This is a genomic window from Cyclobacteriaceae bacterium (genome assembly GCA_025808415.1).
Lineage (GTDB): Bacteria > Bacteroidota > Bacteroidia > Cytophagales > Cyclobacteriaceae > UBA2336.
The window spans coordinates 230,687-346,029 of sequence record CP075525.1 but is presented as its reverse complement, the minus strand read 5'-3'; the positions used below and the strand labels follow the sequence as shown (position 1 = coordinate 346,029).

The window sequence follows — 115,343 nt, the reverse complement described above, 5'->3', positions numbered from 1 at the left end:
AACTTTACGCCCGTTTTGTAGGTATGATTGAAAAATTAGAAGAAATAAAGCATCGTTTTGAGGAAATCGGCCAGTTGCTGATTCAACCAGACACGGTTAGTAACCCGAAGAAATACTCGCAACTGAGCAAGGAATATGGCGACCTGGAAAAAATCGTTTCACGATATAACCAGTTACTGCTCGTGCAAAGCCAGTTTAAGCATGCCAAAGAAATGCTCCAAAAGGAAAAAGACCCGGAAATGCGGGAGATGGCCAAGCTGGAAATCGATGAACTGGAACCAAAAATAGAGGCCCTTGAAAATGAGTTAAAGGAATTGCTGATACCAAAAGACCCGAACGATGACAAGAGCTGCATACTGGAAATACGTGCAGGTACCGGGGGTGATGAAGCCTCCATTTTTGCCGGTGATTTGTGGCGCATGTACCAGCGCTATTGTGATCGGGTAGGGCTTAAAATGAGTACCGTTGATTTTACTGAAGGCACAGCCGGTGGTTACAAAGAAATTGTTTGCAGCGTGAGTGGTGACAATGCCTACGGTCGGTTAAAATTTGAGTCGGGCGTGCATCGCGTGCAGCGTGTGCCGGCCACCGAACAACAAGGGCGTGTGCATACCTCAGCCGCTTCGGTGGTTGTGCTTCCGGAAGTTGAAGATGTAAACATCGAGATTAACCCGGCCGACATTGAAGTTCAAACGGCACGTTCCAGTGGCGCGGGCGGACAAAACGTAAACAAGGTTGAAACAAAAGTACAGATGACACACAAACCCACCGGCATTGTAATTACCTGCCAGGTGGAACGTTCGCAACACGGTAACCGCGAGCGAGCGTTGCAAATGCTAAAGGCAAAATTGTATGAAATGGAAGTTGCCAAGCAGCAAAGTGAAATTGGGGCTACCCGAAAATCGCTGGTGCGCAGTGGCGACCGCTCCGAAAAAATAAGGACCTACAATTACCCGCAAAGCCGCGTTACCGATCACCGCATCGGGTATACGCAACACAATTTACCTGCAGTAATGAATGGTGACATTGACAATTTTATTGAGCAGCTTCGTATTGCCGACAGTGCCGAAAAAATGGCTGAAGGGGCAACGCAATAAAAATTATCAAGTTGGCCAAGGCATGGCCTGAGTATCAACGAATGATGCGGGTTAAGCGGTAATAATCGGCCATGGCAACCCTGAAATTTTCACGTGCTTCTTCACCCTGAAAAATTGGAATGTTTACACCATTCACCGCTATCGTAAACTTGTTATCTGCCATAATGCCTTCGTAAATCTTAGTGGCAAATTCCAGCATGTTCTCTTTTCCACGCTCCGCCAACGTGTAGGAGTACGTTATGCCGCTAACCGAATCTTGCTCAAACATAACCAAGGCAGGCAAATCAGCAAGCACAGCATTGGTTTCAATCAACACATAAGCCTCATCCTTGCGCCAGTCAACAACAAGAGTTGGGTTAAGCACGGGAACGTCATTGCCCTTATAACGATTACTTAACCGATAAGCATGCCATCCGGCTTCTTTAAGGTCATTGAAATCATAATAAATCTGCCTGACATTTTTGAAGAATAAATAGGAATCTGCCGTGATTTTAAAAGAAAAACGTGCCCGATCGATAGCTTTTTCCCGATCAAGCTTGCATCCGGTAAACAGTAATGCCATAAAACAGGCATATTTCACGATCGGTTTCATAATCACTAAACCCGGTGCAATGGATAAAGTTTTCATAGCCTTGCCAAAGACCTTTATACACCGAAAATTCCTAACTTGAATTTTATTAACACAATTCTATGAACAAGGTTTTAATTACGATTTTGGTTGTATTGGGCTTATTGATCGTTTTGATCGGTGGCTTTGTGATGTGGGGCGCTAGCGTTTATGACAATGCGGTTAAACTGCAGGAAGATGTTAATGCCGAATGGGCAAACGTACAGTCAACCTATCAAAGACGAATGGACCTGATACCCAACCTGGTGGAAACGGTAAAAGGGTACGCCAACTTTGAACAAGAAACGCTTACCGGTGTAATTGAAGCACGATCGAAAGCAACTTCCGTTACGATTGATCCTTCCAAAGTTACCCCGCAGCAGTTTGCCCAGTTTCAGCAGGCGCAGGATGGCGTAAGCGCTGCCTTGTCACGATTGATGGTTGTTGTGGAGCGGTACCCCGACTTAAAGGCCAATCAGAATTTTCTTGACCTGCAGGCGCAATTGGAAGGCACCGAAAACCGGATTAATGTTGCCCGGCAGCGCTATAATGAAAGCATACGCGAATACAACACCTATGTGCGGGGTTTTTTCAAACGTTTTGCGTTGGGCATATTTGGTGGTGGTGAAGACTTTAGTGTACGCAAAGGGTTTGAAGCATCGGAAGGTGCTGACAAAGCCCCTCAAGTGAAATTCTAATTCCAATGATTATGAAAACTAAAATTATTATTCCCGTACTGCTAACTCTTTTCTTCGTCACTGCTGCAACCGCGCAAGACAGTTATACAGTGCTTGTTAAAAAATACTTTGAGGCCAGCGGATCAGCGGAAGCCTTCAAAGGCGCTATTACTTCCATGATGACCAATTTCAAAAGCATGAACAACCAGGTGCCTGATGAATTTTGGAAAGAAATGGAAAAGGAAATGCTGAGCACTTCTATTGATGATCTTGTAAAGATGATGGTGCCGGTGTACAAGGCGCATCTTACAGAGGCTGACTTGAAAGACATTGTAAAATTCTACGAAACGCCATCAGGTAAAAAGCTGGCACAAAAAACACCGGTAATTACACAGGAATCAATGCAGGCCGGCCAGGTTTGGGGGCAGGCCGTGGCGGCCAAGGTGATGAAGAAAATGCAGGAGAAGGGTTATTAATATATAATTATGAAAAAGGTTCTGGTCCTGACGCTTGTCTGTATTGCCTTTGTTGTCCACGCCCAGTCGGATGTGGAGGCAATTAAAAAAGTTGTGACTGTCGCTTATATCGAAGGCACACAAAACCTGGGAAGCATTGACGATATCCGGAAAGGCTTTCATCCCAGTTTTACCATGCTTCGGCTACTGGAGAATAATGTTAGCCCATTGTCATTAGAAGACTGGATTAAAGCAATTGAGACACGGAGAAAAGAAAACGCTGGCAACCTTGTTCGTACCGAAGGAAAAATTTTAACTGTAGATGTTATGGGCCGTGCCGCTACGGTTAAACTGGAACTGCACAAAGAAGGCAAACTTATTTTCATCGATTACCTGGCCTTATATAAATTTTTGGAAGGCTGGCGAATTGTGAGCAAGACATTTTACAGGCATCCGTGAGACAGTTATTAAATTAACCAACCGCAGAGCCCCGAAACGGAGACTCTGCGAAGACGCAAGATATTGAACCTTACCTTGTACATTCATAAAAAAGCCCCGGTCTAAAACCGGGGCTTTTATTTTATCTCTTATAAATAACAGACTAGCTCAACGTCCGCTTCACTTCGCGCATTTCATAACTTTCAATTACATCCCCCACCTGAATATCGTTAAAGCTTTCGATGCCCATACCACAGTCGTAGCCTGATTTTACTTCACCCACATCATCTTTGAAGCGTTTGAGTGAGTTAAGCTTACCGGCATACACCACAATACCATCGCGGATCAGGCGTATCGGGTTGTTGCGTTTAATGTATCCATCGGTAACCATACAGCCGGCCACGGTGCCCACTTTGGTAATCTTGAACACATCGCGTACTTCCGCGTTGCCCACAATCACTTCTTCCTGCTCAGGCGCCAACATACCTTCCATGGCAGCCTTCACATCGTTGATGGCATCGTAAATAATGGAGTATAAACGGATTTCGATCTCTTCATTCTCGGCCAACCTGCGCGCGGCCGATGAAGGGCGCACCTGGAAACCAACGATAACCGCATCGGAAGCCGAAGCCAACAACACATCCGATTCAGATATTTGTCCGACACCACGATGGATAATGGATACCTGGATTTCCTTCGTAGAAAGTTTCAACAATGAATCGGAAAGTGCCTCAACAGAACCATCCACATCACCTTTAACAATCACGTTCAGTTCTTTGAAATTACCAATGGCCAATCGCCTGCCGATTTCATCCAGCGTGATGTGCTTTTTGGTACGGATACTTTGCTCACGCAAAATCTGTCCGCGTTTGGAAGCCAGTTCGCGCGCTTCACGATCGCTATCCATCACCTGGAATTTCTCACCTGCTTGCGGTGCACCATCCAATCCTAGAATCTGAACGGGGGTAGATGGCCCAGCCTCTTTTATTCTTCCACCTGTTGCATCGAACATGGCTTTTACACGTCCGTAGTGTGCCCCGGCAAGCACTACATCGCCAATTTTAAGTTTACCGGCTTGCACCATAATAGTGGCCACATAACCACGGCCTTTATCCAGCGAAGCTTCAATAATAGATCCTATGGCAGGCCTGTCGGGGTTGGCCCGCAGGTTTAACAATTCGGCTTCCAGCAGTACTTTTTCTAATAGCTCATCTACACCCTGGCCAGATTTGGCAGAGATAGCCTGGCATTGGTATTTGCCGCCCCAGTCCTCAACCAAAATATTAATCTTGGCCAACGATTCCTTTATTTTTTCAGGGTTGGCCGTTGGCTTATCAATTTTGTTAATCGCAATAACGATGGGCACACCCGCCACCTGGGCATGGTTAATGGCTTCCTTGGTTTGTGGCATAACGTCATCATCGGCCGCCACAACAATAATGGCAATATCGGTAAGCTTGGCACCGCGTGCACGCATGGCCGTAAAAGCTTCGTGACCGGGTGTATCCAAAAAGGCAATCTTGTTACCGGTTGTTGTTGTTACATCGTATGCACCAATATGCTGTGTAATTCCACCCGCTTCGGATGCCGTAACTTTTGTTTTACGGATATAATCGAGCAACGATGTTTTACCGTGGTCAACGTGACCCATAATGGTGACGATTGGCGCGCGAGGTTTCAGGTCTTCTTCCCTTTCTTGTTCTTCTTCAGCAACAGCTTCTTCATCGGCTGTGGTAAATTGAACATCATACCCAAACTCATCAGCAATTACGGTAATGGCTTCTGCATCCAATCGTTGGTTGATTGATACGAACATGCCCAAATTCAGGCAGGTAGATATAACATCGTTAACCGATACGTTCATCAGCGAGGCAAGGTCACTGGCCGAAATGAACTCTGTAACGCGTAGGGTCTTTGATGCTTCTTGCTCTTGCAATATCTGTTGTTCTTGTGCATCGGATACTGCCTGGCGCTTTTCACGCCTGTATTTTGAACCGGAACTCTTCTTGCTTCCTCCGCTGAGTTTAGCCAGCGTTGCCCGGATCTGGTCCTGGATTTCCTTTTCGGTTGGTTCAGCTTTTTGGGGGCGTTGGGGCATCGGTCGGCCACCGCGTGGAGGCTGACCTTTTGTATCGCCAGGTGTTACGATGCGTTTCCGTGGACGTTTACCTTTTTTAGCATCATCGCTAACGTCTGACGAAGCTACAGGTTGATCTTTTTTCTTCTCTCGTTCAACCGGCAGTTCAATGCGGTCAACAACTTTAAGACCCTGTAATTTATCCGCACGGGCTTTAATCACCTCCTGCTCGGGTTTTTCAACTACTTCCGGTGCCTTGGGTTTCTCTTCCTGCTTAACCGGTTCAGGAACTTCAACCTCTTCTTCCTTTACAGCTTTTGGCTTTTTATCCAATTCAATCTTACCTACAACCTTAATGCCTTCCAGCTTGGCCTTTTCGGGTACAATTTTTTCCGGCCTGGCTTCCTCCTTTTTAATTTCAGCCGCACCAAGATTTTTAATCATGATGCTCTCCTCTTCGTCAACACGCTTTTTAGAGGCCTGCTCCTTCTCGCTTTCAATGATCAGGTTATCGGCATGCTTTACGCCTATGGTTAAGCCACTGGCTTCCATTTTTTCGGTTGCCGATGACGCAAACTCCTTGGACAGGATGGCGAACTGATCGGGCGTAAGTTTAGCGTTGGGGTTGTTTTCAACAACGTGCCCCTTTTTTGCCAGGTAATCCAATATGGTATGATGCCCCACATTGAGTTTCCTCGCAGCCTGACTCAACCTGATCAATTTTTCTTCTGCCATATTCAAATATTATTCTTTTTAAAATTACTTCGGTTAAGGGTGTATTACTGAAACGTTATTCAAACTCCTTACGAAGAATATTGTGCACGTGCTCAATGGTTTCTTCTTCCAGGTCTGTTCTCCTTACCAATTCTTCCTTCGATAAAGTCAACACACTTTTCGCTGTATCCAAACCGATGCGCTTCAACTCATCAATAATCCAGCCTTCAATCTCATCGGAGAATTCGTCCAGGTCAACATCTTCTTCGGTTTGTCCATCCAGTTCACGGAACACATCAATTTCATACCCCACCAGACGGCTTGCCAACTTAATGTTTAGTCCGCCTTTTCCAATGGCCAACGATACCTGGTCGGGTTTCAGGTAAACCGAAATCCGGCTATTGTCCTTATCGACTTTTATGCTGGAAATTTTTGCCGGGCTTAAGGCACGCTGAACGTATAACTCCAAGTTTTCCGTGAAGTTGATTACATCAATATTCTCGTTCTGCAACTCGCGCACAATGGCATGAATGCGTGATCCTTTCATGCCCACACAAGCGCCCACAGGATCGATACGATCATCATACGATTCAACCGCAACCTTGGCACGCTCGCCCGGTTCACGAACAACTTTCTTAATGGTAATTAATCCATCGTATACTTCGGGTACTTCTTGTTCGAACAGGCGTTCTAAAAACACGGGTGACGTACGCGATAAAATAATTTTCGGGTTGCCGTTTACCATTTCAACTTTGTGTACAATGGCACGCACGTTTTCACCTTTGCGGTACCTGTCCTTCTGGATTTGTTCGCTTCGTGGAATGGAGATTTCATTCCCTTCTGCATCGATCAAGAGAACTTCTTTGCTCAGTATTTGATAAACCTCTCCCGTGATTATTTCGCCCACCAGGTCTTTGTACTTCTGGAATAGAATATCTTTCTCCAGGTCTTTTACTTTTTGGATAAGCGTTTGCCGTGCCGTAGTCACTGCCCTGCGGCCAAAATCTTCAAGGTAAATCTGCTCGGCTACTTCTTCGCCTACTTCAAAATCTGGTTCAATCTTGATTGCTTCCGAGTAGCTGATCTTGTCGTGGTCCCAAATGTCTTCCGAATCATCATCGACAATTTCGCGGAAGCGCCAGATTTCGAGGTCACCCTTGTCGGCATTGATAATGATGTCGAAGTTGTCGTCCGTTTCATACTTTTTACGGATCATATTCCGGAATACATCTTCCAGGATACGGATCATCGTAGGCCGATCGATGTTTTTCTGCTTCGCAAATTCTGCAAACGATTCTATGAGGCCTGCAGCTGTGTCATTCGTTGTCATAACTTATTTAAATGATACCATTACAAATGTTTTTTCTATATCAGAAAAAGGAATGGTTACTTCCTTAACTTCTTTCTTTTTCCCTGTGCCGCTGGTAACCTCTACTGTTATTTCCTGTGGGGTTACCGCTACCAGCTTACCTTGTAAAACAAGGGTCTTTGTTTTCACCTTAACCGTGCGCCCTACGTTTTTCTGGTACTGCCGCGTCAGTTTCAGTGGGTGATCCAATCCTGGTGTTGACACCTCAAGCATGTACGGGTCGTTGAACAAGTTCTCCTCGTCCAACGCAGCCGAAAGGGCACGGCTCAGCTCCGCACAATCATCAATGGTTACACCGTTGTCACCATCAACAATCACGATCAACTTAAAAGGCTTCTTTTTAAGGGACGCAACCACCTCTACCAAAAACTGGGATTCATCCTTAAGATGTACCGCGGCCAGTTCTTTTATGCGCTCCACTAAATCCATAAAACCGATAAAACAAAGAGGGGACTTTTGTGTCCCCTCGTCTAGTTGATCATATTTCGATGCAAATGTATAGGATTTATCCTTGATCGCCAAATAATGAATTTCAATGCCCAAAGTTGGGAATTTCTGAACCCTGAATTTTGTCTTACTTTGAACACTTATGCGAACATCTGATCATCTTTTAATACTTGCCCTTGCGCTCCTTTATTCTTGTTCTGGCAACCCAGGGAAACAGGTTGAACAACAAACGGAAAGGCCTGCCAAAATGGTCGTTGTGCCGGTGTTTAATCCAGATTCTGCCTACGATTTTGTAAAGAAGCAAGTTGATTTTGGCCCACGCATACCCAATACCGCTGCCCATAAAAATGCGGCCGATTATTTCGTAAAACAGTTCAGTGCCTACGGTGCCCAGGTAAATATTCAGGATTTTGAAGCCATGACTTACGATAATCAAAAGATTTTTTTGCGAAACATCATAGCCGCCTTTAATCCGGATAAAACCAAGCGAATACTATTGGCAGCCCATTGGGATACCCGCCCATTTGCCGATAAAGATCCGCAAAACCCAAGGGCACTTTTCGATGGTGCCAATGACGGTGCCAGTGGCGTTGGGGTGTTGCTTGAAATAGCCCGCGTATTTCATGAGAACAATTTGCCGGAGGTAGGTGTGGACATTATTCTTTTTGATGGTGAAGACTGGGGGTTTGATACGTCAACCGCTGAAAGCCTCTATGGCAACAACAGCGACTTTAAACTCCCCAAAAAGCTGGATTCATGGTGGTGCCTGGGTTCACAGTACTGGTCGAAAAATAAACACACGCCAAACTACTCGGCTTACTATGGTATTTTACTTGACATGGTAGGTGGGAAGTACGCACAATTTGTTCGCGAGGGTGTATCGATGGAGTATGCCCCGGGTATTGTCGATAAAGTCTGGAATACTGCCAGCCGTTTAGGGTATGGTCATCTTTTCCTAAACAAGAAGGAAGGGGCAATAATGGATGATCACCTGTTTGTAAATACCTATGCAAAAATCCCCACCATTAACATCGTTCATTACGATGGTAGCGAAGGCTACTTTGGTGATTTTCACCATAGTCGAAAAGACAGTATGGAAAATATTAGCAAAGAAACCCTTGAAGCTGTTGGAAGAACGTTGCTCCAGGTTATTTATAACGAATAGTGTTAAACCAGTCGCTTCAGGTACTCCCCATACCCACTCTTTTCAAGAGGCTTGGCCAGTGCCAGCAACTGATCGCGGTCAATGAATTTCATACGGTAGGCAACTTCTTCGATGCAACCTACTTTTAATCCCTGGCGCTGCTCAATAACTTGTACAAAAGTTGACGCCTGCATCAACGAATCAAAAGTGCCTGTGTCTAACCAGGCCGTTCCGCGGTTCATCACGGCTACTTTAAGTTTGCCTTGCTTCAGGTAGGTGTTGTTTACATCGGTAATTTCCAATTCACCCCGCGGGCTTGGCTTAATGTTTTTTGCAATTCGAACCACCTCATTATCATAAAAATATAAACCCGGTACGGCATAATTTGATTTAGGCTTTGACGGTTTTTCTTCAATCGTAATGGCATTCATTTGGTCATCAAATTCAACCACTCCATACCGTTCAGGATCATTCACGTGGTACGCAAATACAATACCCCCGGATGGATCAACACAGGATTGTACCAATTTTGCAAAGCCACTTCCGTAAAATATGTTGTCGCCTAAAATCAAGGCAACACTATCTGCACCAATAAACGCTTCACCAATAATGAATGCCTGGGCCAGTCCTTCCGGCCGCGGCTGTTCGGCATATGAAAATGAACAGCCAAATTGTTTGCCATCTCCCAACAGTTTTTTAAACATGGGCAAATCGTGTGGTGTGGAGATGATCAGGATTTCGCGAATGCCCGCCATCATTAAAACCGAAAGCGGATAGTAAATCATGGGCTTATCATACAACGGCATAAGCTGCTTGCTCACCGCCAATGTAAGGGGGTGTAAACGGGTGCCAGATCCACCTGCCAATATGATGCCTTTCATAAGTTATATAATTGATTATCAGCGATTTATATACATTTTATCGTAATACTTCAGGTATTCTCCTGAAGTTACATGGCTTAGCCAATCCTTGTTGGCCAGGTACCAGTCCACGGTTTTCTCCAACCCTTGTGCAAAATCTGTTTCAGGGCGCCAACCTGTTTCGCTTATAACTTTAGAGGCATCAATGGCATAACGCAAATCATGTCCAGGTCGGTCGGTGACATACGTAATCAATTTTAATGCAGCGCCATCTTCACGTCCTAGTTTCTGATCAACGATACTGCATAGTAATTTCACAAGATCAATATTCTTCCACTCATTGTTGCCGCCTATGTTATAAACTTCACCGGATTTACCATGATGAAAAATAGCATCAATGGCGCTTGCATGATCTTCCACGTAAAGCCAATCCCGTATATTCTCACCTTTACCGTAAACCGGCAGCGGCTTACCGTTCACCATATTATTAATCATTAGCGGGATCAACTTTTCAGGAAACTGATATGGACCGTAGTTATTTGAACAGCGACTAATAAGGGTTGGTAAGCCATAGCTGTTGCCAAATGCTTGCACAAAGTGATCACTGCTTGCTTTTGATGCTGAATAAGGAGAGCGGGGATCGATTGGAGTTTCTTCGGTGAAATATCCTTCATCAATAGATCCGTATACTTCATCGGTGGAGATGTGGTAAAACATTTTTCCGTTCATCTTCCCTTGCCATGCCGTATGGGCAGCTTTAAGCAAACGAATGGTGCCAATAATATTGGTCATGGCAAATTCATCCGGGTTGTGTATGGAGCGATCAACATGCGACTCAGCTGCCAGGTGAATTACCCCCTGAACTGTGTTTTCTGAAAAAATCCGGTTCAGCAGTTCGATGTCCAAAATATTGCCCTTTATAAAGGTGTAATTGGGTTCATTTTCCACATCCCTTAAGTTCTCCAGATTACCGGCATAGGTCAAACTATCCAGGTTAAGGATGTGGTATTGGGGGTATTTGCGTACAAATAACCGCACCACATGCGATCCGATAAATCCGGCACCACCGGTAATCAGAATATTTTTCTTGTTTGCCAATTTCTTAGTTTTTTATGATTTCACGACCAATACTATAGTAAGTGAACCCAAGTTCACGAATATTTGAAAGATCATAGATGTTCCGCCCGTCAAAAATGGCTTTTGAATTCATAAGCGTTGCCATCTTATCGTAATCCGGTGTACGGTACTCGGGCCACTCCGTGGCAATCAATAACGCATCGGCATTTTCAAGTGCATCATAGGAATTGGTATGGTAGGTAACTTTGTCACCCAACTGCTTTTTCACATTTTCCATAGCTTCAGGGTCGTGCACGTGCACCGTTGCCCCAAGCGCTAACAATTCTTGAATGTTCAACAATGCCGGTGCTTCCCGTATGTCATCGGTTTGTGGCTTAAACGATAAGCCCCATACTGCAATTTTCTTTCCCCTCAATCCATCTTTAAAATGTTCCTTCATGCGGGCAATCATTTTTGTTTTTTGATGCTCATTAACATTCATCACAGCATCAAGGATTTTGAAATCGTACTTCACTTGTTGCGCAGATTGTGAAAGCGCCTGCACATCTTTCGGAAAACAACTGCCTCCATAACCAATGCCGGCAAATAAAAACCTTTTGCCAATGCGGCTGTCGGTGCCCATGCCCTTACGCACAAGGTCAACATCTGCACCCAGGCGCTCGCACAGGTTTGCGATCTCGTTCATGAACGTAATCTTAGTAGCCAGGAATGCATTGGCAGCATATTTTGTAAGCTCTGCGGATGGCTCGTCCATAACAATTACGGGATTGCCCTGCATCACAAACGGTGCATAAAGGGTCTCCATTATTTTCTGTGCCCGGGGGGAACGTGTTCCAATAACCACCCGTTCGGGTTTCATAAAATCTTCAACGGCCAATCCTTCGCGCAAAAATTCCGGATTGGAAACAACATCAAATTCAACGTTGGCACCTTCTGCTACTTTAGCCCTAACCTTTTCAGCCGTACCCACAGGCACTGTACTTTTATTTACAATTACCGTGTATTTTTCAAGCATAGGCCCAAGTTGACCTGCCACTTTTAATACATACTGCAGGTCGGCCGCACCGTCAGCTCCTGGTGGGGTGGGTAATGCTAGCATGATTACCTGCGCGTCCTGGATACCTTCACGTAAATCAGTTGTGAAAAATAACCTGCCCTCCTTTAGATTCCGTTCAAAAATGATCTCGAGGCCTGGTTCAAAAATGGTGAGTTTACCACCTTTTAGCTTCTTAACTTTCTCGCTATCAATATCAACACAGGTTACGGTATTACCTGTTTCGGCAAAGCAGGTGCCGCTTACTAATCCAACATAACCTGTTCCTACTACTGTTATCTTCATATGGGTCTACAAAAAGACCCCAAAAATAACTGTTTTGCCTTCTAAAACAGGCAGTAATAAAGATTTAACCTAAACAAACTAACATTCGTTTGGCTATTGCGTTAAATGCTCTACCTTCGTAACCCTAAAAAAATTGAATCGAAATTATGAGCACATTACTTGAATCATCTGATATTATCTCCTTTGAGGAAAGCGAAAACCAACGAATGATCGCCCAAATGGTGCGTGATTTTGGCGATCGTGAAATCAGACCTTTTATGATGGAGTGGGATGAGTCCCAAGAATTCCCGATAAAAATGTTTAAGAAAATGGGTGAGCTTGGGTTAATGGGTGTACTCGTACCTGAAGCCTATGGTGGTGCCGGTTTCGGATACCTCGAATATGTTACGGCCATATCGGAGTTGGCTAAAATAGACGGTTCCATAGGTTTGTCTATGGCTGCCCACAATTCGTTGTGTACAAACCACATCCTGCAATTTGGTAGTGAAGAACAAAAACAAAAGTATCTACCCAAACTGGCAACTGCCGAGTGGATAGGGGCGTGGGGGCTAACCGAGCCCAACACCGGATCAGATGCCGGGAACATGCGCACCGTTGCCGTGGCCGATGGCGATTACTATGTGCTTAACGGAGCAAAAAATTTTATAACACACGGAAAATCCGGTGATGTTGCTGTTGTAATTGTTCGTACCGGTGAGGTTGGTGATTCACATGGCATGACTGCCTTTGTTATTGAAAAAGGAACCCCGGGTTTTACCTCTGGAAAAAAGGAAAATAAGCTGGGAATGCGGGCATCTGAAACTGCCGAGCTTATTTTTTCTGATTGCCGCATACACAAATCACAATTATTGGGAGAGGTGGGAGAAGGTTTCATCCAGGCCATGAAAGTTTTAGATGGTGGCCGCATTTCTATTGCGGCACTAAGCCTGGGCATTGCACAGGGAGCTTTTGAAGCTGCCCTTCAATACTCGAAAGAAAGGCATCAATTCAACAAGCCAATATCCTCGTTTCAGGGCATTGCCTTCAAATTGGCCGACATGGCTACCAAAATTGAAGCTGCGAAATTGCTCACGTATCGGGCGGCTGACCTGAAAAACAAAGGATTTAGCGTCAACAAAGAATCGGCCATGGCAAAGCTTTATGCCTCAGAAATAGCGGTTGAAATTGCGAACGAAGGCGTTCAAATATTTGGCGGATATGGCTATACCAAGGATTTTCCGGCTGAAAAATACTACCGTGATGCCAAATTGTGCACGATCGGGGAGGGTACCTCGGAAATACAGAAATTGGTTATTTCCAGGGCGGTGTTAAAGTGATTTTTGCAAAAATGGATGCTGTATTGTTATATTTGCAGCCCTAATCGGAAAGAGATGATTGTAATCAACATTAAAGAAAACGAATCCATTGACAAGGCGCTAAAGCGTTTTAAGAAGAAATTCGAAAAAACCGGTGTTCTTCGCGAATTACGTGCACGCACCGCATTCGAAAAACCCTCTGTAAGACGCAGGAGCGAAATTATCCGTGCTGCTTACCGTGAGCGCATGAAGGGTTTGGAGAACGCATAATTGCCTTTTCAGGAGATATTCCCTTATTATTTATAAAATAATCAATAATCCCCAGGGGACTTTACCCTTGGGGATTATTTTTTTACTTTGGTATTACCGATGGATTTGTGCAGTACCGCATGATCGATTCCTTTCTAAAATACCTCCAGTTTGAAAAAAGGGTAAGCAAGCACACGCTTACAGCTTATCAAAACGATCTTGATCAGTTTCAATCGTTTATTAACGAGGTATTTCATGATCATACCCCTGAAACCGCAGACTATGGTGTTGTCCGCTCGTGGATTATTCAATTGGTCGATAGTGGGATCAAACCTGCCTCAGTAAATCGAAAAATAGCCAGCCTAAAAACATTTTATAAGTTCCTTACGCGGGAAGAGGTCATTAAAAAAAATCCCATGACCAAAATTCGTGTACTGAAAACTCAAAAGCGTTTACCCTCCTTTGTGAAAGAAACGGAGATCATAAACCTGTTGGATAATGTATCGTTTGAAAACACATTGGAAGGTTGGCGCGACAAACTTATACTAGAAATGTTCTATTCCACAGGCATCCGTCTTTCTGAATTAATTACGCTAAAGGAATCCCAGGTGGACATTCACAAGACCACAATAAAGGTTTTAGGAAAAAGAAACAAGGAAAGGGTAATCCCTTTCCCGAAAAGCATCGTATCTACTTATGAAAGTTATCATCAAATTCGAAATAGGGAGGTGGCGTTGAAAAATCATGGGTTTGTTTTTGTAACCGATACAGGTGAGCCTTGTTACCCGATGATGGTGTACCGGATTGTAAAACGATACCTGAATGAAAACACCCAAACGGAAAAGAAAAGTCCGCATGTGCTCCGGCACACGTACGCTACTCATTTGCTCAATAAAGGAGCAGAAATAAATGCGGTAAAAGATTTATTAGGCCATAGTAGCCTGGCTGCCACACAAGTTTATACACACAATTCCATGGAAAAAATAAAAAAGGCCTACGATCAGGCCCATCCAAAAGCCTAACCCTTTGCCTATGAAAAAATAACTACATGCTTTGTGCCGGCGAAAACCGGAATTTGATGTTCAACCTTAAACTAATTTTTTATGAAACTGAAAGTGCAATCCATCCACTTTGATGCAGACCGTAAGCTTGTCGATTTTATTCAAAAGAAAGTCGACAAACTTGAAACATTCTTTGACCGAATGGTGGATGGTGAGGTCTTCCTCAGGCTGAATAATGAAGGTGTCGAAAATAAAACCGTGGAAATCAAGCTCAATCTGCCGGGGAATCAACTATTTGCCGCGGAAAAGGCACGATCATTCGAAGCCGCAACTGACCAGGCAACCGAGGCCTTAAAAAATCAGTTAAAAAAATTCAAAACTAAAATCAATGGCGGTCGGGCCTAATGTATACTAAAAGTAAGGGGCCTATCGGCCCCTTTTTCATTTTAACTTAAAAACTTTCTGTACTTGCTCTACGTAATCTAGTTTTTCCCAAGGGAATAACTCAACCTTCACACGCTTTTCACTTTTCTTTCCTTTGTTGAAAATTTTTTCAACAACCTTTGTTTCGCGACCCATGTGGCCATAAGCTGCTGTTTCTGCATATATAGGTGAACGAAGCTTGAAACGTTGCTCAATGAAATAAGGACGCATATCAAAAATCTTTTCGATGCGCTTTGCAATTTCACCATCATTTAAGTTAACCTTGGCTGTGCCATAAGTATTTACATATAACCCAACAGGCCTTGCCACACCAATAGCGTAAGCAACCTGAACCAGCACTTCATCGCACACGCCAGCAGCTACCAGGTTTTTAGCGATGTGACGCGTGGCGTACGCTGCCGAACGATCTACCTTTGAAGGGTCTTTTCCGGAGAACGCCCCGCCACCGTGAGCTCCCTTTCCTCCATAAGTATCTACAATAATTTTTCTACCGGTTAATCCTGTATCGCCATGGGGCCCGCCAATCACAAACTTTCCGGTAGGGTTAATGAAGTACTTTATATCACTGTTGAAGAGTTTATGTACACGTTTCGGTAATTTTCTCATTACGCGTGGCACCAGTATGTTGATCACATCTTCTTTGATCTTCTTTAGCATCGGTGCATCTTTGTCAAAGTCGTCATGCTGTGTAGAAACTACAATAGCATCGATGCGGACAGGTTGATTGTTGTCGTCATATTCTATGGTTACCTGCGATTTTGAATCAGGCCTTAAATACGTCATTTGCTTTCCTTCCCTTCGGATAGCCGCCAATTCGCGAAGTAACGAATGTGCAATCTCCAAAGGAAGCGGCATGTAATTGTCTGTTTCGTTAGTTGCATAGCCGAACATCATGCCTTGATCGCCCGCGCCTTGCTCTTCTTTCTTCTTCCGCTCGACACCCTGGTTAATATCGGGAGACTGTTCGTGAATAGCCGAAAGAATACCGCACGAATTGGCCTCAAACATATACTCACTTTTGGTGTATCCAATTTTACGGATTACTTCACGGGCAATGTCCTGAACATCCAGGTAAGCTTCGGATTTCACTTCGCCTGCCAGCACAACCTGGCCTGTGGTTACCAACGTCTCACAAGCAACTTTTGAATTAGGATCGTAGGCTAAGAAGTAATCAATGAGTGCGTCAGAAATCTGGTCAGCTACTTTGTCGGGGTGGCCCTCAGACACGGACTCTGAGGTGAATAGATACGGCATAAGTTATCAATTAAGGATTAATGCTTGGTTTAAGTCGGCAAATTTAGACTAATGGGGGTAAAACAAAAAGATATTTTCAGGCCAGGAACAAGAACACCGCAGGCAACTTGGGCCATGAATTCGCCAACTTCTTCCATGTTTTGACCGGCAAGGTTTTGATCGATTCCTCCTTTCCGGTTATATCAACTGCAACACATAAACGGGTTTCATCCTGCAACGATTTCAACAGGTTTGCAAAAACTGCATTGTTCCGATAAGGTGTTTCAATAAAAATTTGTGTCTGGCTTTTAGTTCGCGACTCTAACTCAAAAGCCTTGATGGCCCTACGGCACTCAGTTCCATCAACCGGTAAATATCCTTGAAATGCAAATCGCTGACCATTAAGGCCTGATGCCATTAACGCCAGCAGGATAGATGAAGGCCCTACCAACGGAACAACACGGATATTGTGTTGGTGTGCATAGGCAACTGCCAATGAACCCGGATCGGCAACTCCCGGGCAACCTGACTCAGACAATACCCCAACATTGATGCCGTGCATAAGTGGTGCAAGTAACCCCGGAAGTGTTGCTACATGAGTGTTTTTATCAAGTACATTGAACTGAAGCTCTTCAATAACCGGGAAAATTTTCAGGCTACTCAAATACCTGCGTGCCGTGCGAATATCTTCCGCCAGGAAATAACGGAGGGGCTTAATGGTTTCAGTAACCTGATCAGGAATAACCCGATCAGTTGTTTCATCTGCGATGGAGGTGGGTATCAAATAAAGTACTCCTTTACCCGGCATTTAAAAAAGATAAAATAACCTGTACAAATTCCTCTGGCCTTTCAGCCTGCACCCAATGGCCGGCATCCATGGTTACAATAGCGGAGGCCGGGAAAAATTTCTTGATTGATGCACGGTCTTCATCCAGTATATAATCCGACTTTGCACCGCGGATAAATAATGTCTTCTTTTGAAAAACACCCTGGTATACCAAACCACCACTAATAACCTCAAGATTCTTATCAATCACCGGTAAATTAATACGCCAACCAAATCCGCCTTCGGGTTTACGCATCAGGTTTTTTAACAAAAACTGTCTTACTGCCTCACTTGAAATATGCTGGGCCAGCGAGTCGTTTGCCTCTTGACGCGATTGTATTGAATCAATCGGTACGGCTTTTAAACCTTCAACAATATGATCGTGCCGTACATCATAGGCTTTGGGGGCGATGTCAACAACAATAAGTTTATCCAGTTTATCCGGATGGGCCAGCGCAAAATTCATGGCCGCCTTGCCGCCCATGGAGTGGCCTATAATTACCGGGTTTTCGATAGTATGTTCCTGTATGAAATTAAGAATATCATTACTGAGGACTGTGTAATTAAATTCATTGCTGTGTGGCGATTGGCCGTGATTGCGTTGGTCAACAACCCAAACGCGATAGTGTTCACCCAACATCTTTGCCTGTGGCAACCAGTTATCCGAAGATCCCATCAACCCATGCAGGATAATCAAGGGTTGGCCCTGTCCGTATTCGCGATAGAATAACTTCATTTTCCAAAAATAAACAATCCCAACTCATGAACCGGATTATGGAAGTATATTTGAATTTTAAAGAGCAGCTAATGGAGCTTAAAGAAGGTTCATACGTTATTCAAAGCATAAAGGCATTGGATATTGCCGAACAATTTGGTACCCCGGTTTATGTATATGATGCCGAAAAAATTGTACACCAACTTAAAACATTGAAAACAGCATTCGCAGATGCGGATGTCAAAATCAAGTATGCCGTTAAGGCCCTCTCCAACCTCGCCATCCTTCGGCTGTTGAAAAAGAATGGCTCGGGGGCAGATGTAGTTTCTATTCAGGAAGCACACCTTGCACTCAAGGCCGGGTTTTCCCCATCAGAAATCATGTTCTCTCCAAACTGTGCCGACTTCACTGAAATTGAGGAAGCCGTAAAACTCGGGCTGGTAGTGAACATTGATAACATACCTTTTCTGAAAAAATTCGGTGTACAGTATAGAAGTTCTTATCCCTGCTCCATCCGCCTAAACCCGCACATTATGGCAGGCGGAAATATCAAAATTTCAACCGGACATAGTGATTCCAAATTTGGAATATCGGTGTACCAGCTTCCACAGATTATGGAAGTTGTTAGTCAGTATAATATCCAAATTCAAGGCCTGCACATTCACACCGGCTCAGACATAACTGAAACCGATGTGTTTCTGAAAATGGCCGATATCTTCTTCAGCGTTGCACGCGATTTCCCCGATTTGAAATTCATCGACTTTGGCAGTGGGTTTAAAGTTGCCTACAAAGAAGGAGACCGGGTTACCAACGTTTTTGATTTAGGTTTAAAACTCACCGAATCATTCCGGTTGTTTTGTGAAGAGTACGGCCGAAAGCTTGAGTTATGGTTGGAGCCCGGTAAATTCATTGTGAGTGAGTCCGGTCATTTGCTGGCGAAGACAACCTTAGTAAAATCTACTCCCTCAACCACATTTGTTGGTGTTAATACAGGGCTTAACCATTTATTAAGGCCCATGATGTACGATGCCTATCATCATATTCTGAACATCTCCAATCCAACAGGAGAACAAAAAGTTTACACCGTAGTGGGATACATATGCGAGACCGATACCCTTGGTGCTGAAAGAAAATTAAATGAAGTGCAGGAGGGCGATGTTCTGGCCATTAAAAATGCCGGGGCTTATGGTTTTTCAATGGCATCCAACTACAACTCACGTTTGCGGCCGGCAGAAGTTTTGGTGATTAACAATGAAGCAAAGCTTATTCGTGAGCGTGAAGTGTTTGAAGATTTGGTGAAAGGCCAAATTGAAATAGACCTTTAACTCAAAACAAACTCAGGTTTCCACCTTTTCTAAATTTTGAAAGATCATAGGCGGGCATGTGTCTCCCTGCCAGGTATTTCTTTTTGGATGCACGAAACAACTGTTGGATTGATTCCGCAAAGTTTCCTTCACCCATCATTCTCCTGCCAAATTGTGAGTCGTTTACATTTCCGCCATGCATGGATTTGATCTGGTTCCACACCTTATCAAACCTGTCAGGGAAATTCTTTTGCAACCAATCTTCAAAAAGTTGCCCGATGGCTCCATTTAAACGAACGATTGTCATCCCGGCAGCCTGCGCGCCATGATCAGCGGCCGCTTTCATGATCATCGGAATTTCATGATGGTTTAAACCCGGTACAATCGGAGCATTCATTATGCCTACAGGCACGCCTGCTTTTGCCAGTTCCTCAACTGTTTTCAATCTTTTCAGGGCACTGGCTGTCCGGGGTTCCATTATTCTTCGCAGGTTTTCATCAAGCGTGGTGATGGAGATATAAACATGTACGAGGTTGTCTTTGGCCAGATCACTCAACAAATCAAGGTCGCGCAAAATCAAACTGTTCTTAGTAATCATGCCCAACGGATGGCGATACTGTGCGAACACTTTGAGTAGGCCGCGTGTAATTTCAAGTTTACGCTCTAAGGGTTGGTAGCAGTCTGTGTTCCCCGAAACACTTATCGGAACAGGCTGCCAGTCAGGATGAAGAATAAATTTTTCGAGCAGTTGCGGAGCATTTTTCTTTACCATGATTTTGCTTTCAAAATCCAAACCGGCACTGAACCCATAATACTCATGCGTGTTGCGCGCGTAACAATAAATGCAGCCATGTTCACAGCCCTGGTAAGGATTCAGTGAATACATCATACCCAAATCCGGACTGGTTACTTTGTTTACGATTTTTTTTGCCTGTTCGTAAAAAACCTGGGTGGTGGGGGCAGAAAGTAAAGCTTCATCAAGGCCTTCAATGTGATCGGTAACATAACTGGTTTTTAAAAACCGATTTTGTGTTTTTAACTGTGAACCGCGGCCTTTTATATACTCATCCATAGTAAGAATTGCTAAAGTTAGGTGTGCTCCAAATGCTTTGAAAACATTTTTAACTTGCACGACATAAGTTGTCAGGAAAACAACAACCCACAACTTGTAAGACAATGCTTAGCTATACGCCAACTCCGATACAGGAAATACATGATCCGCTATTTGATAAGGCGGGAATTCGTGTATTGGTTAAGCGTGAAGATTTGAATCATCCCTATGTTTCAGGAAACAAATGGTGGAAGCTGAAGTACAATCTTGAAGAAGCAAAAAAACTGGGACACAAAACGTTGCTCACCTTTGGTGGTGCTTATTCCAACCACATTTTTTCCACCGCAGCTGCTGCACATGAACTGGGCTTTGAAAGTATTGGCATCATTCGTGGTGAAGAAATGTTTCCGCTCAACCCAACGTTAACATTTGCGAAAAGTCGTGGAATGGGGTTGAAGTACATAACACGAGAAGCATACAGGCAAAAAATAAATCCGCATTTTATTGAGAGCCTTCATCAGGAGTTTGGTGACTTCTATTTAATACCCGAAGGCGGCACCAATGCGTTAGCTGTAAAGGGTGTTGCGGAATTCGCGCAAACACTGGGCGATGGATTTGATTATTTGTGTTGTGCCGTGGGAACCGGAGGGACATTGGCCGGGCTAATAAAAGGTCTTGATGCTTCAGTAGAGATTCTGGGATTTCCTGTTCTAAAAGGGGGAGAATTTTTGAAAGAAGAAGTAGAAAGGTTAATTGGGAAGGAGGCAAGAAACTGGAAGCTAATGACAGATTATCACTTTGGTGGATATGGAAAAACAACGGCTGCTTTATTTGAATTCATAAAAGATCGTCTGACAAAAAATAATTTGCCCTTAGACAGCGTTTATACAGGAAAGCTTGTTGCCGGAGTTTACGATTTGATTGAGAAGGGCTATTTTAGAAGGTGGGCAACAATTTTAGTGGTGCATTCAGGAGGCCTTCAAAATAAGTAAACCATGAAAAAGATCATTGTTTTAATCCTCATCATTGCGTTTCCCCTAATCATAAACGCCACGCACCTGCGCTGTGGGTACATTTCCGTGAAGCGGTTGAGCAGCACAAATCTCACCTGTAGAATTACTATCACCGTCTATACCGATACAGGTTCACCAGTACTCTTTGGTGGTGAAAGTGACCTGCTTTTCTTAGGGGACGCTTGGTATTGCAAAAGCGTCTTACTCAGTAGATCATACTTATGCCGGACCCGGCCAGTTTGCCATTTTCTATACTGAGCCCAATAGAAACGGGGGCATTATAAATTTTGATAATTCCATTTCGACAGTATTTTACGTTGAGACCGTTATAAACCTGGATCCCTTTCTTGGTTCGTTCGACACCCCTGATTTTTTGTTTGACCCATTTTTCCATGCTAAAGCAGATGAACCCCTTTCACTTTCCATAGGTGCTTTTAGCCTGGAAGATCATGTTATTTCATATGAATTAAGCACTCCAAAAAGAGACAAAAATCAGCCTGTGCAGAATTACAGGCTACCTGAAAATCTTCAGATAAACTCCTTTACAGGCTTGCTTACGTGGGACACGAAGTTTCAGGGAACCTATACCACTGGAGAATTTTTGTTCGCTGTAAAAATTCATTTATCAAAAGTCATTGACGGAAACTTATATCGTCTTTGTACTGTAGAAAGGGACATTCAGATAATTTTAACAGATCATGATTCAGGCAGCAAAATATCACTAAAGAATCCGCTGGACGAAAATAACCGAGTTTATATTCCGATAAATGAAAGCCGAACGATTAAAATACTTTACGAACCTAATGAGCAAAACGAATCCACGTTGAGTGCCTACTCAACATTAACCGAGGATGAACTCCAGTTTAGTACCTACGATTCATCCTCTGCCAATATTAAAGTTGGATTACTTACACTTACCTCTTCTGCCGCTATAGATCGTGACAATCCTTACGTCATTACTATCCGCGGTCGTCAACCATCAATGTACCCTGCTTATGCCAGTGATCTTTGCTTGCTTTTTTACACCCGTGATCTTTATCCGGAGATTATTACCCGAACAGAAGATACATTAGCCGGTATTTCTGTAATGCCTAACCCGGTAACGGATTACTTAAAAATCCAGTTGCCCCATCAACAACCCGCACAACTCACGCTCCTTGATTTGTCAGGAAAAGTTGTACTGAAAAAATTCATTAACGAAACCTGTATGGTGGATGTGCGTGATTTAGCGGCAGGGATTTACATTGTTAAATTACAAACAGGTAATGGTCGAAGAACAATAAAGATTATTAAAAATTAATCCCTTCGTCCTCCCTTTAACCAACTGGCAATGCTCCAACGGGTGCTTTCTTGTACCACCGCACCACTCTCTGATGCACGGTTTACTTTTTCTACCGTGTAAAAAGCCGTAGGGAGTATATCTTTCATTTTGGAGAGCAATTCTTCCAGGTTTTCGCGGGGTAAAACTGTAAACACCAGGCTTTCCGGGCCATCAAGCCCTTCTGAATTTACACGGGTGTACCGGAATTGATTCTGGGTAAGAAACGCAATGAGTTCATCCACATCCTTTCGGGTAATAATCCGCACAATTACTTTTCCATAGGCAATGCGTTCTTCTATCATCATGCCCACTAAAATGCCCATGGCAAAACCACCAGGATACGCCACGTAACACACCCAATTATCAAGGTGTTCGAAAATCTGCCGAATGGCCATGAGCCATATAAACGATTCAAAAAAGCCAAGCGTTGTTGCTGTTAACCTTCTTCCACCCAATACATAAATAATGCGGATGGTATTGATGGAAACATCCATGATGCGCGCCAAAAAAATAAGCAGCGGCAAAATGAAATAGCTGAAAAGATTTTCAGGCAAGCCAACGGTTTCTGTAAAAAATGTTTCCATAAATCAATTTCGTGTAAAGATTACACGATGGCCACGATCAGCCAAATAAATCCTGAAATACTTCGGTTAACTTGCCAAACGATTTTACCGTGATCTTTACCTTTCGGGTATCCAGCGCTTTCTGGCTGAATTTTGAAACATAGATTTCCGTAAAGCCGAGTTTTTCTGCTTCGGATATGCGCTGCTCAATTCGGTTTACAGCACGCAACTCACCTCCCAGACCAACTTCCGCTGCAAAGCATACCTTTTCCGATACCGGCAATTCTTCCAGCGAAGAAATAACCGAAACACACACGGCAAGGTCAATGGCCGGGTCTTCCACACGAATGCCTCCTGCCATGTTCACAAACACATCGTGCTGGCCCATACGAAAGCCACAACGTTTTTCCAGCACAGCCAGTAACATGTTTAATCGCTTCTGATCAAAGCCTGTTGGGGTGCGCTGGGGCGTGCCGTATGATGCCGGACTTACAAGCGACTGTATTTCAATCAGCAGCGGCCTGTTGCCTTCAATGGTAGCTCCAATGGTAGCGCCACTCAATGGCCCATCCTTTTGTGAGATTAAGATTTCGGATGGATTGGACACTTCGCGTAAACCTGTGCCCAACATTTCATAAATGCCAATCTCTGATGTTGACCCAAAGCGGTTTTTGGTGGTGCGTAAAATGCGATAGGCGAGATGACGGTCGCCTTCAAACTGGAGCACGGTGTCAACCATATGCTCCAGCACCTTCGGCCCTGCCAGCATGCCATCCTTCGTGATGTGACCAACAAGAAAGACCGGTGTGTTTGCTTCTTTCGCAAACTTCATCAATTCACCGGCACTTTGGCGTACTTGACCAATACTGCCGGCTGTTGAGTCGAGCAGTTCTGAGTGGAGTGTTTGGATAGAGTCGATGATGACCATATCCGGCTGCAATTCGCGAATGGCCAGAAAAATATTTTGGGTATTGGTCTCGGTAAAAATGTAACACGACTCATTTAGGGATTGTGTTAATCGTTCAGCGCGCATTTTTAGTTGTTGCTCACTTTCTTCACCCGACACATAAAGCACTTTAATGCTTTTAAGTGACAGCGCTAACTGTAACATTAGGGTGGACTTTCCAATGCCGGGTTCACCCCCAATCAATACCAGCGATCCGGGTACAATCCCTCCACCCAATACGCGGTTCAACTCATGATCGGGCGTTGTCATACGAACTTCACCCCCTGATTCAACTTGCTCTAACGTGCGGGGTATATTCCTTTTCTTATGATCTGTTTCTTTCCTCCAGTCGTTCTTATTTGTGGTTTCCTTTTGCACAACCTCCTCAGCAAAGGTGTTCCACTGGTTGCACGATGGGCACTTACCCATCCATTTGGGCGATTCATGGCCACAGTTTTGGCAGAAGAAAAGGGATTTTGTTTTGGGCATTTACTTAACCGGGGCATTTACCTCTTTGGCCATCACATTAAAAACTACCTGGTCGGCCAGCCAGGGCCACCACTTATTCAGGAAAACGGCAACCTTTCCCTCCAGGGTAAGTATCAGTATTTTTTTTCGCCTAACGGTTGCCTTGTAGATGTGCCGGGCACATTGCTCGGGTGTCATTTCCTTGTTCTCCTCGCGGGGGGATTCCTTCTGCTCGCGTCCATCGGCCAACAACGCGCGCATGCGTATGTTTGTTGCCGTAAATCCCGGGCATGCGGTAAGCACATGCACACCCTTGTGGAGATACTCCGTTCGCAACACTTCCAAAAAACCGTTTAATGCAAATTTGGAGGCCGAATATCCAGTCCTTCCCGGTAAGCCCCTGTAGCCGGCAATGGAAGAGATGCCCACAATCGATCCTTTGTTCTTCACGATTTCGGGCAGGCAGTAACGGGTAGCATAAATCGCCCCATAAAAATTGATGTCCATCACCTTTTTAACTACATCAAGTTGAACATCTTCGAAAGATGCACGCATGGAAATACCTGCGTTGTTAATCAAGATATGAATCGTGCCATAGGTACGAATGGCTTCTTCGGCCATACGTTTATTATCCTCTTCTTTGCTTACATCAGCATTTATTCCGGTAACTTCAACCCCTGCTTGCTTTAGTTCAGCAACGGCTTCATCAAGGTCGTGCTTGTTCCTTCCGGTAATTACAAGTTTTGAGCCATGCCGGCCAAATTCGTGTGCCAGGGCTTTGCCAATTCCAGAAGTTCCGCCAGTAATAACAACAACCTTATCTTTCATATGATACCTTGAAAGGCAAGACCTGCTCATTTCAATTTGCACCAAAAATAGCAATACTTACTTAACTTGTTGCCCGGAAACAAACGAACATGATTTTATTGCGCATTCTATCCCGGCTTCCACTTGCAGTATTATACGTTCTTTCCGATATCATGTTTTTATTGGCTTACTACGTAATAGGTTACCGTAAAAAACTGGTTAACAAAAACCTTAAAAACTCCTTTCCTGAAAAGTCTTTAGCTGAACGAAAGAAAATCGCAAAATCTTTTTACCGAAACCTGTGCGACTATGCCGTTGAAACATTAAAACTGGTAACCATTTCGCCCACAGTATTACAGAAAAGAATGTATTACACAAATCCTGAAGTGGTTCTCAAGTACCGCGACCAGGGTCAATCCATGGTTTTGTTGTCGTCACACCAATTCAACTGGGAGTGGCTGCTGGCATCGGGCATGCTTTCCCTGAATATGCCCATTGATTTCGTTTACCAACCCATAAATAATTCGCTGGTTGATAGCTTTATGCAAACCTGTCGTACCCGTTTTGGTGGCAAGGCCATCAAACGTAACGATGTGGCCCGTGAATTGATCAAACGTAAAAGCATTCAGCGTGGCATAGCCATCGTTGCCGATCAATACCCTGGGTATGAAAGTGATAAAAAGTACTCAACTGTTTTCTTAAACCAACAAACCGTCTTCTTCTACGGAAGTCAGCAGATGGCAAACCTGACCCAATACCCGGTGTTGTATGGCTCGGTTAAGAGGCTTAGGCGTGGATATTATTCCTGTACGCTAGTGCCCATAGCAGAGCCACCCTATCACAAAGATTCCGAAACGGTAATTGAAAATTATGTGCGTACAGTCGAGCAAGTAATCCGCGAACATCCTGATGGTTGGCTATGGTCGCACAACCGTTGGAAGAAAAGGCACCTTCAGGAAAAAAACAATAATCCTATCAGGCCAGCATCAACTCAATATCTTCCCGGGTAAGTTGTTTCATGATGGTTTCTTCGGTTGTGATCAGCTCTTGCGTGAGTTTCAACTTTTTTTGTTGAAGCGTTAGTATTTTCTCCTCAACCGTATTGCGGGTAATGAATTTATAGGTAAATACTTTTTTCTTCTGCCCGATGCGGTGTGCACGGTCAACGGCTTGTGCTTCAACGGCCGGGTTCCACCACGGATCAAGTATAAAAACATAATCGGCTTCGGTGAGGTTTAAGCCCAATCCTCCTGCCTTAATTGAAATAAGAAATGCCTTTACCTTGGTGTCTTTATTGAAGCGCTCAACTTGTTCTTTGCGATCGATACTTGCGCCATCCAGGTAAGCGAAGTCGATTTTATGTGATTTTAAATACTGCCGCACCAATGACAAATGCTTGACAAATTGGCTAAATACCAACACTTTGTGCCCTTCGGCCATGGCATTTTCGAGCATGTGGGTTATGTCTTCCAGCTTGCCTGAATCGCCAGCGTAAGATGGCTCAATCATTTTTGGATGATTGGCCAATTGACGGAGCTTGGTCAATCCTTCCAAAATCATAAACCGGCTGTTGCCCATTCCCTCTTTGTCAATCAAATCCAATATGCGCCCACGGTAATATGCTTTTGTTTCTTCGTAACGTTTCTCCTGCTCGGTTGTCATTACCGAGTATTGTATATTCTCAACCTTCTCGGGCAATTCGGTAGCCACCTGGGATTTGTGCCTGCGCAGGACAAAAGGCTTTATAATGGAGTTTAACTTTTTGGATTTTGCCTCATCACCTTTCTTCTCGATGGGGACCTGGTACTCCTGCCGGAAATAACTTTGCGACCCCAACATGCCCGGGTTAATAAAACTAACCTGTGACCATAAATCCAGGGTGGTATTTTCCAACGGTGTACCGGTTAGTACCAACCGGTAACGCGATTTAAGTTCGCGTACTGCTTTAGCAATGTTTGACGATGGATTTTTGATCACCTGCGACTCATCCAGAATGATGTAGTTGAAATAAAAATTTTTCAACAGTTCAATATCCAATCGGGTTATGCCATATGAGGTCAGTACAATGTCGTACTTTTCAAATCGCTTAACATCTTTATTACGCAGGGTGCCGGTATAATTCAATACTTTCAGGTGCGGTGTAAACCGTGAGGCCTCCATCTCCCAATTATACACCAGTGATGTGGGCATGATGAGCAACGTAGTGCCATGACCGGCTTCTTTTTCAGCCTGCAGCATAGCCAGGGTTTGTACTGTTTTACCCAAACCCATGTCATCGGCCAGGCAACCCCCCAGTTTAAATTCATTTAAAAATCGTAACCAGTTATAACCGGCCTTTTGATAGGGCCTGAGCTCACCGATAAACCCGGCAGGAAGAGCGTAGTTTTTTATTCCACTGAATGAACCCAGTGACCGCAGCTTTTCACTGATGTGGACTTTGGCCAGGTTGCCATCCTCGAGTTCTTTTACCAGGTTAAGGTGGTGCTTGCGCAAAACCGGCTTTTCCTTATCGCCTTCTGTTTCACTTAACGCAAATAAATCAGCATAGCGGGTTAACCATGCCTCGGGAATGATGGCGATCTCTCCATTTGGAAGCTTAAACTCTACCTTCTTTTTTAAGATAAGTTTGCGCAATTCCTTAAAGGGAATTTCAAACTCACCGAATTTTATACGGGCGTGAATATCAAACCAATCGATGTTTTCTTTTACCTCAACCTCAATAATGGCTTTGCCTACAAAATATTTTTTGTCGTTGCTTTGTGGCTGGCTCACTTCAAAGCCCAGGTTAAGCAGGTTAACCCGGTTTTCGTTAAGCCACGAAAAAGCTTCCGATTTTGAAATGGCCACGTTAAAGTCCTTCATCTGAAGGCCCAGCTTTTGTAGCATGTGAAGAAAGTTTTTCTCTACATCTACTTTTCGCTGAACCCGGTGAAAAACATAATCCTTATCATGCTTTTCAATGGTAACGCTTACCGGCACACGGTTACGGCCCTGAAATTTATGTTTGCCATATTTGAAGGAAAGGTCAAATACGATCTTTCCAGACTCATCACTTTTATCTTCTTTTAAACCGGTATCGAAAAGTGTTGGGGTGGCCACACTTTGTGCCGATTGTAATTCCGATATGGTAAGAATAGGCTTAGGATCATATTCATTTTTATTGATCTCAAATCCTTTAGCTTCTATATCATCAAACGAAGCAATAAGCGGGGCAACAAACCGGTTGTAATAAGTTTCTTCCAGGTTTTTGGGGATTACTACAAATTTTTTGCTGAGAAACGGCAAAAGCTTTTTGCCATCAACAAATTTTTCGAAACCATAAAGCTTACCGTTTACCACCAGCCAGGCAGGGGTTTTACAAATCAGGAAAGCGGTGGGGTTGGGCAACTCAAGTTTTTTACCATTATAAAAAATGGTAGGGTAATAGTTGGTGTTCTCTTCGCCACGCATAAAGTGAAACTGAATGGAGGCTCTCTTTTCCATTACCTCAATTTTACGGTGCGTGGGTTCTCCATCATTGCCTGTTTCAAAAAGAAGTTTACCTCTTAGTATTTCCAGCACTTCTGCACGCTTGGTCTCCATGTGTATTTCTATCAGCTCTTGCAGTGCTTCATTACCCTTTTTCTTATCAAAAACTTTCGGGAAAAACTCTTCGGGCTTAACTGGCTTACCGGCAAATTTCTTGGCCACGGCATCTTGTTGCATGGCATCCATAAGTTTGATCAACTCAAAATCACGATCATCGAGCCCTTTGGAAAATTCGCGCGCGTTTTTGGATGAGATGTTCTGGTGCTGATAGGTCAGTTTCCCTTTATCGTCCAAATGCACGATATAGGACTCAAAAAGGAACCCCAGGTACTCGTGTTCAAACAACGAGTAGATGATTTGGAACGGCTGGGACGCAGAAACCTTCATGATTTGGCCGTTTTTAGCACATTTTCTAAAAACGGAACCTCTAAGCTAAGAATTTGGCGTTTCTGAAATCGTTGAATTTCAGCCTATTTCATACACGAACCTTACAGGTTATGAACCGAAACCGATCGGGCCGCAAGTATTGCCGGCCTCCAGGAGATGATGAATGTGAGCAAAGAAACCACGCCCAGTGTGCTTATAAAATCAATGGCCTTAACCTTAACCGGATAGCCCTCGGTAACGGAAGTTTCCATGCCCATGCTGATAATGCCGTAATTAAGTTGAAGCCAACAGAAAATGCCGCCCAGCACCAGGCCAAGTGCAGCACCGCCAAAAGCAATAAGGCCACCTTCTACTATAAAAATCCTTCGGATGAGATTTTCGTTGGCTCCCATGGCAGCCAAAACTGAGATGTCCTTCTTTTTGTCCAGGGCCAACATCATTAAACTAAAAAAAATATTGATAGAACTTATGCCGAGTAATACTGACAGCGCTAAGAAGGTGAATAACTTTTCCATTTTCAGCAGACGGTATAAATCCTTATGTTGCTCTTCGTGGTTAAGCACTAAAAAGTATTCCCCTAAAGCATTTTTCAACCGGCTTTGAACCTTAAAAAGGTCCGAGCCAGGTTTGGTCTTCACTTCCAATGAGGTTCGCTTATTTTCATAGCGGAGCAATTCCTCTGCAAAAGACAGTGGCACGATAACATAGTTCTCGTCAAAGTTCTGAACAATGGAAAATGCTGCGCCAACCAAGATATTTTTCCTCGAATACAAACGGGAAGGATCAAGAGTCCCTGACTTTACATTATTGATATAGTATACCTGTAGCGGGTACATATCATCGCCCACCGCAACGGAAAGCGTATATTGAACGCCCCGCCCAATAATGGCGTACTGGGCATCACCGCGGCTAAGCCGTAGTTCACCGGCTACTATTTTGTCGTCCATCCGGTGCTGTTCTACAAAATTTTCGCTCACTCCTTTTAAGGTAATTACCTGGTTGGCATCGCGGTAACGCACGTAAGCATAATCTTCAATTACTTCAGTCACCAGCGAAACCCCTTCAACGGCCCTAATTCTGGTTAACAGTGAGTCGTTGACCGGGAATGATTTTCCCTCGGCAGCTTCAATTTTTATTTCCGGATCAAAGGAGTTGTTGAGCGAGCGTAGTAAATCACCAAGCCCGTTAAATACCGAAAGCACTATGATAATAGCAGCTGCACTAAAGGCTACTCCTATCAGCGACAAAACAGATATGATGTTGATGAAATTCTTTTTCCGGCTGGAAAGCAGGTACCTGCGCGCTATAAAAAATTCAAGCTTCAAGTTTTGGCCGGTGGGATATTTAGGTTTTTGATTATCTCGTCAATCCGTTGGGCTTTTTCTTCCACTTCATCAATGTAAAAAACCAACTCCGGAATTATCCTCGCCTGGTTACGTATGCGATCGCCCAAAGCCTTTCGGATTTCACTCTTTCTGGCATTAATTTTTTCGAGCAGCGCAGGCTTATTGTTGGCCAACATCATGCTCAGGTATATTTTAGCAACACCCAAATCGGGACTTACCCGAACATCGGCCACCGTAATAAAGGCATTTTCAAGTATACCGCGTTTATCGCGCTGAAGGATGTCGCTTATTTCCTTATGAATAAGTCGGGCAAATTTCTGTTGACGTGTCGTTCCGGCCATACGACAAATATCCTTTCTCCTGTCACGAAAACAAAGAAGTAACCGCGATTCATTTCAAAGCTTGAAATTCCTGTCTATTTTTCCGCAAAACAATCCGACTTTGCTTCGATACTTCCGCATAAACGACCCATACCGACTGATTGGATTGCTCGGCTTATTGGTTGCGTTGTGCTTACCGCTTTTAATGGATACTCCCCAAACTACCCTGCCTGAATTGAAAAGTTTTTTGGTGGGCGAAAAAGTAAGCGATGGATTTGGCCTCTACCACGAGTTAATTGACAGCACCCCGCCTTTCGCAGCGTGGTTTTATGGTGCATGCGATTTTCTTTTTGGCAGGAGCCTGACGGCAAGACATATAGCAGCCCTTCTGATTTTATTTTTCCAAAGCGCTTTTTTGGGGATCGTATTTATTGACAAAAAGGTTTTTGCGGAAAACACGTATATACCCACTTTGATTTTCTCAATCCTGACGCTCATTTCGTTCGATTTCTTGTCGCTTACCGCGGATCTGCTGGCGTTTGGATTTCTGTTACTGGCCTTAAATGCACTATTAACTGAAATTGAGTTCCGTGTTCAACGAGACGAGACCATTTTTAACCTGGGGCTTTTTATAAGTTTCGCCTCATTGTGCAATTTTTCTTACATCATTTTTTTGCCCGGCATTATTTTAATCCTGCTGCTCTTCACGCGCAACACCCTGCGCAAACACTTATTACTGCTTACCGGTTTCCTGCTTCCTCACCTCATTCTTTGTTCCGTATACTACATTAACGGAAACCTGGGTGATTTATGGAATAGGTTTTATTGGTTTGGTCTATCTTTTCCCAACGAAAAATTAGTATCCCTAAAAAGTTTATTAATACTGACCAGCGTGCCCCTGGTTTATTTATTTATTTCTGTATTTATTCTCGGCCGCGATGCGCGGTTAACCAAGTACCAGTCGCAGTTATTACAAACCATGTTTTTATGGCTCCTTATCGGGTTGTTGCAGATTTATTTTACACCCGATTTGCGACCGCAAAACCTATTGCCGCTTTTACCGGCTGTCAGTTTTTTCCTGACCCATTTTCTTTTGCTCATACGAAGGCGAAAGTTTGCCGAGCTAAGCATTTGGATGCTATTAATAGGAGTGGTTTGCGGCCAATACCTGACCCGCTACAACAAACTAACCTCTGTTGATTACGCCAGCTTGTTCGTCAATGCATCATCATTTACAATTACCGATAAAAATGTTTTACTGCTGGCCGATCAGCCGGGCATTTTTCTAAACAACAAATTATCACCTCCTTTCATCAACTGGCCATTGACAAAAGAAATCATGGATGGCCCGCAGTATTATGAAAATCTATTGTTGGTAAGCCGTTTGTTCGAAAAGGACTTGCCGGAGGTTATTGTTGACCCGGAAAACAAAATGGAAAAGTTTTTCGAAAGGCTGCCTGTTTTAAAAATCCGGTACAGCAAATCTCTGCAAGGTTACTGGCAATTAATACCGGCTCAACCTAACAACTGATTTTCTCCACCCTTCTGGCGTGGCGCCCACCTTCAAAAGGAGTGCTCAAAAATGTGGCTAATATTTTTTCAGCCAACGCTTCGCTAACAAAACGGGCGGGTATACAGACTACATTGGCGTTATTATGTTGGCGAACTACAGCAGCAACTTCTTCTGTCCAGCAGATGGCCGCACGAATACCTTGATGTTTATTGGCTGTTATGGCTACGCCATTGGCACTGCCGCAAAGCAACAGGCCATAAGCTGCTTCTTGCTTTTCCACGGCCAATGCCACTGGGTGGGCGAAATCCGGATAGTCTACCGACTCGGCACTGTGTGTGCCAAAGTCCTTAACGGTGTATCCATTATTCTCCAACCACTTTTTTAATTTCTCCTTATACTCAAACCCTGCGTGGTCGCTGCCGATAGCTATCGTACTCATGGTGCTTTATAAGATTGTTCTTCTTCCCTGTCGCGCTTAGCCTGACGTTTAACAACGATGGCCGATATTAAGATACTGAATTCATAGAGCAAGTACAAGGGTATGCCAATGAGCGTTTGACTAAACGGATCGGGCGGGGTAATGATAGCGGCTACGATTAATATAATCACGATGGCATGCCTGCGGTATTGCCGCATGAAAGCCGGGGTGAGCATACCTATTTTAGTAAGAAAATATACTACGACCGGAAGTTGAAACAACAATCCGCTGCCAAACACAAGGGTGATAATGGTGGAAACATACGAGGTAATGTCAAACTCGTTTACGATTACATCGCTGAGCGAATAGGTTGAAAGAAAATACACGGCTAACGGGCTCATGATGAAGTAACCGAAAGACACCCCGGTGAAAAACAAAAATGATATGGATAATACAGCCCCGCGTGAAAACTTCCGCTCTTTTGTTACCAATCCCGGTTTAATGAATCGCCACAATTCCCAAACGATGTACGGAAAAGAAGTTGTTACCCCAATAAACAATGACGATGCAATGTGCATGGTAAACTGACCGGTCATCTGCCGGCTTTGTATTTTAAAAGGGATTTCATCCACGCAAAGTGTTTCTGTATAGCCTACTAATTTCCCAAGCGAGCACATCCAGTCAAAGAAAATAAAATCAGGTTGTGCTACTGCAAATACAACATGATCAAAAATCCATTTGCCATAGATAAAGGCCACAATAGTGCACACCACCACAACCAGCAGGGACCGGATGATGTGCCAGCGCAACTCCTCGAGGTGATCAAGGAAGGTCATTTCTTTTTCTTCAGCCATTCAAAACCGCTCCCTTCATTAAATCAGTACAATGGAAACTTCTTCATAAAAGTATTCACCTTCTTCTTCACCGCTTTTAAATTATCGGCATTACCGGGGGCGCCCAAAGCTTCATCGATAAGGTCAACAACCTTCACAACATCTTTTTCTTTTAGCCCACGTGTTGTAATGGCCGGTGTTCCAATGCGCATGCCTGAAGTGACCATGGGCGACTGTGTATCAAATGGCACCATATTTTTGTTGATGGTGATATCCGCTTTGATTAATGTTTCTTCAGCAATTTTACCGGTAAGGTTTTTCGAACGCAGGTCAATCAACATTAAATGATTGTCGGTTCCGCCAGAAATGATGCTATACCCCTTAGCAATAAACGCTGCGGCCATAGCCTTTGCATTTTTTACCACCTGCACTACATATTTCAGGTAATCATCCGAAAGCGCTTCTTCAAAGGCGATGGCTTTTGCAGCAATCACATGTTCCAGAGGCCCCCCCTGTGTTCCTGGAAACACACCGGAATCTAAAATGGAAGTGATTTTTCTGAACTCGCCTTTCGGGGTTTTTAATCCCCACGGATTGTCAAAATTTTTGCCCACCATAATCAATCCGCCTCGAGGGCCCCGCAGGGTTTTGTGCGTGGTGGTAGTTACGATATGGCAATACTCCATAGGGTCGTTCAATAATCCGCGTGCAATTAACCCTGCCGGGTGGGCAATGTCTGCCAGCAGTAAAGCACCTACGGCATCAGCCGCTTCCCGAAGCTTTTTGTAATCCCAATCGCGACTGTAAGCTGAGGCACCACAAATAATCATCTTTGGCTTCTCACGCTTAGCCGTTTCTATTACTTTATCAAAATCGATTTTTCCCGTAGCTTCTTCAACACCATAAAACGATGGCTGATACAGTTTTCCTGAAAAATTAACAGGTGAGCCGTGCGTAAGATGACCACCATGTGCCAGGTCAAACCCAAGTATCTTGTCGCCTGGTTTTAGGCATGCCAACATTACAGCGGCATTTGCTTGTGCGCCAGAATGTGGCTGTACGTTTGCCCAATCGGCATTGAAAAGTTGCCGCACACGATCAATGGCAAGCTGCTCAATTTCATCCACCACTTCACAACCACCATAATAGCGCTTGCCGGGTAAGCCTTCAGCATACTTATTGGTAAGCACAGTGCCCATGGCTTTCATTACCTGGGCGGAGGCAAAGTTTTCAGAGGCGATCAATTCAATGCCACTTTGCTGGCGTTTCTTTTCTTTTTCAATCAGGTCAAAGATGACTTTATCTCTTTTCATTCGGGGAAGGTATTATAAAATAGAAAGGCCAAAAATAAGGCAATTCAATATTCAAGAATCAAAATCCCAAATTATTAAATGAGCGGAAAGAAAAACGCAGAGCCGTATGCTTACAGGATTGAACTAAAAGATAGCTTCAAATATTTACCAACTGCCACTGCTTCCGCCACCGCCAAAACTACCGCCACCACCAGAAAAGCCTCCTCCGGATGAAGATGACCAGCCTCCCCCTCCGGATGACCAGCCACTGCCTGAGGACCAGTCTCCTGCGGAGCCGCCACCTGAACTTTCCAGCTTGCTCCAGCCCATCTTATTAAAAATCACTTTAAGGATAGGAAAGCCAAACAAATGGCCAAAGAGTACGAGTTTGCCCGTTTCCCAACCATATAAAGCCAGTGGAAAAGCAGCATAGAATGGAATGAGAAACACATATAAAAACCACCCTGCGCCTCCTTTAATCGAAAGTCCCAAAAAGGTAAAAATGCCAAGTATGCCAAACACAAAAAGCCCTACGAACCAGGGGATATCTTCAAAAGATTCTTCATCATAGCCCTCTGCCGAATATTCACCACCAATGGCATCCACAATTGCAGAAATGCCGGCCATAACACCACCGTCAAAATCGCCACGCCTGAATGCCGGTGCAATTTGATTACGGATGATTTGATTACAGGTGATATCCGGTAGCGAGCCTTCCAATCCGTAGCCCACCTCAATGCGCATCTTCCGGTCGTTCACGGCAATCAACAACAACACACCGTTATCCCGGTTCTTTTTTCCCAACTGCCATTTCTCAACAACCTTTAATGAATACTGCTCAAGCACCTCCCCATCCAACGATGGAATGATGAGTATGGCTATTTGGTTGGTGGTTGAATCTTCAAACTGCTTGAGGCGAGTTTCCAGTTGTTGAATGGTGTTGGTGGATAAAATTTTTGCGTCATCGTGCACCCGCATGCCCCACAGTTCAGGAACGGCACGTTGACCTGCAGCTAAACATGAAATCAGGAACAGAAAAAATAACAGAAGTCGGGAAATCATACCGGATTCAAAGTGTATCAATCTAATCTAACATCGTCACGGAGTTCGTTCACATCATCCGCTGTCTTCTTAAAGCCCTTCTCCAATAAAATTTCACCACAGCGTTTAATGGTTGTTTCAAGGCCTTCCACTGTTTTTCCCTTCCGTATGTAAGCCGTTAAATCCTGTACAAGTTTGTCCCAAATTTTTTGTTCCACCACTTTGCTTATTCCCTGATCGCCCATAATGATCACCTCATGTTCAAAAAATGAAATGAAAATCATTATGCCTGTACGGTGCCGGGTATTGAAAACTTCCTGCTCTAAAAACGCATTCTCTGCACGCTGGCGCGTAGCGTGATCCATGTGACGCTGGGTTACCAGCATTCTTCGCAAATCATCTGAAAAGTTTGGCGCTACCCCGCCAACAACACCCGCCAATAAAACCAAAAGAAAAATAAGCAAGGGATCATAAACCGCTAGTGATGGAACAAACCTGTCGAAGATGACAATGAAAGCAAACACCAAAAATGAAACCCATAAACTTCCCTTGTAGTTGGCAATGGTATAATAACCACTTTTCGAAACCATAACCGGAACAATCTCCCCTGAAATATTGGCTTCGGCCTGTCGCACTGCTGCTTTTATACGCTCAAGCTCTGCATCAGTAAAGGTCTTCCGTAGGCTCATGGGTAGCGGTTGTAATTTATAATTAAAGATAAGGAATAAGCGTTCAATCCCTCAATTGCCTGAGGTATAGTTGAATGGTATTTTCCAAACCAAAATAAAGTGCATCACAAACCAGTGCATGGCCAATGGAAACTTCATCCAGGTATGGGATGGATTCTTTTAGAAAACGCAGGTTATGTAAATCAAGATCGTGCCCTGCATTAATGCCCAGCCCCAAACGCGCTGCAACCTGTGCACACTCCACGTATGGCTTAACAGCCTTATAGCGATTGGTGTGATAGTCATGGGCATAAGGTTCTGTATAAAGTTCAATCCGGTCAGCACCAACAACTGCTGCACCTTCAACCATTTTGGTGTCGGGATTTACAAAGATTGAGACACGGGATGTGTACCGTTTCAATTCCTTTACTACCTCTTTCAAAAAAGCATCATGCTTAATTGTATCCCATCCGGTATTGGAGGTTACCGCATCGGGTGCATCAGGCACCAGTGTTGCCTGAGCAGGTTTTGCTTCCCGGATAATTTGTAAATACCGTTCATCCGGACAGCCTTCAATGTTAAACTCTGTTTTTACAACAGCTGCCAGTTGAATAACATCGGTGTAACGGATATGTCGCTCATCGGGGCGTGGGTGTACGGTTATGCCTTGGGCGCCAAAACGTTCGCAATCCACTGCCACCTTGATCACATCGGGGTTGTTGCCGCCCCGTGCATTCCGCAGCGTGGCTATCTTGTTAATGTTTACGCTTAGTCGCGTCATATTTTGTAAATCACCAAATTACAAAGACCACACCTGAATTGCACAACATAAATTTGAGCCGTTGGAATTGGTGATCCTATCGGCATACTGCTACTTTTGTAAAAACTTATACTATGAGCCTGAAGACACAGATTGATGGTGATATAAAGAAAGCCATGTTGGCCAAGAACAAAGAAGAACTTGAAGCACTTCGTAGCATTAAGTCGCTCATTTTATTGGCTGAAACTGAAAAGGGAGGAAGTGGCGATGTTTCCTCGGATGCCGAAAACAAGTTATTGATGAAAGCAGCCAAGCAGCGTAAAGAATCGGCCGATATTTTCAGCCAGCAAGGGAGAAATGATTTGGCTGAAAGAGAATTGTTTCAACTGGAGGTGATAAGCCGTTACCTTCCAAAGCAGCTTACTGAAAATGAAGTGACTGACGCGTTGAAAAAAATTATCGCTGAACTTGGGGCCACCGGCCCACAGGATATGGGCAAGATTATGGGAACTGCTACCAAAAAACTTGCCGGCCAGGCCGATGGAAAATTGATTGCCGACTTAGTGAAAAAACTGTTGACCCCTTGAGTATACTCGACCTGATACTTTTATTGATTTTCATAACCGGAATGGTTTCCGGGTATAAGAAAGGTTTCCTGGTAAGTTTGTTTTCGCTGCTTGCCATCATCTTTGGTATCGTCCTGGGCTTCAAGCTTATGGGAGCAGCCATGCTTACACTTGATGATTATTATAACATCAACGATAAGATTCTTCCCTATGTAGCTTTTGGAGTTGTATTCCTGATCGTAATTACAGTAGTTAACCTGGTGGGTAAACTTTTAAAATCATCAATCGATAAAACCTTGTTGGGCAGTGCCGACCAATGGGCTGGAAGCGTAATGGGATTACTCCATACCATGTTTATGGTAAGTGTAGGGCTGTGGATAGTTGATGCCTTATCCATTCAACTACCTAAACGCTGGACTGAAAACTCATGGCTATTCACGTTTACCTCCGGGTTTGCGCCCCAGGTAACGCATTGGATCGGGGAAATTTTCCCTTCCTTCCGGGATATCCTTCAAGAGCACACCTCCTGAATGTTTCAAAGTAAACCTATCAGGAAGTTGGATTTTTTTTCTTTACATTTTGGTTTAAAAGGAAGTACCTATGGCGCTTACCGTTAAAGAGGATCAAGGTTTCAAATATGTTGATGAGGGCAATGGCCCCGTGTTGATGTTATTGCACGGATTATTCGGGGCCCTCAGCAATTGGGAAGGTGTTGTAAACCGTTTCGCTTCAAGCTTCAGGGTTGTTATCCCCATGCTCCCGATTTATGAAATGCCTGTGCGCGAAGCCGGTCTTGAAGGATTACGGAAATTCGTAGAGGAATTTGTTGCCCTCAAAAAGCTGGATGATATGATTATTATGGGCAATAGCCTGGGTGGCCATGTTGCACTGGTCTATACGCTTAAAAATCCTAACAAGGTTAAAAAGTTAATACTCACCGGCAGCTCAGGCTTATTTGAAGATTCCATGGGAGGCTCCTACCCAAAACGCGGTAATTATGAGTATATCCGCGAGCGGGTAGCTTACACCTTTTTTGACCCTACAGTAGCCACAAAAGAATTGGTGGATGAAGTTTTTGAGACCACTAACAGCATTCCGAAATGCATGCGCATTGTGGCCATCGCCAAATCAGCACAACGCAATAATATGGCCGATGAAATTCCCAACATTAAGGTACCCACATTGTTAGTATGGGGGCTTAACGATACCATAACACCGCCCATGGTCGCCCATGAGTTCAATCGGTTAATCCCGAACTCCTCGTTAAAATTTATCGACCATTGTTGCCATGCGCCCATGATGGAGCACCCTGAAAAATTTAATGAGCTTATGGAAGACTTTTTGCTCAATTGAGGTATATATGTGTGAAATTCTCTAAAACATGATAGCCGAAGATCTTATCAACCACATGATCCCGCCCTTAAAGGCAACGGATGATGCGCACAAAGCCATCGTGTGGATGGAAGAGTTTCGTTGTAACCAAATGCCGGTAGTAGAAGAAGGAAAACTTCTTGGCTTTATCTCAGAAGAGATAATCCTGGAGGCCAATGACATTGAAAAAAGGGTTGGGGATTTTAACCTTATCGGTGAAAAATGCTGCGTTTCAACCACCAGCCATTTTTACGACATTCTAAAGATAGCTTCTGACAACAAGTTACAAATGGTGGCCGTGCTTGACGATGTGGGTCAGTATTATGGTGTTATCACCGTGCAGGACACCATAACTTCATTTGCCCAAACGGCAGCCGTGCAAATGCCCGGAGGCATTTTGGTGCTGTCCATGAACCTTAACGATTACTCACTGGCTGAAATAAGTCGGTTAATCGAAGAAAATAATACTAAAGTATTAAGTAGCATCGTCAAGGATGATCCGATGAACCCTGGTAAGATAAGGCTTACCCTTAAGCTCAATCAGGTAGAATTATCAAGAGTTGTAGCGACACTCGAACGTTTCAACTACCGGGTTATCGGGCGATACCAGGAAGCCAGCCCTATGGGCTCTGAAAAAGAACGGTTGGATATGCTGCTTCGTTACCTGGATATTTAACCTGCCCGCTCAACTTTTCCCTTCCGTATTTCAGTTGTACCTTTAAGGTTAATGGCATACAACCTAGCCGGATAACGCTATGAAAATTGGTCTCCACGGAAAAGAATTTAACCGGCAATCGGCAGATTTTATCAGGCTCATTTTTGAAATCCTTACCCGGCACAAAGCCGAACTTTTTGTTTCCAGTAAATACGAAAAGTTGCTAAAGGGCAGTGCTTTTAAAAATTTTAAAAGGAAGATTTATGAACCCGGTGAATCACTAAAAAAATTAGATGCCTTTTTAAGCATTGGTGGTGATGGCACATTACTGGAATCCATTACACACATTGGGGCAGCCGAGACCCCGGTGCTTGGTATAAACACCGGAAGGCTTGGTTTTTTGGCAACCACCAGCGGCCTTGAGACCGAGCATGCATTACAAAAGCTTTTTGCAAATGCTTACTCGTTGGACAAACGCGTTATCCTAAGGCTTGAGTCAAACAAGAAGTTATTTGGCAAACTCAACTTTGCATTGAATGATTTTACGGTTGTCAAAAAGGATTCCTCCTCCATGATTACCGTGCACACCTATATCGATGGTGAGTTTCTTAACTCGTACTGGGCCGATGGTATAATTGTTGCCACGCCAACCGGCTCAACCGGTTACTCACTAAGTTGCGGGGGCCCATTGGTGTTCCCGCGCTCCGGCAATTTCATCATTACACCGGTTAGCCCGCATAATCTGACCGTACGTCCCATTGTGGTTCCCGACCAATCGGAAATAACGTTTGAAGTGGAGGGAAGAAGCAAAAAATTCCTGGTTTCACTCGACTCCAGAACCGCTATTGTAGACAATACCGTTAAGCTAAAAGTGAAAAAAGAAGCCTTTAAAGCACATCTTATACAACTGGAAAACCAATCGTATTTTAAAACCCTGAGGCAAAAGCTTAATTGGGGATTAGATATTAGAAATTGATTTTTTACTTACCTTTGTAGCTTACTGATTTTTAAATACTTACCCGCAATGAGAAAGTTGGCTTACCTGATCCTGGCGTGCTTGTTCCTTACCCTCTCGGCCAATGAGGCTTACAGCCAAATGAACAGGCGGAACATAAAAAAGAACAATAAGCGCATTGCCAGCTATCGCGGTAAGAAATCAAATTTCGGAAAAGATAAAATTTACAATTCGTTAGGGGTTTCGCTAAATGCTTTTAATTATTTTGGAGACTTAGCCCCATCCCCAAAGCGCCTCAGTACCGACATTGGTTTTACACGGCCAGCGGTTGGTGTTTCCTTCACCCATCGTTTTGGGCCACGCTATCAAGTAACCGGCAGTTTTATGTATGGTGGCATACGTGGCTCCGATGCTGATTCTGCCGACCCGAATGATGCAGATAACGGTGTGTTCCGATACGTACGCAACCTGTCATTCAGAAACCGCATTAAGGAATTGTCGGCCATAGCACAAGTGGACCTTTTCGAAAACCAGGCTACCTACATCAGCCGGGTTCCCTGGACACCCTATGTTTATGCGGGTATCGCAGTGTTTCACCACAACCCTCAGGCACAAGTTCCTCAAACCGATTTATTGAACAATCCTTTCAGCGATGCAGGGCAGTGGGTTGACCTTAAACCATTACAAACCGAAGGAAAATCCTACAGTTTAATTCAGGCTGCTATACCATTCGGCCTTGGCGCACGTTTTAGGATAAACGAAGTTATGGACCTATCAGCAGAATTTGGGTTTCGTTACACATTCACCGACTACCTGGATGATGTGAGCGGTAACTATGTTGATTTGACTACCTTATCGAGCGAAAAAGCAAGAGCTATGGCTTATCGTTCCAACGAAGTACAACCTGTGAATGCACGCGTACAGGAAATAATTGCTAACCGCTACACCGGGTATGGAAGTTTCGATACCGTTTCAGGTTATGGACATATTAATTCCGATGGCACCATGAACATGCGCGGTCGTGCGGGCGATCGTGATATTTACATGGTCACTACCGTAAGGCTAACCTACATTCTTGGTAAAACCTTTCACCGGGCTAAGTTCAGATGACGGCCAGCCGTTCATTTCTCATTCCCATTGTTCTATTAAGCACGGCCACAGCTTTTTCGCAACGGTCCGAAATCGGGTTTGGTATTGGAACCTTCAATTATACAGGCGACCTGGTACGCACGTATAATTTTAAAAACTCAACCTTGGCCGGAACAGTCTACTACCGCTCCAACATCAGTAAAGTTGTAAGTTTCCGGGCTACTATCACGGCAGGTCAGTTGGGCGCCAAAGAAGTGCCTATTGATGCTTTTGCTTCAGCGCGTAATGCGTCCTTCAACACATTTCTGTTAGAAACAAGTCTTGGTTTTGAATATCATTTCCTGAGTTGGCGTGATATTAAAACGCCTATGCGGTACACGCCATACTTGTTTGCGGGTTTTGGGTTGTTCGGTATTTCCGGGTACGATGTGAAGCCTGAAGAATACAGCAATGTTCAGGGCACCATTCCTTTTGGCGGTGGTTTTAAATACATAGTTAATCCAAAATTCTATGTGGCATTTGAGGTGGGCATCCGCAAAACTTTTTTCGACTACCTGGATAACATTTCAGATGGCGATCCTTTGCAAAAAAACTACCAGTACGGCAATCGCAACGATTTTGACAATTACTTTTTTGTGGGCTTTACCTTAACACGAACTTTTTACGATATACCCTGCCCGAAAAATCCATATAAATAGGCTCGTTAAAACGGGGCTGCTTATTTGGTAAAAGTTATTTAAAATACCCTAATTTTGACCCCCTTGTGGCTTCTTACAAAGAACATATTGACCCCCATAACCTGCCTCGGCACATCGCGGTAATCATGGACGGCAACGGTCGTTGGGCAAAGAAGAAGGGGGCCATGCGGATTTTCGGTCATCGCAACGCAGTAAAAGCCGTGCGCGATATAACTGAAGGCTGCGGTGAGTTGGGTATTGAGTACCTCACCCTGTATGCTTTTTCTACCGAAAACTGGGCCAGGCCTAAAGAAGAGGTGGATGGGCTTATGGAGCTTTTGGTCAATACACTAAAAGAAGAAATTAACACCTTAATGGAGAACCGGGTAAAACTAATTACCATCGGCCAAACATCTCATCTTCCGGAAACCTGCCAGAATAACCTAGCCTGGGCCGTAAACATGACAAAAAACAATACAGGACTTACTGTAGTGCTTGCCCTGAGTTATAGTGGCCGTTGGGAAATTACCCAGGCTGTTAAAGCCCTGGCTGATGATGTGCAGAAAGGTAAAATTGATACCGCTTCCATATCCGAATCGCTGGTTGAAAAATACCTGCAAACAGCAGGAATCCCCGATCCCGAATTATTGATACGAACAAGTGGCGAGATGCGCATAAGCAACTTTTTGTTGTGGCAAATCGCCTACACTGAACTATACATTAGCCCAACCCTTTGGCCAGATTTCCGCAAGGAGAACTTATATGAAGCCATCTGGTCCTACCAACAGCGCGAACGCAGGTTTGGTAAAACAAGTGAACAATTGAATCCAGTTAGTTGAATGAGAACGAGTGTACTGATAATCTTCTTACTTATTGTGGGGTTTGACAGTGTTGCGCAATTTCGCAGGGGACGCAGCGAGCGTGCTGCCACCGATAATTTGAATTATGCTAACCCGGCAGAATACATTATTGCGGGCATTGAAGTAACCGGTCTTAATATCCTGGATAAAAACGCCATGGTTTCATTAACCGGCTTACGTGTTGGCGACAAAGTGAAAATACCCGGGGATGCCATTTCAGGTGCTATCCGTAAATTATGGAAACACGGATTGATCGGTGATGTATCCATTGGGGTACAAAAAATTGAGGGTGATAATGTGTGGCTCGAAATCAAAATGGCAGAACGCCCGCGGCTTACTAATTTTTATTTCAGCGGCATAAACAAATCTCAGGAATCTTCCCTGAAAGAAGAACTTACCCTTATACGCGGAAAGATTGTAAACGATGCCATGTTACGAAATACCGAACTGGCCGTTAAAAAGTTTTTTGTTAAGAAAGGCTTCCTGAATACTGAGGTTAAAATCATACAGGAACGCGACACCATCGCTACTGATGGCATACGCCTGAAGATTGCCGTTAACACAAATTCAAAGGTTAAGATCAATAAAATTGCCATCACAGGCAACGAAGCTATTGCCGATGGCAAACTAAAGGGAAAGATGAAGAAAACAGCCGAGCACCCACGCTTTGCGCTGCACCGCACACTGATCAGGAAAGCCCTTGATTTTAAACCAAAAGACATCAGGACCTACCTCACCACATCATACGATGTAAGTTGGGCAGAAGTGAAGGAATTTATGAACGATAACATCCGCCTTAACGTATTCAAAGGATCAAAATTCATTCAGGCCGAATACGATGAAGACAAGAAGAAGCTCGTTGAATTTTATAATTCAAAGGGCTATCGCGATGCCGAGATAACCTTTGATACCATCTATGCCTTTAACAAGAAGACCATCAACATCGATATGGTTATCGATGAGGGGCCAAAGTATTATTTCCGCAACATCATCTGGACGGGGAATTACATCCACACCGAAAAAACCCTCAACGCAATTTTGGGTATCAAAAAAGGCGATGTGTACAACCGCGAATTAATCGATAAGAAACTAACCTTTAACCCAAAAGGCGCGGACATTAGTGGGTTGTACATGGACGATGGTTATTTGTTCTTCCGGATAAACCCCGTGGAGGTTGCCGTAGTGGGTGATTCCATCGATGTTGAAATGCGGATTACCGAAGGTGAGCAAGCGACCATTAGTGAAGTTACCATCTCGGGTAACGACCGTACAAGCGATCACGTTATCCGCAGGGAACTTTCAACATTACCCGGCCAGAAATTCAGGCGATCAGACATCATCCGTACACAGCAAAAGCTTGGTCAGTTAGGTTATTTCAATCCGCAAACTATTGGGCAGAATTTACAACCTAACCCTGCCAACGCTACGGTTGATATCGAATGGAAAGTAGAAGAACAATCCAACGACCAGATTGAATTATCCGGAGGTTGGGGAGGTGCTTTTGGTTTTGTGGGCACGTTAGGCTTAACGTTTAACAATTTTTCACTTCGCAACATCCCCCATCCTAAAAAGTGGAGACCACTTCCTGTCGGTGATGGCCAACGCTTATCCTTACGGGTTCAGGCAAACGGACGAAACTTCCAGAACTATAGCATTTCATTTACCGAGCCTTGGTTAGGCGGACGTAAACCACAATCACTTTCAGTCAGTGCAAACAAGTCCATCTCCAGGTTTGCCGGGCAAGGTGCTGCAAACTTTTTCGATTTAAATTCAACCCTTAAGGTTGATAACATTACGGTAGGTATTGGTAAAGTGTTGGAATGGCCGGATAACTATTTCACCTTAACCAATTCTGTTTCTTATTCGGTTTATACTTTGAAAAATGCGCCAAGCTACATTCCGGGTTGTCCGGATTGCGTGGCAAACAGTATTACCTTTAATACAACAGTGGCACGAAGGAGTGTGGATAATCCCATGTACCCTTCGCAAGGGTCTGAAATTTCGTTGAGTGCAACATTTACACCACCCTATTCACAGTGGAGGAACATCAATTATGAAACTGCTACACCACAACAACTCAACAAATGGGTAGAGTATCACAAATGGATGTTTGATGCAAAATACTACATAGGCCTGGACCGGAAAAACAAATTGGTACTCGAAGCCAAGGCACATTTCGGCTTTATCGGGCGCTACAGTTCAAAAACAGACTATACTCCATTTGAACGGTTTTACCTTGGTGGCGCAGGGCTAGCTGGTGGTTTTGGCGCGTTTGTTTTAGGACAGGATATTATTGCCCTGCGCGGTTATGATGATAACACACTAACGCCTCCGTATTCAAATCAGTTGAATACTTCTGCGATCAGAGGAGGTATTGTTTACGATAAATTCGGGCTGGAACTGCGTTACCCGGTAACTACCGGCAATGCTGCCACCATTTATGGCTTTACCTTTGTTGAGGCCGGTAATAACTGGAATAATTATGAGGACTTTAATCCGTTTAGTATGTATAAAACAGCAGGGTTTGGCGCCCGCATATTTATGCCTGCTTTTGGATTGATCGGGTTAAACTGGGGGTACGGGTTTGATCCGGTGCCCCTTGGAAGCAACGGGCAGCGCAGTGGTGCCAAATTCCAATTCACTATTGGTCAGCAAATCCGTTAAAAAATGCGCTTTTACCTTATTCCAATATTTTTTCTCATTTTCGGCCTGAATTTTGTCAACGCTCAGAGGTTCGGTTACATCGACACGGATTTTATCCTGAACAAGATGCCCGAGTATAAAAAGGCACAGGAAGAAATAAACCGGTTATCCGAACTGTGGACAAAGGAAATCCAGGGCATGGCTAAAAATGTAGAGGCCATGTACAGCACACTTCAGGCCGAGCAGGTTTTGCTAACTGAAGAGATGCGAAAAGAACGGACTGAGTTGATAAAAAAGAAGGAAGCTGAACTTAAAGAATATCAAAATAAAGTTTTTGGTTTTGGTGGATTGTTTTTCCTGAAGAAGCAGGAACTTGTTAAACCGGTGCAAGACAAGGTTTGGGATGCGGTGGACAAGGTAGCTAAACAAAACAATCTGGCCATTGTATTCGATAAGTCGGGGGAATTGGTGATGATTTATACGGATCCGCGCTATGATTACACCGACTTTGTTTTGGATGAATTGGGATTGGGGGATCCCAACGATAAGATTAAAAATTAAACTTAACTGATAAATTTAAACTGTGATGAAAAAAATCGTTTTCCTGTTCGCCTTCGGATTAGCAGCACTATTTGCACAGGCCCAAAGCCCGGCTAAAATAGGCTTTGCTGATGTGGAATATATTTTTAGTCAGATGCCCGAAGCCAAACAAATTGAGACTGAGTTACAAACCCTGCAAACGCAATTAAAGAAACAGTATGATGGTAAGGTGGCTGAATTCCAAAAGAAGCTGCAGGAGTACCAGGCCTACGGTAACACCGTACCGGATGCCGTTCGGCAGAATACTGAACGGGAGTTACAGCAATTACAACAAAACATTCAAAAACTTGAGCAAGACTCTCAGGAGAACTTGCAGCGCAAACAAGTGCAACTAATGGAACCCGTGTACACCAAAGTGGGGAAGGCTATTGAAGAAGTAGCAAAAGCCAATGCGTTCACCATGATCCTCACCAACCAGGTAAGCGGGCTTGATGTGGTGCTCTATGCCGATGATCAATCCGATATTTCAGACCTGGTGTTGAAGAAGATGGGCATAACGCCACAAGCCGCAACAACAAATCCACCAAAGAAATAAAAGTATCAATCAATTTTATATAACCTCGGTAATCATAACCGGGGTTTTTTTATGTCCCGTTCAGGAATTAATCTTCATTGCTTGTTTAAAATTTTTAAGATTCACCCACCCATCCTTTAACGAAGTATAGGGTACTCCACGCTTGTGGTTTTGGATGCTGATGCGGTAAAGATTATTCCAGTGTGAAAACAAAATATGGTAAGCGTTTAACAACGAAAAACCGGGTTGGTAAATATGGGCAGGCTCTGCCCCGCAACCATTTACCTCAAGTATCTTAACTTTTCCCTGCTCCAGGTCTTCATACGAGGCACACCTCAAATCAAATCGTCCGAAATAAAATTCACCCATTTGTTTGGATATCCTGTCAAAGGTTTCCGATAGTCTTTCCGAAATCAGGTGGTTACCGTTCAGGAATTTTGTGCCCAGGCAGTGGTTGCCGATTGAGTTCAGTTCTACCCGCTCATTAACTTTTATAACTTCCTGAAGGCGGAAAGCGTGGATCTCGCGTAGTCTATCCCATTGTAGCGTGGCACGATTCTTTGCCAGGATCAATTCTTGTAGCGTTGACTTGCCATCGCCAACAACATCAAGCATCGCTTTCAGCACAATGGATGTAACCCTTCCTTTATCTTCGTTAGGAAATCGTGTATAGAATACCCCACATTCAACCGGCAGATCAATCCACTCCTGAACCAGGAAATTGCAGTTTACTTTTTCAAGATAGGGACCAACATCAGTGGCTGAGAAAATGCGTTTAACCATAAAGCCCCGCTCACCATAATCAGGTTTAAAAATTACCGGAAATCGCAATCCAGCCTCTTCCATCGTTTCAATTATTTCTTCAACATTGGTAGGATGATTTACAAAAACCGTTTTTGGGCGCAACCCTTCGGGCAGTTGCATCAGTACCTCGTACTTCGATTCGCCAAACATACCACCCATTGTAATATGAGGGTTTGATGCGGAGAAAAATAAAATTGAACGCGCTTTCACGGATAGCCACAACCAATACAACATTAGCGGAAATTGTACCACGGCAAATGGCCAGTACTCCCAGCTTCGTAAACGGATAAAAAAATTGCGCACCTTCAATTGCATAGCGTTGCGCACCTTCAAAAATTAGTGTTGCTGAGTGGCTATCGTATTGCTCGCCTGATGACGGATAGTGGATGAAGCTACACCAAAGGTTACAGGCAAGTTAAGGTGTGGGGCTACTTCATGCACACCAATTTTTATCATGGCCATATGGTGTATGGCATGTTCAATGTTATAGATCAATTCACGGCTATAATTGGTGCCCACAACAATAAATCCTTCTCCATCAATCGAGTAATTTACTTCTAAATTCAGGTTTCGGTTTTGATCGTGGGTCATGATAAAATCACTTAAACGGTTTACTGCTGCCAAGGCAAGAACTTTATCGGTTTCAATTAATTTGTCATGCAACCGTTTATCGTAGTTAACAACACCGGCTTCATCCGCTTGTTCCAGGCACATAAAAAACTCCAGCGTGTGGCGAATATGCTGCCCGATTGAGGATTGATTTAAGGTTTCAATAGGCTTACTGTATTCATGATCCGATAATTGATTGATTAGGTCGGATAGCTGCACGAAGATATCGCGGCAGGCGTTTTTGATGCTCATACGGTTTGGCGAATTCTACAAATATAAAGCAAAGATTTCCGATTAAATGAAATGGTGGAATTAGTCGGTAAAGACTGCTTATAAGCGGTTATTGAAGGATTTTTTGCCAATTCTTATCTCCGTTCGCCCGCAATTTAGCTTCATTCTTATTCCATTCATTTAGGGTATTGTTGCCCCAAAAGTTATAGAACAAGTACAGTTTACCATCGGTGATCTTATATGTTAACGGATCAACTTTAACCTTTTCACCATAATCACCCATGGCAAAAGCACACCAACCTCCATAGGCAGGTTCATATTGCTCAGGGCTTGCCTTAAATTGCGATAGTGTTGATGTGCTTGCAAATTGATATACGACCCCATTATACTCCCATTTTAATTCAGCCTTCCCGATTACGGGCTTACCTTCAAAATAACTTACCGGATCATACCCGTAAATAGCTACACCTTTAACAATGTTGAAATTTGCAATTCGAACTGAGGGACTTATTTGAGCCATGCCTTGATGGATCAAAAAAACCAAGAAGATACTTAAATGATGTTTCATGCCGGTATAACGTTCAGGCATGAAAGATGGCTTCATCAACGTGGGTGGTTTGTCGCTAAGTTGACAATTACGACTGATCAGGAAAAAGCTGCTTTATGGTTTTCCAAACCCGCTCAGGTTCAAAGCCTTTCCAGATGGCATAGGTGGCAAGTTTATCACGCTTAACAAAAAGGTTTTCTTCGCGCAGTTGGTTATACTTTTTTTCAAGCAGCCGCACTAAGGATGTCTGGTATTCTTCCTGCCCGATTTCTTTCAAGCCCAGGTTAATACAGTTTCGGGTAAGTCCCCTGGCTTCAAGCTCACGTACAATCCGTAGGCGGCCCCAGCTTTTCATCCGGAACTTTCCACCTGCAAACGCACGGGCAAACCGTTCTTCATTTAAAAAACCTTCTGTAATCAGGTACGAAATAATCTCATTCACATCGCTGGAAAAAAGCCCGAATGAATAGAGCTTATTTTTTACTTCCAGGTGTGAACGCTCCTGGTAGGCGCAATACCGTAAAATCTTTTTCTTTGCTTCTTCAGGGGTAACCTGTTTGTTCATTTACGATAGGCGGGGGTTGAACCCTCAATCACTATTTTACAAATCCCTTCGTGCGTAAAATACTGGTCAGGAATTTACGCTCGTTTTCAGTGTTAAAAATCTTGAACGGCAGGTAAATCATTTGTGCCTTGTTAACAAACAACACAAAATAATCCTTGCCAATCGTTGCCTTTTTTATCTGATCCCACTTTAATGGCATCCCTTCACGTGGGTTAATTTTCATCAGTATCTGCTGGCTGCTGATTTCATAAGAAAACTTCTCGAATAACATTTTACCTTGCTCCAATTGGGTGACCCCAAAAAACTGTATCCACCAAAACAGTAAATAAAGACCAAGCCCCAAGAACGCACCAATAAACCACCATATGCTGGGTATCCAAAGGTAGCAGGCGCTAATACCTGCCGCAGCAAGCAAGGCTATCCAGCCTTGTTGTTTAAGTATATTTCTTAATGCCAATCGTATATATGTCTTCTTTTCCAGTTTGTAATTCTTCGTTTTAACAATCATATCTGTTAAGTAATTTATGCTTATCTGTAACTCAAAATACCTTCAGGCTTAAATCAAGGCTTCGTACTGAATGGGTTAAGGCGCCAACCGAAATATAATCAACACCACACTCCGCCACGCTACTTATGGTTTCTTCGGTTATGCCTCCACTCGCTTCTGTTTTGCACTTACCGTTAACCCGCCTTACGGCCTCAGTCATATCCTTTAGCGACATGTTGTCCAGCATAATAACATCCACACCGTCAATAAGTAGTGCCTCCTCCACTTCTTTCAACGAACGCGCTTCTACCTCAATTTTAAGCTGCTTGTTAATGGCGCGAAGATACTCTTTTGTACGAATGATCGCTTGTGTTATGCCTCCGGCCATGTCAATATGATTATCCTTTAGCATTATCATATCGAATAATCCTATGCGGTGATTTTCTCCCCCGCCAATACGTACGGCCCACTTTTCGAACAAGCGAAAGTTGGGGGTGGTTTTACGGGTATCCAAAAGCCTTGCTTTAGTGCCCTCCACCAGCTTTACCAACCGGTTGGTACAAGTGGCTATTCCGCTCATGCGCTGCATACAATTGAGTACTAACCGCTCAGTAGTGAGTACGGAACGAATACTGCCGCGAACAACAAAAGCCACATCACCCGGAACTACAAGAGCGCCATCCATTTGGTTAACCTGCACATCAAGGGTACTGTCAAACTGCTTGAAAATTTCAATGGCAAGATCTACCCCCGCCAGAATACCCCTGTCTTTGACCAATAGCTGAGCTTTGCCTTGCTTTTCAGATGGAATTGATGCAAGCGTTGAGTGGTCTCCTTCGCCCACATCTTCGCGTAAGGCCGAGCGGATAAAGCTCTGCAGGAACTCTTCAGTAATGTAGTATGGCTTCACCGGACAAAAATAAGACTGGGTTCAGGAACCACGAGGATTAAAAAAATTTATTTTAATAAGGAGGAGTAGATTACTCCTTTACGAAGGAAATCTCCTGAACGAGGGATTGGTTACCGGCTACCCTTATTTTCATCCAGACCCTGAAAGTATTTGCTCCGCTTTTATATTGACCAATGGCAAACGGCTGGCCGCCTTTCGATTGCCCCTGGTGGATAATATTAAATTCAGCCGGAGGATTAGCCTTAAAAAAATCACGTAGTACAAACTCTGCCTGGGCCTTGCTATAGGTTTCGGGCTTACCGTCTATGGTAACATCCACAGAGGCGTTAAGGTATTTTGCCAACTCTTTCGCACTACCGGCCTTAATGGATTCCTTTACCTGGTCCACTACATTGCCCGTCTGCGCCAACGCTTGCCCACACCCTATCAGCAGCAACCCAATAATCAAAATCCTGTTCATAACCCGAAATGTAAACCAAAATTATGCCATAATGCCTATTCTCAAACGATTTCCAACTGCGTTTTATGTATGCTGACCTGGCTGTAAAGTAACCCGCTAAAAACCTTACTTACAGTGGTATATTTGCACACTAAATTTCTCGCTATGAACCAAAAAGTGCTGTTGATGATACTGGATGGGTGGGGTATTGCTACCAATAAAAACGTTTCGGCCATTGATAAGGCCAACACACCCTTTGTCGATTCGCTCTATTCCAATTATCCTAACAGTCGTTTACAAGCCTCGGGGCTGGCAGTTGGTTTACCGGAAGGGCAGATGGGCAATTCTGAAGTTGGCCACATGAACATAGGTGCAGGACGCATAGTTTACCAGGATTTGGTCCGTATCAATAAAGCCATAGAAGACCATGAGTTAGATACCCAACCTGCCTTGCTGGAAATTTTTGACTATATACAGAAAAATAATAAACCCCTTCACCTTATTGGTTTGCTATCGGACGGAGGTGTGCATTCGCACATTGATCACCTGAAAGGAATTTGCACCATTGCCGCAAAGCAAAAAATTAAGAATGTATTTATACATGCTTTCATGGATGGCCGCGATACTGACCCAAAAGGTGGCTATGGTTACTTGAATACGCTGCAACAACACACCAACAAAACAGTGGGTAAAATTGCCAGCGTTATAGGCCGCTATTATGCCATGGACCGTGACAAGCGTTGGGAGCGGGTAAAATTGGCGTATGATTTACTGGTGCATGGAACCGGATTGAAAACGGAAAATGTACTCGAAGCCGTTCAACAATCTTATAGTGAAGGAGTAACCGATGAGTTTATTAAGCCGATTATTATTACCGAAAACGGAAGACCGGTTGCGACCATTAAAGATGGCGATGCTGTGTTGTGTTTTAACTTTCGTACCGATCGCGGAAGAGAGATAACACAGGTTTTAACACAAGAGGATTTTCCGGGGTATAACATGAAAAAACTCAACCTGCATTACACTACGCTTACCAACTATGACGACACCTTTAAAAATGTGAACGTTATTTTTGATAAGGATAACCTGGAGAATACCCTGGGTGAGGTATTGGCACATGCCGGGAAAAAACAAATACGCATTGCCGAAACAGAAAAATATCCGCACGTTACGTTCTTTTTTTCAGGTGGAAGGGAAGAAGCCTTTAAAGGTGAGGGCCGCATTCTATGTCCATCACCAAAAGTTGCCACCTACGACCTTCAGCCGGAAATGAGTGCCCACGATATTAAGGACAAGATTATTCCCGAACTGGAAAAGAAAGAAGCTGATTTTATTTGTTTGAACTTTGCCAACCCTGACATGGTAGGGCATACAGGTGTTTTTGAAGCTGCGGTAAAAGCTTGCGAAACCGTTGATGTGTGCGCTCAGAAAGTTACAGAAGCCGCCTTGAAAAACGGGTACACCACTATCATCATTGCCGATCATGGAAATGCCGACTGCATGATAAACGATGATGGAACCCCAAACACGGCACATACTACAAACTTAGTACCCTGCATACTTGTTTCTGATTTTTACAAAGGCAAATTAAAAGATGGTAAATTAGGTGACTTGGCCCCTACTATACTTACCCTTATGGGCTTGCCTGTTCCTTCACAAATGACCGGAGAAGTACTCCTTGAAAATTAATTTATGATTTCACCCAAAAGGATTCTTTTCTTTTTAGCTGGTTGGCTGGTTGTTTGCGCGTGCAGTCAGCAAAAGGAGGAGAAGGCTTATCATTACAATATTGACAGTCTTGTTCAACATCAAATTGAATACCTGGTAAAGGCCCAGGCCACACTTTCAAAAGAGGCGATCATGAATGGGCAACGGCAAGACAGTGTATTTGTACCCAAAGACAGTTTGGCCTGGGCACGCGAACTTGACTTGTTCAGAGAAATCGGATCAATAAACAAACCCATTAACCAAAACAATTATAAGATTAGCGATGGTCTGACAGATACCTTCAGTAACCTTACCGTTCGCCAGCTTACGGCAACCAGCGACTTGCCCATTCGGTACGTTAAGATATTCTACCAGGATGCGCCTTCAAAACTTCGAAAAATAGAGGCCCTTTACCAACAAGAAAATTCGCTTCTTAAGACTAAGCGAAAATTAATTATGGAATTTACCGATCTGTACAATAAAAACATCCTCACATCCTACTCTGTTGATGGTGGGCAAAAAATGTTCGTGGGCGACTCTGTCCATTATGTCATTAAAGGCTCCATTCAGGTAAATTAAACTATGGCCAATAGAACAATAAGCGAACCCCTTCGGGAAGAAGACAAACGAAAAATCAACAAAGCATCACTAAAGAGATTGATTGGGGTTTTCCGTTTTATGTTGCCCCACAAGTGGCTTTTTATTGCCGGGCTATTATGCCTGGCTTTATCCAGTGGCACGGTGCTTTCGTTTCCGTACCTGGCCGGACAGTTGCTCGATTTAGCCTCAGGCAAAAACGTACCGTACTTCACTACCATTAACCAGGTAGCGGCAGCACTAATGGTTATTTTGCTTATTCAAAGTTTTTTCTCGTTTATGCGTGTGTATACTTTTTCGGTTACCAGCGAACGAACCCTTGCTGACCTGCGGCAGGGTATTTTCAATAAGATCGTATGGCTTCCTATATCGTTTTTTGACAACCGAAGGATTGGCGAGTTGATGAGTCGCATCACGGCTGACGTGGGTACCCTGCAAGATACCTTCACCATTACCCTGGCGGAGTTGCTTCGGCAAAGCCTTACGTTAATCATCGGTGTGGGTATCATCTTCTTCCTGGCCCCGCAGCTTACCGTTTTTATGCTGCTAACTTTTCCGGTGCTGGTCATACTGGCGTTGGTGTTTGGAAAGTATATTCGAAAGCTCTCGAAGAAAACACAGGATAAGTTGGCCGAAGCCAATGTAGTGGTGGAAGAATCATTGCAATCCATCCATGTTGTAAAAGCTTTTACGAACGAATTTTTCGAGTTGGCACGGTTCAAGAAATCACTAAATGAAGTAGTGAAAATTGCTGTACAAACGGCACGGTACCGCGGGCTTTTTGTATCGTTCGTTATTTTTGCCCTGTTTGGTGGCATTGTGGCCGTGGGGTGGTACGGTGCGCTGTTGGTTCAAAGCAACCAATTGTCCGTAGGCGAGCTCTTCTCCTTTATCATCTATACTTCGTTTATTGGCGGTTCAATTGCCGGCTTGGGTGACATTTATACGCAGTTGCAACGTTCCATAGGCGCTTCCGAGCGACTGCTTGAGATACTGGATCAAAAAGATGAAGAGGAATTGCCTTCAGCCAGCGGATTAAAACTTAATGGCCACCTAACCTTTAATCATGTAAACTTTGCTTACCCAAGTCGTCCCGATTTCCCGGTATTAAAAGACTTGAATTTCAGCATCAAGGCCGGGGAAAAAATTGCCTTGGTAGGACAAAGCGGTTCAGGAAAATCAACGATCATCAATCTATTGCTTCGCTTTTACCCGGTAAATGAAGGCTCAATTTTAGCAGACAACATCAACATACGGGATTTCAGCCTCACCGACTACCGGAAAAATATTGGTATCGTTCCCCAGGAAGTAATACTTTTTGGTGGGACCATCCGTGAAAACATTGCGTATGGAAATCCATTGGCAACCGAGCAAGAAATTATAGAGGCTGCGCAAAAGGCCAATGCGCTGGAATTCATTAGAAGTTTTCCGGAGCAATTTGATACCGTGGTGGGTGAGCGTGGGGTAAAACTTTCAGGAGGGCAGCGTCAACGCATTGCCATAGCCCGTGCCATTTTAAAAGATCCGGCCATTCTTATTTTAGATGAGGCCACCAGCTCATTAGACTCACACTCGGAATACCAGGTACAGCAAGCCCTGCAAAAATTAATGGAGGGGCGAACCTCAATTATAATTGCACACCGGCTCAGCACGATAAAAAAAGTGGATAGGATTTTCGTCATCAACCAGGGGCAACTTGCAGAAATGGGCTCACATGCTGAACTTACACAAGTAAGCAACGGGTTATACAGCAACCTGTTAAAAATGCAGCTACACGAACAATGAACGGCTCGCCCCAACTTTTAAAAGAATTCAACTTGCGTTCCACCCCCAGCCGGAAAGCCATCCTGAATATTTTTTTAAAAAAAAATTATGCCTTGGCCCATGCCGATATTGAAAAAGGTATGCCCGCACATTTCGATCGGGTAACTGTTTACCGCACCTTGAAAACCTTCCTTGACAAGGGCCTGATCCACAAAGTACTTGACGATGAAGGGGCTTTGAAATATGCGCTTTGTTCAGACGCGTGTACCCTTACCGGTCACCATCACGACCATGTTCACTTTAAATGCAGCCGTTGTGGACAAACCAACTGCCTTAATGTAGATGTTCCCCCGGTTAAGCTGCCCAAAGGTTACCAGGCCATTGAACTTAACCTGCTTATTCAGGGGGTGTGTTCAAATTGTGCCTAAGCTTTTTATTTTTACCTGGTGGTTCTCTTTCCGTTGATCGTGTATAAATACGGGTTGGTAGTTTTTGAGTTTGAAAAATAGTTGTACTTTTGGAACCTTTGAAGGACTCTTTTCTCTTGATTATGAGGTGATTAGGTCTCTCAAGGCAATAGAAACAGTAACCCCTTGCGCAACCCTCTGACATTACTTTTGATTGACCTTTTTGACGGCAATGACAATGAGCTTTTGCTCTTTGGCTTGTTTGGTATAGTCATCATTATTTTCCTGGTATTGGACCTGGGCATTTTCAATAAGCAAGCCCATAAAATCACCACAAAATCTGCCCTGTGGCAATCCGTTTTTTGGGTGGCCGTTTCCACAGCCTTCGGTTTGCTTATATATTTTGCAGGGCCTTACGTGGCAATTGAAAAAGGGGTGGAGACCGTTTTAAGCGGTACCGATGCCGGCTTGCTTTACTTCTCGGCATACCTTACCGAAAAAGCACTTTCTATCGATAACATCTTTGTTATCCTGCTTATTTTAAAATACTTCAAGGTCGATGAAACTTACTACCATAAAATCCTTTTTTGGGGCATTTTAGGGGCCATTATCTTCAGGGCTGTTTTCATCTTTGTAGGCGCATACCTGATTCACAAATTCCATTGGATATTGTACATCTTCGGGGTGTTTCTTATTTACTCGGGCATTCGGATATACTTTGAGGATGGTGATGAAAAAATTGAACCGGAGAAAAATCCTATCCTGAAATTTTGTAAACGCTACCTGCCTCTTTCATTGGATGACCGTGGCGGCCAGTTTGCTTTTTTTGATAAAGGTAAATTATACTTCACGCCTCTCTTCCTGGTGATTATCCTTATTGAAACCACTGACCTTATTTTTGCTGTTGACTCCATACCGGCAGCTTTTGCAATTACGACCAATGAGTTTCTGATTTACACCTCTAACATTTTCGCGGTGCTGGGCTTAAGGGCTATGTTCTTTCTCCTGGCCGGCATTATCGATCGCTTCTATCTCCTGCAAAAAGGGCTTTCCATAATTTTATTCTTTATCGGGGCAAAAATGTTGCTGGAGATTGTTGACGTTAAGGTAAATGTTTACTTATCGTTTACAGTAATTATAGCAACACTTATCCTCTCCATTATCTTCTCGGTTGTAATCCCTCGAAAAGCAGCCGTTGATGAAGCTGATTAATTATCGCTAAACAGGTCTCGTGGCAAAATTTTCATGAGCATAGGCAAGGTGAGAAAACGCTGCGGCAGGGATATAATTACAAAAGTGGGTATTGTTTTAAGTACCAACATCAACTCCTTTCTAACTTGTTCGGCTTCTTGTGCGGTCAGTTCCTGCGAACGGGCTTTCTGCAATAATTGAAGAATCGTTTTACTGTCTTGTATCTCTTTTAATATCCTACCCTTGTTGCGCTCTGCAACCTTTGCAATACGCTTAATAAAATGTTCGCTTACTTGTTGGTAATCCTGTTTATCCTGCAGGTACTCCAGCTGTTGCCAGTACTCCAACACAAAACCCTCAACAGCTATCATGCTGTTTTCAAGATCTTCTTCGTTAAAACCAAGGTATTCGCAAAATTGCTTTAGAAAATCCTGCTCGGCCTTTTCAACTTTCCTGTCGGCCCAGGTGGTAAGTATGGCTATTTCCAGAAAAAACTTTTTGAGTATCCATGAATTTTCCGAAGGCAGATTTATTTCTTCCAGGCTAATACCTTTATCAAAAATCAATAGCGCTTCTTTCCGCTTCTCGGGCGAAAGGTCAGTACCCTGGATGAAGTATTCCAGGAGTTTGGCCTCTTCATAATTGATAACCTGATCGGAATGGGCGGAAGCGGCAATTACCTTAACTACCGAAAAGCGCAGCTCTTCCCGCTCATACCGAAAAAAATCAGCAACTATACGATCGGCATTTGTGTGGATCCATTGTCCGAAAATAAAAACATCCAGAAACAATAAACTGTTGTGGAAGAAACTTGTCCAGAAATTGCCTTTATAAGATGTGGCCCTGTCTATTCGCTTTTCTAAAATCCGCTCGGCCAACTCAAGCGCTGAACGTCTTCTGCCAAAAAGTGTTTTCGTGGGCGTAGCCAACTCAGGGAATATGTTGTTGTAAAAATTGCCTATACTTTCCAACGATTTGATAAACACTTCTGAAACCTCTTCGGGTGTATTGGTCGGCTTGCCATGAAAGAGCAATGAGCTGCTGATCAGGCTCTCCGCCAACAGGATTTTCATCTTGTCCCGTTCATCCCAAGCTTCAGCTAATGGATGATTGATGTGCCCAACGGTTTGGCCATACATTAAACCGGTGGGTTGCATAATACGGTAGAGGGAGTGTTCAGGGTGGGAGGTTTTCTTATCCAGCGAAATATCCTGAAAAAGATTTCTCCTGAACTCAAGGTATTCTTTTAACCAGCCCTTTTCCTGAGGCTTCATGTTTCAATCGGATTAGTGATTGAAGATAAGGATTTCCTTCTTTTTGAAAAGAATTAATTCTCTAAACCACGCCAACCCTTCTTTTCAAGGGTTTTTGCGGACGACTCAACCTTGAGCTGAAGGGACTTTTTATACTTATCCAACCGGGCGGCCAGTCTTTTGTCGGTGCTACCGATAATTTGAGCGGCCAGTATGCCCGCGTTGCACGAGCCGTTTAAAGCAACTGTAGCCACCGGCACTCCGGATGGCATCTGAAGAATAGAAAGAACAGAATCCCATCCATCAATTGAATTTGAGGATTTAACCGGCACACCTATAACCGGTAAAGAGGTTACTGAAGCCACCATGCCCGGTAAGTGAGCCGCGCCACCGGCACCTGCTATTATCACTTTCAGTCCATTTTTTCTTGCCTCTGTTGCGTACTTGATCATACGCAAAGGGGTGCGGTGGGCTGAAACCACAGTGAGTTCATACGCAACACCAAGTTCCTCTAAAACTTCGGCCGCTTCTTTCATGATTTTCAAGTCTGACTGGCTGCCCATTATAATGCCTACCAATGCTTTTGTCATGCAATTACCTTGAGTGTTCGTTTTACAAAATCTGCCTTTTTCTTTAAAGCGTCAACATCGCTGTCAACAATCGTTACATGCCCCATTTTGCGAAATGGTTTTGTATTTCGTTTGCCATATAAATGTACGTGAACACCCGGAATTTTCACTACATCCTCAAACCCTTTGTACTGGGCAACACCCGTGAACCCTGGCTCACCTAAAAGGTTCACCATCGCACTGGAGAACAATATATTTGTATCACCCAGCGGAAGGCCTAAAATAGCCCGAAGGTGTTGTTCATATTGGGAAGTAACGTTGCCCTCAATAGTTTGGTGGCCACTGTTATGCGGACGTGGTGCAATTTCATTAACCAGTACATCTCCATTGCGGGCAATAAACATCTCTACAGCAAGTATGCCGGTAATTTTTAACTCCTTCACAACTTGCCGTGCAATAAAATCGGCCTTATCACGAATTGTGTCATCAATCTGTGCAGGCGAAAAGAGATACTCAACCAGGTTGTGCTCAGGGTGAAAAACCATCTCAACCGGTGGATAGGTTACAGTTTCACCCGTTTCACTCTGGGCAACTATTACGGAAATCTCCTTCTCAAAATCAATCAATGGCTCCAGAACGCCAGGGGCGTTAAAGGCCTTTTCATAATCAACCGCGCTACGAATAAGTTGAACACCTCGGCCATCATAACCTTCTTTTCCCAATTTATGCACGGCCGGAAAAAACTGAGGGTATTGCTTTACATCATCTTTGGTCTCTGTCAATACGAATTCGGCCGTGGGTATTCCTTTTTCACGGTAAAATGTCTTCTGTTTCCGCTTGTCTTGAATCAATTCAACAACATCAGGTTGAGGGTAAACCCGTTTGCCGGCTTTTGCCAGATCGCGAAGCGCCAGTGTATTTACATTTTCAATTTCAATGGTAATAATATCGCATCCCAATCCAAATTTCATAACGGTATCATAATCGGTAAGCTTACCTGTATGAAAGTCAGCTAGCTTTTTACACGGTGCTTCCGGATCGGGATCAAGAACGGAAAACGAAAGATTAAAGTCGATACCGGACTGGATAAGCATGCGGCCCAATTGACCACCGCCTAAAATACCAATGGTAAAATCCTGGTTGAACGGTTTCTTCACAGCGAAAATTTTCGGCAAGTTAACCGAATCAAACATCGGGGCAAAGCTGCGGCATGCTGGTTACTGTTGTATCAATTCCACTGAAACGATTTCATCACCTACCTCAATGCGATGCACCACCTCCATTCCTGAAACCACTTCGGCAAAAATAGTGTAGCGGCCATCCAGGTGAGGCGTGGGGGAGTGGGTTATAAACCATTGTGTGCCCTCGGTGTCCTTACCCGCAGATGCCATTCCAACCGAGCCCTCTTTATACTTGCGCGTTGAAAATTCCGACCGAATCGAATAATCTTCGCTGCCCCAGCCATCGCCCCTGTTGCAGCCACCCTGAATAACAAAATTCGGGACTACCCGATGAAAGTTTTTTCCGTTGAAATATCCAGTTGAGGAAAGATGAACAAAGTTTGCTACCGAACCCGGTGCCTCCTCTACCAGCAACTGAATAACAATATCCCCTTTGGGTGTTTTGATGATAGCCTGCTGACGGCTGGGAATAGTCTTCACTAACGTCCAATCAATGGGGTGGTTAAATTCATTCTTAACTTCTATTGGATTTTCCCGTCCTTCAAAATAAGCTATGGCTCTCTCAAGAGGCTGCAACGCTTCATTGTCTTTCGGCAGGCTTAATTTTTGTTTCGCCTCATATAAAAATTGATAATCGGAAATTACATTTTTGTAGTTCAGCACAGGATCCACAAGCGCTGTAGCAATGGTTCCGATTACCGCTGCATCATTGCCCCGTAATGCTTTTTGGTAGAGTTCAAGAAACCTCGACTGCATGGATTTTTCAAAAAGCTTGTGCTTGTTCATTCCAATAAGTGAGCTGGCTGCAGATGAACGAATAACAGGAGTGCTTGCCGTAAGCATTTGTTCTCCCACAAACATGTAGTTTGCAGGAGTGTGTCGTAACGCTGTAATCAAAGCCGCCTTTTCATATGGATTTTCCGAAAGCCGAACCATTTGAACAATCTCTTCCGCCAATTCATTATGGTTCGTGGCTGACAATGCGGCATCAAATAAATTCGCCCTGACACGCCAATGGGTAAGTTGCCTGGCCTTTTCAACCAAGGGAGCGCATGCTTGTGGCTTTGCAACCTGAACGGCAACCTCTGATGCAGCAATGGCTACATTAATGTTTTCATCGGCAAGAGCATTAAATAATGTCGTACTAGTTTCATCAAAAGGAAAAGACTGCATGGCGCGAACCGCATTAACACGAATTCGGTAGTCACCATCATGCTCAATGATTTGCTTTAATTTTTGCAGCACCGGTTTTGATTTTATTTTCCGCAAGGCTTGCACAACTGCCATGCGAACAAAAACAGACGAATCATTTTCAGCGCATCTTAGCAAGTCATTTTCAGCCTCATCAATGGCTATCGGGCAGCGATTAAAAAAGTGTGCTGCTGCAAGTCGGGTATCATCACTGTTGGCCAAATCCAAAAACCCGATTGCATAAGTAATATGCATTGGCTCCGCCAAGCCCCGAAGGGTCAGCCGATACAACGCCCACGGATTTTCAATGACATTGCCTGCTACATTTTTTGAAGCTGTTTTGCCCAATGCCTCCTGAAACTCAGCATAGGGCAGGTTTGCTTTTGACAAAAGGCTGAAAGCTTTTGAGCCTCCTGTTTGCCCCAATGCGAATGCAGCGGCTTTTTGTACCGATGAATCCAGGTCATATAAAAGCCTGCCAAGCGCCTCAACAGCGGAGGTATCCTGGAGGGAGCCATACGCCAATGCGGCAGCCCTTCGATAAGCCGCAACCTTATGGTCAAAAAATTGAAGCAGGCTATCTGAAAACCTACGGTCTTGGAAATCGGCTATGCGGAGCAGGGTTTCATCGGAAAACAAATTGTTTTCAGGCTTGCTCTTCGAACATGACAGGAGCAACAAGCCTGCAGCAACTACGAGAACATAGCGCAGCATGTGAGCAATAATAGAATAGAAGGTAATGTTGAGGCTTTTGCTATTACGTCCTCAAATTCAATGCCCGTTAGTTTTATAGAGTAAAGCAATAAGCGAACTTCCTTGGCATGTACTCGCCCATCCACTTCCGACATTTTGTAAAGCAACGCCAAGGCTTTTAATTTTTCTTCATCGGTACATGCATTCAAGCTGTCAATGCCTTCTTTATAAATTTCCCGCTCCTTTTTGGTTGCTATGTCATGCTCGAACTTTTTAAAGATCGCCAGATCGATATTTTCCCTTTCCTTAATCTTCGCTAATGCAATTTTTTCATTCTCATCAACAACCCCATCTGCACTTATCAGTAAATGAACCAGGTGAAGTAAACCCAGTTGATAGTTTGTAGTCATAGGCCAGAATCTTTCTTTGTTAAATATAAAGTAATTTTCTGTTGTATTACAGGTCAGGAAAAAACCTGAAACACAAGTAAGGCAGAAACATAAGCCAGTACCGTCATGTACACCACCTGAACCATGGGCCACTTCCAGCCTTTGGTTTCGCGGTACACCACGGCAAGGGTGCTCATGCACTGCATGGCGAAAGTATAGAATACCAACAAAGAAAACCCTACCGCTGGTGTATAACGCGGGCCACCAGTATCGGGATTTATCTCTGCACGCATACGGCTTTTAATGGTGGTTTGGTCTTCCTCGCTTCCTATGCTGTAAATAGTGGCCATGGTGCCCACAAAAACTTCACGGGCGGCAAAAGATGTTACCAACGCTATCCCGATTTTCCAGTCATAACCCAATGGACTGATTATGGGCTCGATGGATTTGCCTAACAAGCCCGCATATGAATGTTCAAGCTTGTAAGCAGCAATGCGGTCTTCAAGCCCTTGTTCGGTTAATCGTAAGTTTTCAGCTTCACGAAGCACATAATCCTCAGCTTTCTCGATATGATCTCCGGGGCCATAACTGGCCAAAACCCAAAGCACTACGGCTATAGCCAAAATTATTTTACCGGCTTCGAACACAAACGCCTTTGTCTTGTCAACAATCGTATACCCAACATTCGACCACTTCGGCCAACGATAGGTGGGCATTTCCATAATCAGGTAACTTCTTTCATTTACCCTGATGAGGAATTTTATGACAACTGCTGAAATGAGCGCTGCCGCGAAACCAAGCAAATACAAACCCATAAGCACCAACCCTTGCAGGTTGAAAAAATGCCACACCATTTTGTCAGGAACAATAAGTGCAATAAGAATGGTAAACACCGGCAGCCTTGCCGAACAACTCATTAGCGGGGTAACTAAAATGGTGATGGTCCTCTCCTTCCAATTATCAATGGTACGGGTAGCCATAATGGCCGGAATGGCGCAGGCCACACCTGATATAAGCGGTACTACACTTTTCCCGTTCAGGCCAAACTTACGCATGATCTTATCCATCAAAAAAACCACCCGGGCCATATAACCTGATTCTTCCAGTATTGATATGAATGCAAACAATATGGCGATTTGCGGAATGAAGATGGCGATTCCGCCCAAGCCAGGAACAACACCCTGGGCCAACATGCTGGTTAATGGCCCTGCAGGCAGCACTTCATTTAAGTAATTGCTAAGGGAAGCGAACAACCCATCAATAAAATCCATGGGCACGGTTGCCCAGGCAAATATGGATTGAAAAATAAGAAAGAGCACACCGAAAAATATTGCATACCCCCAAATACGGTGCGTCAATATCCTGTCAACGCGGGTTGACTGTCGGGTAACATTTTCGTTCGCCCGTTCAAGTGTAACTTCATCCAGTAAATTTTGAATAAAACCATAACGTTGAACCGTTTCTGCGCCATGGAATTTACCCGGAAAAAATTTATGCTTCTCTTTAACGGTGTTGATCAGCGCCAGATCTTCGGGCGTTAAAAAACTTAAGGATGTTGGTTGCTGCAGGAATTGATATGCTTCATAATCATTGTCAATACCCATAGCCTGGCGCAATTCCGCTACACCCATTTTGGCTTCATCAAACAACGGAAAAATTTCCTTTGCTGCGGGTTGAGCAACCTGGCTCAAAACTTTTTTCAGCTGATCGACACCCACGCCTGTTCGGGCATTAATTGGCACCACCGGTATGCCCAGCTTTTCCGACAGCACCATTAAGTTATAGCTGCTGCCTGCTTTGGCCACCAGGTCCATCATGTTCATGGCCAGTACCGTTGGTAAACCCAAATCAATAATTTGTGTTACCAGCAACAGACTTCTCTTCAGGTTGGTAGCATCCACGATGACAACCACCACATCGGGGCAATCGGGTGATTTATGGTGAAGCAATATTTCCGATACAATTTGTTCATCAAGGCTGCGTGGATATAAACTATAAATGCCGGGCAGGTCAATAAATTGGGCCATTGTATTATGGGGCATTTTTGAAAAGCCCGTCCGCTTTTCCACGGTTACGCCCGGAAAATTTCCCGTTTTTTGGTTCAGTCCGGTGAGGATGTTAAAGAGTGAGGATTTGCCTGAATTGGGGTTGCCCACCAATGCTATTTTCAACTGCTTGTCTGGCATCAGTTCAGGATTGAAATGGTGGAGGCCTCCTCTAAACGAAGGGACAATTCGTAACCTGAAACACTAATGCAAACCGGGTCGCCTAACGGAGCACTGAAATTGAACCGGATTGTAGCGCCTGGCAAACAGCCCATTTCCATAAGTTTTACGGAAAGTATATCGTCTTGCAGATCAGCGATAATCGCCACCTCCCCTGGTTTCATCTGGGCCACACTGCGCCTGCCATTCGCCATTTTTCTTATTTAGATTTATTTTAAACAAAGATATGCTCAAAAACAAGCTGTTGCAATGATTGTTGTCAGGTTGTTTAGATTTGATTATGAATCGTTCAAAGCCGCAAAACCCAAAAAAGAAACCCAAGGCACGGAAGAAAAAGGCAGAAAAACCTGAGGAGGAAACCGACAACCCATTTGATTTTGGTGGCTTGCCCCAACGCGACTTAAAGAAAAATTTAGGGTGCGGTTAATATTCCTGCAGGGGCTTAAAAAGTTGCAATAACCTTTCGTCATTACCTTCACGGATAAGCCGCTGTCTTGCTTTAACATCAATTGAATAAAAAATCGGGCTTGGTAATTTCGCGCTACCCATGCGTGAATTTCTTCCTCCTACCGAACCACCAACAATGTCTTCCAGCGCAAGGTTGAGCAACCGCTCATTAATATCGCCCAGCGGAAGCAATACAAGCTCGTTATCCTTATCGGCAATGTCGGGCTTGAAGCCCGTTGAATAGTCTGACTGATCAAGGCTGTTGTACGACCTTACAACAATCGGCTGCATGCCCCATTTGTTTTTTCTGTTGTTGTCATCGGTTATGGTAATCGACCCCATGTTTTTACCAACAGTGGTATCGCCAACAATTTTTACTTCCATAAAAGGCTTAAGTCCATTAATCAGCAACTCGCTTGCAGAAGCCGTGCGCGAACCCGTAAGAACATAAACCTTTGCAAGCTGGGCGCCAATGTTTTGAGGCTTTGAAATAAATTTTGAAACCAGGAAACCCGGTCCGAGGGAAGGCTCTTTAATGATTGCATCCTCCACCTGGTCGTTGTATTCCCGCTTTGTAAAAATACTGTTGGTATCAACGTTCTTGCCAATCAAACTGGCCAGGTTTATCGTGGCTGATTCTGAGCCCCCACTATTGAAGCGTAAATCAATAATCAAATCTGATACCCCTTCCGACTTAAAAGTGTTGAAGACCTGATCCATCTCGTTATTGAAACTTTGACTTGTGCCTGAAGGACCATTGGCAAAGAAGTTATAGATGTAATACCCAATTTTTTTGCTTTCGATAGTGTAAACTGTATGAAAGAAATTAGGGTTCTCGGAAAACTCCACGGTGGTGAGCGAAAGATTACCTTTATCCTGAAACGATGTGCCGTTATGCCTTTTGTAAGCGATGGTATGGTTCTCACCTAGTTGTTGAAGTACCGACCGGTAATTGTTCAACGTTAACTGTGTGCCGTTAATCTTTTCAATAATATCACCTCTAAGCAAATCAACCATAGAAGCCGGAGAACCTGGCTTAACGTACATGACCTGCATGAACACATCATTGGTTCCTTGCTTTCTGTACAGTTTGTATTCATAGCCGGCCTCTTTGGTAATACCCTGTAAAGATTTTATGAGCTCCTCATAGTCATCTTGTATCCAGGAAAACCGATCTTCTGATGAAAGCAGGGATTCAAAAAAATCGGGAGGGTCAAGGTTTCGGTTTGGGTTGGCCGGAATTTGAGCGTTCCAATAATACCAGAATTCCATGTTATCATAAATCCACCGGTTTACATACGCTTTACTTGCTTCAGCCGGGTCGTTGTCTTTGCAAGCTTGTAGTACAAGCAGCGCTAGAAGGATAAATCCTGAAAAAAGAAAATTACGCATACTCACTAAACTTTTCATGCTTCACTAAACGATTCGATTTTATAAACCCATATACAATGGCTGCATAAAATGTAACCTACATACTCTCTGCTATGAAAACCCGCTTAACCCGTTCGCTGGTATTGGTAAGGATTTCATACGGAATGGTATTAATGCTGGTGGCCAGTTCCTCCACGGGTAAGTCCTTTCCAAAAATAATTACCTCATCGCCTTCCCGGGCGGTAGTGCCGGTAACGTCAATCATGGTCATGTCCATACAAACATTTCCAACCACCGGGGCGCGCTTACCCTGCACCAATACTTTGCCCACCCCACGACTAAATGCACGGCTAAACCCATCGGCATACCCAATGGCAATGGTGGCTAATTTCATTTCTTTATCAGCAACACCTCTTCGTCCATAGCCAACGCTTTCTCCCTTTTTAATGTTTTTAATCTGCGAAATAATTGTTTTTAAAGCGAGAACTGGTTTTAACTTACCTTCCTGTCCAACCGTTGGGTCTACTCCGTACAAGCCAATACCCAATCGCACCATGTTTAATTGCCACTCAGGAAAGCGCATGATGCCCGGTGTGTTCAATAAGTGTAGTAAGGGGGAAATCGAAAGGCTTTCTTCGATTTTCTTTACCATCGTTTTAAAGCGATTGTGCTGCTGGTGCGAAAAGGCATCATGTGCGGCATCGTCCGAACCCGCCAGGTGACTGAAAACAGAGTTCACCTTGATGAACTTATTTTTACTTAGTACCTCAATTAGGTTATCCAGGTCATCTTCGTCAAAACCCAGCCGATGCATGCCGGTATCTAATTTCAAGTGCATCCCAATTGGGCGCCCCTGAAGAAATTCTATCAGCTCATTCAGGATTTTGGTGCTATAGATTTCCGGCTCCAGGTTATACTGAAGCATCGATTGAAACCCTTCCGGTGACGGGTTCATAACCATTATGGGCATGGTAATGTTGTTCAGCCTTAGTTCAACGCCTTCATCAGCATAAGCCACACCCAGGTAGTCAACATTGTGGAACTGCAGGACATTGGCGACTTCAACACTTCCGCTGCCGTATGCAAAAGCTTTAACCATTACCATAAGTTTTGTTTCGGGCTTAATGCGCGATCGGAAGAAATTCAGGTTATCAACCAGGGCGTTCAGGTTAACTTCCATTATTGTTCCGTGCACCTTTCGCTCCAGTCGCTTGACAATTTTCTCGAACGAAAAAGCACGGGCTCCCTTCACCAAAATCACTTGCTGTTGAAAGTGACGTGTTTCAATGTGGCTTAGAAATTCTTCGGTGGTGGTGAAAAAAATAGATCTCACCTGAAAAAAATGCTGGTACTTCGATAATACCGGGCCTATACCAATAAATTGATCCACACGATCTACCTGAACCAGGTCGGCAATTCGCTTTACTAACGTTTCATCGGCCAGCCCCGACTGAAGAATATCTGATAAAATAACTACTCTGCCATTTTTCTGATTTTGGTTTTTTAAAAAATCAAGGCTCATTTGAAGCCCCGCCAGATCATTGTTATACGAGTCGTCAATTACCTGGCATTGATTAATGCCTGGTTTTAGTTCAAGCCTCATGGGTACCGATCGTAACAACTGAATCCGTTGCTGTATAGTCGCGTTATCGTACTGCAGTACAAGCATAATGGCCACACAGTGCGATGCATTTTCAATGGAGGCAGCATCGGTAAATGGAAAATGAACACGTAATTCCCTTGTGCCATACTTAAATGAGTAAGCCGTGTTATGCCTGGTAACAATGATGTTCGCAGAAGATGTACGGCCCCAGGGAATAGCATTGATTTTTTTTGCTTTAACTGCCTGATCAATTTCTTCGTGATCAGCACAATATATAAGCTGCTGAGCGTGACTGAATAATGTTAGTTTCTCTTCAATTTTCTCCTTGACATTACTAAAATTTTCGTCATGTGCCGAGCCTATATTCGTAAATACACCTATGGTAGGTTTTATGATGCGCTCCAGTTTTTCCATCTCCCCTGGCTTTGAAATGCCTGCCTCGAAAATGCCAAGCTGATGGTGGGATTGCATTTGCCAAACTGAAAGCGGCACGCCAAGTTGCGAATTAAAACTTCCCGGGCTTTTGATAATGTTGTACTCTGCGCCAAGCAATTGAAAGAGCCATTCCTTCATGATTGTTTTTCCATTGCTTCCGGTGATACCTATAACCGGGGTTGAAAACTGTGCCCTATGGTGTGCCACAATCAACTGTAAAGCACCTAAAGATGACGACACCTGTAATGCATTGGCTTGCGGAAAATTTCGCCAGGGGTAGTTTCGCTCTACAATGAATTGCCTTACGCCCAGCTGGTATAATTGTCTGATGTAATCGTGTCCGTCATGTCGTTCTCCGGTTATTGCAACAAACAACGATCCCTCATGGAGTACCGGCTTTCGACTGTCGGTCAACAAATAGCTGATTGTTCTGTCCTCACTCAGGTTTACCACCTGGCCACCGGTTATAGAAGGCAACTCCAGGAAATTCATAATCAGAATAATCGGGCTCCATTTGGTACTGCCCGCTCAATACTACTCAAAACCACTCTACCTTCCTCATCCGGAAAACCAGTTACCAGCACTTCAGACATGAAATTACCGATCTGTTTAGGTGGAAAATTAACCACACAAATTACCTGTTTGCCAATGAGGTCCTCTGCTTTGTAAAGTGCAGTAACCTGTGCGCTCGATTGCTTCACGCCTAATGCACCCAAATCGACCCACAGCCTAAATGCCGGTTTTCGGGCTTGTGGAAATTCCTCAGCCCTAACGATGGTGCCAGCCCGTAAATCTACTTTTTCAAAGTCCTGCCAATTAATTGCCATAAGCGCTAAAAATAGGGGTTCAAATCAAGCTTTCTATCTATTAAAACCCAAGATTTGTCTAATTATCCCACCGGATACCAAACGAAATTTCTACCTTTCTCGAAACAAGAATCTAAAGTTTTGCGTTTGAACAAGACCGGGATATGAAAATCAGTAAAAACCTAGCCGCATTCCTATTTCTGTTGGGCATTTTTTGCTCAGCTGCTGCCTTTGGCCAGGATGATCGTTTACCGGATTTAGACGCTGGAAATGGAACAAAGGAACACCGTTTTGACCCTGCTACTGATGTTTTGCCCGAAACCGACTTAAAAGTCAGCAAGCCCATAGTTGCCCAGCGAGATTCAGTTTCTACTAAACCCTCAATAAAAAAAGCTGAAGGCAGGACCAAACCAGATGAGAATAGCTCAGTTCTCTCCTTCAACTTCCTCTACTACCTGTTAGAGCGTTTCAAGCTCTCCGATATTGTCGACTAATTCTTACTGCTCAGATCCTCCCTTCTTTTTATTATTAATGTTTTATATTTGCAACTTTGTTGCATATAGTTTTTGATTCGATTAGGTACCATATTGTTGCTGATGGGTTTTTCACAACTGGTATTAAGCCAGGAAAGCTGCATGTTAAAACTAGCGGGCATAGTACGCGACAGCGAAGGAAATGCCCTGCCCGGAGCAACAGTTTTATTGAATGGTAATGGAGGTGTTACTGATGCACAAGGATTTTTTTCGTTTAAAAATGTTTGCTCTGGCTCACATACACTTTTGGTAAAATTTGTTGGCTTCCTGCCTTACGAATCGAAGATTGAACTGAGCAAAGACCTTCAGGTTTCCATTACCCTTCGCGAAGAAGTAACCGAGTTAAGAAGCATTGAAATTTCCGGGCAACAAGTTTCATCAACAGTTACGAATACTTCTGCCATGCTTACCACCCACGATCTCGATCACCAACATGGAAAATCACTTGGCGAAAGCCTTAAAACACTGGCAGGGGTAAATGCACTGCAGGTAGGTCCTGCCATTTTTAAACCGGTTATTCACGGTTTACACAGTCAGCGCATACTCATCCTTAACAACGGCATTCGTCAGGAAGGCCAACAATGGGGCATTGAACATGCTCCTGAAATTGATCCGTTCATTGCTTCTGAAATTACCGTGGTGAAAGGTGCTGAGGCCGTACGCTATGGTGCTGATGCGATTGGAGGGGTTATCATTATCAATCCGCCATCGCTGCATAATAAAGCGCATTCATTTGGCGGTGAAATCAATAGTGGGTTTATGACTAATAGCCGAATGGCCTTTTTATCGGGCATGGTGGAGGGAGAATTAAGCAAAACAAGCCCATGGAGTTGGCGTTTACAGGCAACATCAAAACGCGGTGGTGATTTCAACTCTCCGGGCTATGTTCTATCAAATACTGGTGTTCGTGAAGTTGATTTTTCAGGAAGTATCGGCTATAAAGGAGATGACCGCTCGCTGGAAATTTATACCAGCAGTTTCAACTCAACGATTGGGATTTTGCGTGCAGCGCATTCAGGCAACCTTAATGATCTTCAAACATCTATTGAAAATGGAACGCCATGGTATGTGGCGCCTTTCTCCTACGACATCAACAATCCGAAACAAAAAATACACCACCAGCTTTTAAAAGTACAAGCTTTGCAGAAAATCAAAGGCGTAGGCGAGTTGAGGGTATTGTACGGTGGGCAGTACAATCAACGTAAAGAATTTGATATCCGCAGGGGTGGACGTAGCGACAGGCCTGCCCTGTTCATGAAGTTGTTTTCCAATGTACTGGATGTGTTGCTTGACCACGACCATCCCAAACACTCGGGAAGTATCGGCATTAATGCTTCCTACAAACAAAACATTAACGAAACCGGTGAGACAGGCATCCGTCCGTTAATTCCGGACTACCGGTTGTTTTCATCAGGAATATTTCTTGTCGAAAAAATAAGAAGACAAAACTGGTTGTTTGAAGCTGGGGCCCGGTATGATTACCAGAACCTGAATGTTTTTGCTTTTACGTTTAACAACATACTGGAAAAACCTTCTTTCAATTTTCATTATTTGTCAGGATCATTAGGAACAACATACTACATCAGTCGGCAGGCCAGGTTAAACACACACCTGGGAATTTCTTCACGTCCCCCTCATGTAAGTGAATTGTATAGTGAAGGGCTGCACCACGGAACAGGTGCCATTGAAGAAGGTTTAATGCGTGTAAATGGGCAGTTGATCACCGATCCAACGCAGGTTAAAAAGGAGATGAGCACCAAATGGATCACCTCCTTGCAACTTAGTGGTGAACGATTATCTGCCGATTTTTCAGTTTACATAAACGCTATTAGTAATTATGTTTTCCTAAGGCCGGTTGATTCGCGGTTAACCATTCGGGGCTATTTCCCGGTTTGGCAATATGAGCAGACCGATGCTGTACTTCGCGGTGCAGATGTTTCATTAAACTGGAATGCAACCAAAAAATTAAAATATACTGGCAAGTTTGCCTACCTGTATGGCGAAGATGCAATGCGAAACGATGTGTTGATTTTTATTCCACCCATTTCGCTTGAGCACGGCTTAAGCTATACAACCGATGTTGGTAGACTGAACGATTTCTTTGTGAGCATAAGCATTCCAACCGTACTGAAACAACACCGTGCCCCCATTACGGTTTATCCCAAAGATATCCCTGATTACACAGGCAGCCGTGTATATGATATTTCCCCGGCCCCCGAAGGTTATACACTGGTAAATGTTGAACTTGGAATCAACGTTCCGGTAAAAGAAAATAAACTATCCCTAAGTATTGCTGGTGAAAACCTTGGAAATGTTCGATACCGAAACTACATGAACCGGCTGCGCTACTTTGCTGATGATGTTGGCCGAACTTTCATTCTCCGTTTGAATTACAATTTTCATTCACATAACTAACTAACCATGAACATGAAAAACAATTTAATGATGCGTTGGTTGTCGCGGTTTTTTGTTGCCCCCTTTTTACTTGCAACACTGTTGCTGGTAAGTTGTGGCGATGATCCCGAACCACCAAATGAGGAGGAGTTGATTACTACCTTAATTGTGACCCTTACTTCTGATGGAGGATCACCGGTAACATTAAAATTTTATGATCCGGATGGCAGCGGGCCTGAGGAGGGTCAATTTACTTACACACCCATTGCACCTGGCACCTCGCCTGCCGCCCTGTTGGCCATGAACACAACTTATTTAGCAACCATCCAATTACTCGATGAATCAAAAAGCCCAACAGAAGACATTACCGAAGAGATAGAAGAGGAAGCCGATGAGCACCTGTTCTGTTTTATGCAAAATGTTTCCGGGATGACTATTTCATATGCGGATACAGAGGCCGACTACTTAAGTTCAGGTTCATTACCCGTTGGGTTGAAAACCACCTGGTCCACAACAACTGCAGGAAGCGGTACAGTTCAAATTACGTTGCGTCATCAGCCTGGGGTTAAGAATGGTACTTGCCCCGGAGGTGGCGACACCGATATAGAGGTAACTTTTAATGTAGTAGTTCAATAAACAAAAAGCCCCGCACACCCGGGGCTTTTTTATGATTCCTTCTTTACAAAGAATTGCTCAAGATCCTTCAACTTAAGGATGCCTTCATAATACGCCTTCCCAAAAATCACGGCAAAAATTCCCATATCGTTCAGGCGCTTAATATCATCCACACCGCGAATACCACCGCTGGCCAGCACGCATAACTCCGGAAAGCGGTCGCGAATACTTTGGTAAAATTCAAAGTTGGGTCCTTCCAACACCCCATCACGCGACACATCCGTTGATTTTACATACTTCAGCCCACGGGAATGAAAATATTCCAGGTGGTCAAAAAGTGTTAGTTCTGATTTACGTTGCCACCCGCGAAATAACAGGTTCATACTTTTTACATCAGTAACATCCGCGCCAAGCGTCATCTTTTCACGGCCAAAAGAAATAATCCAGGAGGCAAATAAATCAGGATTTGTAACTGCAATGCTCGATGCCGTGATATAATCCGCCCCGGCTTCATACGCTTTGCTGATGTCGCCATCGGTAGAAATACCACCGGTAAAATCAATCTTTAAATCTGTGTAGCCCGCTATTTGCTCAATGATATGATAGTTGACCGGTGAACCTCTTTCGGCACCATCAAGGTCAACCAGGTGAATTACTTCAATGCCGTGATCTTCAAACCGCTTCGACAGGTCCAGCGGGTTTTCATCGTAGGCCTTTTCACTGGTAGGGTCACCTTTGCGCATCCTGACAACGCGCCCTTTTCGTATGGCAATGGATGGTATGACCTGAATCATGCTCTGCTGAAAATCTAAGTGGCTAAATTATTACATCCCCTGTAAAAAACCATCACTTTGAATGCAATTAAGGCGGGAAATCTGGCCGTGGTTTTGTATCATAAGTTTTACCTTTAAGGTATGAAAACGTTTTCTGCAATCATTCTTGGGCTAACAACGCTCGCTTTTACTTGCCGGGCACAAGCACCCATCCGAAAACTGCCACAAAACATTAACCGGCCGACCATCAATGTTTCTGCTCCTTTTATCAGCCTGGATGGAAGTACGCTGCTGTTTACCTCCGATTATGCAGAAGATAATGTGCCCACAGTTTACTATGCCTTAAAGGTGGGACCCGATTGGCAAGACCCGGTGGCTTTGCCAAAGCACATTAATACAAAACTCAACTTCCTTAAAGGCTACACCCTAAGTGCAGACGGCAAAACCATTTATATTACTTCTATCAAATCAGGTGGTGTTGGCGGATTTGATATCTGGGCAGGAAATTTAAAAGGAAACTCATGGGGCGATTTACAAAATATGTATGCGCCCATAAACTCCAAACTTCATGAAGGTGCCCCCACGTTCACGCCCGATGGCTCAACCATGTATTTTATGCGGTGTGAAAAAATGGATGCCCAAAAGGCCGAGCGTTGTAAAATTATGGTAACAAAAAAAGCACCGAATGGAAGATGGGAAGAACCCACCGAACTACCGGATTATATTAACACCGGCAACGCACAAACACCTCGTATTTCAGCCGATGGCAGCGTGTTGATTTTTTCTTCCAATACCACAAAACCAAATAAGGGTGGAATGGACCTCTATATCTCACGACTTGAGAAGGGCGTATGGTCACAGCCTGAAGCGATGGACTTTGTGAACACAGAAAAGGATGATCAGTTTGTGAGTTCCATATCCAACGGACGATATCTCTTGAAAGAAGCCCCTGGAAAATTTAAAAGCGAAATACTCGAATACCTCGTGCCGGCCCAATGGAGACCCCGTGCCGTCATGAAAGTTGAGGGGCAAATTTTGGGGCAAAGCGGTATGCCTGTACCGGCCTATATTTCGGTTACAGACCTCATCACTCACAAGCGTTTTTTCAGCGGAAGACCTGACAAGGAAGGCAATTATTTTTTATACCTGACGCAAGGGAGCAAGTACGAGCTCTCCATCGATCCGGAAGAGAGCAACTTTACTTTTTTTTCGAAAATGTTTGATATGACTGTTGAAGAGAGTCCGCTTGTTCAAAAAGCAAACGTTGTATTAAAGCCTATTGCCATAGGTGATGTATTGGAACTTGATGGCATCCAGTTTAAGCCTACTAGTGCCGAGCCGGATGATATCGGTTTTGAAATACAACGACTTTCCAGGCTGATAAAAAGTTCACCTCAATTCAATTTCGAATTACAAGTTTCTTTGATGGGTTACCAGGAAGATTCATACAAATCCAATCCTGATCTTACCGAGATTGCTATTGACAGCGTGATCATTCAATTGGACGACATCGATTCACTCGGTCGACTTTATTCGCGCGATAGTTTGGTCGTAAAAGCAACTTACCACAACAACAGAACCGAAAAACAAGCTTTGGCCCTTATCAATCAATTGGTACTATCTGGTGTTGATCGTTACTCGCTAAGCTATCGGGTTAGTATCAAGCCAGAAGCTGTCCTGGAAAATCGAAAAACACGAGTAAGTATTTTGGCCAAAAAGAAAAACTAGGTTAGCAGGCTACCGAAATCTGCCGACAGATTGAGATGATTGCTAATACGAAAATGGTATGGCCACCACCGTTTTGTCCCACAGTAACACCATCTCGGCTTCTTCTCCCATTTTTTCGAACTGGATAGTAAACTGCTCAAATTCATTCTCCTGAATAATAGCATGCGCACTAATCGATAACACATCCAGGGCAGGGTCGCGATTAGCCTCTCCTTTGCTGTTAACACCCCACTGGCCGTGTTGGGCATTAAAAATAATTTGCCAGGAAGATGAATCTGGCACAGTCCAAAAGCTATACTTGCCGGGGATCAGTTTCTTTCCACCCTCCAAGGTAATTACCTTATTGGTTTCAAATACCGTGGCTTCGTTTGCACCCGTACGCCAAACTTTTCCATAGGGAACAAGTCCGCCAAAAATTTCCCTGCCCTTTTTATAAGGGCGATTATAGAATACTTTTATACGGAGATCGCCATCGGCAAACGAGACAACTTCTTCAGGGCTGAACGATTTGGTTTGCCTGAGCCTTATGGCGTTGACGATCGACCACATTACTACAATAAGAACTATGGCGAGCGCTAAAAAGATCAAAAATTTTTTCATGCACGGATTACTAACGTGTTTAATTAGCCGGCAAAACAACCATTAAATCTGGTAAACAAATTTCAATTCTGAGTGTAAAAATTACATGAATAGGCTTTATTTTTACACTTTATTAAATATACTGTTATGGATGCATCCTGGACCCCTTTCTACGTAGTAATTGCGCTATTTGTTTTGGCCATCATCTCTCCATGGATATTCCCCAATAAAATGGTGAGCGATAACAAGCACGATAACAAGTTTTAATCCCTCCCTTCTACGTTTATGAACGTCTGTGTTTTCTGCGGTTCGGGCGTAGGAAACAAGACTATTTATGCCGATGCTGCCCGTGAAATGGGTTTCTTGTTGGCTCATCAAGGCTATACCCTCATTTATGGCGGTGGCAACATTGGTTTAATGGGCATATTGGCCGATGCTGTGCTGGAGAAAAAAGGACGGGTTATTGGCATAATACCAGATTTTTTAATGCAAAAAGAGGTGGGTCATACCGGCCTTACCCAACTTGAAGTAGTGGCCAGCATGCATGAACGAAAACGCAGGATGGCCGACCTGGCAGATGCCTTTCTGGTATTGCCGGGTGGCTGGGGCACCCTTGATGAAACCGCTGAGATATTGACCTGGAAACAACTCGGCCTTATTCACCAGCCAATAGCTTTATTGAATCTTGATGGCTTTTTTAATGCCCTGCTGAACCAGATGGATAATATGGTCGCATCTGGATTTTTAAGGCACGACAACATGCAGTTTGTTCGTGTGGCCGAAACGCCCCGGGCGGTTATGCCGTTACTTATCCCATAGTCTTCGTTAGTTTACCATCCATAAAATTTACCTAACTTTCGTTTGAGGAGAGGTTGATATGATCCGTGTTATTGGTTTACTCATTTTTTTGGTTCCGGCCATTCTTGGGGCACAAAACCAAAATCTCGGGTTTCACATTGCTGATGGAAAAAGTAAAGTTCAAATACCCATTGAAATCCATAACAACCTCATTGTCGTACGGGTGATTCTAAACGATGTAATCCCGCTGAAATTTATTGTTGACACCGGGGTACGAACAGCCATACTTACCCAAAAGGCCTTTGCCGACATTTTACAATTGCAGTATAGCCGCAAGTACACCCTGTCAGGCCCGGGTGGCGAAAAACTTGTTGATGCCTATGTAGCCAATAATGTCTCCCTAACACTTCCAGGTGTAATTGGAAAAGGCCATGCGCTTTTAGTCCTTGATGACGATTACCTGGAGCTTCGCAATCACCTTGGCACCGATGTTCATGGTGTTTTAGGTTATGAGCTTTTCAGCAGGTTTATCATCAAAATTGATTACCAGCGTAAAATCATGACGTTAATGGGGCCCGACAAATTCAAACCCGGCAAACGGTATGAAATGATCCCTATTCGCATACAGGATACAAAACCTTATTTATTGGCACCCATTAGTATCAATAACGAACACTCCCTAAACGCAAAACTTCTGGTTGATACCGGTGCAAGTCATGGCTTGTTATTGGAACCCGAAACCGATCCCAGGATTCACCTGCCCGAAAAAACGGTCCACAACATTATTGGACGGGGCATTGGCGGGGAGATTGTAGGGAAAACGGGGCGCATCCAATCTCTTGAGTTAGGGCAATTCAGTATTCATGGGGTGTTGGCAAACTTTCCCGACTCAAACAGTTACTTCACTGACACGCTTAAATATTTTCGGGTTGACCGAAATGGAACATTAGGCGGGGAAATTTTAAGCCGGTTCACTGTAGTGTTTAATTTTCCGCAAGAAAAAATTTTCCTGAAAAAAAACAGTGAGTTTAAAAAAGCTTTCTACTTCAACCTCAGCGGGCTCAATGTAAAAGCCAAAGGATCATCGCTAAATGTATTTGAAATCACCGATGTGCGGGCAAACTCAGCTGCCGACAGGGCAGGCGTACAACGCGGTGACCTCATTGCCAGCATTAACGGTGTGCTCGTAAAAGAACTTCACCTAAACCAAATCAACGGATTTTTGAACACCAAGCCAGGAAGGAAAGTGAGGTTGGAGGTAAGACGGGGAAACACTATGAAGTCTATTGAATTCCGGCTTGAAGACCAGATTTAGCGAACCAGCTTCAGCAACTCTCGTTTTCTTTTGGCATAGGCCCTGCTGAGGAATTCACGGGTGCGCTTAAACTTCAAAGAGTTCTTTAATGCAATGTACAATGATTCCGTTGTCAGGTTTTGTTTTAACAAATAATCAGCAATGTCATTGGTGAAGGCTGATTCGGTGTAATTTGAATTTTTTAAAACCGTAATGGGTATTTCGCGGGTTTTAGGGTTCGAAGAAAGCACACCTACCGTGCGGGTAAGTTCATGATACCCGATGTTATCATCGATTAAAATATAATTAGGTTTGAATTTGATCAGGCGTTGCCAAATGCTGGTTAAATCAAAAGCAGTTTCCGTGCTGATTATCCTGCCCGGCAAGCCTTTAATTGTATTCAATATTGAGCTTAGCTCAATAGGATTGTTCCCTACCAACAAAATGTTCATGGATTCGAGAACCTTTTCGGATTTTGATTTGTCAGTTACCATAGCCAACTATTTTCTTAAACATAAAATCAATTATAAAGGTTACCTGTTTAGCGGGGCGTTTTATATTAACTTTCTCTTATTGATTGAATTGTGTTAACCCGTATAACCAAAAGCAAATTTTATTTTGTCTAGTAAAGATGTGGTTGTTGCAGGGGGTGGTTTGGCCGGGCTTATAGCCTCCATACGGCTTGTCCGTGCCGGTATCCACTGTACCCTTATTGAAAAAAAACGTTACCCGTTTCACCGCGTGTGTGGTGAATACATCTCCAACGAAACCGTGCCATTTCTTAAACGCGAGGAACTTTTTCCTGAAGCATTTTCACCACCCGTTATAAATCAGTTTCACTTGAGTTCGGTAAGCGGAAAATCAACAAAACTTTCATTGGATTTAGGCGGTTTCGGAATCAGCAGGTTTACCCTGGATCACTTTCTGTATCAACAAGCCTTACAGGCAGGCGTAAATTTTGTGCTTGAACAAGAGGTCGATTCAATTTCTTTTCTTGACCGAGAAGATAGCTTTACGGTAAGGACCAGTCAGCAGGAATTTTCAACATCATTGGTCATCGGTGCGTTCGGAAAGCGATCGCGAATGGACACCGCATTAAAACGGGGCTTTATTCAAAAACGATCGCCCTATGTTGGGGTTAAATATCACATCCAAACAGACCACCCTGCTAATCTGATTGCCTTGCACAATTTTAATGGTGGCTATTGTGGAATAAGCAACATTGAAGACAGAAAAACCAATCTCTGCTACCTCGTTCATCGCGATCAGGTAAAGCGATTTAAAGGCATTCGCGAAATGGAGGAGGCCGTTCTTTTTCAAAATCCATCCCTGAAATCCATTTTTAACTCCTCCGAATTTCTTTTTGAAAAACCAGAAACCATCAATGAGATTTCATTCGAAACGAAAGAACCTGTTTTCAATCATATCCTCATGGCCGGTGATGCGGCCGGCATGATTGCACCGTTGTGTGGCAACGGTATGGCCATGGCCATTCACACAGGGAAAATAGTGAGCGATCTAATCATTGAAGCTAAAGCAGAAAACCGCCCCCGTGCATGGCTTGAAGCCGCTTACGCTGAGCGTTGGACATCAACTTTTGCAACACGATTACGGACCGGTAGGCTCATTCAAAATTATCTTTTTGGCAGTGCGTGGTCATCGCGCGTGGCCGTTAACCTGGCGGTGCATTCAACCTGGTTGGCAAATCAGATCATCAAAAAAACACATGGAGTTACGTTTTGATAACAAGTACTATTCGCCTACTTAAAGGCATCCAACACATGACTGCTATCAAGAAAAAACCAGATGAAAAAAATATTGAGGCAGGTTGCAGAGATAAAGTTCAACCACATGGTATGTGTATAATCAGCCCTGGTTTCATCCTTCATCACCCTTAAAAACCAGTACAAGAAAAACAACAATACCGGTGCAAGGGCTAAAAGAAATGGCCAGGTATATTTTGGCTGATAGTAATGATTAAAATAGTAGAGGAACCCGGCAACAGCAAACGTAAATAGCAGGGCTGTGAAATAAAACGTTCCGCGAATACCCAGCTTCAGGCTTAACGTGATGTCCCCTCGCTTTTTATCCTCGTCATGTTGATAAACCTGGGTCATTGGATAATTTCCCAATAGCATGAGGGTGGTTAACAATGCAGGAGTTATAACATGGGGTTTCAAAACCGTTTCGAGTGAAAAATCATTGATGCCCACATAACACATTACAAACGTGAAGAAGCCCTGGAAAACTCCCGTAGTGATCCAGCCGCCAACAGGATACTTTTTTAACCGGATAGCCGGATGACTATAGGCTTTTGAAATCAAGCCATAGGTGAAAATCATCAAGGCAAACAGCAAACTGATCTTCCAGTAGGCTAATGCAATGGCCACCAGGTCAAACAACAATGCGAGGTAATAAAGGCCTTTCTTAACGGGAGGTGGATTTTTCAGGCCGCCAATGCTTTTTTCATCCTTATCGAAATAACTATTAAAACCATTGCTGGCCGGGTAAAGAAAAAGATGGATGATCAAAAAAACCCATAACAAACGATCACCATTTGGGTTAGGAGAAATGCCCACACTGAATAAAAAAACGGGAAGCAGAAAATACGAAAACGGAATGCGCAGGTGTAACCAGGACGACAATGATAACATATGATTGAACCGAATTGAATTATGTCAGATCGATAAATTGTGATCCGCTAACATACCTAATAACTTGCATTTATAGTCATCGCGGGCATTTTGACCCGCGATCCCAAACCATCAATGAGATGCCGGCTCCATGGCCGGCATGACATTTAGGTATGTTTGCGGATCATCAGATTATGTTAAGTCGAATAAACTAAAATTACTCTTTTTTGCTTTATTATTGATAGCATGAGTTTTATTACTTCCATTGGCATTGCCGTTCCCCCCTATCGATTTGATCAGGAAAGCATTGCTGCCTTTATGGAAAAATCCATGAGGTTAGACTATGCTAACAGGAGAAAGCTCAAAACAATTTTTAAATACAGTGGCATCCAAACCCGTCACTCTGTATTGGAGGATTACGGGAAGGAATCTGATTTCAGTTTTTATCCTAACACAAAAGATTTTGAACCCTTTCCATCAACAGAAAAACGTTTGCTGGAATATCGCAAACATGCATTGCCTCTAAGTGTTAAAGCCATAGAAAATTGCCTGCTTAAGTCTACCTCTACACTGCAAGATGTGACGCATCTGATTGTGGTGAGCTGCACAGGCATGTACGCCCCGGGGCTTGATATTGATATAGTAAAAAGTCTCAACCTTCGGGAAGATGTGCAACGAACTTGTATAAATTTTATGGGATGCTATGCCGCTTTTAATGCGCTGAAAACAGCAAATGCAATTTGCCTTAGTGAGACCAAAGCCGTTGTTCTCATTGTTTGTGTTGAGTTGTGCACACTACACTTTCAAAAGGAAGCTACGGAAGATAACATGCTGGCCAATGCTTTATTTGCCGATGGCGCCTCTGCCATGTTGATAAAGCCTGTGGCAGACCCCGCATGGAATTTTTCATTGGATGTTTTTCATAATGCCCTTGCCTTTAACGGAAAAGAACACATGGCCTGGAGTGTTGGCAACCTGGGCTTTGAAATGAAACTGTCAACTTACGTGCCGGATGTAATCCGAACGGGAATCAAAAAGCTTACAAGCTCACTACTCGCAAAGGTTGGCACAACCATCAATCAGGTTTCATTTTTTGCCATTCACCCGGGCGGTAAAAAAATTCTTGAGGTGATTGAGCAAGAGCTCGGCATTACCCGTGAACAAAACAGGCCCGCCTATACCGTGTTAAACACACATGGCAACATGTCTTCAGCAACAGTGGTATTCGTACTTCGGCATATTCTGGATCAACTTAAACAGGGTGACGAAAATAAGTCTGTGCTAAGCTTTGCCTTTGGGCCTGGCCTGACATTGGAAAGCATGTTGTTAACAATCCATCACGAATGAGTTTATTCTCAGTCCGGTCTGATAAAGAAGAAATTATGGACGACCTGGAATGTTCCGGGGAAGTAGTCGACCAGACGCTGCGTGAACTTGAATTTATCAATAAATGGCTGGGTGGAAATCAAGTTACGTTAGGTGGGCTTGATCACTTAATTCCAAAAAAAGAATTCTCGCATAAACTTACTGTTGCGGACTTAGGGTGCGGTAGTGGGGAGATGTTAAAACTCGTTCACAACAAGCTTAAGGATCACCAGATTGATTTGCAATTGCTTGGCATTGATGCAAACCCTCATATTATTTCATACGCTGAAAAAAATTGCGAGAACATAAATGCTATTTCATTCAAAACAGCCAATATTCTGGATGCCTCTTTTCAGCAGGAAAAGTATGATATCATCATGGCTACACTATTCCTGCATCATTTTACCAACAATCAACTAATTGAAATCTTCAGGACACTGAGGAGGCAGGTCAGGCTTGGTATTGTGGTTAACGATTTGCACCGGCACCCTTTAGCGTACTACTCCATCAAATTTCTGACGAACCTGTTCTCCAAATCAGCTATGGTTAAATACGATGCCCCCCTTTCGGTACTTCGGGGGTTTCGAAAAAATGAGCTGGTGGAAATCCTTCGTGAAGCAGGTATACTGAACTATACCCTACGGTGGAGGTGGGCTTTCCGGTGGCAAATCATTATTCCTTCGCAACCCCCTCTTTAAGCTTGGCACAATTTTCGTACTTTCGAGACACAAATAATCTTACAACTATGACCCTGTTACGAAAACTGCCTTTTGCCATTCTTTTGATTGTTGTGGCCGCCTGCTCCTCAGGTGTTTTGGGCAAAAAAGTAAAAGAACCCTTCTCGGGAAATGCCTATAATTCGAATAACCGCTTCTGGCGTGGAACCGGTAAGGGCACGAGCTCACAAGATAATATTGCACGCAGCAAAGCCGATCTTGATGCTAAGGCACAATTAGCCGGACAAGTAAATACCACCATGAAACAGGTTGCCGATCAATATCTGGGTCAAACAGAAAATGAACGTGCGGCCGATGTGGCCGATAAGTTTCAAAGTCTGGTTCGCCAGGTGATGAACACCAACATTTCTGATTTGCGCAAAATTGGCGAGCAGAAATATTACAATGAAAAGACAAAGGAATACACGGTATTCATGGCGTATGAGATTAAGAAAAATGCCATGCTGCGGTTTATGAAACGGCAAGCGAAAGTAGATGAAACGATAAACGAGCGTCAGCGTGACCTGATTGAAAAAATTATTGATGAAGAGTTGAAAAGGTTGGATGCAGAGGATAAAGATTAAAATCCTACAGCACGCGGACGAATAAGGCCTGACAAAACAGGCCTTTTTCATTTCTAGCCGCGAACCAGTAACTTTCATGTTGCTAAATTTAATCCATGAGAAAATTTGTTCTTTCATTCATTAGCGCTTTCGCACTTCAGTCCCTATCATTTGGCCAGCAGCCCCCGGGTACCGATATCTACCTGTTTGATCTCGTCTTCAAAAAAGGAAAATTTGTAGTAACGAATTCCGTTAATATTACGGATCGAAAAGGATACGATAACCAACCGTTTTTCCATCCCGAAAAGCCCTTCATTTACTATGCCTCCGCTGATGATGAGGGGCGGACTGATATTGTTGTTTATAACCATGAAACAGGCAGAACGCAAAAATTAACCAACACCAGCGAGAGAGAATACTCGCCTACCGTCACACCTGACAAAAAATTTATCTCCTGTATTATTCAACGCGACAATGGTGCGCAGGATTTAGGAAAGTACCCGATTGACGGAGGTGATGTCGAAATTATTGTTGATAACCTTACGGTGGGGTACCATGCGTGGCGCGATGACAAAACGCTTTTTCTGTTTGTACTTGGCCAGCCGAACACACTACACGAGTATGCTGTTGCAGATAAAACAGATCGGATAATTGCAGAAAACATTGGTCGCTCACTGCATCGGATTCCCGGAACAAGCGACATCAGTTTTGTTGACAAGAGCTCTTCTGAATGGACAATTAAAAAAATCAAAAGAAAAGACGGAACAATAGAAACCGTTGGCAAAACCCTGCCGGGCAGGGAAGATTTAACCTGGACACCAGGAGGTAAAATCATAATGAGTGATGGCGTGAGGCTTTTTTATTGGACGCCTGGAAAGAGCAAAGATTGGACGCCTATCGAATTTCCTGATGGCTTATCCCTAAGTGGAATAACACGACTGACTGTTGATGCAAAAGGAAATAAAATCGCGGTTGTCGCTAATGAATAATTATTCAATTTATAATCGGCTAATCAACTCATTGGCAAATTGAGCATTAGCTTATATTTGCAGCCCGCATGAAAAAACTCAAACACATTGCCATCTCCGGAAACATTGGTTCGGGTAAAACTACCCTGGCTGAAAAACTGTCAAAGCATTACGGGTGGACACCTCTTTATGAATCGGTAGACAAAAATCCTTACCTGAAGGATTTCTACAACGACATGACCCGCTGGGCTTTTCATTTGCAGATTTATTTTCTCAACAGCCGCTTCCGCCAGGTTAACGAAATCCGAACCAACGAAAACACTACTATTCAGGACCGTACCATTTACGAGGATGCCTACATTTTTGCGGCAAACCTTCATAAAAGCGGGCACATCTCTGACCGAGATTATCAAAGCTACCTGGACATTTTCAACTCCATGATCAACTTTGTTCAAGGCCCCGATCTGCTCATTTACCTTCGATCGGATATTCCTAAACTGGTTCGGCAGATTCAAAAACGCGGACGCGAATATGAATATGCTATGCGGCTCGATTACCTGAAAAACCTTAACGAACATTACGAGAACTGGATCAGCAACTACAAGCACGGCAAGCTATTAATTGTAAATGTGAACGACCTTGACTTTGTAGAACGGATAGAGGACTTTTCCTTTATCGTGAACCGCATTGATTTGGAAATCAATAATTTGTTCTCTTAAGTACGAATCCACCCACCTGTGTAATCCTGTGTAATTCCAACTTCAAGGTGTTGGACAGCTACAAGTGTTATCCCATTGTCATTGTCCCTATCTTATATTAAAGCTAACGCATTTTGATTATCTTCAACGTCAAAGAGATCATGACATGCTCCGAAGCTTTTTTCTTGTATTATTCTTTCTTCTAAGCCTCGTCAACGTGAGCGCTCAAGAGCGTAAAATGTGGGTGTTGATTGTAGGCATTTCTGATTATAAACATTTCAACAACCTTCAGTTTGCCGATGATGACGCGATGGCCTATCATCAAATACTTAAAAAGGTACTTGGTAAATACTACTCAGAAGAACAAACGCGAGTGCTTCTAAATGAAGATGCCACCGCTGCCTCCATCGAGTTTGCAATGCGATGGTTGCTTAAAAACACCTTGGAAAATGACAGGGTTTTTATTTATTTCTCCGGGCATGGTGGCTATGAAGATTTAACTGACTTTAAGCTCGGCTATCTTCATGCCCATGATGCGTTTAATGAGACTTACAGTAGTGGTGGTAATATCTCAATGGAATTTCTTCAAGCTTTCCTCCAATCACTTTCCAGGCGAAATGTGCAAACCATCTTTGTAGCCGATGCTTGTCACTCTGGAAAATCGGATGGGAAAGAAGGTTTTTTGTTTCTTAACAACCTCCTGGCAGCAGAGGCGAAAAATATTTATAAGATTTTATCTGCCCAAGACAATGAGAAATCTTATGAGCACCCAATGTGGGGCGGTGGACATGGCGTGTTTACTTACTACCTGATAAAAGGTTTGCTGGGATTTGCTGACACTGCACCAAAGGACGGTTTGGTTAGTTTAATGGAGCTTGAACGCTATCTATACGAAAATGTGCCTGCACAAACCCAATACCTGCAGAATCCAAAAGTTGTCGGAAGTCCAAAATCAATCTACCTGGCACAGGTTGATGAGGAACAGTTTGAACGATATAAAGAACTGTACGCTGACGATGCAAAAGTAAACCTTCTTGATGCGCTTTCCCGAACGGATGAACTAACTTATGTTCAGCAACTCAGCGACACCGCCAAGGTGGTTTACGAGCTGTTCAAAACATCAATCAAAAACTATCGTTTAGCTGACCGCCCGGGAAATGATGCGTTCAGCTATTATGAATTTATTAAAGCTGCTACTCCTGATCATCCTGTTGTTCCCTTAATGGAGGAACGGCTCTATATCGCAACTATGAATCTGAGCCAAGAGTATATTAATCAAGTACTTCAATTAACGGAGGAGAAACCCGTGGTAGAAACAGTAGATGCTAACAGCTCAGAAGTTTACACCTTTAAACTCACTGATGAATATAATAGTCGTGAAAATCTTCTAATTCGAGCCAATCTAAGAGTCGCACTATCTAAACTTGTTAAAATCATGCTTCCGGAAGATCCGCTATATAGTCGTGTATTCGTTCGGTATAACTACATGAGAGCAGAGGCGTGGCTTACCTTTTTTCATGAAAATCAGGATACTCGAAATAAAGCAACAGAGGTTGCGGTTGAAAGCATCCGCAATGCAATCGCACTGGATACAACCAGCTCCTATTTGTACTATACCTACGCCCGCATCAATTACTTCCTGAAGAAATATCATGATGCACAAGTAAGTGCAGAGAAAGCTATACGCCTTGCGCCAGCATGGACACGACCGTATGCACTGTTGGGCAATATCCATTACCGAAAGAAAAATGACAGCCTGTCAACTTACTATTTTCGTGAAGCGGTTAAGCGCAAGCCAACAGTATACGACTATGTGAACCTGGCTGGACAGTATTTTGTCTATTCGTGGAAAAATATAGGGTATCCTTACATTGGTTCAAAGCTTGATAGCGCAGCTTTGCTTTATGAAAAAGCAGCAGAACTATCCAATAATCTTAATGAAAAAATTGAATATTCGGATTTTGCACGCATGTCACTAATTCAAAAGTATTACCTGGCCAGCAAAAATATAGAGGACCTTATGCGTGGTTATGCATTAATTAACCGCTTTGATAGTTTTCCTGAAACAAGTCTCTCCATCCTTTATGAAGCGGCCAAGTCACAAGTAAAACTAATGCCTGAAGAGCCACGGGGTTATATTAACTATTCGCGCTATTATGCTGCAAAGAATAAGTTTAGCAAATCAAGCAAAATGTTAAGTAAAGCCAAAAGTAAAGGTTATTCCAATTGGCCAGAGTATGAGCATTTTGGGGAGGTTGGAGAATTTACTCAATCAAAATCCTACAAGAAGTTAAAATCAAGTTAACTTCGGTTCATTGAACAATAAGAGCCCACTGTACAAAGGCATTACCGCTTCTGTAATTCAGCATAACGGGACCATACTTTTCGCTACCTTCGCTTTGTGAGGCGCATTGTTTCCATACTTCTACTTACCCTCCTGCTGGCCAACTTCATTGGTCCGTACGGTTACTTTGCCTTCAGGGCACTAAAAATCAAACGGGAGATGCGCGCCCTGCTGGCAACCTTACCCGATGAAGAACTTGAGCTCATTATTCTTACCCCTGAAGAATTCAAACGGGCCCGTGTGGAGGAACACGAAATAAAAGTTGACGGCAACATGTTTGACATTGCGCGGGTAGTTGAAAAAGATTCAAAATTTTATGTCTACGGTGTGTACGATGAAGATGAAGACAACCTGCTTTCCCTTCTTGATGCAATGCTCAATAATCTTCAAAATGATTCAGCGCAAACACCACCCTCTTTTTCACTGTTTAGTGTGCTGCATTTTCTACCCGTGCAATTTGATTATCATTTAACCACCTTACCGGAAAAATCTTTATCCCAGACTTATTACAATAAGTCGTTCGTTAATTTCATTTCCTCCATCGACTCACCTCCACCCAAGTCAGTTTAGATCACTCTATCGGATTTCAATCCGACTTTTAAATTTTTGATTTAAATTTTTCATCAACATGAGAATAACACTTATGGTGTGTTTGCTTGTGCTGCATGTATATTCACATGCACAACAAGCAGATACTACCAAACTTCTTGACGAGGTGGTTATTTCGGTTAACCGGTGGGAAGAAAACTTGCGTGAAGTCCCTAACCGGGTAACGAAAATCGATGCCTCGCTAATTCAATTTCAAAATCCGCAAACCGCTGCCGATTTGCTAAGTATCTCCAACCAGGTATTTGTTCAAAAAAGTCAGCTGGGTGGAGGAAGCCCGATGATTCGTGGTTTTGCCACCAACCGGGTATTGCTTGTAGTAGATGGTGTGCGGTTTAACAATGCCATCTTCCGCAGCGGTAATGTGCAAAATGTGATTTCGCTTGATCCGAATATTATCGAAACGTCAGAGGTAATATTCGGCCCGGGCTCGGTGGTGTATGGCAGCGATGCCATTGGTGGTGTGATGGACTTCCATACCCGTCCGGCCCGGCTTTCATCTGATGAAAAGCTCCATTTCGCAGGCAATGCCCTGATGCGCTACTCATCGGCCAATAAGGAAAACACCGGGCACCTGGATGTTAATTTTGGTCTGAAAAAATGGGCCTTTCTCACCAGCGTTACCTATTCAACATTCGATGACCTGAAGCAAGGCTCGAATGGACCCGATGAGTATTTGCGACCAGACTATATGGTGCGCGAAAACGATACTGATGTTGTAAAAACCAATTCAGATCCTCGCGCTCAAGTTCCAACCGGCTACAATCAACTCAACCTGATGCAGAAAATTCGATTTAAACCAAACGCTAACTGGGATTTGAATTACAGTTTTCATCAATCCAAAACCTCACGGTACGATCGTTACGACCGGCTGATCCTGAAAAATAATCAGAACAACTTTGTAAGTGCTGAATGGTATTATGGACCACAGGAATGGTTGATGCATTCCTTTCAGGCAAACTATATTTCACCCACTGTTCTGTTTGATGCCGCCCGGCTAACCGTTGCCTATCAGGACTATTCTGAAAGCCGTCATAACCGCAACCGGAACAACGCCAACCGAAATAACCGATTTGAAAATGTAAAAGCATGGTCGGCAAATTTGGACATGGATAAAAAGATGAGCGAGCAGGTGCAATTGTTTTATGGAGCCGAATTTGTAACGAATAAGGTTTACTCCACAGCTTACCGGTTTAACATTAACACCGAAGCAGAGTCACCCCTCTCAACCCGCTACCCTGATGATTCCGACTGGCGCTCGATGGCTGCTTACCTGAGCATGAAAATAAAACTCGGTGAATCGTGGCTCGCAACCGTAAGCAACCGTTTCAACTACGTGTATACCTATGCGATGTTTGATAATGCGTTTTTTGATTTTCCGGTAGACGAAGCCACTTTGCGCAACAAACAAGTTAATAACAGCCTGGGCCTAATCTACAGTCCTACCGACCGATGGAAAGTATTTGCGAACTTTTCAACGGGTTTCCGCGCACCGAATATCGATGACATTGGCAAGGTTTTCGACTCACAACCGGGTAATGTTGTGGTGCCTAACCCCAACCTTAAACCTGAAACAGCCTATAACTTTGAAATGGGGGCAGCCATTGCCGCCAGCAAAACTTTTAGTTTTGATGTTGGCGCATACTACACCACCATCGACAATGCCATAGCGCGTGCGCCTTTTACTTTTAACGGACAGGACAGCATTGATTTTGATGGAACGCTAAGCCGCGTGTTGGCTTTGCAAAATGTGAATGAATTGTATGTGTACGGCTTTCAGGCTGGTATTGATTGGAAAATTCTTGCTTCGTTACGGCTCACCTCAACGGTCAATATTCAAAAAGGCAAAGAAAAGGATTTTGATTCCGGACTTAACAGCCCACCAACACATGTTGCGCCTACTTTTGGTGCTACCCATGTTGTTTATACGTACAAGAAATTAAGGGCCAATCTTTATGCCACTTACAACGGACAGATTGCTTTTAAAGACTTATCATTCAGTGAGCGTGCCGATACCCATCTTTATGCAAAGGATAAAGACGGGAATCCGTATTCACCTTCATGGTGGACGTTAAATTTCAAAGCATCATATAACGTGATGAAGTACTTTAGTGTTGATGCCGGAATTGAAAACCTTTTTGATAGACGTTATCGTCCCTATTCGTCCGGTATATCCGCCCCGGGAAGAAACTTTATTGTTTCTTTGCGTGGCCGGATTTAACGGATTATTAACAACCCCGTCAGGATGTTAGTATCCCTGACGGGTTACATTGTATGAAAGAAACAAAAGAAATAGCCCGATCAACCAGAAGCCACAGAAAACTTCATCGTTTGTTCGGATCGGCATTGGTTGCATTTTTTTTCATTGTGGCAATAACCGGCTTAATGTTAGGTTGGAAGAAGCATTCAGGTGGTTTGATCCTGCCAAAAACAGAAAAGGGCACATCACCCGATTTAAAAACCTGGCTGAGTTATGATTCATTGCATACGTTGGCCCGAAAAGCGTTACTTGAAAACTTTAACGATGAACGGTCAGCCCGATTGGACAGGATTGATGCGCGCCCCGACAAGGGCATTGTAAAGTTTGTATTTAAAGATCACTTCACCGAAATACAACTTGATGGTGCAACCGGAAAAGTGCTGGCTGTAAACCAACGCACTTCTGATATTATTGAACAAATTCACGATGGTTCTATCCTGGACTTTCTCTTCGACACCTCCAACGGCCAGATCAAACTAATCTATACTACCCTATTGGGCAGTGGGTTGTTTTTGCTATCATTCACGGGCTTTTGGTTGTGGTATAACCCCAAAAGAATCAGGAAACAAAAAAATACCATTACCTGAAATTTGAGATAATCCGGCTAACGTTACTGCCAGATGGATTGTTTAAGGATTTCATCAATCGAGTGGGCATAGGCAAAATGTATTACCCGTATAAGATGATAGGTGCCTAACGCCAGGGCCAGGGTATAGGCAACTCGTTTACTGAATAAATACGATTGAAAAAATTCCCTTCCGGTAACAAGTTCGAGCGGCAATACAATTAACGCTCCGATACATGCTAAAAATGCGAAGGGGCCAAACAAATGGAATGAAAAACTTTTGAACAGATCACCCGAATATAAAAAGACAAATGATTTGGTAATGCCACACCCCGGGCATGGAAAGCCGGTTGCCATTTTAAAAGGACAAAATGACTGAGCTGCTTCAATTGATTCGTGACTGTGAAGCATAATGAAATAAGGAATAGCCAGTGTTGCAAGTGCACCGGCCATTCCATAAAGTTTGCGTCTTGTGCGCGAATTATTTGTAAAGCTTATTGATATCACCTTGTACAATCATAGCGGCCACCATCGGCACAAAAAATCCAAGCACCAGTAATAATGTTGACTGGTCTTTGTTTGTTTCACCTGTTTTTTCATAAACCTTAGGAAGCCCTTCCTTACCTGCCAGGTAATAGAAATATAAGTTTACGGGTAAGCAGCAACCGGCAAAGATGGCAATAGGCTGGGAGATAACTTCCTTCTCTGCTGCGGCATTCAGCACTTGTGCAGCCTTAATGTTCCAGTAAATCAGGTAAAGTCCGCAGGTAATAAAGCCCAGCAAGAGAACGATAATGGGATCGTTTTTAAAATTAGGTATGGGTTGTGCCATGAGCGTTGGGTTTGGTTATGGTTCGGGCAGGTAAATTAGTGGGAAGCACAAGAATATACAACCCTGCTAATGACTTTCTGTTGAAGAGCCATTGGACAAAATGATTATGCATTAACCATCTTCAAAATATCCTCCACATACTCGCGTGTGTTGGATAGCCTTGGCACTTTATTTTGCCCACCCAGTTTACCCCGGTTCTTCATCCAGTTGTAAAATGTTCCGGGTTTCACGCTATGGATTTTCGGGGCCACCAGGGCCAGGTCGTGCGAGCGTTTGGCATCATAGTCACTGTTCACTTGTCGAAGGGCTGAATCAAGAATGTGCGTAAACTCGGCCATATCGTTTGGTGTGGCCTTAAATTCAATAATCCATTCATGCCCACCCTTTTTATTTGCCTCCAGAAACACAGGGCCGGCTGTAAAATTTTCCATAATAGCGCCTGTTGCTTCACAGGCTTTCGTAATGGCTGCCTCTGCATTTTCAACAATTACCTCTTCGCCAAATGCATTAATATAATGCCTTGTTCGTCCTGAAATTTTTATCCGGTAGGGCAACAGGGATGTAAACTTAATGGTATCGCCAATGCTGTATCGCCATAAGCCCGCATTGGTGCTGATAACCATTGCATAATTTTTTCCTAGCTCAACTTCGCTGAGGCGCAATGCTTTTGGGTGTTCCTTATCCAATTCATCCATCGGGATAAACTCATAAAAAATCCCGTAGTCAAGCATGAGCAACATTTCTTCCGAATCGCGCGTATCCTGAATGCCAAAAAAACCTTCACTGGCATTGTAGATTTCCCAATAGATCATGGACGGATCGGGGATCAATTCACGAAACAAGGCACGGTATGGTTTAAACGAAACGGCACCGTGAAAAAATACTTCAAGGTTTGGCCATACTTCCTTGATGTTGGCTTTTGCGGTTAATTCTACAACCCGTTGAATGAGCAGGATTGTCCAGGTGGGCACACCGGCAATATTGGTTACATTTTGTTGTGCCGTTTCCCGGGCAAGCTTTTCAATTTTTTCTTCCCAGTTGCTCATCAGAGCTGTTTCTAGCCGGGGGGTGCGGATAAACTCAGCCCATACCGGCAGGTTTTGCATGATAACGGCTGATACATCGCCATAATACGAAGAGGCAGAAGGGTCGTGTTCGTTTACCTGGTGGCTTCCTCCCACGGCCAGCCCCTTGCCGTCAAAAATTTTAGTGTTGGGATAATTGTTTACAAAAATAGAGATCAGGTCTTTTCCGCCTTTAAAATGGCAGTCTTCCAGTGCTTCCTGTGATACTGGAATAAATTTACTTCGCGCGTTGGTGGTGCCCGATGATTTCGAAAACCATTTTATTTCCGATGGCCACAAAACATTCTGTTCGCCACGCATTTGCCGTTCGATGTAAGGAAACAGGTTTTCATAAGAGTGGATGGGAACTCGTTCGCGGAACATACCGTAAGTTCCAATCGAGCCAAAATCGTATTGTTTGCCAAATGTTGTTCCTTTTGCCGTTTGAATGAGCTTCCTGAAAAGTTCATCCTGCACTTCGTGCGGATATTTCATGAAAAGCTCAATCTGGTGAATGCGCTTTTTCATCACCCACGTCAATATCGAGTTCAGCAATCCCATAGGTATGTGGCAAACTCAAAAATAGACAGAATATCAGGAATAAAAAGTGGAGCTGATTTACCATCAACTGGCCTGAAGGGTTAAGCCCAATCAGGCTTCGTCTGTCCAGGTATCGGTGTTTTGCGTTACTACCTTGGCCCTGCGCAGTTCAAAATTCTGGCCTAGATATACCTTGCGCACCTGGGGGTCGCTGGCGAGTTCTTCCGCTGTTCCGGATTTGAAAAGTTTGCCATCAACCATCAGGTAGGCACGATCGGTAATGGAAAGTGTTTCGTCTACGTTGTGGTCGGTAATCAATATGCCGATGTTCTTGCGCTTCAATTTCGCAACAATGGATTGAATCTCTTCAACAGCAATAGGGTCAACCCCCGCAAAGGGCTCATCGAGCAATACAAAGTGGGGATCAACTGCGAGTGCACGGGCAATCTCGGTCCTTCTTCGTTCACCTCCCGATAAGGACATGCCCAGGTTTTTTCTAACCTTATGCAAACTAAACTCGTCAATGAGCTCGTCCACTTTTTGCATGCGTTGCTGTTTGGTGAATGGCCGCATCTCCAACACCGACATGATGTTTTCTTCAACGGTTAACTTTCTGAACACCGATGCCTCTTGCGCCAGGTAACCAATACCTTTGCGGGCGCGTTGGTACATGGGCAGTGCGGTAATGTCTTCCTGGTCTAAGAATATTTGTCCTTCGTTCGGCTTTATCAACCCAACAATCATATAAAACGATGTTGTTTTACCGGCACCGTTAGGCCCGAGCAAGCCTACAATTTCGCCTTGTCCAACCTGCACCGAAACGTGGTCAACCACCGTTCGGCTTTTATATTTTTTTACCAGGCTTTCCGCCCGAAGGATCATTTGCTTAGTCATCAAACTTTATGTCTTTTATCCGCAGTTGTGTGCTGGTATTTCCGTTAAATACATTTTCCTCTATGGTAAATGCTACCTTAAAAAGACTTCCATCAGCCAAACGTTCGTAGTATCCGGCAAGGTCGAAGCCTACAGCCTGAAATACATTTTCGTTTCCCTCCTGGCCTGCCAAAAACCTGATGTGCTTTTCCTTAAAAGTTGAGAGCGAGCTGACCACGTATACGTGGCTTGCTTCGAAAAGGGGCTTTTGGTTTTCAGGACCAAATGGAGCCATTTGTTTTAAGACGTTCAAAAACCTTGGGGTAATCTTATCAAACAAAACCGGCACGTCTATTTCAATAACCGGTGTAAGCATTTCTTCTGTAATTGATTGCGCCACCACCTCTTCAAATCGCTCCTGAAAAGCTTTGAGATTTTGGGCTTGCATGGTTAAACCTGCAGCATATTTATGGCCACCAAATTTCTCGAGTAAATCGCTGCAACTTTCCATGGCCTCGTACAAGTTAAAACCATTAACGCTGCGTGCCGAGCCGGTTATTTTGCTGTTTGATTCTGTTAAGATCACGGTGGGCCGGTAATACTTTTCAATGCAACGAGCAGCAACTATGCCAATTACACCTTTATGCCATGTGTTTTTAAACAACACCGTTGATTTTGCTTTCCGAAGATTCTCATCGGCCTCGATCATAGCAAACGCTTCTTCGGTTATGTTGCTGTCAAACTCCCTGCGCAGGTCGTTGTTCACGTTAATGGCTTTTGCCCGTTCCAAGGCCTCCTGCTCAGTACGTGCTGTTAACAAATCAACAGCAGCGCTGCCGTGGGCAACGCGCCCGGCAGCATTTATGCGTGGCCCAAGGGTAAACACCACGCCCGATACATCCAGGACGTTTCGTAGTTGCGTGGTTTCCTTAAGGGCTTTCAATCCTGGTATAGGATTATCGTTCAACTTCTTCAGCCCATAATAAGTAAGTATGCGGTTCTCTCCGGTTATCGGTACAATATCCGAGGCAATGCTTACTGCAACCAGGTCTAAAAATTCAAAAACTTCTTCCTCCCGCTTGTGCTTACGTGCAAATGCCTGAATCAACTTAAAGCCTAAACCACACCCGCTTAAGTCCGTGTAAGGATAATTGCAATCCTTTCGTTTCGGATCCAACACGGCTACAGCATTCGGGATTTTTTCATCGGGCAAGTGATGATCACAGATAATAAAATCAATGCCTTTGTGATTGGCCAACATCACCATCTCGGAAGCCTTAATGCCACAGTCGAGCGCGATAATAAGTGTATAATTATTTTCTTCAGCCCATTCAACACCGGCTTGCGAAATCCCATAACCTTCTTTGTTCCTGTCGGGAATGTATATTTCACACTCCTCATGAAACCTGTGCAGGTAGTTGTACACTAACGAAACAGCTGTGGTTCCATCGACATCATAGTCGCCATAAATAAGGATTTTCTCGTGCTGCACGATTGCACGGTGCAGGCGCTCAACAGCGCGATCCATGTCTTTCATCAAAAAAGGATCATGCAACTGATCAAGCGATGGCCGAAAGTATTTTTTTGCACTTTCAAGATCAGTGATGCCGCGCTGCAATAAAATAGTGGTTAGGTATGGGTTTAGATTAAGTGTTTTACCTAACGTTTCAATGTGCTCTTTTGGGGGAAGAGGTTTATGGGTCCACTTCTTCTCCATGCTTCATTGGTTCATTTCAAAAGTTAGTGCCCCATCTTTGCCGCGTGTGCCATTGACACCATACGCCCCGGGCGAGCCATCTTTTCCGTTTTTGCGTGATGGCCCTAAGCCAGCTGAGCCAGCATACCCGCCCCGGCCACCTTGCCCGGCTTTGCCGCTGTAATTCTTATAAATAATTTTTGAGCCAATCCACTCACGGATAACATCGGCATTCACACTGCTGATCACCAGGTTTCCGGCAGGGCCACCATCACCGCCCCGGCCACCATCGCCTCCGTTGGCACCATCGCCTCCGTTGCAATGTACTGTGCCGGGGCTTCCATCTCCACCTTTGCCCCCGGCACCACCATCGCCTCCGTTGCCCCCTGAAAGATCAAAGATGAGTTTACCCTTTATGTGCAACTCATTCACATAAAAAAACAAGTTGGATCCGGGGCCGCCTGAAAGGCCTGCTGTTCCATTTGTGCCCTCTGTACCATCGCGGCATGGGCCAACCGAAGAGTTTCCGTTACGCCCGGGTCGACCCGGCTGACCGTGAAGGCCTACGCCTGAAATCACACAGTGATTACCGATTATGGCAACTTTGGTACGGATGAAGTTTTCACGCTTCAGTTCATTTAGTATAATGCGTGACGAGTCCATCATAATTAATGTATCGGCCACGATAATGTCCGATTGATGGTCGAGTTCGAAGTGTTCCCCGGGTTTGATTACCAGTTTATCCACACGCACCTGTGCCCATGAAATGCAAACCATCCCTAAAAACACACCTAATAACCCCGATCGTTTCATCGCACAAACCTCTTCAAAGTTCATCAGATATAAAACAAAAAAGCAGCATCGGAAAAGATGCTGCTTTTCAAATATAAGGGATATATTATTCTTCTACTCTGTCTTTGGCTTTTCGGCCGTTACACCCTCCAAAACCTCTTTAATTTCTGTGCGCTGGCCATCGCGGTAGGGCACAATCCAGGCATCTTTCACGCCCATTTCACGCATATATTTCTTGAACTGGTCAGCCTCCCAATAGTCGCGGAAAATACCAATGGTAATACGCTGAGGTTCGCTATCCTTAGCCTCGCCACCAAAGTTTGGATTGTTATCGAAGTATTTCTGAAGATCCTTATTTTTGAACGCACCCACCTGCACTCGAAACACAACACCTCTTGAAAAATCCATCGGGTTGATTTTCGGATTTTCTTTAAGCTGGGCAATTTCTGCTCGTGCTGCAGATAGTTGGCCACGCATTTGCGAAAGTTGATCTTCCAGTTCAGCAATGCGCGCATCTTTGTCGCTCATGCTTTTTTGCAAATCGGTTACGCGCCTGTTAAGTGTGGCAACCTGGTTGTCAGCACTTTGTTTATCCTCCGTAAACTGTTTAAGGTTAGCGGGGCTTTTGGCGTATTCCTTGGCTTTTTTCTTCCACTCCTTTTTTTCCTGCTTGGAGAGCTGGGCGAAAGTTTGCGTGCCCGCAAAAAGTAAAGCCATACAGAAGAGTAGTGTAATCTTTTTCATGGGTATCGTTTAAAAAGTTTAATAAAGGTATGAAATATTTTGAAAATCCTAATTTTCAGAGGGTTCCGACCATTTTACCAGGCTGTACCCACGCATCAAACTGCTCGGATGTGAGCAGGCCCAATTCGATAGCTGCCTCGCGCAAGGTCTTGTTTTCCTTATGGGCTTTCTTGGCAATCTTAGCTGAATTTTCATAGCCGATATGCGTGTTCAATGCTGTTACCAGCATCAGTGAATTTTCAAGGTGCTGTTTGATTACGGGGTTGTTGGGCTCAATACCTTCTGCACATTTGTCATTAAACGATACACATGCATCGCCCAGCAACCGTGCCGATTGAAGTACATTGGCAGCGATAACCGGCTTGAAAACATTCAGTTCAAAATGGCCTGTAGCGCCTCCGATGGAAACGGCCACATCGTTACCCATTACCTGTGCACACACCATGGTTAATGCCTCGGGCTGTGTAGGGTTTACCTTGCCCGGCATAATGGATGAACCCGGTTCGTTATCGGGTATAATTATTTCGCCAATGCCGCAACGGGGGCCTGAACTGAGCATGCGAATGTCATTGGCAACTTTCATCAACGCTACCGATGCACGCTTTAAGGCTCCGGAAAGTTCAACCATAGCATCGTGCGCGGCCAGTGCTTCAAATTTGTTTGGAGCGGTTATAAAAGGATATCCCGTTAACTCAGCAATCATTTTTGCTACCAAAACATCGTAATCTTTTGGTGCATTCAATCCAGTACCTACTGCCGTTCCACCAAGCGCCAGTTCACGTACCATTTCCAACGCATTGTTAATGGCCCTTATGCTGTTGTCGAGTTGTTGTACGTAACCCGAAAATTCCTGGCCCAGGGTAAGCGGGGTAGCGTCCATGAAATGAGTGCGCCCGGTTTTTACAATGTCTTTATATGCGGCAGATTTTTTGGCCAGTGTATCCCTTAGTTTTTTCATGCCCGGCAACGTAACTTCCACCACCAGCTTGTAGGCAGCAATGTGCATGGCGGTAGGGAAGGTATCATTTGATGATTGCGATTTGTTCACATCATCATTCGGGTGCAGAACTTTTTTCTCGTCCGCTAGTTTGCCTCCGCTGATAACGTGCGCACGGTAAGCGATCACCTCATTTACATTCATGTTGCTTTGTGTTCCCGAACCGGTTTGCCAGATGACTAGTGGAAACTCTCCGTCCAGTTTACCGGCAAGAATTTCATCGCAAGCCTTGCCGATGAGATCTTTTTTTTCAGCTGATAAAACCCCGAGTTCATGATTCGCCATAGCTGCTGCCTTTTTTAAATAGGCAAAAGCATAGATAATTTCTTTGGGCATGCTGGCCTCAGGACCGATTTTAAAGTTGTTGCGCGAGCGTTCGGTTTGGGCTCCCCAGTATTTATCGGACGGTACTTTTACTTCGCCCATGGTGTCATGTTCAATGCGGTAACTCATATAAATAATGTTTAATAAAATCCTGATTTCAAAGGTAGAAAAGATAAGATACAAAAAGCCGGTTGTTGATCCCGGCTTTTTGCTGATTACACCCGCTAATTATTTCGCTTCAACTCTGTGCCCTTCTTGAAATACTTGTCTTCGTCAAACTCGTCATCGCTGAGGGGTTTGGGCATTACACCTACTTCGAGAATTTTAAATTCTGTTCTCCGGTTTCGCGCGCGGCCTTCCGGGTTATCGGTACCATCGGGGTTGGTGTTGCGTGCAATCGGCACTTCTTCACCATAGCCTTTTGCCACCAAACGGTCGGGGGCAATGCCTTTTGAAATAAGGTATTTCACAGTAGACTCTGCGCGGTTCTTAGAAAGCTCGTAGTTGTAAACCAGTGAACCTATACTGTCGGTGTGCGAACCCATTTCAATTTTTATCTCGGGGTTATCAATCAAAAGCTGAACAAGTTTATCAAGTTCTTTTGCGGCATCCGCACGAATGTCATACTTGTCAAAATCGAAATAAATATTTTCCAGCCTGAATATTTTGTTGATCTCGATTTTATCGAGGATCATCAAGGTATCCAGCGTAATGTTGGTAACTAAGTCTTTTAGTGTTGCCGGATCAACCGATTTGCCTTTGGTTGTATAAAGCTGGCGCTTTACCAGGTAGCCGTCCGTTTCACCAATCAAATTATAATCTTCGTTTTCATACACACGAAATAAAAACTTACCATCGTTGCCGGTAACATAATCCTGCATAACATCACCTTGCATGTCGACAAGCGAAACCCTGACATTTGGTAAAATCTGTAAGGTGCTGTCGGTAATCGGGGTATAGGTAACACCCGCCAGGAAGTAGTTCACTACCTTCAGGTTGGGGTCTTCGTTTACAAAAGTATAGATATCGTCATCTCCTTTTCCACCCTCACGGTTGGAGGTAAAGAAGCCACGATCAGGACGGAATAAAAATATTCCAAAATCATCGGCCGGTGAGTTCATCGGTTCACCTAAGTTTTCGATTGTTGTTTTGCCGCTGGCGCGTTTCACTACAAACAAATCGAGCCCGCCAAAACCCGGGTGCCCATCGGATGCAAAATAAAGTTTACCGTCTTCCGACACATAAGGGAACAATTCATTGCCTGCTGTGTTAATTTCAGGGCCAAGATTCCTTACGCGTGAAAACCTGCCGCGCGAATCCATTTGTGCGGAATATAAATCGATGCCGCCATATCCGCCCGGCCGATTAGAGGCAAAGTAAAGTGTGCGGCCATCGGGCGCAAAAGCCGGTGAGGAATCCCAGCTGTTGTGGCGTGCCACCGCATCGTACTCGTCTTTAAATTGGGTATTGATGTTTAAGCGTTGAGGTTCTCCCCATACGCCATTTCTGAAACGTGACAAGTAAAGGTCTACATCTGCTCCGCCCTTTTTCTTACGGGTGTTGCCCATGGCAAATACCATGGTACGGCCATCGGGCGTAAAGGTAGCGCAGCCCACATTTCGTAAATCATCGTTAATACCTTGCGGCAAAGGCTGGATGGTTGTTACGTCAACATTGGCACCGCGTGTGGCTACCTTAAAGAGCGCGGTGAACGGCTTGCCTTCGGCTTCGTAGATTTTACCGTTGCCACGGGATGATGTAAAATACAATTCGTTGTTTAAGTAAGCAGGCGCATATTCGCTTGCAGGCGTATTTAACAGTTCCAGGTTCCTGACTTTATAATAACTTCCCCTTTCGCGTAATTTTTCAAGCGAGGCTAAACCATTGAGTTCAACTTGTGCCCGATCCTTAAGTTTTTCGTTTGAAGTGCGCTTGATCAGTTCTTCCAACTGCTTGCGTGAGTCGTTGTATTTTGTGTTGGCCTTGAGCGATTGGGCGTAGTAAAATTGAACAGAATCTTTATCAACACCGGCACCACCGGCTTTGGCATAATAGGTTTCAGCTTCTTTTATGCGGTTAGAAAGCCGGTAGGATTCACCAACGAAATAATTGGCCTTGGCTGGTTCTTTCGGCTTGCTTTTGTTGAAAAGGTTGATGGCGTTTTGGTACTCACCTCGCATAAAGGCCTTGGTGGCCTTTTTCTCCACGCTACAGCCGATTACGAGCATCCCTAACCCAACAAATAACAGTAACCTCATATATGAACGACTAAGCGTTAAAACTACAAAAAAAACAATATTCAGCGTTCTATATCACGGCAGCGGGCAGGTAGCGTTTTAACCAAGTTTCATTTGCTTTGCGCATCCAGTCCGAAAGAAGCCTACCTTTGGTAGGCACCGTATTGTCCATTACAATCGTTTCACTGTTCCATAATCCTTCCTCATGCGTTTTTTTTAAATCGGCCATGGCGACCGGCATTACTTGATGATTAACTAAAAACATTACGGTTGTCCTGTTAAGCAAATCGACCTGAAGTTGGTTGCACAACTGTCGTACAACGGCTACCGAACTATCAATTGAACACCCGCTTGCACCAGTGTTGGATTCATCAACCGCCAACACAATAAAATGATCGTGCAAAACGGCAAACGATGATTTTAGGGGTTGGTTATGCGCACTCCATTGGCTTGTAAACGCGTGGAGTGTAGTTGAAATTGTGTTTTGTTCCTGCGCAGTAAACTTACGTGTGGATTGATAGATCCAAACACGGGCTGAATCTGGCAGGGTATTGAAGGGTACGAACATCTCTTTCTTATCTTAATTTTCTATGATAATAATCCTCGAACATGCTCCAGGGCCGCGTGGCCCCGTGTACTCATCCATCGCTACGCCCAATCCGCACTTCCCTCTCCAGGCCAAAGATTGGCCGAGGCGCTGTTTGAGTACACTGAAATTAAATTTCTCCAACAATCTATAAACCTTTCGCCTCCGCGATAAGTTCGGCCAGATCTTTTACTTTAACATCGGCTTCCCGCTCCTTCGTCTTAACACCATCTGTCATCATAGTCAGGCAGAAAGGACAGGCAACAGCGATGGTGGTAGCACCTGTTGCGAGGGCTTCTTCGGTGCGCTCAGTGTTAATTTCTTTCTTTCCGCTTTCTGCATCCTTAAACATCTGCGCTCCTCCTGCTCCACAACACAGTCCGGTTGTGCGACAGCGTTTCATTTCCACCAGGTCAGCATCCAGTGCCTCCAGCACTTCACGCGGGGCCTCATAAATATTATTGGCGCGCCCCAAATAGCAGGAATCATGATAGGTGATTTTCTTTCCTTTGAAGGATTGTCCTTCCGCCATTTTTATTTTTCCAGATGCAATTAATTCCTGAAGAAATGTGGCGTGATGAATCACTTCATAGTTGCCACCAAGTTCGGGGTATTCATTTTTTATTGTATTGAAGCAATGGGGGCAGGCTGTTACGATTTTCTTTACTCCGTATCCATTTAACACCTGAATATTATTCATGGCCTGCATCTGAAAAAGAAATTCATTGCCGGCACGCCTGGCCGGATCTCCCGTGCATGTTTCTTCTGTACCCAGTACAGCAAACTTTACGTCTACGGCATTTAATATTTTCACAAAGGCTTTGGTAACGCGTTTGTACCGATCGTCAAACGATCCGGCACATCCAACCCAAAAAAGTATTTCAGGTGTTTCTCCTTTCGCGGTAAGCTCAGCAAGTGTAGGTACGTTCATTCCGTTATAATTTATACTCCGAATTGTTGAAGATGGTGATCAAGGTGTTTGTACTGTCCCCGTGCCCATTCTTCAGGTGCTAATTTTCCGAAAAATGGATTGGGGTGTGTGGTGCACTTTTGCGGACCACCTTCTGAAAATGCCTTGATGTGTTCAATCAGTGTTTTTTTTTCTTCTTCAAATATTTTTTGATCAGCCACGATCAATGTTTTATCCGTGGGGCTGTTTTTAGGATGGGGCTTGGCTCCGAAAAAAGTTTCCTTCACCATCCAGCCCAGCAGAATACCGAGTACACTTCGCTTAGGTTTTTCCAGTCCGCGCGCAATACGAAGCAATTTGGAACAGTGTGCAAGCATTTGCGCTACATCCATCTTACCCCATAACCGTTGCGTTTCAGGCGTTAGCTTTTCAATCCGGTTAAGGATTTCCTGTGAATCGTTCCGATCAAAAAGATTTTTCATGATTAATCTTTAGCCCAGTTAAACCTGTCGCTGGGTGAAAATTTCCATGGAGCAAAATTCGTTTCAATGTTTTGAAACATAGAATTCCATGAAGCGGGCGAGCCGGATTCTTCCATAGCCACATATCTTCTCATCTCCAGAATAATTTCGAGTGGATTAATCATTACCGGACAAGCCTCCACACAAGCATTGCAACTTGTGCAGGCATTAATTTCTTCTTTGGTGATGTAATCACCCAACAGCGATTTACCATCGTTTAATCCCGCTCCGCCCGATGCCATGCTTTTTGAAACTTCTTCTACACGATCGCGCGTGTCCATCATAATTTTTCGTGGTGATAGTTTTTTACCGGTAAGGTTAGCCGGGCACTCGGATGTACATCGTCCACACTCCGTACACGCAAACGCAGCCATAAGATTTATCCGTGAAAGGTCATTAACATCTTTTGCTCCAAATCTTCCGGGTTCTGCAGGTGGTGTTGCCGCAACCTCAGCAAGGCCGAGCATAGACTTTACTTCATTTGTTACTACCGGCATATTATTGGCATGGCCCTTCGGTTCAAGCTTAGCAAAATAGGTGTTGGGAAAAGCCATGAAGATATGCAGGTGCTTGGAGTAGGTTACATACACCGCAAACCCCAGAATACCGACAATATGAAACCACCATGCTGCTCGTTCAACAATTATAAGCGTTGAGGTATTGAGGTTTTGAAGGATGGGGGCCAACTGGCTGCTAAAGAAGAGGGTGCCAGTCGAAGTGTAGTGCGCATCTCTGGCTTGAAGGATTTGATCGGCAGCATTCATAAAGAGAATGGCGAACATCAAAATAATTTCTACTACCAGAATCAGGTTGGCATCGAGGCGGGGCCAACGCGTCATTTCAGCCGACCAGAACCTGGGTACCTTAAGAATATTTCTTCTGATAAGGAAAAACACACACGACAAGAGAACGGCAATAGCAAGAAATTCAAAGACGTTCATCAGCACCGGGTAGACTGAACCAAGGTAAGGCGCAAACACCCGATGTGTTCCGGCTACCCCATCAATGACAAACTCGAGCACTTCCAGGTTTATAACCAGAAATCCGACATATATGAACAGGTGAAGAATGGCTGGCACTAAACGCTTGAACATTTTTTTCTGTCCGAAGGCCACCAAAATCATGTTCTTCCATCGCAATGAAGTATCGCCTGTTGTCGGGATTACTTTTCCCAGTTGAATACCTGAACGAATCAAGAGTATGCGTTTGCGGATAAAGTATGCAAACACCAGAAAGGCCAGAATAAATACAACCTGTTGAATCATGCGTGATAGTTAATTCCCAAAATCCTGAAATCCAAAAATACAGCCCGGTTTTGCACCGAATCTAAAAATACATACTTTTGTGCCCCCTGAATAATGCTCAGGGCAGATTTATCCCGGTGACGTAGCTCAGTTGGTAGAGCAAAGGACTGAAAATCCTTGTGTCGGGGGTTCAATTCCCTCCGTCACCACAAACCTCAGTAACTTACTGGGGTTTTTTTATGCCTTATTTTGTATACATCCTGCAAAGCCAAATCAACCAATCCTTTTATAAAGGACATACTGATGACCTCATACGAAGGCTGACTGAACACAACTCCGGAAAGGTTACATATTCGAAAAAATTCAAACCCTGGAACCTTGTGTGGTGTACAACAAAACCCACTAAAAAAGAGGCCTACGGACTGGAGCTAAAACTCAAAAACCTCTCGAATGAAAGGTTAATCGAATTCATGATAAAATACCCATCCCATCACCACGCCTTGCTCGTTTCGGTTCAACCCTGACGTGGCTACCGCCAGTCAGGGTGCTGACCGAAGCGTCAGCATTCCCTCCGTCACCACAAACCTCAGTAACTTACTGGGGTTTTTTTATGCCTTATTTTGTATACATCCTGCAAAGCCAATCCATTAATCACCCGTAGCCTAAGGGACGCACCCATCTGTTGTTGGTTTGCCGTTTTTTGTGGCTAATTTTCCAAACTGATGCCCCTATAATGTTTGAAGGTTTGTCGAATGAAATAATAGCGCGCACTGCGGCCACTTACCTGGCGGAAACCATAATTGCCCTGGTGGTCGCCATTGCTTTTGTGTATTTCAGTTACGTTTACAGAAGGCGTTTTATGAAAACCTGGGCGTGGAGCTTTGGTTTTTTTTCCCTGGCCGCATTTTCGCTGGGGTTTAGTACGCTATACGGCTACAATAAGAATGACGGTATCCGACTGGTGGCTTCATTCTTGTCGCAATGTGGAATATTCCTACATGCATTCTTCCTGATTATCGGGCTTCAGGAAATCATCCGAAAAAAATCTTTTAAGCGATCCTTTATTATTGGTTCGGCAGCCCTTATAGCGGGTATTAGCTTTGTAACGATTTGGGCATATTATGATACCCCGGGTACAGAAGGATCACTTAACCGCTACTTGTTGCGGGTTGGCCTGAGGTACCTTGTTATAGCGGCAAGTTTTCTTGCGGCCGGTATTATAGCCATGCAAAGCCCTGTTTTTACGCGTGGCATTGGCCAGCGTATACTGGTTATTTCCTTTTTCTTATACGGCCTAACCTATAGCTACTACTTTTCGGTGGCTGTCTTTAATTACCTGGGTCATGCGTTCCGTTTCCCATTCTTCTTTGGCATGGTTGAACTGGTATTGATTACCCTGGCCGGCCTGGGCATGGTGGTTTGGTTGTTAGAAGATGAGCGTGAACGTTTAAATAAATTAAACAAAGAACTGGACAGCTTTATGTACAGCACATCGCACGACCTGCGCTCGCCCATTGCATCCATTTTAGGAATAACCAATGTTGCCCGGCTTGAACTTACTGATGAAACTACGTTGCGCTACATGGGCATGATTGAAGAGCGTATAAAACGACTTGATTCGGTAATTACCGACATCCTCAAGTTATCGCGGAGCAAGAAGCTTGATCTGAAAATCGAAACCATTGATTTCAATAACCTCCTTAAAGATACCATTGCCGATGTAAAGTTTAATCAAAATGCACCTTCTATTGAACTTGACTATGCGGCCGATCCGGAAAATATATTTAGTTCCGACTATGCCCAAATGAAAATTATCCTGGGCAACCTGATCTCAAACGCAGTTAAATACCACAATATCCATCAGCCCAAACCAATTATCCGCGTTGCTTTTAAACGCACCGGGCGCAATGTGGAAATAATTGTTGAAGACAATGGCCGGGGAATACAAAAGGAGGCTTTACCTCGGATTTTCGAAATGTTTTACCGGGCAGAAACCAAAGTTGAAGGCACCGGACTTGGTTTGTACATTGTAAAAGAAGCGTTGTTAAAAATTAATGGAAGTATTTCGGTTAACTCAGAGTATGGGCAGGGCACCACGTTTACTATAACCTTGAGCAACGCCTGATTATTTAAAATGCTTGAGGCGGATGATTTCTTCCTGTGTTAAAAATCGCCAGTGGCCACGGGGCAAATCCTTTTTATCTAATCCTGCATAAACCGAGCGGTCAAGGCGAACAACAACATATTCGAGTTTCTCAAAAATCCTGCGCACCACCCTGTTCCAACCAATGTGCAACTCAATACCCACGGTTTTACCATCGTCAGACACAATGGCCAGGTCATCAACCACCGCACGGCCTTCTTCCAATTGAACACCATCCATTATTTTCTGAAAATCATTTTTCGTGAGCGGGCGATCCAACTCAACCTTGTAGATTTTTTTTACATTGTAGGAAGGGTGCGAAAGCTTATCGGCCAGGTCGCCATCGTTGGTAAACAACAACAAACCTGTTGTATTTCTGTCGAGGCGGCCAACGGGGTAAACACGTTCTTTTACGGCATTGCCAATAATGTGCATCACGGTGTTCCGCTCCTGCGGATCCTTGGTTGTGGTGAGGTAACCCTTTGGCTTGTTCATTAAAATGTACACGGGTTTTTCTGCGCGCAACACGCGGCCCTCATAACGCACTTCATCGCGGGCACCTACCTGAAAACCCATTTCCGTAATTACTTTTCCATTCACAGAAACCAAACCCATCTTAATCAACTCATCTGCTTCACGCCTGGAGCAAACACCACTGTTGGCGATGTAACGGTTAAGTCTGTACTTGCCAGTCTGGCTGTTAATGGTTGGTGTCTCTTGCTTCTTTGTCGAATGCTTTCCCGGTCCTAACCTTCCGGATGATTGCTTGTTAAAAAACCCGCGTGGCTTTGTTTCTCGCCTTTCATTGGGCTTTTCTGTGTTTGTTGAAAAGCCCGGCCCTGTTTTCGTAAACTTCTTGCCGCGACCCGTTTTATCAGGTTTTCGATAAGAGGATTTAGTGCCCTCGCTGTCGAATCGCTTTTTTTCCTCAAACGATTCCCCTTCTGATTTTCGAAAAGATGATCGCTTATCAAACTTTGGTTTTCCCGCAAACGGCTTTTCTCCCGATCGTGTTGATGGGCCCTTGTCAAATTTCTTGAACGGTTTTTTTGGTTCGTCTTTATCGAACCTTCGCTTACCTTCCTCTTTGCTTGATTTCCGAAACGATGGTTTACCAGAAGATGTTGATCTTCCTGGGGGGCGCTCCTGACGGGAGGCTCCGCGCTTGCCCCGGGAGGGGCCGGAAGAATCACGCTTGCGCATCGGTATCTTTTAGGTCGGTGCTTTCCCCAATGATATTAATTTCGGTTGTAAAATCTTTGGGCACCGGAAGGTCAGCCAGTTCATTGATGCCAAAGTACTCCATAAATTTTGCAGAGGTGCCGTACAGCATAGGGCGCCCAATAGTTTCGCCTTTACCTTTAATCTCTACTAATCCTTTGTCCAATAATTTCTGAACGGCATAGTCGCAATTCACACCACGAATATTTTCCACTTCTGTTTTCGATATGGGCTGCTTGTAGGCAATAATGGCCAATGTTTCCATGGCCGATGTAGACAGTCGCTTTTTCGATTGTTGCTTAAGCAAAATGCCGATACTTGACTGGTACGCAGGCTTGGTTAAAAACTGGTACCCGCCATTGGCTTTGTTTAGTTGGAAAGCAAATTCATCAGAGGCAAATTTTTCTTCCAGGCGAACAATGGCGTTGGCAATATCCTCTTCGGGCACATCTGCATTAAACATTTCCGACAGGCAGGCTTTTATATCGGCAACTTTTACCGGGGCTGGTGAGCAGAAGATCAGGGCCTCAATATGGTTTTGAAGAAAATCCATGTTAGTCTTTCTTCATCATTTTAGCTTCAATGGATTGCGTGGTATGGGGCACTGCAATCAATCTTTCTTTTGGAATTAATTTTCCGGTAACGGAGCATATGCCATACGTGCCGTTCTTAATGCGAACAAGGGCATTCTCCAGGTTGGTAATATACTTCTGTTGACGAGCCGCAAGCTGGCTTAAGTTTTCCTTCTCGGCTGTTTCTGCACCGTCCTCTAAAACCTTAGTGTTTCCTCCCGAGGTAGCATCGGTACCTTCATCGTTGTTACGGTTAAGTGTTTCCTTCAGGATTTTGTATTCACCACGGGCCTTTTCCAGCTTTTCGTTGATAAGACTTTCAAACTCCTTTAGCTCTTCTTCAGAATAACGGGTTTTGTCTTCCGAAACAGAAATTTTGTTGGCCGGCTTGTGGGCAATAGGCCGCTGTGTGAGGGGTGGGAAAAAAGTTGGGTTTAGCAACGATGGCCTATCGGCAGGTTTAGCGGCAGGTTTCTTGGCCACAACCTTCTTTTCAACAGGTTTGGCTACCACCTTTTTAGCCGCCTTAACGGGCTTCTTAGCTACAGGCTTAGCTGCTTTTTTGGGCGCAGGCTTTTTGGCTGCTTTTTTAGCTTTTGCGGGGGTCGCTTTCTTAGCCTTAGCTTTTGCCTTAACAGTTGATTTCTTTGCTGCTTTGGCTGTTTTCTTTGCTTTTGCCATAAATTTTTCCTGTTTAAAAAGTTGCGTCCGCCCGGTTGAATCCGGTCGGTCGGTGCCATTTTTTGGACGGGCAAAAATACAGGGTGGGGGGTAAAACAAAAAATAAAGGGGGGTTTATTACCACGTTTGAAATCCCAACCTCTTCTATCGGGCAGCAATCACAACACGCTTTCGATATGTTTCCACCAAGCCTGTATTGTCAAACAACTCAAACCACACTACGTAATAACCTGGCCGAGCCTTGGTACCATCATCACGATCACCATCCCAACGAAAAAAACCTTTTGTTGCTAGGGTTTGATTGTTCGCCAGTTGCTTGATTTCACGACCTTGCTGATCAAGAATTTTTATGTTGGCCACACGCCCACCGCGATCAAAGTCATACCGTATCTCGGTGAAATCCGGCTGACCGTATAACGGAACAAAAATTTCGGGTTCAATTTTTACTTCGCCCGTTACAGGTTGAGTATTGCCTGCATTTGAATTGGCATAGCCCGGTGTGGCAAAATTTTCTGTTGAGGCTGCTGACTTCCAATTGTTGGGATCGTTGCTGTTGCCCTCCGCATAAATCCGTTCCAACGAAACGCCTTCTTTGTCGCGCAGAAAAACAGAATGAAAGTTCTGTTCATAACGCATGTTGTCAATGGTTACGCCTGATGGATTTACCAGGCTTGCAGACCCTTCCCTGTCGGGGAAAGAAGGCAGCGAAGAAACACGAAATAAATTGCCTTGCGAAGATTTTGGATAATGCGCCCGAATGGTAGCGGGATCAGTTGTAAATGCGAGTTTGTATGACGGGGGCAACAACAAATCATCCGTTGTAACAACTTTCAAATTGGTGGGTAGTCCGTTCTCAACATTTCCAATCTGCCAGTTCTTCAGGTTAATAAACTTGTTCGATCGGTTAAGGATTTCAATAAAGTCAACACCAAATGGCCGTGGGTTAAAAAGCAGTTCATTAATAACAACATCACCTTGTTGTGCATCTTCAGGAAAGCCAAAGCTCACTGAACGAAAGTTTTCCTGGAGGAGATTGCCACTGCAATCGCGGATGTTCGCAACAGTTATGGTATAGGTTTGCTGTGGAGAAATAGGGGCGCCCAGTTCGAGGAGAAGTTCGCGTAAACGGGTTGAAGAAAATGAGACTGACATTACCTCAAGAGTCGGAGAGATAATAAAGTCGGTGACTAATGGGAGATCAGCTTCTAGTTTTTCGTCAAACCCGATTTTAATTTGTGTGGGTGAGGTGGGAATGGCATATACCAATTTCGGTCCCGTGAGGTCGGGCTTTGATGCTTTAACAGAATTTTCTTTACCGGGCGTTCCGCCTGAAGGATGTTCCGAGGCGACCCAATTCTCTTCTTCGGCACATGTATTTTCTGTATCAATTAACTCCAGCGTCCATCCGCCTTGCCGCTTGTCATCGTCCTTATACCAGGCATCTGTGTAATCAGCATAGTCAATCACCGCGTTACCGGGATCGCGCAATAACAGATTATCCCCACTGTTATTCAGTGTGGGAAAATTGGAAACACCTATCACCGATCCGAAAGTCGAAAACAAAGAGGCTGAAGTATTTGGTGTAATAATTACAAAGGCGCCCGGTTGCAAAATGAAATTTGGAAGCGTTGCAGTTGATGATGGATCGGAAAATTTCCAGCCCACCAGGTTAACCGGGTTGCCGCTGCGGTTATACAACTCAACAAATTCTGCTTCGGGCAAACCGATAACCGGATTTGGGTCTGGAAAGAGTTCGGTAAAAATTACATCCTTGTGCTGCACAGGTAAGGATTGAAAAAAGAAAAAATCAGCATTTGCAGATGTAATGGCATTGGCTGAAATGTCCTTCACGTTACTCACCGTTAACTGACAGGTAATGCCGTTGGGAAAAGAATTGGAAAAGGTTAACCGAACGGTTCGTTCATTGGGTTGCAAAAGAGCAGTTTGAGGCTGACCCACATTATTGTTAACTGAATAGTTAGCTGGTGTTTGTGCAGTGAAAGGATCAACCCTTTCATTAAAAAATACGTCCAGTACATTAGCGGTTAATGCATTTACCGAAAGAATTAAAGGAGGTTCGGTATCCTGTACAATATCGCCAACATAAAAGTTATCGAAGAAGTGGCGGTTGAAAAACGATGATGTTGATTGGACAATACGAATACCAAAATAGTTTCCAACGGTAAAGGTATTATCAGTCACAGGCGGCTCGTCAAAGTAATTATTGCCTGTTCCGGTGTTATCGTACGAAAGCGTCCAAAGGTGGGCTGCATTGCGCACCACTTTTACACGCAACACATTGTTTGAAAAATTGGTTACGCCATCCGTCCCGTTAATGATAACGGAGGCCGTACCTCCAACTATTTTATATAGACTAACTTCATCGGGTGTTCCACCAATACGCACAAAGTAGCCGTTGTTGCCCGCAGCGCCCAAGTTTTGGTTTGCCGAAACCAGGTAAACATCAACATAGTTAGCGCTTGAGGTGTTAAACTGTAGGTTGACAAAAAACTCCCACTGGGCTTCGGTTACTTTAGCGGATGGGGTTGATATCCAAAACGAGGAACTTGCCACAGAGGAGTTTGAACGCAGTTGGCCGTTAGCAACCAACCAGTTGTTGGGGTCATCGGGCGTCCAGGTTGGGTTTTGGGTGTAGTCGCCATCGGAAAAGGTATCGGAAAACTGCGCCAAACATACCTGGCTCAAGAGCATAAGAAAGCAAATGACACTGATATTTATCATGAGCAATCGTGTGCAGTGAACTAAAGGAATTTTATTCGTTACATCCATTGTTATGCCTGTAACCAAAAATACTATTTTTGCGCGTCCGTTCCGGAACAGGGACGAAGCTTGGTTTTAAACAATTAAATACGATAATGAAGTTAGCCGTTGTGGGGGCCACCGGGTTGGTTGGCCAGGAAATCCTGAAAGTAGTTGAAGAAAGAAACTTTCCGTTTGACGAATTGTACTTAGTGGCCTCCGCCAAGTCGGTTGGCCAAACCTTGACCTTTAAGGGCAAGGAATACACCATTAAAAGCATTGAAGAGGCTTGTAAGCTGGCCCCTGACATGGCTATTTTCTCGGCCGGAGGTAATACCTCGTTGGAGTGGGCTCCCCGCTTTGCCGAAATGGGCAGCATCGTAATCGATAATTCGTCTGCCTGGAGAATGGATCCTACCAAGAAGTTAATTGTACCGGAAATTAACGGGCAAGAGCTAACCACTGACGACCGTATCATCGCTAATCCCAATTGTTCTACCATTCAAATGGTAATGGCGCTGGCCCCGCTTCACGCGAAGTACAAACTGAAACGAATTGTTGTTTCCACCTATCAATCTGTAACCGGAACCGGCAAGGATGCGGTACAGCAACTACAGGATGAGCGGGCCGGTATCAAGGGCAATAAGGTTTATCCGCATAACATTGATATGAATACCTTACCGCACATCGATGTGTTTTTGGATAACGGCTATACCAAGGAAGAGATGAAGATGGTGAATGAAACACGTAAAATCCTTGGCGACCAAACCCTTGGTATTACCTCTACCACGGTGCGTGTGCCTACTATCGGTGGCCATGCAGAGGCGGTGAATGCTGAGTTCTATCACGACTTCACCTGCAGCGAAGCGCGATCAATACTGGCGAATACACCCGGTATTATTGTTCAAGACGACCCGAAGAATAATGTTTACCCGATGCCAATAAATTCCCAGGGACGCGATGAGGTTTTTGTGGGGAGGATTAGAAGGGACGAATCACAACCCAATACATTTAACTTCTGGATTGTGGCCGACAACTTGCGCAAGGGCGCAGCTACCAATGCTGTGCAAATTGCCGAGTTTATGTTGGAGAAGAGCTTGGTTTACTAAAATATCCAACATTAACTATTCAAAGGCCGGATTAACCTCCGGCCTTTTCTTTTTGTGCTATATGTCGCGCAGCAACCCATGCAGTAGTCCATGCCGATTGAAAATTAAACCCACCCGTTTCGCCATCAATGTTCAGCACCTCCCCTGCAAAATAGATACCCGGAACAAGTCTGCTCTCCATCGTCTCCTGGTTAATCTCATTCAAGTCAACCCCACCACAGGTAACAAACTCATCCTTAAAGGTAGTTTTACCTTTTATATGAAATTGGCACCTGAGTAATTGCTCAATTAATTTATTGAGGTTACGGTTGCTGAGCTCCCCCCATATTTTGCCCGGCTCAATTTCTGCCTCTTCACAAAGCTTAGTCCACAATCGTTGTGATAATTGAAACAGTGGGTTTGTTACTACATGAAGTTTCGGTCTTGATGTTCGTAATGCGGTTAATTCGTCTCTAAGCCCTTCCTCCTTTCTATCCCCTACCCAACTCATCAGTACTGTAAATTCATAATTTACCTGATGAAGCCATTCTGCAGCCCAGGCAGAAAGCTTAATTACTGCAGGGCCACTTAGCCCCCAATGGGTAATAAGCACGGGGCCCTGCTGCATAAACTTTGTGCCGGCAATTCTTACCAAACCGTTCTCAACGGCTATTCCCATCAATGAACTAAATCGTTTTGAAGGATCATTGAATGTAAATAATGAAGGAACAAGTGGTGTTATGGAGTGCCCCAATTTTTCAATCCATTCATAACTGCTGTGCTGAGGATGGCCACCAATGGCTACCAATACATTTTTGGCATCAATGGTTTTGCCGGTAGCTGTTGCGATACATAAAGTATCCTGCAGTCTTTGGATATCTGTTACGGCTTCATTTAGTCTGATTTCTATATTTCTTTTTTTCGCCTCACTCAAAAAACAATCGATAATGGTTTGGGAAGAATTGGTTGTTGGGAACATCCGGCCATCGGCTTCTGTCTTAAGTGCTATGCCCTTTTGCTCAAACCAGGCAACAACATCTTTCGCCTGAAATTTTTGAAAAAGGTTTCGCAAGGTCTTCTCCCCGCGTGGGTAGTGATGCGCCAATGCCTTTACATTAAACTCGTAATGGGTAACGTTGCATCTGCCTCCACCCGAAATCTTAACTTTCGATAAAAGCTTTCCTGATTTTTCAAGAATAACAATCTTTAAATGTGGATTTAGCTCAGCGGCCTGAATAGCCCCAAAAAATCCGGCCGCACCGCCACCAATTACTATAAGATCGTACATGGATGGCAAATTACAAATTGACCATCAGTTGATGGAAAATTTCGGTTACTTTGATTCCGTATATGTCTGAATCCAATTCTGCCTCACAATTACATTCACTGGCTGCGCCTGAAGTGCAGCAGTATTTGCAAGAGCACGAGCATGACGATGAAAGGAAACTTGTTTTAAAACACAAATCGCTCTTTGGTATTCCGACAGCCGCTTTGGCTGAGCAATTACGGGGAAGAAGAAAAGCTAAAGATAAACTTCCATCCTACTACGCCACAACCGGAATGGTTTATCCACCTTCAGTCAATCTTGAGCAAAGTTCATCCGAGGTATCTGCAAATTTCAAAGCAGAAGTGATTCACCTTTTTTTGCCGGAATGTAAAAGCTGTGCAGACCTTACTGGCGGTTTTGGTGTAGACAGTTATTTTTTCAGTAAGGTATTTGACCATGTTGATTACGTGGAGCCGAATCAAACGCTGCTTGAAATAACCCGGCATAATCATGAAAAGCTGGGGGCTAAAAATATTTCATATCAGGCAATTACAGCCGAGGGATTTCTTCAGCAAACGGACAAACGATTTGATCTCCTTTACCTTGATCCATCGCGAAGGGATAAAGCAAACAAAAAAGTATTCAGGTTTTCTTCCTGCGAACCAGATGTAACCGCATTAACTTCTGCCTTATTCGCCAAGTCAGATTTTCTTTTAATAAAGGCTTCCCCGCTTATTGATCTCCAACAAGGATTACAAGAACTTCAGAACGTTAGGGCTATTTTTATTTTGTCAATAAAAAATGAATGTAAGGAGGTTCTTTTTT

The 115,343-nt window shown here is 44.0% G+C and carries 113 protein-coding genes and 1 tRNA gene (1 of these 114 cut by a window edge); 52 read left to right on the top strand and 62 right to left on the bottom strand.

The features are described from left to right. The first annotated feature begins 23 nt into the window (after positions 1–23). Positions 24–1,097 carry a peptide chain release factor 1 gene (prfA, locus tag KIT51_01520; protein UYN86986.1) on the top strand — a complete coding sequence of 358 codons (1,074 nt, stop codon included), beginning with the start codon at positions 24–26 and terminating at the stop codon, positions 1,095–1,097. 34 nt (positions 1,098–1,131) lie between these two features. On the opposite strand, the gene KIT51_01515 is transcribed toward prfA, so the two are convergent. After that, complete coding sequence (locus tag KIT51_01515) at positions 1,132–1,725, bottom strand: hypothetical protein (GenBank protein ID UYN86985.1); 594 nt, start codon at positions 1,723–1,725, stop codon at positions 1,132–1,134. A gap of 62 nt (positions 1,726–1,787) precedes the next feature. Between KIT51_01515 and KIT51_01510 the strand changes: the two genes are divergently transcribed. Genes KIT51_01510 through KIT51_01500 form a run of 3 tightly spaced genes read left to right on the top strand, consistent with a single transcriptional unit; the run spans position 1,788 to position 3,295 of the window. Beyond that, positions 1,788–2,402: a LemA family protein gene (locus KIT51_01510; GenBank protein ID UYN86984.1), complete on the top strand. Its 615-nt coding sequence runs from the start codon at positions 1,788–1,790 to the stop codon at positions 2,400–2,402. 11 nt (positions 2,403–2,413) lie between these two features. Continuing rightward, positions 2,414–2,857: a DUF2059 domain-containing protein gene (locus KIT51_01505; protein ID UYN86983.1), complete on the top strand. Its 444-nt coding sequence runs from the start codon at positions 2,414–2,416 to the stop codon at positions 2,855–2,857. Between the two features lie 9 nt (positions 2,858–2,866). After that, entirely contained in the window at positions 2,867–3,295 is a 429-nt protein-coding gene (locus tag KIT51_01500) for a nuclear transport factor 2 family protein (GenBank protein ID UYN86982.1), read from the top strand. Positions 3,296–3,437: 142 nt separating this feature from the next. Here KIT51_01500 and infB read toward each other — a convergent pair whose 3' ends face one another. Genes infB through KIT51_01485 form a run of 3 tightly spaced genes read right to left on the bottom strand, consistent with a single transcriptional unit; the run spans position 3,438 to position 7,956 of the window. After that, on the bottom strand, positions 3,438–6,086 hold the full coding sequence (infB, locus tag KIT51_01495; GenBank protein ID UYN86981.1) for a translation initiation factor IF-2: 2,649 nt from the start codon (positions 6,084–6,086) through the stop codon (positions 3,438–3,440). 55 nt (positions 6,087–6,141) lie between these two features. Then, a complete protein-coding gene (nusA, locus tag KIT51_01490; protein UYN86980.1) occupies positions 6,142–7,395 on the bottom strand; it encodes a transcription termination/antitermination protein NusA in 1,254 nt (417 codons plus the stop codon). A 3-nt stretch (positions 7,396–7,398) separates the two neighbouring features. Then, the gene (locus KIT51_01485; protein UYN86979.1) at positions 7,399–7,956 is read right to left on the bottom strand and encodes a ribosome maturation factor RimP; all 558 of its coding nucleotides are present in this window, start codon (positions 7,954–7,956) and stop codon (positions 7,399–7,401) included. A 67-nt stretch (positions 7,957–8,023) separates the two neighbouring features. Between KIT51_01485 and KIT51_01480 the strand changes: the two genes are divergently transcribed. Beyond that, positions 8,024–9,046, top strand: a complete 1,023-nt coding sequence (locus KIT51_01480; protein UYN86978.1) for a M28 family peptidase — start codon at positions 8,024–8,026, stop codon at positions 9,044–9,046. 2 nt (positions 9,047–9,048) lie between these two features. Here KIT51_01480 and rfbA read toward each other — a convergent pair whose 3' ends face one another. Genes rfbA through KIT51_01465 form a run of 3 tightly spaced genes read right to left on the bottom strand, consistent with a single transcriptional unit; the run spans position 9,049 to position 12,301 of the window. After that, entirely contained in the window at positions 9,049–9,906 is an 858-nt protein-coding gene (gene rfbA / locus KIT51_01475) for a glucose-1-phosphate thymidylyltransferase RfbA (GenBank protein UYN86977.1), read from the bottom strand. Between the two features lie 18 nt (positions 9,907–9,924). Beyond that, positions 9,925–10,983, bottom strand: a complete 1,059-nt coding sequence (gene rfbB / locus KIT51_01470; GenBank protein UYN86976.1) for a dTDP-glucose 4,6-dehydratase — start codon at positions 10,981–10,983, stop codon at positions 9,925–9,927. Positions 10,984–10,987: 4 nt separating this feature from the next. After that, positions 10,988–12,301 (bottom strand): UDP-glucose/GDP-mannose dehydrogenase family protein, encoded by a 1,314-nt coding sequence (locus KIT51_01465; protein UYN86975.1) that lies wholly within the window; start codon positions 12,299–12,301, stop codon positions 10,988–10,990. Between the two features lie 176 nt (positions 12,302–12,477). On the opposite strand from KIT51_01465, the gene KIT51_01460 reads away from it, so the two are divergent. From KIT51_01460 to raiA, 4 genes are all read left to right on the top strand, one after another. Continuing rightward, a complete protein-coding gene (locus KIT51_01460) occupies positions 12,478–13,617 on the top strand; it encodes an acyl-CoA dehydrogenase (protein UYN88464.1) in 1,140 nt (379 codons plus the stop codon). Positions 13,618–13,671: 54 nt separating this feature from the next. Further along, entirely contained in the window at positions 13,672–13,866 is a 195-nt protein-coding gene (rpsU, locus tag KIT51_01455) for a 30S ribosomal protein S21 (protein UYN86974.1), read from the top strand. Positions 13,867–13,985: 119 nt separating this feature from the next. Beyond that, positions 13,986–14,867 carry a tyrosine-type recombinase/integrase gene (locus KIT51_01450; protein ID UYN88463.1) on the top strand — a complete coding sequence of 294 codons (882 nt, stop codon included), beginning with the start codon at positions 13,986–13,988 and terminating at the stop codon, positions 14,865–14,867. A gap of 81 nt (positions 14,868–14,948) precedes the next feature. Further along, on the top strand, positions 14,949–15,251 hold the full coding sequence (gene raiA, locus KIT51_01445; protein ID UYN86973.1) for a ribosome-associated translation inhibitor RaiA: 303 nt from the start codon (positions 14,949–14,951) through the stop codon (positions 15,249–15,251). Between the two features lie 36 nt (positions 15,252–15,287). Here raiA and metK read toward each other — a convergent pair whose 3' ends face one another. From metK to KIT51_01430, 3 genes are all read right to left on the bottom strand, one after another. Further along, entirely contained in the window at positions 15,288–16,544 is a 1,257-nt protein-coding gene (metK, locus tag KIT51_01440; GenBank protein ID UYN86972.1) for a methionine adenosyltransferase, read from the bottom strand. Positions 16,545–16,620: 76 nt separating this feature from the next. Beyond that, positions 16,621–17,331, bottom strand: coding sequence for an SAM-dependent methyltransferase (locus KIT51_01435; protein ID UYN86971.1), 711 nt, complete (start codon positions 17,329–17,331; stop codon positions 16,621–16,623). After that, the gene (locus tag KIT51_01430) at positions 17,321–18,085 is read right to left on the bottom strand and encodes an alpha/beta fold hydrolase (GenBank protein UYN86970.1); all 765 of its coding nucleotides are present in this window, start codon (positions 18,083–18,085) and stop codon (positions 17,321–17,323) included. The genes KIT51_01435 and KIT51_01430 overlap by 11 nt, the downstream gene beginning before the upstream one ends. Before the next feature lie 71 nt (positions 18,086–18,156). On the opposite strand from KIT51_01430, the gene lysA reads away from it, so the two are divergent. Continuing rightward, positions 18,157–19,389, top strand: coding sequence for a diaminopimelate decarboxylase (gene lysA, locus KIT51_01425; protein ID UYN88462.1), 1,233 nt, complete (start codon positions 18,157–18,159; stop codon positions 19,387–19,389). A gap of 1 nt (position 19,390) precedes the next feature. Here lysA and KIT51_01420 read toward each other — a convergent pair whose 3' ends face one another. Then, on the bottom strand, positions 19,391–20,440 hold the full coding sequence (locus KIT51_01420) for a PA0069 family radical SAM protein (GenBank protein ID UYN86969.1): 1,050 nt from the start codon (positions 20,438–20,440) through the stop codon (positions 19,391–19,393). Positions 20,441–20,544: 104 nt separating this feature from the next. Here KIT51_01420 and KIT51_01415 point away from each other — a divergent pair, with 104 nt between their 5' ends. Continuing rightward, positions 20,545–21,411, top strand: coding sequence for a 1-aminocyclopropane-1-carboxylate deaminase/D-cysteine desulfhydrase (locus tag KIT51_01415; GenBank protein ID UYN86968.1), 867 nt, complete (start codon positions 20,545–20,547; stop codon positions 21,409–21,411). A gap of 394 nt (positions 21,412–21,805) precedes the next feature. After that, positions 21,806–22,732 carry a T9SS type A sorting domain-containing protein gene (locus KIT51_01410; GenBank protein UYN86967.1) on the top strand — a complete coding sequence of 309 codons (927 nt, stop codon included), beginning with the start codon at positions 21,806–21,808 and terminating at the stop codon, positions 22,730–22,732. On the opposite strand, the gene KIT51_01405 is transcribed toward KIT51_01410, so the two are convergent. Genes KIT51_01405 through KIT51_01395 form a run of 3 tightly spaced genes read right to left on the bottom strand, consistent with a single transcriptional unit; the run spans position 22,729 to position 25,558 of the window. Beyond that, positions 22,729–23,337: a hypothetical protein gene (locus KIT51_01405; protein ID UYN86966.1), complete on the bottom strand. Its 609-nt coding sequence runs from the start codon at positions 23,335–23,337 to the stop codon at positions 22,729–22,731. The genes KIT51_01410 and KIT51_01405 overlap by 4 nt on opposite strands. A 37-nt stretch (positions 23,338–23,374) precedes the next feature. After that, entirely contained in the window at positions 23,375–24,751 is a 1,377-nt protein-coding gene (radA, locus tag KIT51_01400; GenBank protein ID UYN86965.1) for a DNA repair protein RadA, read from the bottom strand. Then, positions 24,752–25,558: an SDR family oxidoreductase gene (locus tag KIT51_01395; protein ID UYN86964.1), complete on the bottom strand. Its 807-nt coding sequence runs from the start codon at positions 25,556–25,558 to the stop codon at positions 24,752–24,754. It abuts the gene before it with no gap. 89 nt (positions 25,559–25,647) lie between these two features. On the opposite strand from KIT51_01395, the gene KIT51_01390 reads away from it, so the two are divergent. Beyond that, positions 25,648–26,547, top strand: a complete 900-nt coding sequence (locus KIT51_01390; protein UYN86963.1) for a lysophospholipid acyltransferase family protein — start codon at positions 25,648–25,650, stop codon at positions 26,545–26,547. Here KIT51_01390 and KIT51_01385 read toward each other — a convergent pair. The 3 genes from KIT51_01385 to rbfA all read right to left on the bottom strand — a co-directional run bounded on the left by KIT51_01385 (position 26,513) and on the right by rbfA (position 31,139). Continuing rightward, positions 26,513–29,452, bottom strand: a complete 2,940-nt coding sequence (locus tag KIT51_01385; GenBank protein ID UYN86962.1) for a DEAD/DEAH box helicase — start codon at positions 29,450–29,452, stop codon at positions 26,513–26,515. The two genes, KIT51_01390 and KIT51_01385, sit on opposite strands and share 35 nt — an antisense overlap. A 101-nt stretch (positions 29,453–29,553) precedes the next feature. Continuing rightward, complete coding sequence (locus KIT51_01380; protein UYN88461.1) at positions 29,554–30,693, bottom strand: ABC transporter permease; 1,140 nt, start codon at positions 30,691–30,693, stop codon at positions 29,554–29,556. An 80-nt stretch (positions 30,694–30,773) separates the two neighbouring features. Continuing rightward, positions 30,774–31,139 (bottom strand): 30S ribosome-binding factor RbfA, encoded by a 366-nt coding sequence (rbfA, locus tag KIT51_01375; GenBank protein UYN86961.1) that lies wholly within the window; start codon positions 31,137–31,139, stop codon positions 30,774–30,776. Between the two features lie 100 nt (positions 31,140–31,239). On the opposite strand from rbfA, the gene KIT51_01370 reads away from it, so the two are divergent. Next, positions 31,240–32,649, top strand: a complete 1,410-nt coding sequence (locus KIT51_01370) for a hypothetical protein (protein UYN86960.1) — start codon at positions 31,240–31,242, stop codon at positions 32,647–32,649. On the opposite strand, the gene rpiB is transcribed toward KIT51_01370, so the two are convergent. From rpiB to KIT51_01340, 6 genes are all read right to left on the bottom strand, one after another. Further along, the gene (gene rpiB, locus KIT51_01365; protein UYN86959.1) at positions 32,639–33,070 is read right to left on the bottom strand and encodes a ribose 5-phosphate isomerase B; all 432 of its coding nucleotides are present in this window, start codon (positions 33,068–33,070) and stop codon (positions 32,639–32,641) included. The two genes, KIT51_01370 and rpiB, sit on opposite strands and share 11 nt — an antisense overlap. Beyond that, positions 33,067–33,903, bottom strand: a complete 837-nt coding sequence (gene tatC, locus KIT51_01360) for a twin-arginine translocase subunit TatC (GenBank protein ID UYN86958.1) — start codon at positions 33,901–33,903, stop codon at positions 33,067–33,069. The genes rpiB and tatC overlap by 4 nt, the downstream gene beginning before the upstream one ends. A 23-nt stretch (positions 33,904–33,926) precedes the next feature. Continuing rightward, a complete protein-coding gene (locus KIT51_01355; GenBank protein ID UYN86957.1) occupies positions 33,927–35,195 on the bottom strand; it encodes a serine hydroxymethyltransferase in 1,269 nt (422 codons plus the stop codon). Positions 35,196–35,339: 144 nt separating this feature from the next. Continuing rightward, positions 35,340–36,236, bottom strand: a complete 897-nt coding sequence (locus KIT51_01350) for a TPM domain-containing protein (protein UYN86956.1) — start codon at positions 36,234–36,236, stop codon at positions 35,340–35,342. Between the two features lie 17 nt (positions 36,237–36,253). Further along, positions 36,254–36,904, bottom strand: a complete 651-nt coding sequence (locus tag KIT51_01345) for a TPM domain-containing protein (protein UYN86955.1) — start codon at positions 36,902–36,904, stop codon at positions 36,254–36,256. Positions 36,905–36,947: 43 nt separating this feature from the next. Further along, positions 36,948–37,664, bottom strand: coding sequence for a pyridoxine 5'-phosphate synthase (locus KIT51_01340; GenBank protein ID UYN86954.1), 717 nt, complete (start codon positions 37,662–37,664; stop codon positions 36,948–36,950). 113 nt (positions 37,665–37,777) lie between these two features. Here KIT51_01340 and KIT51_01335 point away from each other — a divergent pair, with 113 nt between their 5' ends. The 11 genes from KIT51_01335 (at position 37,778) to KIT51_01285 (ending at position 47,594) form a co-directional block, all read left to right on the top strand. Continuing rightward, positions 37,778–38,230 (top strand): GatB/YqeY domain-containing protein, encoded by a 453-nt coding sequence (locus tag KIT51_01335; protein UYN86953.1) that lies wholly within the window; start codon positions 37,778–37,780, stop codon positions 38,228–38,230. Then, positions 38,227–38,739 (top strand): CvpA family protein, encoded by a 513-nt coding sequence (locus KIT51_01330; protein ID UYN86952.1) that lies wholly within the window; start codon positions 38,227–38,229, stop codon positions 38,737–38,739. The genes KIT51_01335 and KIT51_01330 overlap by 4 nt, the downstream gene beginning before the upstream one ends. Before the next feature lie 70 nt (positions 38,740–38,809). Beyond that, entirely contained in the window at positions 38,810–39,562 is a 753-nt protein-coding gene (locus tag KIT51_01325) for an alpha/beta hydrolase (GenBank protein UYN86951.1), read from the top strand. Between the two features lie 28 nt (positions 39,563–39,590). Beyond that, positions 39,591–40,256, top strand: a complete 666-nt coding sequence (locus KIT51_01320) for a CBS domain-containing protein (protein ID UYN86950.1) — start codon at positions 39,591–39,593, stop codon at positions 40,254–40,256. 79 nt (positions 40,257–40,335) lie between these two features. Then, positions 40,336–41,211, top strand: a complete 876-nt coding sequence (locus tag KIT51_01315; GenBank protein ID UYN86949.1) for an NAD kinase — start codon at positions 40,336–40,338, stop codon at positions 41,209–41,211. A gap of 48 nt (positions 41,212–41,259) precedes the next feature. After that, complete coding sequence (locus tag KIT51_01310) at positions 41,260–42,300, top strand: hypothetical protein (protein ID UYN86948.1); 1,041 nt, start codon at positions 41,260–41,262, stop codon at positions 42,298–42,300. Beyond that, positions 42,297–42,977: an outer membrane beta-barrel protein gene (locus tag KIT51_01305; GenBank protein UYN86947.1), complete on the top strand. Its 681-nt coding sequence runs from the start codon at positions 42,297–42,299 to the stop codon at positions 42,975–42,977. The genes KIT51_01310 and KIT51_01305 overlap by 4 nt, the downstream gene beginning before the upstream one ends. 65 nt (positions 42,978–43,042) lie before the next feature. Further along, the gene (locus tag KIT51_01300) at positions 43,043–43,795 is read left to right on the top strand and encodes an isoprenyl transferase (protein UYN86946.1); all 753 of its coding nucleotides are present in this window, start codon (positions 43,043–43,045) and stop codon (positions 43,793–43,795) included. Next, positions 43,796–46,480, top strand: a complete 2,685-nt coding sequence (locus KIT51_01295; protein UYN86945.1) for a BamA/TamA family outer membrane protein — start codon at positions 43,796–43,798, stop codon at positions 46,478–46,480. A 3-nt stretch (positions 46,481–46,483) separates the two neighbouring features. Next, positions 46,484–47,020 carry an OmpH family outer membrane protein gene (locus KIT51_01290; GenBank protein UYN86944.1) on the top strand — a complete coding sequence of 179 codons (537 nt, stop codon included), beginning with the start codon at positions 46,484–46,486 and terminating at the stop codon, positions 47,018–47,020. A 25-nt stretch (positions 47,021–47,045) separates the two neighbouring features. Then, positions 47,046–47,594 (top strand): OmpH family outer membrane protein, encoded by a 549-nt coding sequence (locus tag KIT51_01285; GenBank protein UYN86943.1) that lies wholly within the window; start codon positions 47,046–47,048, stop codon positions 47,592–47,594. Positions 47,595–47,654: 60 nt separating this feature from the next. Here the strand turns inward: KIT51_01285 and KIT51_01280 are convergent, their stop codons facing one another. The 7 genes from KIT51_01280 to KIT51_01250 all read right to left on the bottom strand — a co-directional run bounded on the left by KIT51_01280 (position 47,655) and on the right by KIT51_01250 (position 52,186). Further along, positions 47,655–48,704: a hypothetical protein gene (locus KIT51_01280; GenBank protein ID UYN86942.1), complete on the bottom strand. Its 1,050-nt coding sequence runs from the start codon at positions 48,702–48,704 to the stop codon at positions 47,655–47,657. A gap of 9 nt (positions 48,705–48,713) precedes the next feature. After that, positions 48,714–49,238, bottom strand: coding sequence for a DinB family protein (locus tag KIT51_01275; GenBank protein UYN86941.1), 525 nt, complete (start codon positions 49,236–49,238; stop codon positions 48,714–48,716). An 88-nt stretch (positions 49,239–49,326) separates the two neighbouring features. Beyond that, on the bottom strand, positions 49,327–49,737 hold the full coding sequence (locus tag KIT51_01270; protein ID UYN88460.1) for a YHS domain protein: 411 nt from the start codon (positions 49,735–49,737) through the stop codon (positions 49,327–49,329). Positions 49,738–49,852: 115 nt separating this feature from the next. Then, the gene (locus tag KIT51_01265; GenBank protein ID UYN86940.1) at positions 49,853–50,329 is read right to left on the bottom strand and encodes a RecX family transcriptional regulator; all 477 of its coding nucleotides are present in this window, start codon (positions 50,327–50,329) and stop codon (positions 49,853–49,855) included. A gap of 31 nt (positions 50,330–50,360) precedes the next feature. Continuing rightward, a complete protein-coding gene (locus KIT51_01260; GenBank protein ID UYN86939.1) occupies positions 50,361–50,837 on the bottom strand; it encodes a YcxB family protein in 477 nt (158 codons plus the stop codon). A gap of 31 nt (positions 50,838–50,868) precedes the next feature. Further along, positions 50,869–51,726 (bottom strand): carboxylating nicotinate-nucleotide diphosphorylase, encoded by an 858-nt coding sequence (gene nadC, locus KIT51_01255; GenBank protein ID UYN86938.1) that lies wholly within the window; start codon positions 51,724–51,726, stop codon positions 50,869–50,871. Between the two features lie 70 nt (positions 51,727–51,796). Next, positions 51,797–52,186: a DUF4783 domain-containing protein gene (locus KIT51_01250; protein UYN86937.1), complete on the bottom strand. Its 390-nt coding sequence runs from the start codon at positions 52,184–52,186 to the stop codon at positions 51,797–51,799. A gap of 144 nt (positions 52,187–52,330) precedes the next feature. Between KIT51_01250 and gpmI the strand changes: the two genes are divergently transcribed. From gpmI to KIT51_01225, 5 genes are all read left to right on the top strand, one after another. Then, positions 52,331–53,854 (top strand): 2,3-bisphosphoglycerate-independent phosphoglycerate mutase, encoded by a 1,524-nt coding sequence (gene gpmI / locus KIT51_01245; protein ID UYN86936.1) that lies wholly within the window; start codon positions 52,331–52,333, stop codon positions 53,852–53,854. Positions 53,855–53,857: 3 nt separating this feature from the next. Then, a complete protein-coding gene (locus KIT51_01240; GenBank protein UYN86935.1) occupies positions 53,858–54,451 on the top strand; it encodes a hypothetical protein in 594 nt (197 codons plus the stop codon). 3 nt (positions 54,452–54,454) lie between these two features. Continuing rightward, on the top strand, positions 54,455–56,254 hold the full coding sequence (locus tag KIT51_01235; GenBank protein UYN86934.1) for an ATP-binding cassette domain-containing protein: 1,800 nt from the start codon (positions 54,455–54,457) through the stop codon (positions 56,252–56,254). Continuing rightward, positions 56,251–56,661, top strand: coding sequence for a transcriptional repressor (locus KIT51_01230; GenBank protein ID UYN86933.1), 411 nt, complete (start codon positions 56,251–56,253; stop codon positions 56,659–56,661). The genes KIT51_01235 and KIT51_01230 overlap by 4 nt, the downstream gene beginning before the upstream one ends. 177 nt (positions 56,662–56,838) lie before the next feature. Next, positions 56,839–57,852 carry a TerC/Alx family metal homeostasis membrane protein gene (locus tag KIT51_01225; GenBank protein ID UYN88459.1) on the top strand — a complete coding sequence of 338 codons (1,014 nt, stop codon included), beginning with the start codon at positions 56,839–56,841 and terminating at the stop codon, positions 57,850–57,852. On the opposite strand, the gene KIT51_01220 is transcribed toward KIT51_01225, so the two are convergent. Genes KIT51_01220 through KIT51_01190 form a run of 7 tightly spaced genes read right to left on the bottom strand, consistent with a single transcriptional unit; the run spans position 57,849 to position 65,526 of the window. Beyond that, a complete protein-coding gene (locus KIT51_01220) occupies positions 57,849–59,105 on the bottom strand; it encodes a hypothetical protein (protein UYN86932.1) in 1,257 nt (418 codons plus the stop codon). The two genes, KIT51_01225 and KIT51_01220, sit on opposite strands and share 4 nt — an antisense overlap. Before the next feature lie 53 nt (positions 59,106–59,158). After that, positions 59,159–59,674 (bottom strand): 5-(carboxyamino)imidazole ribonucleotide mutase, encoded by a 516-nt coding sequence (gene purE / locus KIT51_01215; GenBank protein UYN86931.1) that lies wholly within the window; start codon positions 59,672–59,674, stop codon positions 59,159–59,161. After that, a complete protein-coding gene (locus KIT51_01210) occupies positions 59,671–60,846 on the bottom strand; it encodes a 5-(carboxyamino)imidazole ribonucleotide synthase (protein UYN86930.1) in 1,176 nt (391 codons plus the stop codon). The genes purE and KIT51_01210 overlap by 4 nt, the downstream gene beginning before the upstream one ends. A gap of 24 nt (positions 60,847–60,870) precedes the next feature. After that, complete coding sequence (locus KIT51_01205) at positions 60,871–62,739, bottom strand: peptidylprolyl isomerase (protein ID UYN86929.1); 1,869 nt, start codon at positions 62,737–62,739, stop codon at positions 60,871–60,873. After that, positions 62,718–63,128, bottom strand: a complete 411-nt coding sequence (locus KIT51_01200; protein ID UYN86928.1) for a hypothetical protein — start codon at positions 63,126–63,128, stop codon at positions 62,718–62,720. The genes KIT51_01205 and KIT51_01200 overlap by 22 nt, the downstream gene beginning before the upstream one ends. Positions 63,129–63,181: 53 nt before the next feature. Next, positions 63,182–65,293, bottom strand: a complete 2,112-nt coding sequence (feoB, locus tag KIT51_01195) for a ferrous iron transport protein B (protein UYN86927.1) — start codon at positions 65,291–65,293, stop codon at positions 63,182–63,184. Beyond that, positions 65,293–65,526: a ferrous iron transport protein A gene (locus tag KIT51_01190; protein ID UYN86926.1), complete on the bottom strand. Its 234-nt coding sequence runs from the start codon at positions 65,524–65,526 to the stop codon at positions 65,293–65,295. The genes feoB and KIT51_01190 overlap by 1 nt, the downstream gene beginning before the upstream one ends. Positions 65,527–65,612: 86 nt before the next feature. Here KIT51_01190 and KIT51_01185 point away from each other — a divergent pair, with 86 nt between their 5' ends. Beyond that, on the top strand, positions 65,613–65,759 hold the full coding sequence (locus KIT51_01185; protein UYN86925.1) for a hypothetical protein: 147 nt from the start codon (positions 65,613–65,615) through the stop codon (positions 65,757–65,759). Here the strand turns inward: KIT51_01185 and KIT51_01180 are convergent. The 3 genes from KIT51_01180 to KIT51_01170 are packed head-to-tail and all read right to left on the bottom strand — an operon-like array spanning position 65,756 to position 70,015. Beyond that, entirely contained in the window at positions 65,756–67,189 is a 1,434-nt protein-coding gene (locus tag KIT51_01180) for a peptidase (GenBank protein ID UYN86924.1), read from the bottom strand. The genes KIT51_01185 and KIT51_01180 overlap by 4 nt on opposite strands. A gap of 58 nt (positions 67,190–67,247) precedes the next feature. After that, positions 67,248–69,680: a bifunctional UDP-N-acetylmuramoyl-tripeptide:D-alanyl-D-alanine ligase/alanine racemase gene (locus tag KIT51_01175; protein ID UYN86923.1), complete on the bottom strand. Its 2,433-nt coding sequence runs from the start codon at positions 69,678–69,680 to the stop codon at positions 67,248–67,250. Between the two features lie 2 nt (positions 69,681–69,682). Beyond that, positions 69,683–70,015: a tRNA-binding protein gene (locus KIT51_01170; GenBank protein ID UYN86922.1), complete on the bottom strand. Its 333-nt coding sequence runs from the start codon at positions 70,013–70,015 to the stop codon at positions 69,683–69,685. Between the two features lie 143 nt (positions 70,016–70,158). Here KIT51_01170 and KIT51_01165 point away from each other — a divergent pair, with 143 nt between their 5' ends. From KIT51_01165 to KIT51_01155, 3 genes are all read left to right on the top strand, one after another. Beyond that, the gene (locus KIT51_01165; protein ID UYN86921.1) at positions 70,159–70,488 is read left to right on the top strand and encodes a hypothetical protein; all 330 of its coding nucleotides are present in this window, start codon (positions 70,159–70,161) and stop codon (positions 70,486–70,488) included. 141 nt (positions 70,489–70,629) lie between these two features. Beyond that, the gene (locus KIT51_01160) at positions 70,630–72,942 is read left to right on the top strand and encodes a TonB-dependent receptor (protein ID UYN86920.1); all 2,313 of its coding nucleotides are present in this window, start codon (positions 70,630–70,632) and stop codon (positions 72,940–72,942) included. Positions 72,943–72,954: 12 nt separating this feature from the next. Then, positions 72,955–73,557 (top strand): hypothetical protein, encoded by a 603-nt coding sequence (locus tag KIT51_01155; GenBank protein UYN86919.1) that lies wholly within the window; start codon positions 72,955–72,957, stop codon positions 73,555–73,557. A 29-nt stretch (positions 73,558–73,586) separates the two neighbouring features. Here the strand turns inward: KIT51_01155 and KIT51_01150 are convergent, their stop codons facing one another. Beyond that, positions 73,587–74,330, bottom strand: a complete 744-nt coding sequence (locus KIT51_01150) for a 1-(5-phosphoribosyl)-5-[(5-phosphoribosylamino)methylideneamino] imidazole-4-carboxamide isomerase (GenBank protein UYN86918.1) — start codon at positions 74,328–74,330, stop codon at positions 73,587–73,589. Between the two features lie 120 nt (positions 74,331–74,450). On the opposite strand from KIT51_01150, the gene KIT51_01145 reads away from it, so the two are divergent. Then, on the top strand, positions 74,451–76,037 hold the full coding sequence (locus KIT51_01145; protein UYN86917.1) for a PD40 domain-containing protein: 1,587 nt from the start codon (positions 74,451–74,453) through the stop codon (positions 76,035–76,037). A 42-nt stretch (positions 76,038–76,079) separates the two neighbouring features. Here KIT51_01145 and KIT51_01140 read toward each other — a convergent pair whose 3' ends face one another. Further along, complete coding sequence (locus KIT51_01140; protein UYN88458.1) at positions 76,080–76,586, bottom strand: DUF2911 domain-containing protein; 507 nt, start codon at positions 76,584–76,586, stop codon at positions 76,080–76,082. A 315-nt stretch (positions 76,587–76,901) separates the two neighbouring features. On the opposite strand from KIT51_01140, the gene KIT51_01135 reads away from it, so the two are divergent. Together KIT51_01135 and KIT51_01130 are read left to right on the top strand one after the other, a co-directional pair. Beyond that, positions 76,902–77,435, top strand: coding sequence for a TIGR00730 family Rossman fold protein (locus tag KIT51_01135; GenBank protein ID UYN86916.1), 534 nt, complete (start codon positions 76,902–76,904; stop codon positions 77,433–77,435). A 58-nt stretch (positions 77,436–77,493) separates the two neighbouring features. Next, positions 77,494–78,729 (top strand): aspartyl protease family protein, encoded by a 1,236-nt coding sequence (locus tag KIT51_01130; protein ID UYN86915.1) that lies wholly within the window; start codon positions 77,494–77,496, stop codon positions 78,727–78,729. On the opposite strand, the gene KIT51_01125 is transcribed toward KIT51_01130, so the two are convergent. After that, complete coding sequence (locus tag KIT51_01125) at positions 78,726–79,202, bottom strand: hypothetical protein (GenBank protein UYN86914.1); 477 nt, start codon at positions 79,200–79,202, stop codon at positions 78,726–78,728. The two genes, KIT51_01130 and KIT51_01125, sit on opposite strands and share 4 nt — an antisense overlap. A 124-nt stretch (positions 79,203–79,326) precedes the next feature. Here KIT51_01125 and KIT51_01120 point away from each other — a divergent pair, with 124 nt between their 5' ends. Beyond that, positions 79,327–80,451 (top strand): NAD(P)/FAD-dependent oxidoreductase, encoded by a 1,125-nt coding sequence (locus tag KIT51_01120; protein ID UYN86913.1) that lies wholly within the window; start codon positions 79,327–79,329, stop codon positions 80,449–80,451. A 17-nt stretch (positions 80,452–80,468) separates the two neighbouring features. On the opposite strand, the gene KIT51_01115 is transcribed toward KIT51_01120, so the two are convergent. Continuing rightward, the gene (locus tag KIT51_01115) at positions 80,469–81,362 is read right to left on the bottom strand and encodes a UbiA prenyltransferase family protein (GenBank protein UYN86912.1); all 894 of its coding nucleotides are present in this window, start codon (positions 81,360–81,362) and stop codon (positions 80,469–80,471) included. Positions 81,363–81,587: 225 nt separating this feature from the next. Between KIT51_01115 and KIT51_01110 the strand changes: the two genes are divergently transcribed. From KIT51_01110 to KIT51_01070, 9 genes are all read left to right on the top strand, one after another. Then, positions 81,588–82,688: a type III polyketide synthase gene (locus tag KIT51_01110; protein UYN86911.1), complete on the top strand. Its 1,101-nt coding sequence runs from the start codon at positions 81,588–81,590 to the stop codon at positions 82,686–82,688. Then, complete coding sequence (locus KIT51_01105; protein UYN86910.1) at positions 82,685–83,404, top strand: methyltransferase domain-containing protein; 720 nt, start codon at positions 82,685–82,687, stop codon at positions 83,402–83,404. The genes KIT51_01110 and KIT51_01105 overlap by 4 nt, the downstream gene beginning before the upstream one ends. Before the next feature lie 47 nt (positions 83,405–83,451). Beyond that, on the top strand, positions 83,452–84,006 hold the full coding sequence (locus KIT51_01100) for a hypothetical protein (protein ID UYN86909.1): 555 nt from the start codon (positions 83,452–83,454) through the stop codon (positions 84,004–84,006). Between the two features lie 95 nt (positions 84,007–84,101). Next, on the top strand, positions 84,102–84,974 hold the full coding sequence (locus KIT51_01095) for a hypothetical protein (GenBank protein UYN86908.1): 873 nt from the start codon (positions 84,102–84,104) through the stop codon (positions 84,972–84,974). Between the two features lie 68 nt (positions 84,975–85,042). Further along, a complete protein-coding gene (locus KIT51_01090; GenBank protein UYN86907.1) occupies positions 85,043–85,672 on the top strand; it encodes a deoxynucleoside kinase in 630 nt (209 codons plus the stop codon). A 145-nt stretch (positions 85,673–85,817) separates the two neighbouring features. Further along, positions 85,818–87,956, top strand: a complete 2,139-nt coding sequence (locus KIT51_01085; protein ID UYN86906.1) for a caspase family protein — start codon at positions 85,818–85,820, stop codon at positions 87,954–87,956. Positions 87,957–88,052: 96 nt separating this feature from the next. Then, positions 88,053–88,565 carry a hypothetical protein gene (locus KIT51_01080; protein UYN86905.1) on the top strand — a complete coding sequence of 171 codons (513 nt, stop codon included), beginning with the start codon at positions 88,053–88,055 and terminating at the stop codon, positions 88,563–88,565. 58 nt (positions 88,566–88,623) lie between these two features. After that, on the top strand, positions 88,624–90,822 hold the full coding sequence (locus KIT51_01075; GenBank protein UYN86904.1) for a TonB-dependent receptor: 2,199 nt from the start codon (positions 88,624–88,626) through the stop codon (positions 90,820–90,822). Positions 90,823–90,875: 53 nt separating this feature from the next. Beyond that, positions 90,876–91,448, top strand: coding sequence for a PepSY domain-containing protein (locus tag KIT51_01070; protein ID UYN86903.1), 573 nt, complete (start codon positions 90,876–90,878; stop codon positions 91,446–91,448). Positions 91,449–91,471: 23 nt separating this feature from the next. Here KIT51_01070 and KIT51_01065 read toward each other — a convergent pair whose 3' ends face one another. The 13 genes from KIT51_01065 to KIT51_01005 form a co-directional block, all read right to left on the bottom strand. Further along, the gene (locus KIT51_01065) at positions 91,472–91,879 is read right to left on the bottom strand and encodes a DUF2752 domain-containing protein (protein ID UYN86902.1); all 408 of its coding nucleotides are present in this window, start codon (positions 91,877–91,879) and stop codon (positions 91,472–91,474) included. A gap of 28 nt (positions 91,880–91,907) precedes the next feature. Continuing rightward, positions 91,908–92,258 (bottom strand): DUF4234 domain-containing protein, encoded by a 351-nt coding sequence (locus KIT51_01060; GenBank protein UYN86901.1) that lies wholly within the window; start codon positions 92,256–92,258, stop codon positions 91,908–91,910. 104 nt (positions 92,259–92,362) lie between these two features. Then, entirely contained in the window at positions 92,363–93,883 is a 1,521-nt protein-coding gene (locus tag KIT51_01055) for a GH3 auxin-responsive promoter family protein (protein UYN86900.1), read from the bottom strand. A gap of 90 nt (positions 93,884–93,973) precedes the next feature. After that, positions 93,974–94,744, bottom strand: a complete 771-nt coding sequence (lptB, locus tag KIT51_01050) for an LPS export ABC transporter ATP-binding protein (GenBank protein UYN88457.1) — start codon at positions 94,742–94,744, stop codon at positions 93,974–93,976. A 4-nt stretch (positions 94,745–94,748) separates the two neighbouring features. After that, positions 94,749–96,452, bottom strand: a complete 1,704-nt coding sequence (recJ, locus tag KIT51_01045) for a single-stranded-DNA-specific exonuclease RecJ (protein UYN86899.1) — start codon at positions 96,450–96,452, stop codon at positions 94,749–94,751. Positions 96,453–96,455: 3 nt separating this feature from the next. Next, on the bottom strand, positions 96,456–97,268 hold the full coding sequence (locus tag KIT51_01040) for a hypothetical protein (protein UYN86898.1): 813 nt from the start codon (positions 97,266–97,268) through the stop codon (positions 96,456–96,458). 69 nt (positions 97,269–97,337) lie between these two features. Further along, entirely contained in the window at positions 97,338–97,940 is a 603-nt protein-coding gene (locus KIT51_01035) for an Ezrin/radixin/moesin family protein (protein UYN88456.1), read from the bottom strand. A gap of 82 nt (positions 97,941–98,022) precedes the next feature. Beyond that, positions 98,023–99,417, bottom strand: a complete 1,395-nt coding sequence (fumC, locus tag KIT51_01030) for a class II fumarate hydratase (GenBank protein ID UYN86897.1) — start codon at positions 99,415–99,417, stop codon at positions 98,023–98,025. 95 nt (positions 99,418–99,512) lie between these two features. Continuing rightward, on the bottom strand, positions 99,513–101,516 hold the full coding sequence (locus tag KIT51_01025) for a PD40 domain-containing protein (GenBank protein UYN88455.1): 2,004 nt from the start codon (positions 101,514–101,516) through the stop codon (positions 99,513–99,515). Positions 101,517–101,595: 79 nt separating this feature from the next. Beyond that, on the bottom strand, positions 101,596–102,093 hold the full coding sequence (locus KIT51_01020) for a hypothetical protein (GenBank protein UYN86896.1): 498 nt from the start codon (positions 102,091–102,093) through the stop codon (positions 101,596–101,598). A 166-nt stretch (positions 102,094–102,259) separates the two neighbouring features. Continuing rightward, positions 102,260–103,042 carry a (Fe-S)-binding protein gene (locus KIT51_01015; protein UYN86895.1) on the bottom strand — a complete coding sequence of 261 codons (783 nt, stop codon included), beginning with the start codon at positions 103,040–103,042 and terminating at the stop codon, positions 102,260–102,262. An 11-nt stretch (positions 103,043–103,053) separates the two neighbouring features. Further along, positions 103,054–103,503 (bottom strand): DUF1569 domain-containing protein, encoded by a 450-nt coding sequence (locus KIT51_01010; protein ID UYN86894.1) that lies wholly within the window; start codon positions 103,501–103,503, stop codon positions 103,054–103,056. A 2-nt stretch (positions 103,504–103,505) separates the two neighbouring features. Next, positions 103,506–104,807 (bottom strand): 4Fe-4S dicluster domain-containing protein, encoded by a 1,302-nt coding sequence (locus KIT51_01005; protein UYN86893.1) that lies wholly within the window; start codon positions 104,805–104,807, stop codon positions 103,506–103,508. 115 nt (positions 104,808–104,922) lie between these two features. On the opposite strand from KIT51_01005, the gene KIT51_01000 reads away from it, so the two are divergent. The 3 genes from KIT51_01000 (at position 104,923) to KIT51_00990 (ending at position 106,911) form a co-directional block, all read left to right on the top strand. Then, positions 104,923–104,995 (top strand) — tRNA-Phe (locus tag KIT51_01000). Between the two features lie 30 nt (positions 104,996–105,025). Next, positions 105,026–105,310, top strand: a complete 285-nt coding sequence (locus KIT51_00995; GenBank protein ID UYN86892.1) for a GIY-YIG nuclease family protein — start codon at positions 105,026–105,028, stop codon at positions 105,308–105,310. 209 nt (positions 105,311–105,519) lie between these two features. Further along, positions 105,520–106,911: an ATP-binding protein gene (locus tag KIT51_00990; protein ID UYN86891.1), complete on the top strand. Its 1,392-nt coding sequence runs from the start codon at positions 105,520–105,522 to the stop codon at positions 106,909–106,911. Here KIT51_00990 and KIT51_00985 read toward each other — a convergent pair whose 3' ends face one another. The 4 genes from KIT51_00985 to KIT51_00970 all read right to left on the bottom strand — a co-directional run bounded on the left by KIT51_00985 (position 106,912) and on the right by KIT51_00970 (position 112,145). Beyond that, on the bottom strand, positions 106,912–108,132 hold the full coding sequence (locus KIT51_00985; protein UYN86890.1) for an rRNA pseudouridine synthase: 1,221 nt from the start codon (positions 108,130–108,132) through the stop codon (positions 106,912–106,914). Beyond that, complete coding sequence (gene scpB / locus KIT51_00980) at positions 108,119–108,703, bottom strand: SMC-Scp complex subunit ScpB (GenBank protein UYN86889.1); 585 nt, start codon at positions 108,701–108,703, stop codon at positions 108,119–108,121. Before scpB ends, KIT51_00985 begins: the two co-directional genes overlap by 14 nt. 1 nt (position 108,704) lies before the next feature. Further along, the gene (locus tag KIT51_00975) at positions 108,705–109,097 is read right to left on the bottom strand and encodes a TraR/DksA C4-type zinc finger protein (protein ID UYN88454.1); all 393 of its coding nucleotides are present in this window, start codon (positions 109,095–109,097) and stop codon (positions 108,705–108,707) included. A 450-nt stretch (positions 109,098–109,547) separates the two neighbouring features. Further along, positions 109,548–112,145: a lamin tail domain-containing protein gene (locus KIT51_00970; protein ID UYN86888.1), complete on the bottom strand. Its 2,598-nt coding sequence runs from the start codon at positions 112,143–112,145 to the stop codon at positions 109,548–109,550. Between the two features lie 134 nt (positions 112,146–112,279). Here KIT51_00970 and KIT51_00965 point away from each other — a divergent pair, with 134 nt between their 5' ends. After that, positions 112,280–113,272, top strand: coding sequence for an aspartate-semialdehyde dehydrogenase (locus KIT51_00965; GenBank protein UYN86887.1), 993 nt, complete (start codon positions 112,280–112,282; stop codon positions 113,270–113,272). Between the two features lie 31 nt (positions 113,273–113,303). Here KIT51_00965 and KIT51_00960 read toward each other — a convergent pair whose 3' ends face one another. Beyond that, entirely contained in the window at positions 113,304–114,539 is a 1,236-nt protein-coding gene (locus tag KIT51_00960) for an NAD(P)/FAD-dependent oxidoreductase (GenBank protein UYN86886.1), read from the bottom strand. A 62-nt stretch (positions 114,540–114,601) separates the two neighbouring features. Between KIT51_00960 and KIT51_00955 the strand changes: the two genes are divergently transcribed. Then, on the top strand, positions 114,602–115,343 hold the 5' portion of the coding sequence (locus KIT51_00955; protein UYN86885.1) for a hypothetical protein. 482 nt of this gene lie beyond the right edge of the window; the window shows 742 of its 1,224 coding nt (coding positions 1–742); its start codon is at positions 114,602–114,604; its stop codon lies off the right edge, out of view.

Coding starts and splice junctions, on each gene's coding strand:
- nusA (UYN86980.1), bottom strand. CDS start 7,395: ATGACAACGAATGACACAGCTGCAGGCCTCATAGAATCGTTTGCAGAA.
- KIT51_01090 (UYN86907.1), top strand. CDS start 85,043: ATGAAAAAACTCAAACACATTGCCATCTCCGGAAACATTGGTTCGGGT.
- KIT51_01185 (UYN86925.1), top strand. CDS start 65,613: ATGAATCGTTCAAAGCCGCAAAACCCAAAAAAGAAACCCAAGGCACGG.
- KIT51_01250 (UYN86937.1), bottom strand. CDS start 52,186: ATGAACAGGATTTTGATTATTGGGTTGCTGCTGATAGGGTGTGGGCAA.
- KIT51_01270 (UYN88460.1), bottom strand. CDS start 49,737: ATGGCTCAAATAAGTCCCTCAGTTCGAATTGCAAATTTCAACATTGTT.
- KIT51_01210 (UYN86930.1), bottom strand. CDS start 60,846: ATGTTTGATTCGGTTAACTTGCCGAAAATTTTCGCTGTGAAGAAACCG.
- KIT51_01305 (UYN86947.1), top strand. CDS start 42,297: ATGACGGCCAGCCGTTCATTTCTCATTCCCATTGTTCTATTAAGCACG.
- KIT51_01035 (UYN88456.1), bottom strand. CDS start 97,940: ATGGCTTTACTTTTTGCGGGCACGCAAACTTTCGCCCAGCTCTCCAAG.
- KIT51_01325 (UYN86951.1), top strand. CDS start 38,810: ATGGCGCTTACCGTTAAAGAGGATCAAGGTTTCAAATATGTTGATGAG.
- KIT51_01240 (UYN86935.1), top strand. CDS start 53,858: ATGATTTCACCCAAAAGGATTCTTTTCTTTTTAGCTGGTTGGCTGGTT.
- KIT51_00995 (UYN86892.1), top strand. CDS start 105,026: ATGCCTTATTTTGTATACATCCTGCAAAGCCAAATCAACCAATCCTTT.
- KIT51_01200 (UYN86928.1), bottom strand. CDS start 63,128: ATGACTACAAACTATCAACTGGGTTTACTTCACCTGGTTCATTTACTG.
- KIT51_01465 (UYN86975.1), bottom strand. CDS start 12,301: ATGAAGATAACAGTAGTAGGAACAGGTTATGTTGGATTAGTAAGCGGC.
- KIT51_01170 (UYN86922.1), bottom strand. CDS start 70,015: ATGGCAATTAATTGGCAGGACTTTGAAAAAGTAGATTTACGGGCTGGC.
- KIT51_00965 (UYN86887.1), top strand. CDS start 112,280: ATGAAGTTAGCCGTTGTGGGGGCCACCGGGTTGGTTGGCCAGGAAATC.
- KIT51_01095 (UYN86908.1), top strand. CDS start 84,102: ATGAGAAAATTTGTTCTTTCATTCATTAGCGCTTTCGCACTTCAGTCC.
- KIT51_01430 (UYN86970.1), bottom strand. CDS start 18,085: ATGAAGTTATTCTATCGCGAATACGGACAGGGCCAACCCTTGATTATC.
- KIT51_01450 (UYN88463.1), top strand. CDS start 13,986: ATGATCGATTCCTTTCTAAAATACCTCCAGTTTGAAAAAAGGGTAAGC.
- KIT51_01350 (UYN86956.1), bottom strand. CDS start 36,236: ATGATTTCCCGACTTCTGTTATTTTTTCTGTTCCTGATTTCATGTTTA.
- infB (UYN86981.1), bottom strand. CDS start 6,086: ATGGCAGAAGAAAAATTGATCAGGTTGAGTCAGGCTGCGAGGAAACTC.
- KIT51_00970 (UYN86888.1), bottom strand. CDS start 112,145: ATGATAAATATCAGTGTCATTTGCTTTCTTATGCTCTTGAGCCAGGTA.
- KIT51_01190 (UYN86926.1), bottom strand. CDS start 65,526: ATGGCGAATGGCAGGCGCAGTGTGGCCCAGATGAAACCAGGGGAGGTG.
- KIT51_01125 (UYN86914.1), bottom strand. CDS start 79,202: ATGGTAACTGACAAATCAAAATCCGAAAAGGTTCTCGAATCCATGAAC.
- KIT51_01130 (UYN86915.1), top strand. CDS start 77,494: ATGATCCGTGTTATTGGTTTACTCATTTTTTTGGTTCCGGCCATTCTT.
- KIT51_01060 (UYN86901.1), bottom strand. CDS start 92,258: ATGGCACAACCCATACCTAATTTTAAAAACGATCCCATTATCGTTCTC.
- KIT51_01355 (UYN86957.1), bottom strand. CDS start 35,195: ATGAAAAGAGATAAAGTCATCTTTGACCTGATTGAAAAAGAAAAGAAA.
- KIT51_01110 (UYN86911.1), top strand. CDS start 81,588: ATGAGTTTTATTACTTCCATTGGCATTGCCGTTCCCCCCTATCGATTT.
- KIT51_01220 (UYN86932.1), bottom strand. CDS start 59,105: ATGAAGCCTCAGGAAAAGGGCTGGTTAAAAGAATACCTTGAGTTCAGG.
- gpmI (UYN86936.1), top strand. CDS start 52,331: ATGAACCAAAAAGTGCTGTTGATGATACTGGATGGGTGGGGTATTGCT.
- KIT51_01275 (UYN86941.1), bottom strand. CDS start 49,238: ATGAGCATCAAAAACGCCTGCCGCGATATCTTCGTGCAGCTATCCGAC.
- KIT51_01420 (UYN86969.1), bottom strand. CDS start 20,440: ATGGATGAGTATATAAAAGGCCGCGGTTCACAGTTAAAAACACAAAAT.
- KIT51_01160 (UYN86920.1), top strand. CDS start 70,630: ATGTTAAAACTAGCGGGCATAGTACGCGACAGCGAAGGAAATGCCCTG.
- radA (UYN86965.1), bottom strand. CDS start 24,751: ATGCCCAAAACAAAATCCCTTTTCTTCTGCCAAAACTGTGGCCATGAA.
- KIT51_01285 (UYN86943.1), top strand. CDS start 47,046: ATGAAAAAAATCGTTTTCCTGTTCGCCTTCGGATTAGCAGCACTATTT.
- KIT51_01105 (UYN86910.1), top strand. CDS start 82,685: ATGAGTTTATTCTCAGTCCGGTCTGATAAAGAAGAAATTATGGACGAC.
- KIT51_01145 (UYN86917.1), top strand. CDS start 74,451: ATGAAAACGTTTTCTGCAATCATTCTTGGGCTAACAACGCTCGCTTTT.
- metK (UYN86972.1), bottom strand. CDS start 16,544: ATGCCGTATCTATTCACCTCAGAGTCCGTGTCTGAGGGCCACCCCGAC.
- KIT51_01015 (UYN86895.1), bottom strand. CDS start 103,042: ATGAACGTACCTACACTTGCTGAGCTTACCGCGAAAGGAGAAACACCT.
- KIT51_01205 (UYN86929.1), bottom strand. CDS start 62,739: ATGCTGCGCTATGTTCTCGTAGTTGCTGCAGGCTTGTTGCTCCTGTCA.
- KIT51_01020 (UYN86896.1), bottom strand. CDS start 102,093: ATGTTCGTACCCTTCAATACCCTGCCAGATTCAGCCCGTGTTTGGATC.
- KIT51_01165 (UYN86921.1), top strand. CDS start 70,159: ATGAAAATCAGTAAAAACCTAGCCGCATTCCTATTTCTGTTGGGCATT.
- KIT51_01295 (UYN86945.1), top strand. CDS start 43,796: ATGAGAACGAGTGTACTGATAATCTTCTTACTTATTGTGGGGTTTGAC.
- tatC (UYN86958.1), bottom strand. CDS start 33,903: ATGGCTGAAGAAAAAGAAATGACCTTCCTTGATCACCTCGAGGAGTTG.
- KIT51_01405 (UYN86966.1), bottom strand. CDS start 23,337: ATGGAAACATTTTTTACAGAAACCGTTGGCTTGCCTGAAAATCTTTTC.
- KIT51_01505 (UYN86983.1), top strand. CDS start 2,414: ATGAAAACTAAAATTATTATTCCCGTACTGCTAACTCTTTTCTTCGTC.
- purE (UYN86931.1), bottom strand. CDS start 59,674: ATGACAAAAGCATTGGTAGGCATTATAATGGGCAGCCAGTCAGACTTG.
- KIT51_01040 (UYN86898.1), bottom strand. CDS start 97,268: ATGAACTTTGAAGAGGTTTGTGCGATGAAACGATCGGGGTTATTAGGT.
- KIT51_01265 (UYN86940.1), bottom strand. CDS start 50,329: ATGAACAAACAGGTTACCCCTGAAGAAGCAAAGAAAAAGATTTTACGG.
- KIT51_00990 (UYN86891.1), top strand. CDS start 105,520: ATGTTTGAAGGTTTGTCGAATGAAATAATAGCGCGCACTGCGGCCACT.
- KIT51_01310 (UYN86948.1), top strand. CDS start 41,260: ATGAGAAAGTTGGCTTACCTGATCCTGGCGTGCTTGTTCCTTACCCTC.
- scpB (UYN86889.1), bottom strand. CDS start 108,703: ATGGATTTTCTTCAAAACCATATTGAGGCCCTGATCTTCTGCTCACCA.
- KIT51_01415 (UYN86968.1), top strand. CDS start 20,545: ATGCTTAGCTATACGCCAACTCCGATACAGGAAATACATGATCCGCTA.
- KIT51_01320 (UYN86950.1), top strand. CDS start 39,591: ATGATAGCCGAAGATCTTATCAACCACATGATCCCGCCCTTAAAGGCA.
- rfbA (UYN86977.1), bottom strand. CDS start 9,906: ATGAAAGGCATCATATTGGCAGGTGGATCTGGCACCCGTTTACACCCC.
- KIT51_01260 (UYN86939.1), bottom strand. CDS start 50,837: ATGATTGTTAAAACGAAGAATTACAAACTGGAAAAGAAGACATATATA.
- lptB (UYN88457.1), bottom strand. CDS start 94,744: ATGATCCTTCGGGCGGAAAGCCTGGTAAAAAAATATAAAAGCCGAACG.
- KIT51_01180 (UYN86924.1), bottom strand. CDS start 67,189: ATGAAAAGTTTAGTGAGTATGCGTAATTTTCTTTTTTCAGGATTTATC.
- rpiB (UYN86959.1), bottom strand. CDS start 33,070: ATGAGTACGATAGCTATCGGCAGCGACCACGCAGGGTTTGAGTATAAG.
- KIT51_01290 (UYN86944.1), top strand. CDS start 46,484: ATGCGCTTTTACCTTATTCCAATATTTTTTCTCATTTTCGGCCTGAAT.
- KIT51_01435 (UYN86971.1), bottom strand. CDS start 17,331: ATGCCGGGTAAAGGAGTACTTTATTTGATACCCACCTCCATCGCAGAT.
- KIT51_01005 (UYN86893.1), bottom strand. CDS start 104,807: ATGATTCAACAGGTTGTATTTATTCTGGCCTTTCTGGTGTTTGCATAC.
- KIT51_01340 (UYN86954.1), bottom strand. CDS start 37,664: ATGACGCGACTAAGCGTAAACATTAACAAGATAGCCACGCTGCGGAAT.
- KIT51_01155 (UYN86919.1), top strand. CDS start 72,955: ATGAAAAACAATTTAATGATGCGTTGGTTGTCGCGGTTTTTTGTTGCC.
- KIT51_01230 (UYN86933.1), top strand. CDS start 56,251: ATGAACGGCTCGCCCCAACTTTTAAAAGAATTCAACTTGCGTTCCACC.
- KIT51_01390 (UYN86963.1), top strand. CDS start 25,648: ATGATTTTATTGCGCATTCTATCCCGGCTTCCACTTGCAGTATTATAC.
- feoB (UYN86927.1), bottom strand. CDS start 65,293: ATGCCAGACAAGCAGTTGAAAATAGCATTGGTGGGCAACCCCAATTCA.
- KIT51_01385 (UYN86962.1), bottom strand. CDS start 29,452: ATGAAGGTTTCTGCGTCCCAGCCGTTCCAAATCATCTACTCGTTGTTT.
- KIT51_01345 (UYN86955.1), bottom strand. CDS start 36,904: ATGAGCCTACGGAAGACCTTTACTGATGCAGAGCTTGAGCGTATAAAA.
- KIT51_01480 (UYN86978.1), top strand. CDS start 8,024: ATGCGAACATCTGATCATCTTTTAATACTTGCCCTTGCGCTCCTTTAT.
- raiA (UYN86973.1), top strand. CDS start 14,949: ATGAAACTGAAAGTGCAATCCATCCACTTTGATGCAGACCGTAAGCTT.
- KIT51_01100 (UYN86909.1), top strand. CDS start 83,452: ATGACCCTGTTACGAAAACTGCCTTTTGCCATTCTTTTGATTGTTGTG.
- KIT51_01150 (UYN86918.1), bottom strand. CDS start 74,330: ATGATTCAGGTCATACCATCCATTGCCATACGAAAAGGGCGCGTTGTC.
- rpsU (UYN86974.1), top strand. CDS start 13,672: ATGATTGTAATCAACATTAAAGAAAACGAATCCATTGACAAGGCGCTA.
- KIT51_01395 (UYN86964.1), bottom strand. CDS start 25,558: ATGAAAGATAAGGTTGTTGTTATTACTGGCGGAACTTCTGGAATTGGC.
- lysA (UYN88462.1), top strand. CDS start 18,157: ATGGAGCTTAAAGAAGGTTCATACGTTATTCAAAGCATAAAGGCATTG.
- KIT51_01235 (UYN86934.1), top strand. CDS start 54,455: ATGGCCAATAGAACAATAAGCGAACCCCTTCGGGAAGAAGACAAACGA.
- KIT51_01075 (UYN86904.1), top strand. CDS start 88,624: ATGAGAATAACACTTATGGTGTGTTTGCTTGTGCTGCATGTATATTCA.
- KIT51_01070 (UYN86903.1), top strand. CDS start 90,876: ATGAAAGAAACAAAAGAAATAGCCCGATCAACCAGAAGCCACAGAAAA.
- KIT51_01085 (UYN86906.1), top strand. CDS start 85,818: ATGCTCCGAAGCTTTTTTCTTGTATTATTCTTTCTTCTAAGCCTCGTC.
- KIT51_01115 (UYN86912.1), bottom strand. CDS start 81,362: ATGTTATCATTGTCGTCCTGGTTACACCTGCGCATTCCGTTTTCGTAT.
- KIT51_01515 (UYN86985.1), bottom strand. CDS start 1,725: ATGAAAACTTTATCCATTGCACCGGGTTTAGTGATTATGAAACCGATC.
- KIT51_01025 (UYN88455.1), bottom strand. CDS start 101,516: ATGCTCGTAATCGGCTGTAGCGTGGAGAAAAAGGCCACCAAGGCCTTT.
- KIT51_01175 (UYN86923.1), bottom strand. CDS start 69,680: ATGAATTTCCTGGAGTTGCCTTCTATAACCGGTGGCCAGGTGGTAAAC.
- KIT51_01065 (UYN86902.1), bottom strand. CDS start 91,879: ATGGCCGGTGCACTTGCAACACTGGCTATTCCTTATTTCATTATGCTT.
- KIT51_00960 (UYN86886.1), bottom strand. CDS start 114,539: ATGTACGATCTTATAGTAATTGGTGGCGGTGCGGCCGGATTTTTTGGG.
- KIT51_01510 (UYN86984.1), top strand. CDS start 1,788: ATGAACAAGGTTTTAATTACGATTTTGGTTGTATTGGGCTTATTGATC.
- KIT51_01335 (UYN86953.1), top strand. CDS start 37,778: ATGAGCCTGAAGACACAGATTGATGGTGATATAAAGAAAGCCATGTTG.
- recJ (UYN86899.1), bottom strand. CDS start 96,452: ATGGAGAAGAAGTGGACCCATAAACCTCTTCCCCCAAAAGAGCACATT.
- KIT51_00985 (UYN86890.1), bottom strand. CDS start 108,132: ATGCGCAAGCGTGATTCTTCCGGCCCCTCCCGGGGCAAGCGCGGAGCC.
- KIT51_01010 (UYN86894.1), bottom strand. CDS start 103,503: ATGAAAAATCTTTTTGATCGGAACGATTCACAGGAAATCCTTAACCGG.
- KIT51_01135 (UYN86916.1), top strand. CDS start 76,902: ATGAACGTCTGTGTTTTCTGCGGTTCGGGCGTAGGAAACAAGACTATT.
- KIT51_01140 (UYN88458.1), bottom strand. CDS start 76,586: ATGTGGTCGATCGTCAACGCCATAAGGCTCAGGCAAACCAAATCGTTC.
- rbfA (UYN86961.1), bottom strand. CDS start 31,139: ATGGCCGGAACGACACGTCAACAGAAATTTGCCCGACTTATTCATAAG.
- KIT51_01055 (UYN86900.1), bottom strand. CDS start 93,883: ATGGGATTGCTGAACTCGATATTGACGTGGGTGATGAAAAAGCGCATT.
- prfA (UYN86986.1), top strand. CDS start 24: ATGATTGAAAAATTAGAAGAAATAAAGCATCGTTTTGAGGAAATCGGC.
- KIT51_01500 (UYN86982.1), top strand. CDS start 2,867: ATGAAAAAGGTTCTGGTCCTGACGCTTGTCTGTATTGCCTTTGTTGTC.
- fumC (UYN86897.1), bottom strand. CDS start 99,417: ATGAGTTACCGCATTGAACATGACACCATGGGCGAAGTAAAAGTACCG.
- KIT51_01315 (UYN86949.1), top strand. CDS start 40,336: ATGAAAATTGGTCTCCACGGAAAAGAATTTAACCGGCAATCGGCAGAT.